Consider the following 97,593-nt stretch of genomic DNA (forward strand, 5'->3'; position numbering starts at 1 on the left):
TTCATCAGGTAGACCGCCGCCTGCGTGCGGCTGGCCAGGCCCAGCTTCTCCAGAATGCTCGACACGTAGTTCTTCACGGTCTTCTCCGACAGCCCCAGCCGGGTACCGATCTGCCGGTTCGTCAACCCGTCCGCGATCAGCTGCAGGATCTCCCGCTCCCGCTGGTTCAGCGTCGCCATCGCCGGATCCTCATGCGGCCCGTCCCGCAGCCGCTCCAACACCCGACGCGTCACCGACGGAGCCAGCAACGACTGACCCGACGCCACCGTCCGGATCGCACCCACCAGATCGTTGCCCCGGATCTCCTTCAGCACATACCCCGCCGCACCAGCCATGATCGCGGAGAACAGCGCCTCGTCATCGTCATACGACGTCAGAATCAGACACGCCACCCCCGGCAACGCCGACCGGATCTCCCGACACACATCGATGCCACTGCCATCAGGCAACCGCCCGTCCAGCACCGCCACATGCGGATGCAACGCCGGAATACGCCGCAGCGCCTCCGCCGCCAGCCCGGCCTCACCGACGACCTCGATATCGTCATGCCGGGCGAGCGTCTGACGCAGACCATTCCGCACGATCTCGTGGTCATCGAGAACGAACACCCGGATCTTCTCCATGACCGCGACGATACGGTCTCCGGACCGCCTCGCCAATCGACCTGGATCGCCTGAACGGGTGATGCCGGCGGTTTCCGTACCCGCCCGCGCCGGGAAGCGTACGTCCTGCGGGGTAGTCGGGCAAAGGTGCGGCAAAGGGACCTTTGGCGGGCGATGGTCGGCGCAACGTCACCCGGACGGGGGTGCCGGAACCTCCGGCCGCGGGCAGCGGCGCGGCGGGCGGCAGGTCCGGGAAACGGCCGGTGGGCCCGAAGGTCCCGCCGGTCGCGGGACCTTCGAACGCAGCCTGCCCGACTCCGGCAACCTGCGCGGCGAGGGTGCTGCCGTCAGGGTGGACGTATGGATGTGGCGACAGCGACCCTCACGGCCGGCCTTCCGGTGAGCGCGGAGAGCTCGCGCCCCGTCCGCGACGCAACGACCGCGCCGGGCACACCGACCGCGCCGACCGCGCCGAGCATGCCGGGAGCAGCGGCCGCACCGGCCGCGCTGGTCGAGACGCACACATCCATCCTGATCTTTCTCGGGGACCGGGTCTACAAGGTCAAGAAGTCAGCCGATCTCGGGTTTCTCGACTTCCGCACCCGCCAGGCACGCCTGGCCGCCTGCCAGGCCGAGGTGGACCTCAACCGCCGCCTCGCTCCGGATGTCTACCTCGGTGTCGCGGACGTCCAGGGCCCGGACGGTGCCCTCTGCGACCACATGGTCGTCATGCGGCGCCTGCCCGCCGACCGGAGGCTGTCCACGCTCGTCACCGCCGGTGTCGATGTCACTGACGAACTGCGGGCGACAGCCCGTCTGCTCGCGGCGTTCCACACCCGTTGCGAGACCTCCGCCGAGATCGCGGACGCCGGTTCGTCCGCCACGCTGGGCGGGCTGTGGGAGGAGGGCCTGCGGGGCGTCGAGCCCTACCTGGGCACCGTCCTCGACGGCGCCACCGTTGACGCCATCGGTCGGCTGGCCGCCCGTTTCCTGGCCGGCCGGGAGCCCCTGCTGCGGGAACGGCAGCGCCTCGGGCTGGTCCGCGACGGGCACGGTGACCTGCTCGCCGGTGACATCTACTGCCTTGAGGACGGACCCCGCATCCTGGACTGCCTGGAGTTCGATCAGCGGCTGCGCGTCGGTGACGTCCTCGGTGACATCGGGTTCCTGGCGATGGACCTGGAGAGTCTCGGCCGCCCCGATCTCGCCGCGTTCCTCCTGGCCCACTATCGCCAGTACGCGGCCGAGAGCCATCCCCGCTCGCTGGCCGACCTCTACATCGCCTACCGGGCGTTCGTCCGTTGCAAGGTCGCCTGCACCAGATACGCGCAGGGCGTGGAGTCCGCCGCCGCCGAGGCGCGGGCACTGGCGGCGCTGGCCCTGTCACATCTGCGTCAGGGGCGGGTGCGGCTCGTCCTGGTCGGCGGCGTGCCCGGGTCGGGCCGCGGTGCGCTGGCCGCCGGCCTCGCCGACGCCGAGGAATGGACGCTGCTGCGTGCGGAGGACATCGGTCTGGTCCACGGGCCCGGCTACGATCTCGCCGGCACTGATCCCACCGGCGCCGAGGCCGCCGGCCGTGACGCCGCCGGCCGTGACGCGACCGATGTGGAGGCCGGCTACGACGAGCTGTTTCGGCGGGCACGCGTCGCACTCGAACGCGGTGAGAGCGTGGTCATCGACGCGGCCTGGGAGCGCCGCGCCGACCGTGACCGCGCTGCCGAGCTCGCGCGGGTGACCGCCGCCGACCTCGTCCAGCTCAGAACGGCGCGCGGCGGGTCCGGCAGCTCCGCGGGGGGTGGCCTGCGGTGGGAGCGGACGCCCGGACCGGTGCGCAGGATGGCCGCGGCCAGCTCGGAACATCCGGATCCCTGGCCGGAGGCGACGACCCTGCCCCAGGGCGCCGGGCCCGACGCCCTGCTTCGAGCGGCGCGGCGTGCCGCGGGATGAGCCGGTGGCCGGGGAATCGGCATCATCCGGGCGTGGTCTCGCGTATCTTCCTCGCGTGGCGGCGAGATCCCAGTCCTCAGCCTCCCAGCCCCCGGGCGCGCGCCCCTCGGCTCCAGGGCCCGCCGGCGCGCGGCCCGTGGCCGCCCCAGGCGCGCAGCCCGTGGCCGCACAGCCGGCGATGCCGCCGGGTGACGGGCTGATGTTCCCCACGGTGGCCAGGCTGGAGCTCGACGACCTGCTCAGCCAGCTCGTCGAACGTGCCCAGGATGTGCTGGCCACCCAGAGCCGGCTGCGTGGTCTGCTCCAGGCCAACCGGGCCATCGTCACCGACCTGCGGCTGCCTGTGCTGCTGCGCAGCATCGTCGAGGCCGCCACCGTCCTGCTCGGCGCCCGCTATGGTGCCCTCGGTGTCGTCGCGCCGGACCGAACGCTGGAGGAGTTCGTCCACGTCGGCCTGGACGAGTCCGAGGTGCGCACGATCGGGGACCTGCCCTCCGGGCACGGCCTGCTGGGCCTGCTCATCGACGACCCGCGCCCGCGGCGCGTCGCCGACATCTCCCGGGACCCGGGCTCGCAGGGCTTTCCGCCGGGCCATCCACCGATGAGGTCCTTCCTCGGCGTACCGATCATGGTGCGAGGGGAGGTCTTCGGCAATCTGTACCTGACCGACAAACATGACGGTGTTCCGTTCACCGCTGAGGACGAGGAGCTCGCGCTCGCGCTCGCCGCGAACGCCGGTGTGGCGATCGCGAACGCCCGGCTCTACCACGAGTCGCAGCAGCGGCACCGCTGGATGGCCGCCTCCGCGGAGGTCACGCGCCTGCTGATGGCCGGCGCCGACGACGCGCTCACCGCGCTCGCCGCCCGGGTGCAGGTCGTCGCCGACGCCACCTTCGTCGCGCTCGTGCTGCACTCCGATGCGGATACGGACGACCAGGACAACCGGGATGACCGGGACGGCCGGGGTGGGCGCGGCGATCAGGGCGAAATCCGTAAAAAGGGTGAGAGTGATCACGAAAAGGGCGCGGCCGGCTACGCCCGGGTCGCCGCCGTGGTCTCGGGCTCGGTGGTCTCGGGCTCGGTGATCTCAGGCTCCGGGGTCTCGGATTCCGTGGCCCCGGATTCCGCGGGCGCGGGCGCGGCGCAGGGCGCGAAGGTCGGTCACCTCGTCCCGCTGGGACGGACCCTGACCGGCCGTGTCATCGCCGAGCGGCAGGCGCTGCGGGTCGATGACGCGGAGCTCGACGCGCTTCCCGAGGAGCGCGCCGCGAGCACCGGGCCGCTCATGGTCGTCCCGCTCGTCGCCGGCACCGACCAGTGCGGCGGGGCGCTGCTCATCGGCCGCGACCGCGGAGACCACGGATTCACGGACAGTGACCTGGACATGGCCTCCAGTTTCGCCGGGCACGTCGCCGTCGCGCTCGAACTGGCCCGCGCCAAGATGGATCAGGAGCATCTTCGCGTTCTCGCCGACCGCGGCCGAATCGCCCGGGACCTGCACGATCACGTCATCCAGCGCATGTTCGCCGTCGCGCTCGGAATGCAGGATCTCGCCCAGTACGAGAATCCGTCGAACGCGAAACGGATCAACGGGTACGTCGAGGACATCGACGCCACCATCAAGGACATCCGTCGCACCATTTTCGAGCTGCGAGGCAGGAGTGCCGTCCGGCGCGACCGCCTCCAGGCCGCTCTTGACAAGATCGCGGAGGATGTCCGGCCGGCGCTCGGGTTCGCGCCGACCGTGGCCCTCGCCGGCCCGCTGGACACCGTCGTCGACGACCAGCTCACCGACCAGCTGCTCGCCGTGGCGCGGGAGGCCCTTACCAACGTGGCGCGCCACGCCCACGCGACCAGGGTGGAGCTGCGGCTCGCCGTGGACGGGGGGAACGTCACCCTCGACGCCGTCGATGACGGCGTCGGCATCGGTGACACCGTCCGCCGCAGCGGTCTGGACAACCTGCGGGCCCGGGCCGAGAACCTGGGTGGCACCTTCGCCGTGGCGACACCGCCCGCCGGTGGAACCCATCTGCGCTGGACGGCTCCGCTTTAGCCGCCGACGCCGGCGCCGGGATGGATCATGATCCGCCGCCCCTCCGACTTCAGCTGCCGCCACTGCTCCTGAGCAAGAAATGAGGATTCTGGCTGCTGCAACCGCCGAAATTCGCACTTCTTGCGGATTATCAAGCGACTCTGCCGCCCTGTTTGCCGCAATTGGCATGAATTGCCGGCGCTGTGTGGCGGCGCGGAATCCCCGCCGGCCCGGCCCTGCGGTGGGTGGACACGGGTCACCAGCGAGATCGGCCACTGGGTGGGGTCCGCCGCTGGTGGGGTCCGCCGCTGGTGGGGTCCGCCGCTGGTGGGCCGCCGGCGTGGGAGGGCGACGGCCATCTGACGCGTCCTTCCTGTCCGATCAGGTGCGGGCGCGCCGGGACCATGGTCCCGCTACCGGCATGTCCGACGAACCGCACACGGGCAGTCCGACGACAGATGCGCCGTTCCGGCCATGATGCGAAATTTGAACTGTCAATTTCGCCTCAGCAACAAAAAGGTGGCCGGAAATGGACAGAACAATTCTTGTCGGTGTGGACGGATCCACCGGCTCCGAAGAAGCTCTGCGCTGGGCTTTCCGTGAGGCGCGGCTGCGCCGCCGGCCGGTGACCGCACTGCTGGCCTGGGGCACGGACGGATTACCGCGGGAGCTGCACCGCCGGGCCGGCCGGGCCGACCACGCCGAGCTCGAGGCCTCGGCCGTCGCGGCGCTGGACCAGGCCATCGAACGCGCCGACGCCAATGGCGTCGAGGTGCATCCGATGCTGGTCGAGGCGGCACCCGCGGTCGCGCTGGAGGAGAACGCACCAGGCGCCGAGATGATCGTCGTCGGATCGCACGGCCACGGGCCCATCACCCGGGTCCTGGCGGGCTCGGTGGCGCAGACCGTCGTCAACCACGTCCAGGTCCCCGTGGTCGTCGTCAGGGGACGAACCACGCAGCGTCCGAACGGCCAGCGTCCGAACGGCCAGCGCCCTGACAGCGAGCGGCCCGACAGCCAGCGCAGGCCGGTCGTGGTCGGCGTCGACGGTTCGGGGAACTCCGTGGGCGCGCTGCGCTGGGCCGCCCAGGCAGCGGCCCTGCGGCGGGCGCCCCTGCGGGTCGTGTTCGCGCTCGGCCGCACGGATCCGCTGTACCCGGAGCTGATGATCAGCGGGCAGGTGGACCTGCTGCGACGGGCCCAGGCGATGCTGGAGGAGACGGTGGGCAAGGGGCTTGCCAGCGCCGCGGAGGTGGCGGTCGACACCGTTGTCGCCCCGGACGCGCCCAGCGTCGCCCTGCTGCACGAGGCGGAGCTCGCGCAGCTGCTCGTCGTCGGGCGCCGCGGCCACGGCGGCTTCGCGGATCTGCTGCTCGGTTCGGTCAGCCATCAGTGCCTGCTGCACGCGGCATGCCCGGTGGCCGTCGTTCACGACGAGGCCGCAGGAGGCTGAGCGCTGGACCGTGAGTCCGTCAGGTGGAAGTCTTGGTCGCCCTGTGTGATCTTGTCGGTAGCCGGAAGGGCTCACCGACGGCGGACGTCCACCGAAACTGGAGGCGCACTGTGCCTGACCGGCCGGAGGCGGCCCCGGAGGCCGTCGACACCGCACCTGCCCGGCTGTCCAAGGCCGCGTACGAGAAGGAGCTCGTCCGGCTGCAGACCGAGCTGGTGCGGATGCAGGAGTGGCTCGTCGTCACCGGCGGCCGCCTCGTGGTTGTGATGGAGGGCCGGGACACCTCCGGCAAGGGCGGGACCATCAAGCGGCTGACCGAGCGGCTCAACCCACGGCACTACCGGGTGGTCGCCCTGGGCACGCCGACCGAGCGGGAACGGTCCCAGTGGTACTTCCAGCGCTACATCACCCATCTGCCGTCGGCCGGGGAGATCGTCTTCTTCGATCGAAGCTGGTACAACCGGGCCGGGGTGGAACGGGTCATGGGTTTCTGTACGGACGAGGAATACGACGAGTTCCTGCGGACCTGCCCGCAGCTCGAACGCGCGTTGGTCCGTTCGGGAATCACCCTGGTCAAGTACTGGCTGTCGTTGAGCGACGAGGAACAGGAGCGCCGCTTCACCGACCGGATCCGGAATCCGGAGAAGCGGTGGAAACTCTCCGATCTCGACCTGCAGGCCCGCGCCCACTGGGTCGACTACGCCGAGGCCAAGGACGAGATGTTCGCGTACACGGACATCCGGCAGGCGCCCTGGTATGTGGTCGACGCGGACGACAAGCGCAGCGCGCGGCTGAACCTCATCAGCCATCTGCTGTCGATGGTCCCGTACGAGCCGGTCCACCACCCCGAGGTGAAGCTGCCGCACCGCCAGCAGCGTGCCTACAAGCGCCCGCCGATCGACAGCCAGACCTGGGTCCCGCGCCGGTACGTCGTCGACTGATCCCCTGATAGCCGCCGTCGAGGGGGCATGCGCGGCGTCGGGGTGTCGCTGCGGTTGTTCGGCGAAGCCATCGGTCACTATCTGCGCATCAGTGGATGCGAAGGGTGTCATCCCTGGGGCTGTGTCGGGCCCGTCGGCACAGGTAGGGATGCGGGGACGGATGAGACTGTGGTCCGCGGGCCGGCGATCCGCCGCCGGGCTGGTCATGACGGCGACGCTCGCGGCGCCGGTCAGTGCCGCCCCGCCGGCCCAGGCAGCCCAGCCCGACCCGCCCGCCTCGTCCCCAGGCACGCCGCACAGCGGGCTGTTCGCGCTGCCGGAGTACTACCTCAGCGGGCACGGGCCGGTGTCGGTGGCCGCGGGGGACCTCACCGGTGATGGCCGGCAGAGCCTCGCCGCCGTCAACATCGCCGACGGCACGGTGTCGGTGCTGCTGGGCCGTGGGGACGGAACCTTCGGCCCGCCGGTGCCCTACCCGGCAGGGTCCGGTCCGTCCGACGTGTCGATCGAGGATCTGCGGGGCATCGGCGTTCTCGATGTGATCGTCGCTGATTCGTCCAGCGGCCTGGTTTCGGTGCTGCTGGGAAACGGGGACGGAACCCTCGGCCTGCCGGTGCCCTACCCGGCCGGGCCCGGTCCGTCCTCGCTGTCGGTGGACGATTTCAACGGCGACAGCATTCCTGACGTGGCCGTCGCGGACCAGTACAGCGGCACGGTGTCGGTGCTGCTGGGCCGGGGCGACGGGACTTTCGGCCCACCGGTGCCGCAGCTGGCCGGGTCGGCGCCGTCGTCGTTGGATTCCGGTGACTTCAACGGGGACGGGATCACCGACATCGCCGTCGTGAACCTCGGCGACGCCACCGTGTCGGTGCTGCTGGGCAACGGTGACGGCACCTTGCAGCCACCGCGGCCGTATCTCACCGGCCCGGGCCCGACGGATCTGGCGGCGGCCGTCCTGCGTGACGCGGGCGACGACCAGGGCGACGACGAGGGCAGGGGCGGCACAGGCAGAGGCAAGGTCAGCGGCGGCGACGCCGGCAACCTGGATCTGATCGTCGCCAATGCCGGTGACGGCACGGTGTCGGTGCTGCTGGGAAACGGTGACGGCACGTTCCAGCCGGCGCGGCCGTACCTGTCCGGCCCGGGGCCGTCGGCGGTGGACACGGGTGACTTCTCGGGCGACGGCATCGCCGATGTGGCGGTCGGCAACGCCTCGGACTCGACGCTGTCGATCCTGCTCGGCAACGGCGACGGCACCCTCGGACCACCACTGCTCCACCTCGCCGGCCCGGGCCCGTCCACGGTGGAGGTGGACGACCTTCGCGGTGACGGCCATTCCGATGTGATCGTTGCCAACGGGCGTGGCAGCACGGTGACGGTGCTGCTGGGGACTGTGGCCGCAGGTGCCGCGGGCGGCGGCGGCGGGGGTGGGGGCGGGGCTGCCGGCGACGTCCGGGACTCGTGCTAGGGCGTCACCGGCAGGGTGTGCATCCGGCCGGGGGCGCCTTGGACAGGGCGCCCTCGCCCGTCTCAGGCGTGGATGACCGCCACCGGGCAGGCCGCGTGCAGCACGCACTGGTGCGCGGTGGAGCCGAGCACCAGCTCGGAGAACCCGCCGCGCCCCCGCGTACCGACGACCAGCAGCTGGGCCTGCTCGGCGGCCTGCAGGAGCGCGTGTGACGCGGAGTCGTCGACGGCCTCCAGGCTGACCTGGACGGCGCTCTCGTCATCGAGATCGGCCGTTGCCACGTCCTTGAGGAGCTGCTCGGACCCGGTTCGCAGCGATGGGTAGAAATCGGGCACGGGCACGCCGAAGGTCGTGATGTCGATGCGGTAGCCATTCACGAGGTGCAGGGCGACACCCCGCTCCTGCGCCCGCGCGGCGGCCCAGCGCACCGCCGCCTGGGACGGCTCGGAACCGTCGACGCCGACGATGATCGGCCTGCGGTCGGGTGCGTTACCGGTGTCCGGCGGTGTGCCGCGGACCACGACGACAGGGCCGGACGAATGATGCAGGAGCCGGTGGGCGACGGAGCCGGCCAGGATGCGGTGGACCAGCCCGGCGCCGCGCTGCCCGACCACGGTCATCTCGGCGTTCTTGGCCGCCGAGACGAGGGCTTCCACCGGGTCCTGGTTCACGACGAGCTTTCGCACCTCGACCGGGGGGACCGGGGCGGGTATCCGGGCGATCGTCCGCTCGAGCTGTTCGGTGGCCGCCTCGGTGAGAGCGTGGTGGTTCGCCGCGACCGCGGCCTCGTAGACGGACCGTGGCAGACCGTCGGCGGTCCACCCCAGCAGTGCGGTGACCGGCCGCTTCTCGATCTGGGCCGTCTCGTAGGCCCAGCGCAGTGCGGCCGCCGAACCATCGGAGCCGTCGATGCCGACCAGGATCTCGCGGCGGTGTTCGGTGCTCACCGTGGTCCTCCTCCATCCATCCTGCGTGCGCTGCCCCATCCGGCGTGCGCTGCGCACCCGTCCGGGCGGGCCGGAAGGTGCTGGTGCCAGCCTGCGACGTGGGGGCGTGATGGGGAAACCGACGAAGGGTGATCGCGGTGGCAGTCCTTCGACCCCCGCATCCAGTCCTTCGGCCTACGGGGCTGACGGCCATGGCCGCGCGTCGCCGTGCAGCGCCAGCAATTCGCGCTAATAGCGGCAAATGGGGCGCGGAGTCGCCTGGCGGTCCGCAAGAAGTGAGGATCCCGGTTGTGTTAGCAGCCAAAATCCTCACTCCTTGCGTGGCAGCAGCGGCGGCAGCGGTGGCGGCGGCATCAGCGGTGGCGGTGGCGACGGCAGCCCGAAGCTCGGGATTCCCTGACGGGCTCGCTGGCGCTGGCAACCAGGATCCTCAGGCTTTGCCTGGAAGCAGCCTGCGAGGTGAGGTGGGTGATGGGCCTCGACGCGCTTCCCCTGGTATGCGGCGACGAGTACATACGCTGCTCGTAAGTGGCACTATCCAGCACTCTTATGTAACGGCATTGTGGGGCCGAACGGGCTGGGGGTGTCTCGGCCGGCTCCGCCGCTCTGACGATCTCCCCGCACGGAAGGCCGAGGACCGCACATGCCCACTCTGGAGCGCCACGGCGACGTCGCCGTTCTCGATCTCGGTGACGGGGAGAACCGGTTCCATCCCGACTGGATCAGCTCCGTCAACGCCGCCCTGGACGAGCTGGAGAAGGCCGACGGGCCCCGGGCGCTCGTGACCACCGCGACGGGCCGGTTCTACTCGAACGGCCTTGATCTGGACTGGCTGTTCGCGCACGCCGAGCAACACCAGGACTACGTCGACTCCGTGCACCGGCTCCTCGCGCGGATGCTGACCCTGCCCCTGGTCACGGTCGCCGCGCTCCAGGGCCACGTGTTCGCCGCCGGCGCGATGTTCTCGCTGGCGCACGACTTCCGGGTGATGCGCGCCGACCGTGGCTTCTGGTGCCTGCCCGAGGCCGACATCCACATTCCGTTCACCGAGGGCATGTCCGCGCTCATCCAGTCCCGGTTGACGCCGCAGACGGCGCACGAGGCGATGGTCACCGCCCGTCGCTACGGCGGGACGGCCGCGGCCACGGCCGGCATCGTCGACCAGGCAGTGGACGAGGACGCGGTGCGGTCGACGGCCGTCGAGATCGCCGAGGCACAGGCCGGCAAGGCCGGGGACACCCTGGGCACGATCAAGGCCCGCATGTACGCGGCCGTGGTGGCCGCGCTACATGGCCACGGCTGAGTGCCGGTCCACGGCTGAGTGCCGGTCCACGGCCGAGCGCCGGTCCAGAGTCCAGCAGCGGCCCAGGTTCCAGCGCCGGTCCGGGGCTTGGCGCTGGCCGGGAACCGCTTGCCGGCGGGCATGGTTCCAAGCCTCCGCAGCGCGTCACGGGGCGTGGGAGGATGCGGGAGGCTTAGGAGAAACGGATGCTGGTCTTGGTTTCAGCGTCGCTGACGGGCGGCGAGCGTTCTTGACGGACGAAGCGGGCGTGGCCAGCGGCCACGACGAGCGAGCAGCCGTTTTCCGGGTGTCGGCCCGTCGGCCACCCCTCAAGATCGCGCAGATCCTCGCGGCGGACCTGCGTCGCCAGATCCTCGGCGGCGAGCTCGTCGTGGACCAGCAGCTGCCGCGCGAGGCCGAGCTCACCGCGGCCTTCGAGGTGTCCCGGGAGACGCTGCGCGAAGCACTGCGGATCCTGGAGTCGCAGTCGCTGCTGGAGGTCCGGCGCGGGCGGGGCGGTGGCGCGGTCATCCGCCGGCCCGGCCTGGCCGCGGTCAGCCGGTACGTGGCGCTGCTGCTGCAGCTGCGGCGCACGACGCTGGCCCATCTCGAAGAGGCCCGCCTGGTCATCGAGCCGCATGCCGCCGAGCAGCTGGCGCTGCGCTGCGGTCAGGAAGGGCTCGACCACGTCGCGGCCCTGCACGAGAACACCCGAGCGGCCGAAGGTGATCCACTCGCCTTCGCCACCGCGGTCGCGGCGTTCGACCAGGCCGTCACCGACCTGGCCGGCAACCGTTCAATCGCGGTGTTCACCGGCGTGCTGCGCGACATCTACGCAGGTCAGGTCTACGCCGTGGTCGGTACCCCCGACCTGGCGTCGGCCGAGCGGGCGGCCCGCCGCGTCGTCGCCAGCCAGGGCGAGCTGCTGCGGGCCGTGCGTGCTCGCGACGGTGCCCGCGCCAGCCAGGCCTGGAGCGACTATCTGGTCAGCACCAGCCGACTCCAGGTGAGCCGCAGCCGCAGCCGGCAGGTGATCGACGTCGTCCCGCTGTGGCGGGCCCAAAGCGGCTCGGTGGGCAGCGGCGGTTCGGTGGGCGGCGGCGGTTCGATGGGCAGCGGGCCACCACAGCGGATGGCCATGGCCGTCGCGACCGAGATCAGGGCGCGGATCGCCGAGGGCCGTCTCGCCGACGGTGCCCGGCTGTCCTCGCTGGCCGACCTCGCCAAGGAGTTCGGCATCTCCCGTCCCACGCTGCGGGAGGCGTTGCGAATCCTGGAGACCGAGTGCCTGATCGAGCTGCGGACGGGGGACCGTTCCGGCCCGCGGATCCGTCATCCCTCGACGAAGGTCGCGGCCCAGCTGGCGGGAACGGCGCTGGAGGCCCGGCAGACGACGCTCGCCGACTTCTTCCGCGCGATGACGGTCATCGAGCCGGCGATGATGGAGCTCGCCGCGTCGAGGATCGACCAGGAGTCACTGGCCACGCTGTGCACCCTGCGGGACGAGCTGGGCAGCTGCACCCGGGACATGCCCCGGTTCGCCGACATCTGGGGCCGGGGCAGCGCGCTTGCCTTCACCGCGACCGGTAATCCCGCGCTCACCGTGATCGCGGAGATCCTCCAGTGGGTGCGCCTCGGCACCGGGGCGGCGCTCACCACCGGGGTTGACGAGATCTGGGTGGCGACCGCGCAGGACAACGTCCGGCTGTTCGAGGAGGTGGTCGCGGCGCTGGTGGCGGGCGACCCGGCCCGGAGCCGGGCGGCCTGGGCCGCGTGTCTGGAGACCAACGCGCCGTTCATCGAATCGTCCGAGCTCGCGCGGCGCCGGATGACCAGCGAGCCCTTTCCGTCGCCGGCTCCGACTGGCGTCGTCCGGTGACCGTGCGGCGTGAGACGGAAAGGGCTCAGTTGAGCTCTTCCCGTCGTCGGCTCCGACCGGTGGTGTCGCGTGACAGTGCACTGTGAGATGGAGAAGCTCAGTTGGTTCGACTGGCCGACGCGGCGTGCCGGCCCACGCCATGCGCCGGCTGGGTAACGACATGACGACATAACGAGATGGGAGATACAGCCATGAAGGTGTCGATCGATCACGACCTCTGCCAGGGGCACGCCCGCTGTTGGGATATCTGCCCCGAGGTGTTCGAGCTTGACGAGCAGGGCCATGGCTTAGTGGCGGTGCCGGAGGTTCCCCCGGCTCATGAGGCCAAGGCTCGCGAGGCTGCGGAGAACTGCCCGGAGCGCGCGATCACGGTCAGCTGACCGTCTCAGCTGACTTCTCTGCCGGGCGGCGCCGGGTGACCTCTGTACCCCGGACCGCCCGGCGGCCGGTCACTCTGGACCGCCCGGCGGCCGGTCACGCAGGTCAGGCCGGCCAGGCCGGCCAGGCCGGCCAGGCCGGTGTTGCGCCGGCTGGCTGGCCCAGATGCCCAATCAGGCGACCGACGGTCGCATTTGCTTGCTCGTCGAGTGGTGTGCGCGTCAATCTGCTAGGAGAGGTTGACGAATCAGCGCACAGGCGCATGTCGGCATCCGACGGGTGCGGGAGTGCTGACGCGGCGACCGGACTGGCTGTCCGCTCGGGCTGGAAGGCGCGGGCATGGCGAGGGAAGGGCTGACCGTGACGGACGACCTGTACTGGGACCCCTTTGACAAGATCGTCGATGTCGACCCCTACCCCGTGTGGCGGCGGATGCGGGACGAGGCCCCGGTCTACCGCAACGACAAGCTGGACTTCTACGCCCTCTCGCGGCACTCCGACGTCGACGAGGCCCACGTCGATCCCGCGACCTACAGCTCGGCGTACGGCACGGTCCTCGAGCTCATGGGGCCGGAGCCACTGAGCACCGGGCAGATCATCTTCATGGACCCGCCGGCGCACACCCTGCTGCGCGCGCTGGTCTCCCGTGCGTTCACCCCACGGCGGGTCGCCGCCCTGGAAGGCCACATCCGCCAGCTCTGCGCGGAGCTCCTCGACCGGCAGGTCGGCGGCGGTGGGTTCGACTATGTGCAGGACTTCGCCGCGCTGCTGCCCTCGATGGTGATCTCCCAGCTGATCGGGGTCAACCCGGAGGACCGGGAGGAGATCCGGCAGACCATCGACCAGACCTTCCACATCGAGGACGGCAAGGGGATGATCAACGACATCTCCTTCGCCGCCCAGATCAAGCTGCACACCTACTTCTCCGAGCAGATCGAGGCCCGGCGCCGGGAGCCGCGCGACGACATGATGACCGGCCTCGCCCAGGCCGAGATCACCACGGCGGAGGGGACCCGTAGGCTGACCACCACGGAGGCGACCGACTTCACCAACCTCCTCGTCGCCGCCGGGACGGAGACCGTCGCCCGGCTGCTCGGCTGGGCCTGCGACCTGCTGGAGTCGCATCCCGACCAGCGCGCCGATCTCGCCGCCGACCCGTCCGGACTGGCGAACGCCGTGGAGGAGACGCTGCGCTACGAGGCACCGTCGCCGGTGCAGGGCCGCACAACCACCCGGGACGTCGTCCTGCACGGCATCGAGATTCCGGCCCGGTCGCGGATCCTGCTCCTCACCGCCTCGGCGGGCCGGGACGAACGCAAGTACCCCGACGCCGACCGCTACGACGTCCGGCGCCGCTTCGACAGCCATGTCTCGTTCGGCCACGGTCCGCACTTCTGCCTGGGCGCCGCGCTGGCCCGGATGGAGGGGCGGATCGCGCTGGAGGAGACGCTGCGCCGCTTCCCGAGCTGGGAGGTCGACCGGGACCGCGCGGTGCGCCTGCACACCAGCACCGTGCGCGGCTACGAGAAGCTGCCCGTCATCGTCTGACCGCCGCCTAGCGGGCGGCTGCGGCTTCGGGCTCGGCTGCGGCTTCGGGCGCCGGGCCGGGTGCGGGGGAGTAGGGCGTGACAGCGCGGATCGCGTCGAGCGTCTCCCGCACCCGCTCCGGGCCGAAGGATGCCGGCGGAGTGAAGGCCACCCTGGTCACCAGCCCGCCCAGACGTTCGGCCAGCCGGCGGGGAAGCTCCTCGGGCGTGGTCACCAGGCCAAACGCGTCGACGACCTGGTCGTCGATCAGCCCGGCCATCTCCACCCATCGGTTCTGCTTCGAGAGCACGGTGAGCTCGGTACCGAGGTCACCCCAGCCGTGCAGCTCCATCAACGGCCGGTAGGCCGGCGTCGACCCGTAGAAGGCGATCTGGGAGCGCATTCTCTGCACGCCCTCGGTTATCTCCTGGTCGGTTCCGGTCGCCACGAAGCCGCCCGCGACGATCTCGAACCCGTCGAGTGTGCGGCCGGTGAGCTGGCGACCCCGCTCCAGCGCCGGAATCGTGTGCTCGCGGATCCACCGTGGGCTGGTGAACCAGTGGCACAGAAATCCGTCCGCCACTTCACCGGCGACCTGGGTCATGGCATCCCCGACCCCGGCGAGGAAAACCGGCGGCGGCCCGAACGGGTGCGGTGGTGACACGAAGGCCGGCGGCATCAGCGTGTGCCGGTAGTACTCACCTTCGAACCTGAGCCCAGTGCCGTCGGCCCAGCACGACCAGATCGCCCGCATAGCCAGGACGAATTCCCGCATCTGCGGCGCGGGCCGCCCCCAGGGCATGGAGAAGCGCCGGGTGATGTGCGCCCGCACCTGCGAGCCGAGGCCAAGCCGCAGCCGCCCGCCGGAAAAGCGGTGCAGATCGTTCGCGGTATAGGCGAGTGACATTGGAGAACGCGCCAGGGCGACCGTGATCGACGTTCCCAGCTCCACCCTGGACGTCGTCTGGGCGGCGAGGGTGAGCGGCAGAAAAGGGTCCTGGTTGACCTCGCCGGCCCAGATTCCGTCATAGCCCGCGTCCTCGGCGGAACCGGCCCGCGCCACGGCGTCCGCCAGCCCACCGAGAGTGCCGTCGACCTTCACTCGCCGCCCCCTTCAACGCCGCCACGACACATCCCGAACCTGCCGCCGGCGCAGGTCAGAGCATCCGGCGGCCCGTCGGTGCCTGGCGGTCGCCCGGAGTCGACGGTGGAGAAAACGTAACAGTCGGCCCAGCCCGGGGCATCCGACCGGCCCAGCGCGCGGGGTTCCTGAACCGGTCACCGACGGCTTCGGTTGCGGTGGCCGTCGACCTGTGGTCGTCGGAGTGGAGATCTCATCGTGGAACGGTGCAGGGCCACGCAACAAAGCCCGTTCCGGGACAACACTTCTTCACTTCCGCGCGGCGTGTCGAGTGTGGCCTCCGCGTTCGGTATGTTGGCGGCTGAACGCGGTGATCGCCGGCTGGGAGCCGGCGATCACCAAGCCCTCATCGTGGAGGTTTCGCATGAAGCGCGCAGGTCTGATCGTCGCGATCCTCGCCCTTGTCGGTGGCGGATTCCTGGTGCGGCGCCAGCGCGGCAGGTAAACGCCTGCCGGCGGGGACTCGCAGCCGGGCCCACCGCTTGATCTCTTCGGCATGACCGGGGCTGCACCTAGACTTCGCCGGGTGCGCCAGCCCGATTCCCCTTCCCCGATGTTCGAAGCGCTCACTCCTGGCCTCGAACAGGCGGTTGTGGATCTCGCGCGGACGCGGATGAGCCTCGACCCGGTACCCCTGGACGGGAGCGCCACACCCACCGAACTGGCGGTACGGGCCGGGCCGACGGTTACCCCGGACGGCATCGGCGGGCCGGCGGCGCTGCGGGTGTTTGACGAGGTTCTGTCCCGGGCCTGCATTTCGGCCGACCATCCACGCAATCTTGCCTTCATCCCCGCCGCGCCGACGCGCGCCTCGATTCTGTTCGATCTGGTGGTCGGCGCCTCGTCCATCTACGGCGGGAGCTGGCTGGAAGGCGCCGGAGCGGTCCACGCCGAGAACGAGGCGCTGCGCTGGCTGTCCGACCTGGTCGGATTTCCGGCGGAGGCGGGCGGCGCGTTCGTGCAGGGCGGCACCATCGGCAACCTCTCGGCGCTGGTCGCCGCGCGGCACACGGCGCGGGCCCGGCGCGCCGCCCGGGGCCTGCCCGCGCCGGCCCGCTGGAGCTTCCTGTGCGGATCCGAGGCGCACTCGTCCCTGCGGCAGGCCGCCGAGGTGATGGACGTCGACCCGGTCTTCGTCGCGGCCGACGGCGACGGACGGCTGACCGGCCAGGCGGTCGCGGCGGCCCTCGGTGCGCTGGGCACCCGGGGCCCGGGCCCGCCGGGCAGCCGGGGCGCAGCCACCGGGACCGGCGGCGACTCCGGGGTGTTCGCCGTCGTCGCCACCGCGGGCAGCACCCAGTTCGGCGTCGTCGACGACATCCGCGGGATCGTCGACGCTGCCCGTCCACACGACCTGTGGGTGCATGTGGACGGCGCCTACGGCCTCGCGGGCGCCGCCGCCCCCTCGACCCGCCATCTCTTCGACGGCGTCGGCGACGCCGACTCGTTCATCGTCGACCCGCACAAATGGCTGTTCGCCCCGTTCGACGCGTGCGCGCTGGTCTACCGCGACCCGGCCGAGGCACGGGCCGCCCACGCCCAACAGGCGGGCTACCTGGAGGTCCTCGACCGCGACAGCCCATGGAACCCGTCCGACTACCAGATCGGGCTCTCCCGGCGGGTACGCGGCCTGCCGTTCTGGTTCTCGCTGGCCACCTACGGCACCCGTGCCTACAGCCGGGCCGTGGAGGGCTGCCTCGCGACCGCCCGGGCGGCGGCGGACCGCATCCGGGAGCTGCCCTATGTGGAGCTGGTGCGCGAGCCGGAGCTTTCGGTCGTCGTGCTGCGTCGGCTGGGATGGTCCGCGGAGGACTACCACCGCTGGACGACGTGGCTGCTCGGCAGCGGGCTGGGCTTCGTCACCCCCACCGTCCACAACGAGGAGACCGTGACCCGATTCGCGATCGTCAATCCCCGCACGACCCCGGACGACATCGACCGGATTCTCGCCACGATGTCCGACGGCCGATGAAGGCCACCGGCCGGTGGCTCCCGCACGTGTGGCAGATCCCGAGCTTCAGGCAGCCGTCTGCCGCCGAACAAGATCTGAGAAATCTGGTCGCCAGTACGACAAAAATCCTCGGATCTTCGGAGGGTAGGCGGGATAACGGGTGAATCCGGGCCGCCAACCAGTCGGGCCGGGCTTCCGGACCGTATGTCCGGAAGCCCGGCCCTGGTTTCTCGCCGGTTATTACCTCAGGCGGTTTTCTGTGCCGTCAGGTCAGTTCCCGACCGTGTACCGCTTGTTGCGGAACCGCGGCTTCTCCACCTCGTCGATGACGGCGAGCGCGAAGTCCTCGAACGAGATTCCGATGTTGCCCTGCGCGTCCACAACCGGGCGGTCGCTGGCGGTGCGGTACGCGTCGCGGCGGCGGCCCGGGCCGAAGTTCCGCGGCGGCGGGGCGATGCTCGACCACTTCACGCTGCCCTTGGCGGCGCGCAGCACGTCGAGCGCGTCGGCCTGGTCCAGAGCTTCCTTGCGCTCGGAGGCGGGGTAGTCCTTCGTGTCGAGAATCCGCTCGCCGTCAGTGTTCTCCAGCAGCCCGCCGCTGGAGACCTGAATGACCGCGGGAGCCTTGTTGCCGAGCTTGCCGGCGACGTCGACGATCGCGCGGGCGGCGTTCGCGTGCTCGGGGCGGGCGGACCCGGTCAGCGCGACGACGACGACGTCCGCGTTCTGCGCCTGCTTCTGAATGACGTCACGGGAGGTGACGTCCCCGGCGACCGCGTTGGCCTGCCGGGAGATTCCGTTCAACGAGTTCTTGTCCTGGTCGACCGCCGTGACCTCGTGGCCGCGCTTGACGGCCTCGGCGACGATGGACTGACCTACCTGACCACCGGCACCGAGTACAACGATCCTTGCCATTCCTGACCTCCGGATTCGGTTACGGAGCCACCGTGGAAAATCGATCCGCTGGATGATGCGCAACAGCGGCATGGTCACGGTTGTTTACCTTGCGCATCGACTATGACACGCTCCGGAGTCGACGCAACTCGAGCCGGTTTAGCGATCGGAACAGGAGATCGGCCCGTGTCGGGTCGCGGAATCCCGATCCGCGGATCCCGTAGATGCCTCTGCGTCCGAGCGGGAAGTGAGGATTTCGGCTGCCAAAACGACCGAAATCCTCACTTATTGTCGGCCGTCAAATGGCCCTGCGTTGCATTTATGCCTATTGGTAGCAATTGCTGGTTCTGTGCGGCGGCGCGGTTTCCGCGGTGGGTCGCCGTGCGGCGGGTTGACACGGAACCCGTGACGGTCTGCCACCGGTTTGACGCCGACCGGTCCGGCGCGTGGTCCAGCGCCTTGGGTCGCTGCTCTGGCAGGGCGACTGAGACTGAAACTGAGACTGGAGCGCGAAACGCCGGGCGGACGTTGATCACGTCCGCCCGGCGGCTGGCCTGTTCCTGGTGCGGTGGAGGTGGGATTTGAACCCACGGAGGGGTTGCCCCCTCACACGCTTTCGAGGCGTGCGCCCTCGGCCACTAGGCGACTCCACCGCGGGTTAGCTTACGCGATGTCGTCCTGGTTCGGTTCACCGGGGTGGGTGAAGCTGCCGGTGCCCTGCCGCCCGGGCCGTCCGCCCGGTTGTGTCTTGTCCGGTCGGTGCTGTCCGGGGCGGCTTCGAACGGCAGCCGCGGCTGGCGTTGCTGCCGGGCAGGACGTTTTGCGCCCCGGGCGGGTGGCCGGGGCTCAGGAGGGCCGGTCCGACCCGTCGCGGGGGCGGCGCTGGGCGCGGCGGCCGTCGAAGAAGGCGGCGAGCTGGTCGGAGCATTCCTGCGCACGGACGCCGGAGATGACCTCGGGGCGGTGGTTCAGCCGCCGGTCGCGGACGACATCCCACAAGGAGCCCACAGCGCCGGCCTTGGGGTCAACCGCGCCGTACACGACGCGGTCGACTCGGGCGAGTACCAGCGCGCCCGCGCACATGGTGCACGGCTCCAGGGTCACGACGAGGGTCGTTCCGCCCAGCCGCCAGGCTCCGAGCTCGGCGGCGGCGTGGCGCAGGGCGATGACCTCGGCGTGCGCGGTGGGGTCGCCGGCGGCCTCGCGGGCGTTGTGCCCGCGGCCGAGGATCCGCCCGTCCGCGGCGACGACGACCGCGCCGACCGGGACGTCCCCGGCCGTCTCGGCCAGCGCCGCCTCGGCCAGCGCGAGCCCCATCAGGTCGTGGTAGACGCCCGGCGCGGACGGCGGCGCCCCGCCGCCCGCAGCCTGGGCCGCCCCGCCCGCAGGCCTTGCCGCCCCTGTCGGGACGTCAGCCACGGGCCTCGTCGAAGATCTCCCCGGCGCCGGCCCGCTCGCTGATGGCGCTGATCACGTCGGCGGGCAGCATGCCCTCCTCGGCGATCAGCTCGAGCAGCGCCTCGGTCGGCGTCCCGAGGTCGGCGAGGAGGTCGAGGTCGCCGACGGGCGACGCCTGGCCGACGGGGGTGTCCTCGTCGGAGTCGTCGTCGCTGTCGAACCCCGCCATGGACGGAAGCGCGTCCGCGAAGAGGCGCTCGGCGTGATCCGAGGTCAACAGGACCCGGCGGTCCGAAAGGAAGACCTTCGGGTCGGGATCCCGCGCGGTGATCCGCACGATGGCGAGGTACTCGTCGTCCTCCTCGACGAACGCGATGACGGTGCCGGAGGAGAGGTCGTGCATGGCGTCGACGAGCGAGTCGAGATCCTCCATGTCGGCGATGTGGAGGTCGTGTGCCGTCCACCGTTCGCCGTGCTGGGCGATCGCTATCCCCTTGGTGCTCACTGGCTGTCCTCACGTCCCTTCCCGCCGGGTCTGGGCGTGCCCTCATGGGGCCCCGCTGGCCTGCCGACCCGGGGTGATGCCGTATCCCTTCTGTGATTCTCACCGCTGGGCGCCCTACTCATCCATCAGGGGCCGCGCCTTCCTACTCATGAGTGCTCATGAGTGCACCGTGACCGCGTGACCGCGGGGCGAACGTGCCTCGCGTGGGCCTCACATGTGCCTCGGTGGACGGGGCTCTACCCACCTCAGGTGATGCCCTTACCTGGGCAAACTCGTGCGAAGGGCACGCGGTTCGCGGTCGCGGACAGGGCGGGGACAGGGCGGGACACGGTGGAAACAGGGGCAGAGCGCAGGGCCCGCATCACGCCCGCGCGGGCGCATGGCACTCTTGAGACGCGATGACGACACCCCTGCCACGCCGGCTCACAGCCCGTACCCAGCTTGCGCTCGCGGCCGAGCGGTTGGCGTCGGGTGCGTCCCGCCGCCTGGGCCGCGGCTCCGGTGAGATGATCGGCGGAAAGATCGCCCTGCGGATCTCCCCGGGCGCGCTGGCCGAGGTCGGCTCCAACCGCCCGACTGCCTGCGTCTCGGCCACCAACGGCAAGACGACCACCACCAGGCTGCTGGCCCGCGCACTGGGAACGCTGGGCCCGGTGAAGTCGAACGGCGGCGGCGCGAACATGGCGCCCGGCGTGATGACCGCGCTGGCCAGGCCGCCGTACGACTCTCCCGCGGCCCTGGAGGTCGATGAGATCTGGCTGCCCAAGGTGGCGCGGGCGATCCTGCCGCGGGTGGTGCTGCTGCTCAACATCTCGCGTGACCAGCTCGACCGGTCCAACGAGACCCGCCGGATCGCCGCGATCTGGCGCGAGCTGGGCGCCGAGCTGCGCGACACGGTCGTGGTGGCGAACGTCGACGACCCGCTGGTGGCCTGGGCGGCGATGACCTGGTCACGCCAGGTGTGGGTGTCGGCCGGCCAGAACTGGACCGCGGACGCGATGGTCTGCCCGCAGTGCGCCAGGCTGCTGCACCGCAACGCCTCCGGCTGGTGGTGTGAGTGTGGCCTGGCCAGGCCTGAGCCGATCGTCTCGGTGGCCGGCCTCGGTGAGCTGATGTGGTTCGGCCGGCGCATCCCCGCCCGTATCGACCTGCCAGGGCGGGTCAACCTCGCGAACGCGGCGATGGCCGCCGCGGCCGCGCGCGAGTTCGGCGTCGAGGTTGAGGACGCGCTCGCCGCGATGCGTGGCATCGGCGACGTCCAGGGCCGCTACCAGGAGGTGCCGCTGGGCCAGGACGGCCATCAGGCCCGCCTGCTGCTGGCGAAGAACCCGGCCGGCTGGGTCGAGATGATGGAGCTGCTGAACTCGGCGCCGCCGCGGCCGGTCGTGATCGACTTCAACTCGCAGACGGCGGACGGGCGTGACCCGTCCTGGATCTGGGATGTGCCCTTCGAGCGGCTCTCCGGCCGCCAGGTGCTCGTCACCGGGGGCCGCAAGGAGGACATGAGCGTGCGCCTGGCCTATGCCGAGGTTCCTCACAGCGTCCATGCCGACGCCGAGGCCGCCGCCGTGGCGGCGAACGACAAGGTGGTGGACGTCGTCGCGAACTACACGGCGTTCCGCGACCTGCTCGTGCGGACCACCCGGTGATCCGCCCCTCGGCGACCCGGATCGCGCTGATCTATCCGGAGCTGCTCGGCACCTACGGCGACGGTGGCAACGCGATCGTGCTGGCCCAGCGGCTGCGCTGGCGTGGGCTGCGGGCGGAGATCGTGGAGGTGCCGGCCGGTGAGGTGGTGCCGGCCGACTGCGACATCTACCTGCTGGGCGGCGGTGAGGACGAGCCGCAGGTGCTGGCCGCCGACGGTATGCGCCGCAACCGCTCGCTGCTGCGCGCCGTGTCCGGCGGCGCGGCGGTGCTGGCCGTCTGCGCGGGCTACCAGGTGATCGGCGCGACCTTCCCGGCGGGCAACGGCCAGATCCACGACGGGGTCAACCTGATCGACGTCGAGACCCGCCGTTCCTTCGAACCACCGGACGTCCCGCCGCCGCCGCGCGCGGTCGGCGACATCGTGGTGGAACCGAGCCCCCAGCTGGGCCTGCCGACGCTCTACGGCTATGAGAACCATGGCGGGCGCACCCGCCCGCTGCCGGGCTTCCGCGGCATCCCGCTCGGCACGGTCCGGGTCGGGGTCGGGGACGGGACACCCGCCCGCACCGATGGTGTCGTCGACGGGAAGGTCATCGGCACCTACCTGCACGGGCCGGTGCTGGCGCAGAACCCGGCCCTGGCCGACCTGCTGCTGACCTGGGTGCACGGCCCGCTGGCGCCGCTGGACGGCCCGCGTGAGGTGGGCATCCTGCGTGACGCCAGAGCTCACGCGCTCGCGGAGGGCTGAGCACACCCGCGCCGGTGGCCGGCGGGCGCGGGGGCGGCGGGGTGGCGTGATGGTCGTCCCGGGCGTCGTCCGGCGCTTGCGGCGTCGTCCTGAGCGGGTCTGCCAGGACGCGCTGCTTCGAATCAGGCGATTTCCGGGCGTGGGGTGTGGTTCGGTTGCATCGTGGCGTCGAATCCCCTTGCCGGATGGTGGGGCAAGAACAAGAGAAACGTGATCATCATTGGCGTCGTGCTGGTGGTCGTCTGGTGGCTGGCCGCGGGACGGGGCCATCCAAAGGTCGAAAAGGCGACCATCCCGGACAGCTATCCCTCGGCCGGCCGGGAACTGCTCGTCCAGGCGCCTTCTGATCCGGGCGACCCGTTGCCGTTGGTAATCATCCTGCACGATGACAATTCGGATGCGAAGACGTTGGAAGAGGGGAGCAAGGTGTCCTCGCTGGCGAATCGCAAGGATCTCGCGCTCGCTTTCCCGGAGGCCGTCGCCGGAACCTGGCGACTGGACGACCCGAAAGGCGCGGACGTGCAGTACCTGAGCGATGTCGTGCGCTATATGGACGAGAAGCGGTCCGACATCGACCTGGACCGGGTGTACCTCTGGGGCATGGGTGAGGGGGCCCGGCTGGCGCTGCTCGCGGCCTGCACCTCGGCCACGCCGATCTACGCCGCGGTCGGCGTGGTGGGGCAGTTCGACACCGAGCCCGGGCCGACCTGCGACAACGTCACCCCGCATGGCCGGTTCGCCGAGACCGAGTGGGACAAGGGCGTCACGGACGCCCTGTGGAAGTTCTCCCGCGACCTGCACCGGACCGTGTGACGACAGTCCGGCTCGACGAGACGGGTGGGACCTCGACGAGACGGGTGCGGCGAGGACGGGTGCGGGGTGCACGGTCGGCCCCGCATCTGACCCCATCGACCCCGCATCGGCCGCCACGTCATGCTCCAGCCGAGTTGCTCTAGTTGCAAAGAACTAGTCACTTAGCTCGGATGTCCGGCGGCGGCCGAGGATGTCGCGGAGCCGCTGGCCAATTCGGGTCTTGCGGATCCGGTGGAGTGTGGATCGGCAGGCCTGCCGGTCAGGCCCCTCGGCTGGCTCCAGTGGCGCCGGAGGCGCTGCCTCCGGCTGTCGGCACCGAGTGCCGATTTCCTGTTCGGGCCCCGACCGTGATCCCGGTAAGGAGTCACGGTCGGGGCCCGCGTGGCCTGTCGGCGTCGCCGGGAGGGGGGTAACGACGTCGACAGGCCACAAGGAGGCCGGGTGGCGGAGGGTCCGCTGGCCGCCGGTCCAATGGGGGGGGGATCGGAACGGCGACCAGCGGAGTCCGAGGCCTTCCGGCCGGATGGACGTCAGATGGGGGGGATCTGACGTCCATCCCACCGGAAGGATCTACGATCTGCGGATCCGGGTGGGTGGTGCGTGTGGTTCTGTTTTGTTTGTGTGGCGGGCGTTGATGCCCGATGGTCGCATTCTGGACGGTTTGCGCCGCATCTACACCGCTTATGCCGAAGTAGAATGATGTCGCAACGGCCTAGGTGCCGGAAGTGTCGAGACGGTCACGCGGCGAGCGCGAGTCGCGTGGCGTCAGGCACTTCCTGGCAGTGCGGGCAACGGGGCGTGCTCGCGGGTCTGCGGAAGGTGAGGCTGCGGTCCGGTGCAGGGGACCACACATCGGATCTGGTGACCGCCGGGCCGGAGTCAATCCCGACCAACGCCGACCCGGCGGCGGGAGCCGGGCGCGACCGGAGGGGGAGATCGCGCGGCGGCTCGTTCCGAGGACAGGGCGATCCGTGCTGCCCCGTCAGTGCGTGCGGCTTATCAGATGAACAGAGGGGAGCCCGGAGCCAGCCGGCAAAGCAAGGCGGGCCGGCCGGTACTCACGGTGCTCAGGCGACGCGGCCGACCATGTACGAGGTGGTGTAGATCGTCTGCAGCTTGACGACATCGCCGCTGTGCGGGGCGACCCACATCTTGCCGTCGCCGGCGTAGATACCGACGTGGTAGATGTTGCCCGGGGTGCCGAAGAAGATCAGGTCGCCGGGGGCCTTGTTGTACTGGGAGATGTGCGTGGTCGCCGCGTACTGCTGGTCCGTCGTGCGGGGCACGCTCTTGCCGAGCTGCTTGTAGACGTACTGCACGAGCCCGGAGCAGTCGAACGAGTTCGGGCCTTCCGCGCCGTAGATGTACGGCTTGCCGGCCTGGAGCGATGCCAGGTAGACGGCCTTCTCGCCGATCGTGTTCGCCCCGACGTTGACGCTGACGACGGGCGTCTCGACCTCGACGGCCGAGCGGACGGCCTGACGGGAGGCCTGCGCCGGCACGGGGGGACGAACCGTCAGGGTGGCGTCGTTCTCGGAGTGGGCGGACTGCAGCGAGTCCGTCCCGTCGAAGATCGCCGTGACGTTGGTGGTCGTCAGGACTCGGGCCGTGTAGGAGGCCTGGCCCCGGTCGTCCGTGGTGAGGTGCAGGAAGGTCGCCCACCCGGTGGGCAGCTTGACCTGGACCTTGATGAGCTGGTCGGCCAGCGGGGCCTTGGTCTGCTCGTCGTAGAGCGAGAAACCGATGTTGACCGGCTCGTTCGCGTTGACGGTGACCTCGGGGTTGGTCACCCGCAGGCCCACATCGACCTTCGAGGAGAGGGTCGGCGCGGAGATGTCGGTGGTGGCGTCGAGCACGGTGGTGGACCCACTGCCGGCCACGGACGCAACCTGGATGGCCCCGTCGACGGCCAGTCGCGAGCCGATCTGCGTCGCGAGGGTCATCGGGGCGGTGTTCGACGCCTCATCAAACGCAGCGTCCGCGTTGGTGTCCGGAGCACATCCGGCGAGCGCGACCCCGGAGACTGCCACAGTCCCGGTGGTGACGGCGGCCACAGCTCGGGCCCTGGCTCTTGCTCGACTCGACGCCGTGGGGGCTGACGGTGCCCGGTGGCGGCCGCGGCCTTCCTGCTGCCGGCGTCTCTCGGTATCAAGCTGCACGCTTTGCGCAGACAACGTTGCGTTCCTTCCCGTACGCCTGCGAGGTGAGCTGTCGGGTTCGGGCTGGGCTGCCCGGTCCGTCGCGCGACCTTCGTGCGATGGACTTCACCCCTAGACCCGCACCACTACTTGGTGCCGGTCGGTGGAGGTGGGTCCCCCGCTCCTGCCCGAGGTGACGACTCGGAGGGGACACCGGGGCCGCGGGCAGGATTCGGCGTTCGGCCCGGTGTTGTCGTGACGTCGCAAGCGAGACTAGTCCACACGGATGGTGTGGGTAAACACTAGTCCCCCCCAACTACACCGAGTGTGCAAAGAAGTGCCCCTTGCGGGAGCGCATCTGCCCAGGTCAGAGGGGGTGCTGAGCTTCACGTCACGTTTTTGGACGGCCACACGAGGATCACGGACAAACACTTTAGGTGACGAGAAGTTCCGAACTGACGACCCGCAACAGACGCCGGAGCGGGCCGTGAAGCACGGCCATGGAGGGGTGCGGCTCGGCACGGACGGCGGCTCCGCGTGGATGGGCCGGCTCCGCGTGGACGGCGGCTCAGAGTGGATGGGCCTGCCCAGGGAAGCGGTTACTCGGCGCGGACGGCCGGCTCAGCGCGGACGACCGCTCCGGCGGCTCAGGAACCCGGAGTTGTGGAGCACCTGCAGCTCGATCGCGAGCTGTGTCACCTCGGGCGGAAGCGTGCGGTAGCTGCTCTGCATGGCCTCGACGGCCGCGCGGGCGTGCTCGGCGAGATCGTCCAGAGCCTGCTGGCGTTGACGCATCCGGGCTCGCTCCTCCTGGAGCGTCCGGACCGTGTCCTCCTGCCACTGCCTGGTGCGAATGATGTGCTCGCCGGCGTCCGCGGCCTGGCGCTCCGCGTCCTCCAGCCGACTGAGCAGCGCGTCCAGAGCCTCCAGGCGGCTGGCGAGCTCAGCCATCAGATCGCCGCGGCCGGGCAGGAGTGAGAGCTCGTGCCGCCTCGGCTGGGGGTGCGTCATGGCTGACTCCAGCCGCGGCCTGCGGTGCGGGCCTGCTGGAGGGGCGTCGTGATCTGGGCGGAAGGCAGCCTGGAGGCGCACCATCGCCCCGTTCTCGACCATCGCCGAAGTTCCGACACGGTTGGTTACGTTAGTCGACGCACGGGATTTGAGGCGTGTGGTCGGCAGGATCCGGCACATAGTCAACGGACGACGGCGTGTGTCGAGGCCACCAGACGGGTGTCGACCAACGGATGCACCCGACTGGATGGATCATCACCGGTTGCCGTGTGATCCAGCGATCGGAGATCTCCGTGTCGACAACGGAGGGTTTCGGATGTGACGGAGCGAAGCGGCGGGCCAGTGACTCGCGCCGTTCTGGCCACTGGATGCCATCCGATGATCGTCACAATAAGTGACGTGACTTGTGGTCTGTGATCGATCACGACGGCCGTCGTGGCCTCGTAGCACGGGCGGGATGCGGGGCGCGATGGCCGGAGTCGCGATCGTGGCTGATGCCCGGTCATCCTCATCATCAGTGTGCAGCTGATCCGTGTGGGTGTGTCGGTGGATCCGGATGGCGCCGTGTGGAGCAAGTATGTGATCCGGTTTTGGACGGTTTTCTAAGAATAGGATCCTGTCGCGCAACAACGTCGATCAAGGTCGGTTAATCGGGTGGACCTGGCCGGGATCGCCGTTGGCGGGCGAGCCCGGGCTGCCCAGTAGAAGTCGCTCGCCCGGATCCACCGCTTCTCGGGATTTTTGCCACCCGCGCCCTGGCGACCACAGCCCTCAGGTCTCGCCCGGCGGCAGTGGCGGCCACGGCGGCAGCTCGAAGCCGCGGTTCGAAGAGCCGAAAATTGCGGCTGTTCTCGCGACCATAATCTTCAGGTCCTGTCCGGCGGTGGTGGCGGGCGCGGTGGCAGCTCGAAGCCGCGGTTCGAAGAGCCGAGGATTGCGGCTGTTCTCGCGACCACAATCCTCAGGTCCTGCCCGGCAGCTACGGCCGCGCTCGCGGTCAGCCCCGTGGCCGAGGAGATCGCCCCCCGAACTGTCACCACCAGCGGCAACCGCCGGATCCCACCGGCGAACCTGCAGCGATCGTCAGAAATCCCCGGCGCGATCCGCGACGGGCTCACAGGGCCACGTTTTCTTCTGCCCCAGATGCTTGCGGCGTGTGTCGGGCAAGGCTGATCAGTTTGGCCGACGGCCGCGCGGTAAACAGCCAGAGCGGTTCGCCCGGATCTCTCGGCATTGCTGTGCCCGGCAGCCGCGGCCCCGCGCCACGGCGGCCCGCAGCTGTCGGGTGACCCACTCGATGCTGCTCTTCCCGACAGGGAAAGAGATCGGCCCGCCGCTCGGCGGTAAGGCTTTCGTCGGTCGGTCCGCCGGCCCGTTGCGGCAGTTCGGTGCGGCGGTTCGGCGCGCGGCTTCGCACCGGCGCGGACGGAAGACCCGTCCCGGTGGATTGTCCGTGCTGCGATGGTCGGTGTCGGATCCGATCAGCGGCACCGGCCGCGGCGGTCGGGTTCTTGGGCGGGCGATGAGATGGTCGGGTTGGGGGGAAGTGCCGTCGGGCGGGAGATCGGCGGGAGGGAACCGGACGGGCGCCGCGTGTGGCCGTGCTGTCGACCTGCCCCGTGGTCGCCGCCGGCGGATGGGCCAGGCCGCGCGCCTCCGGTGGCCGTACGGCCACCGTCGTCGTGTCGCAGGGTAATCGTGGCTTGCGGCTCGATGATCGAGACCGGTGACGCTGCGCGCCGGTTCGACCGACCCGGCGGTCGACGACGTTCCGGCGGAGCCGGCGCGGCCAGCGGGGCCGTGCCGGCGAACCCGACCGGGGGCACGGCGCGGCGGCGGGGCTGCCCCGACGGGTGGGCCCGACCGAGCCCGTCCAGACCCGTCCAGGGCTGGCCAGGGTCTGTGGGCCACCGGCGATCAAACGATCGTTCTGCCCGTAGGGTGACCGCATGGCTGCCGTGGCGGACGACGCATCGGACACCCCGAACGAGGCTGACACGGTCGACGAAGCCGCTTCGGCCCCTGAAGCCGCTTCGGTCTCTGAAACCGCCTCGGTCACCGAGGCCGCCGCGGTTACTGGAACCGCCACGGTGGCGCTGGACGCGCCGATCACAGCTGTTGTCGTCTACCCCACCGCCGCCAGGGTGACCCGTCGAGGCCCACTCGATCTTTCCGCGCTGCCGGGGGGTGTGACCCGGGTCGAGGCGGTCGTGGGCGGCCTGCCCATCGGCCTCGACGAGAACTCGGTGCGGGTAGGCGGGACGGGCCCGGCCCGGGTACTGGGTGTGCGGGTGGTGTCCCAGGCGCGGGCGACAACGGATGCCGGTGCCCTGGCAGACCTGCGTGCCCGTCAGGACGAGCTGCGCGCGCTGCTGGCCGAGATCGGCGACGAGGACGAGACCGAGCGGGCCCGCCGCACCTTCCTCGACGTCGCCGCGCGGGTGGGGGCGGGCGCGCTGGCCCGCGGCTGGGCCGCCGGCAGCGGACGTCCGGCCGGCCCAGGGGACGTCGACGCCGCCGGCCAGCTGGTCTCCGTCGGCGATGCGTTCGCGGCACAGATCGCCGGTGTGCACGCGCGTCGGCGGGAGCTGGCCAGGCGGCGCGAGGAGGCGGAGAAGGAACTGACGATGATCGGCCGGTTGATCGAGTCCCGCGGGGCGAAGCCGGTGCCCGACACCCGCGCGGTCCTCGTCGATCTGGAACTGCCCGCCGATCTGGAGCTGCCCGCGGACAGCGACACCGCCGCCGAGATGGAGGTCTCCTACCTGGTCGGGTCGGCCTCGTGGGTGTCCGGCTACGACGCGCGGCTGGAAGGTGAGCGGGTGACGCTGACCTGGTTCGCGATGATCAGCCAGCGTACGGGTGAGGACTGGCCCGCGACCGATCTTCGACTGTCGACCGCCCGTCCCGCCAGCGGATTCAGGCTTCCCGAACTGGACCCGCAGTTCGTCGACGTCCGGCGTGCGCCGGAGTCCGTGCACATCCGGGGGGCGCTCGCGGCGCCGGGCGGGGGCCCGGTGCTGGTCGGCGGCATGCCCACCGAGGCGGGCGCCGCGATGCCACTCGCCGCGGCGCCTCGGCGGGCGCCCGTACCGGCGCCGCCGATGGCCGCCGCCACGGCGGTGCTGGAGTCGGCGGGCGCGGCGTCCACCTACCGTCCCCCGCGCCCGGTGGCCGTGCCCGCCGACGGCGACCCGCATCGTGCGACGGTGGCCGTGATCGAGCTCGACGCGGTTCTCGACCACCTGACCGTCCCGAAGCTGGCCGCGGAGGCCCATCTGCGGGCGGCGGTCGTGAACACCTCCGCGCACACGCTCCCGGCCGGGCGGGTGTCGGTCTTCCACGAGCGGGAGTTCGTCGGCACCAGCAGGCTGGACCTCATCCCGCCCGGCGGCGAGCTGGAGCTGCAGCTCGGGGTGGACGACAGAGTGAAGGTCGAGCGCAGGCTGGCTCGCCGGAGCACCGGCCGGCGCATGGTCGGCAACGTCCGCCGGACGGACGTCGCCTACACCATCCTGGTGACCAACTACGCGTCCATGCGGGCCCGGGTGACGGTCCGCGATCAGGTGCCGGTGCCGCGGCACGAGAGCATCACCGTGCGGGACGTGTCAGCCGAGCCGGCGGCGGCCGAGCACACCGAGCTGGGGCTGCTGACCTGGAACCTGGAGCTTGATCCGGGCGCGAGCCGGGAGATCCGGCTCTCCTACCGCCTTGAGCATCCCCGCGGGGCGGAGATCACCGGCTGGGGCGACTGACCGGTCGCCCGGGGCGGCTGACCGCTCGTCCGAGGAGTCTGACCGGCGGTTCGGGAGGGCTGGCCGGCGGTTCGGGACGACTGGCCGGCGGTTCGGGGTGACTGGCTGGCCGTGAGGCCCCGTGTCCACCCGCCCTCCTCGATCTCCGCGGTGCCGTCGATCACCGCCCAGTCGATCACGGAGCTGGCCGGGACGACCACGGGGCTGCCCATCCGGATGTGGACCAGGGCCGGGTGCGCGCCGTCGTTGAGGCTGCGGCCGTGGATCGTCCGCGGATCCGGCCAGGTCGACACGATGGCCCACAACGCCTCGACCCCGCCGGGCACGGGAAGCTGGTGCCTGATGATCAGATGGCCGAGTGGTGGGAGCTCCCCGTGGGTCAGGCGTCGGCGGGCGTGGCCGAGTCGCGAACGGGCGACGGTGATCGCCTCGTTCAGGGTGGCCGGTGCGACGCTGCCAAGCATGTACTGAACAGTAGCTGACTCCATCCGGTCCGTAGGCATCCTCCGGCGTTGATCGGGGAAGAACCAGCATTTCCGGCGAAGCTGGGTGCGCATGGTGTTCGTCCGGTGTGAATGCGTGCGGGGGGCGGCCGGCGTAGCTTGGACGTACGGGAGGCGGTCATGGCTCACCAGGATGAGGCGGCCAGCACCAGCACCGGTGTGGGAGTCGGCACCGGCAGTGGCGGTACCGCCGGTGGTGCGGATGTTTCGACGCTCTCGGGCCTGGTGCATGAGACGCACCGTGATGCGGCTGATCTTTTCGAGCTGGCCAGGCAGGAGCTCGCGAAGAACACCGGCAGCCCGCAGAGCCCGTCGGCGGATCCACGGCTGGCCCTGCATGCGATCGACGCCGCCGTCGCCGCGTTCAGCGCGCACCTGAGCGTCATGGAGGGCGTCGTGTACCCGACAGCTGCCACGGCGGTTCCGGACGGGCCGGCCCGAACCGCTGCGCTGCGCGAGACCGCCCGCGAGGCGGCCGGCATGATGCGCGGGATAGAGCAGTATGTGCAGGGCGACCGGTACCAGCCCGGCAGCGGGGTGTCCGAGCTCCGCGCCGACCTGGTGGAGCTCGGGCAGGCGCACGCCCGGGCGGAGGAACGGCTGCTGAGTGATCTCGAAGAGCGGCTGGCCGGTCCACAGCTGATGCGGCTGCGTGAGGACGTCCAGCAGGCGATGCGGCGCGCACCGACCCGCCCGCACCCGCACCTTGGGCATCGGGCGGGCCTGGCGAGCCGTCTCGCCGCCCGGCTGGCCGGCCACTGGGACCATCTGCTGGACACGATGGACGCCCGGGCGGTGGCAGGCCGTCCGGTCCGCGCGCCGGCACCGGCCGGTCTGTGGGGCTGGTACCTGCTGGGGCGCCCGACCAGTGACCAGCTGGGGTGCCCGACCAGTGACCAGGCGCACCCGGGCACCGGAACTTCCGGAGATTGAGGCCGTAAGCACACGTTCCGCCGCGCGGCCGGCGCTACCTTCTCCTTGTCAGCTGCTACAACGATTACTTGCTACCTGTCAGTATTTGTTGGTGCCCGCCGATCAGCGTGGCGTCGCCCCCGCCTGGAGAGAAGTGACGGCAAGCGAGATCCCTGCCATGCGGCCATCCGCGGCCGAGGGTGAGGCGGCACGCCTGGCGGGCGTGAGCTGGCCACTGCTGCTCGTCGAGGACGACGACGGCGACGCGTTCCTGGTGTCGGCCCTGCTCGAGGAGGTCTCCGCCCCCGTCGAGGTCACCCGGGTGCGGACGGTCGCGGAGGCCGTTCTACGAACCCAGAGCACCGCCTGCGTCCTGCTGGACCTCGGCCTGCCCGACAGCGAGGGCCTGTCCGCGCTGGACAGGCTGTTGTCGATCGACGGCGGGGCGCCCGTCGTCGTGCTGACCGGTCTGGTGGACGAGCACCGGGGGGCCGAGGCCGTCGCCGCGGGCGCGCAGGACTATCTGGTGAAAGGCCAGGTGGACGGGCGGGACCTGGTCCGTGCCGTGCGCTACGCGATCGAGCGTGAGCGGGCCGACACCGCGGCGCGGGCGTTGCGTGAGTCCGAGCTGCGAGCGGACGAGAAGGCCCGGCTGGAGCGCGGTCTGCTGCCCAGGCCGCTGATGGACGACGCGACGCTGGAGCACCGGACCCGCTACCGGCCCGGCCACCGGCAGGCGCTGCTCGGCGGAGACTTCTACGACATGGTCTCCACCAGGGACGGCACCGTCCACGTGCTGCTCGGCGACGTCTGCGGGCATGGCCCGGACGAGGCCGCGCTGGGGGTCAGCCTGCGCATCGCCTGGCGCACCCTGGTGCTGGCCGGCGTCCCCGATGCCGATCGCCTGGGCTTCCTGCAGGAGGTGCTGGTGAGCGAGCGGGAGCACGACGAGATCTTCGCGACGGTCTGCGCCCTGGCGATCGCGCCGGACCGGCGCAGCCTGCGGATGACCCTGGCCGGGCATCCGCCGCCGGCGTTGCTGTCCCCGCGGGTCACCGCTCTGCCGGGCGACGTGGTCGGCCCCGCCCTGGGCATCCTCGACGAGCTGGTGAGCGACGAGGTGACGGTCGAGCTCGGGGAGCAGTGGGCCCTGCTGCTCGCGACGGACGGTCTGCTGGAGGGGCGTGACGGGCCGGGCGGCGAACCACTCGGCTGGGAGGGGGTGCTGCCGGAGGTGGTCGACCTGTGGCCCGAGTCCGGGCCCGACGATCTGCTCGACGCGCTGATCGACCGGGTGGAGGAACGTAACGGCGGCCCGCTGACCGATGACGTGGCGCTGCTGCTGCTCCAGCGGGTGCTGCCCGCGTGAGCGTCGCGGCGATGCGGGGCTGGCGGCTGCGCCGGCGGCTGGGCGCGGTCTACGGCGCGGTGGCCGTCATCCTCCTGCTCTCCGCGGGCATGATCGGCTGGTCGATGGCGCGCCTGGACGACGCCATCCATGTCCGCAGCGACATCCTCGCCCCGGTGCAGGTCGGCACCGTCCGGCTGATCTCGAGCCTGGTCGACCAGGAGACCGGCGTCCGCGGCTACGTGCTGGAGGGCGACGACCAGTATCTCGATCCGTACACGCAGGGGCGCGAGACCGAGAACGAGCTGCGTGCCAGCCTCGCGGCCAGGGTGGCCAGCCGCCCGGACCTGCAGCGTGGGCTTGCAACGCTGGAGCAGCGCGTCAACGAGTGGCACAACGACTACGCCGACCCGGCGATAGCCGCGGTGCGCGCCGGTGGCGTCGACGCCGCGAACCGTCTCGACCCCACGGTCGGGAAGGTCCGGTTCGACGCGGTGCGGGCCGCCGGCACCGCGCTGGACGACGCGGTGCGGGCCGCGGCGCTGCAGGCCCGGGACAACCTGAGCGATGCGGTGCGCACGCTGGTGATCTCGCTTGTGGTCGCGGCGGTGGCGCTCATCGTGTTGCTGACGCTCATCTTCCGTGCGCTGCGGGTGTGGGTGACCCGGCCGCTGGAGACCGTCGGGGCAGATGTGCGCCAGGTCGCCGCCGGCAGCCTGGAGCACCAGATCGGGTCCACCGGCCCACCCGACATCGAGTCGCTGGCCCGCGACGTCGAGCTGATGCGGCTCCAGCTCCTCGGCGAGCTGGAGACGGCGCGGGAGGCACGGGCCTCCGTCGAGGCGCAGGCGGAGATCCTGCGCCGTTCCAACCGTGACCTGGAGCAGTTCGCCTACGTCGCGTCGCATGACCTGCAGGAGCCGCTGCGCAAGGTGGCGAGCTTCTGCCAGCTGCTGTCCCGCCGTTACGGCGACCAGTTCGACGAGCGCGGGAGCCAGTACATCCACTTCGCGGTGGACGGTGCCAAGCGCATGCAGCAGCTCATCAACGACCTGCTCGCGTTCTCCCGGGTCGGCCGCAGCACCGAGAGCTTCGTGGACGTCGATCTCACCGACGTCGTCGAGCGGGCCCGGGTGACCCTGTCGATCGCGCTGGAGGGCAGTGGCGGGGAGGTGACCGCGGCCGGACTTCCGACGGTTCCCGGCGACCCCGTCCTGCTCACCCAGCTGTTCCAGAACCTGATCGGGAACGCGTTGAAGTTCCATGGCGAGCAGCCCCCGCGGGTGCGGATCGGGGCGGTGGAGCGCCCGGACGAGTGGGAGCTGTTCTGCGCCGACAACGGCATCGGCATCGAGCCCGAGTACGCGGAGAAGATCTTCGTCATCTTCCAGCGCCTGCACGCGCGGGACGCGTACGAGGGAACCGGGATCGGCCTCGCGCTGTGCCGCAAGATCGTGGAGTTCCACGGAGGGCTGATCTGGCTGGACAATACGGTGGAGTCCGGCACCACCTTCCGCTGGACGTTGCCGAAGCGCCGCGCCGTGGTGTTGCCCACCGATCTGGTCCCGCACGGTAACTCGACGGAGCCGTCGCCCCCGGCGCTCCTCCCGCAGTCCTCGCCACCCGCGCGGTCCTCGCCACCCGCGCAGTCCTCGCCGCCCGCTCTGCCGAAACCAGGAGGTCCGTCGTGACCCAGCCCGAGCCTGTCGTCCCGGTCGAGGTCCTGCTGGTCGAGGACGACCCGGGCGATGTGCTGATGACCCGTGAGGCGTTCGAGGACCACAAGCTCAAGAACAACCTCAACGTGGTCAGCGACGGCGTCGAGGCACTGGCCTACCTGCGGGGCGAGGGCGTGTACGCGGGTGCGACGCGGCCCGATCTCATCCTGCTCGACCTGAACCTCCCACGCCGGGACGGCCGGGAGGTGCTGGCGGAGGTCAAGTCCGACGAGCAGCTGCGGCGCATCCCGATTGTCGTGCTCACCACCTCCGAGGCGGAGGAGGACATCCTGCGCAGCTACGACCTGCACGCCAACGCGTACATCACGAAGCCGGTCGACTTCGAGAGGTTCGTGTCGGTGGTCCGCCAGATCGACGACTTCTTCATCACGGTCGCCCGGCTTCCCACTCAGTAGTCGCCTCGTCTGCCTAAAGTCACCGCATGGCTGCTGGGCGCGCAGGAGTGCGACGGGAGATTCTCGCGGACCTGCTTCGTGACCTCGGGCCGGCCAGCCCCACGCTGTGTGCGGGCTGGACCGCGCACGACCTCGCCGCTCACCTGGTCACCCGGGAGCGGGTGCCGTGGGCCGGCCCTGGTCTGGTCGTCGGCGCGCTGCACGGCCTGACGGAACGTGCCGAGCGGGCGACGATGCGTACGCACAACTACCCCGAGCTGGTCGAGATGTTCCGCGCCGGCCCGCCGTGGTGGCACCCGACCCGGTTCTCGCCCCTGGACGACGCGGCCAACCTGGTCGAGTTCTTCGTCCACACCGAGGACCTGCGCCGCGCCGCGCCCGGACGTCTCCCAGCCGTCGCGGACGTCCCGGCCGGTGCGGACGACGCGGCTGTCGATCGGGACGCCATGTGGGCCGCGCTGCGGCTGATCGGGCTCGCCGAGTTCCGGCACAGCGCCGTCGGTGTGATCGCGGAACGGACCGACGCGCCCGGGCGGCTCACCCTGCGCCGCCGGGAGCCGGTCGTCGAGATCGTGGGCCCGCCGGAGGAGCTCCTGCTCTTCGCGTTCGGGCGGTACGCCGCGGCCCAGGTCGAGCTGCGGGGCACGCCCGAGGCCGTCGCGGCCGTCGCGGCACGAGGTGTCACGGCGCGAGGTGCCGCGGCGCCGGCTGGTGCCGGCAACCAGGAGGCCGCCCGCTGAACCTCCTGCCGCGCGGATCGGCGGCAGGAGGAACCAGTGCGGTCGCCCGCTGCTACCAGAGCGAGGCGTAGACGGCTGAGCTCTTGGGATTCTCGTTGGGGTTGATCAGCGACGAGTGCACGTTCCCGGCGCGGGAGTCCTTGAAGTAGGTCTCATAGGCCAGCACATCCGCGTTCGCGCGGAAGGTTTCGTACATCTGCTGGATGTAGACCGGGTTGTCGCCGCCGGCCTGCCCGGACCGGCCCGCCTCGGTGCCCGAACTGGCGACCAGGCCCCATTCGGGGACGGAGAACTGCTTGCCGTGCGCCCGGGCGAACGCGATGGCCGCACACAGCCCCACCGCCTGGTTGCACTGCTTGTCGAAGATCTCCGCGGTGGTGCTGGCGGGCCACTGGTCGTAGGAGTCGATGCCGATGATGTCGACGTAGTCGTCACCCGGGTAGGCGTCCCAGGGGCTGGAGCTGTGCGCGTTCATCGCCCAGTCGAAACGGGCCTGCGGGTCCGTCGAGCGGACCGCGGACACGACCTGGCGGTAGCAGCTGGCCCAGGCGCTCGGATTGCCGCGCACCGACCATTCGAACCAGGTGCCGTTGAACTCCCAGGCCAGCCGGACGATGGTCGCCGGCCGGCCCTTGCTGACCAGCCAGCGGCCGAACTCGGCCCAGTGGCTGTTGTAGGCACCGGACGCGCACGCCGAGATGCTCCCCTGACCGGTGGGGAAGAAGGGCTGGGAGATCACCCACGTGCCGGCGAAGCCGGCGAACTTCTCCGTGCTGCCGCCGACCCACGGATGCGTGATCGTCTCCCAGCTTCCCCTGTCGGCGAAGGTCAGGACGACGTTCACCGCCGATCCGCGCAGTGCCTCCCAGTCGCGCACCGTGGTCAGGTTGTTCGCGTAGACGCCGCTCATGCCACCGGGCACCCTGCCGCCGCCACCACCGGAGGGGGTGTTGGAGCCGGCCGCGCCGAGGGCTGTGCGCGCGGGGGTGGTGGGCGGTGCGGTCGCCGCGGGTGGCGTGGTCGCCGCCGCCGCCGTCGTCGCGACGGGGGAGGGGCTCAGGCTCGGGCTCGGGCTCGGCGACGGGGACGTGTCCTGGCCGTCGCCGGTGTTGACGTCCGGGCGGGCTTCCCGGAGGTCCTTGGGGTCGATGGCCGATGCCTCGACGACGGCTGAGGAATCGCTGTCCCGCTCCGGGGCCAGCGTCCATCCGACCGCCACCGCGACGAATGCCATGATGCTCAGCGAAGCTATCCAGGCGGGATTTCTGACCGGACCGCGCCATCGACGGCGCAATCCGGACGGTTTTCTGCGCGGGCTGGGCTGGCCCTCCGCACGATGTCTCACCGCGGACATCCCTCCGTGCCCGGCCGTGACGTGCCGGGCGGTGTCGTTGTGGACCCCCCGATCCCACCCGCCTACTCCTGAGCGGACGACCCTCCACAGGGCTTGGTCTGACGAAACTCCTTCTGGTCACCCTGACGTGACTAGACAGTTGTGACGGCAGCGTACACGGAGGTGGGTGGCCACGTAGGCGGGGGGAGCTATCCCGCACGGACTGTCGCTCTGCGTGAGCGATGGTTGTTTCGGGCCGCACCTTGTCGTCTGGCCGACACCTTGCGGTGATTCCGGCGTTGATTTAGCGCCCAATTTGTTAATTGAACTTGCTTCGCGGTCGGGTGGTGGTGATGCCGCAACCGGACAGGTGCGGAGGGCCTGGCCCCCACCCGGCGCCGTTTCCGCTGTCGCCGCACATACCCCTGTGGGGTGACGATGCGCATGCGCGTAACGGCGGCGAGCCCCGACCCGGCGACCCCTGGGCTGGCGACCCCTAGGCTGGCGACCGCCGAGTCGCCGAGCCGCCGAGCTCCGGCTCGGCGACTCTGTTCCTCAGATCTTCCTCGGCACCCTGTAGCTGCGGCTCGAAGACTGAGGATTATGGTCGTTTTGGCAACTCCGATCTTCATATCCTGGTCGGCAGCGGCAGCGGCAGCGGCGACAGCCCGCGACTCGGGAGTTCCTGCGGAGATCAGTCCCAGCGCAGCAGGTGCGAGACCGGCCGCGCGGCGAGGACGCGGGCGGCGAGGCCGCCGGCGGCCGCGCAGGCCAGCGGGGTCACCACGAGGCCCAGCAGCACGCCGAGGCCCGGTCCGTTCCCGTACCCCGGGCCCATCCCGATGCTGGCGGAGACGAGATCGCTCAGCACACGGAAGCAGAGCAGGCCGAGCGGGATCCCCACCGCCAGGCCGAGCACGCCGAGCGCCGCGCCGGCGACCGCTCCCTGCCCGACGAGCTGGCGCGGGGTGAGACCGAGCGCCCCGAGAACACCCAGCGCCCGCCCGTTCTCCCGATTGCCGGCGAGCAGGGTGGAGAGCAGGTTCACCAGCGCGACCGCGGCGACCAGGCCGGCGATCGAGAGCATGGCTGTTCGGACCATGGCGAGACCCTCGGTCGAGCTGTCCTGCAGCTCGAGCGGGACGTCGTCACCCACGGCCTCGCTGAGCTGGTCGGCGAGCGCCGCCGGGCTGACCGACGGCCCGGCCGTCAGCCGGAAGACCCTCGCCACGGCGCCCGGTTCGGTGCGGCGCAGCTCCGCCATCGGCAGCAGCAGGATGTCGCCGGTGTCCTCGGTGGTCCGGTACCAGCCGACCACCCGGGCGGTGTGGGTGGCTCCGGCGACCTCGAACGCCACGGTGCTGCCGACTTTCAGGCCGTGGTCGGCGACCAGCCCGTAGCCGACGGCGACCTCGCCCGCGCCGAGCGGAAGCCGCCCGGCGCCGACCTGGTAGGCCGGCGGGCCACCGTCGAAGGCCCGGGCCAGCACGGTCTCGCCGCCGAGGTTCGCCGGGCGGTCGGCCTCGGCGTACCAGCTCGCGACTCCCGGCGCGGACCGCACGACCGAGCCGATCCGCGTTGCCTCGGCACTCTGCGCGGCCTCGGCGCTTTTCGTGCTCTCGGCACTTTGCGCGGCCTCGGCGCTCTGCGCGGGTGCGCTGTCCGAGGCCTGCACGCTCACCGTGACATCCCAGGGGCTGCCGGTCTGGAACGGGTCGGTCGCCGCACTTTCGACGATGCGCAGGAATCCACCGGTCACGATGAGGCCGACGACGGCGACGACGACGGCCAGGGTGCTCAGCCCGGTGCGGGCCGGCCTGGTGGCCAGCGGACCGAGCCCGAGCAGGCTCAGCCGTGCCGGCACCCGGGTCGCCGGCCCCCGCGACCACAGCCTGCCGACCGACGGGCTGTCGCGCAGTGCCTCGGTGACCGGTGCCCGCGCGGCCCGGACGGCAGGGCTGATCGTCGCGATGACCAGCACCAGGCTCAGCACGCCGGCGGTGAGTAGCAGGTCGGCCACCGACCACACCGGTGCGGGCCGGCCGGCGAGCGGCGCCGCGCCGAGATCGAGCAGCGGCGAGACGAGGGAGCCCAGCACCCACCCCGCTGCCGCCGCGGCGAGGCCGAGCACGAGGTGCTCGCCGACGAGGGCGGCGACGATCTCCCGGGGCCGGCAGCCGACCGCGCCCAGCATGGCGATCTCCCGCCGCTGCCGGATGACCCGGATCGTCATCGTCCCGGCGATGACGATCGCGCAGGCGACCAGCAGGAAGACACCGAAGGCGGAGACGAACCGGCCGAAGATCCGGGACGCCACGAGGATGTCGCCGCGGGTGTCCGGCCAGGTGTTGGTCCAGCCGGCCAGGTCGGGATGGTCACGCTGGAGGCGTCCGGCCAGTTCCTCGGGGTCGGTGCCGGGTGCGGCGTCGAGCAGATACCTGGTGGACGACGCCGTCCCCGTCGGGTCGAGCCGGCGCGCACCGGACGAGCTGGCGAACATGCGGATCGGGTCGCAGTCCGGAAAGGCGCAGTCGGTCAGATCGGTCGCGGTGCCGACCACGGTGAACGGGACGTCCGCGCCACCGGAGGTCCGCAGGGTGACCGCCGACCCCGGCACCAGCCCGAGATGGGTGGCGGCGCTTCGCTCGACGACCAGCTCGCCCGGGCCGTCGAGCCACCGGCCCGCGGTCACCTGGGAGGCGCCGACGACCTGGTCGGGATCATCGACCGCCGCCACCTCGGCGGACTCCAGGTCGGCGGGCCCCGATCCGGTGACCAGCTCGCCGTCGACGACCTGCTGCGGCCCGGCCACCGCCCGGACCCCGGGCACACCGGCCAGCGTCGCGGCACCGTCCCGCGCGGCGGCCGTGGCGGCCGTGGCGCTCGGGCTCGCGGTGGCCGCGGTGGCCGCGGTGCTCGGGGTGGCCGCGGTGGGCTCCGCGGGAAGGCCTCGGGCCTGGACGACGACGTCGGGCACGTTCGTCCGTTCGGCCAGGTCGTCGAGCCGGCCCTCGCCGCCGCGGGCCACGCTCACCCCCGCGGTCAGCCCTGTCGCGGCGATGACGAGAACCAGGAGGAGCACAGCCGTCCCGGCACGGCCGCGGCTGCGCAGCCCCGCCATGGTCAGGGCGATGATCGCACTCATCACCAGCTCCCAAGGCCCAGCAGGTCGACGTCGCCGGTGCCGGTGCCGGTGTCCGTGCCGGCCGGTTCCGGGCCTTCGGAGCCGTCGCCCGAGTTGGAGCCGGCCGCCGCAGAGGTGCCGGTGGTAGGCGAGACCCCGGCCATGCCCGGTCGGTCGGTCAGGCCTCGGGGGCGCCGTTCGTCGGTGACCTTCCCGTCGCGGAGGAAGATGATGCGGTCCGCGGTGGCCGCGACCGCGTAGTCGTGGGTCACCATCACGACCGTCCGTCCGCCTGCGTTCTCCGTGCGCAGCAGATCGACGACCGTGCCCGTGGCCTCGCTGTCGAGCGCGCCGGTCGGCTCGTCGGCGAGCAGCACGTCGGGGCGGGTCGCCGCGGCCCGGGCGATCGCCACCCGCTGCTGCTGGCCACCCGACAGCGTGGCCGGCAGCGCCCGGGCGACGTCCGACAGGCCGAGCAGGTCGAGCAGCTCCTGGGCCCGGGCCCGGGTCGCCCGCCGCCCGGTGCCGGCCACCCGCATGCCCAGCTCCACGTTGGCCTGCACGGTCAGGTGGGGGACGAGGTTGTAGGCCTGGAAGACCAGCCCGACCCGGTGCCGGCGGGCGAGGGCGCGCCGGCCCGCCGAGAGCGCGCTGATCTCCTCCCCGGCGAGGCGGACCGACCCGGAGTCGGCCGTGTCCAGCCCGGCGAGCAGGTGCAGCAGGGTCGACTTGCCGCAGCCGCTCGGCCCGACGATCGCCACCCACTCCCCGGGCGCGACGCTCAGGTCCACCCCGCGCAGGGCGACCCGCTGCGCCGGTGCCCGCCCGAACGCCTTCGTCAGCCCGGTCACCTCGATGATCGGCGGTTCCGCGGAACCGCACACCTTCGGCTGCATGATCACAATCTCCCCGAAAGACGTTCCTCGACCAGGTCGAGCCAGCGCAGCTCGGCCTGCAGGTGCAGGACGGAGGCCTCGCGCAGCAGATCGCCGAGGCCGACAGGCAGGTCTGTTCGACTGCCGGTGCCGGTGCCGGTGCCGGTGCCGGTGGCGCCGGTGGTGCTGGCGTCGGTGCTGTTCGCGTTGGCGGACTCGTTCCGCCCGCCGGGGCCGCGGGTCTGGCCGCCCGGGCGTTTTGCCGCCCGCAGGTCGGCCAGCGTGCGCAGGGCCTGGATGCAGCGCATCCGGTGCTCGGCGACGGCCGGGGCGATCGTCCCGTCGGTGATCAGGCCCGCGACCAGCTTCAGCACGATGTCGCTCTTGCCCACGGGCAGCTCGGACGGATCAGCCAGCCAGCCGCGCAGCGCCTTGCGGCCGACCTCGGTGAGATCGTAGATCTTGCGATCGGGCCCGTCCGCGTTGGCCTCGACGTGGTGGACGACCGAACCGTCGCGTTCGAGCCGGGTCAGGGTCACGTAGATCTGGCCGACGTTGACCGGTGGCGCCACGTCACCGAACAGCTCGTCATGGGCTCGTTTGAGCTCGTAGCCATGCGCGGGCCCGCGGTCGAGCAGGGCAAGCATCAGGAACCTCACGAGGCGCCGTGGGACGTCCAGCCGGTCTGCATAACGGTTATGTATAACGGCTAGGTAGCGACTGTCAATGATCAGTCCGTCTGGGTGACCTTCGGTCCGCGTCGGCCGCGGCCGGGCCACCCGGAGGTGATCGAAAGCTGGCCGGGTGGCGCTGGATCGGCGCCTCGGCGGTGCCGGGCCGCCAGGCCACCGCCGCACCGCACCAGCATTTCGTCACAAAAGCGGCAAAAAGGGGCGAAGATTCGCCTGGTGACCCGCAAGAAAGAAGGAATTTGGTCGTCGGGACGACCGAAATCCTTCACTCTTGCGACTCGCCAAACCGGGCTGCCGGGCAGTCGGGCTGACGCGCTACCGGGCGCTCGGAGGTCCGGCCGCGTTCGTCGAGTGCGAACCTCCCCGCCGGCCGGCTAGCGATCTTGGTCGGCGTCGGTCTGTGACAGGCGAAAAGTGGCGACCCATCTGCGCTGCCAGGGGGTCTCGACAGCCCGGGGGTGGTGGTGTTCCCGGGTCCAGACGATGGCGGCGACGGGGTCCAGGCCGGTCAGCACGGCGAGGCAGGCGATGACCGTGCCGGTGCGCCCGACGCCGCCGCCGCACGCGACCTCGACCGCCGCGCCGGCGGGCTGCGCACGTTCGTGCAGCGCGCGGATGTGCCGGATGGCCTCGTCGCGATCACGGGGCAGCCCGAAGTCGGGCCAGTTGATCCACTCATGCGGCCAGGTCAGCCCGTCGTCGTGCCGACGGCGCAGCCGCGGTGAGCCCAGGTAGAGGCCGAAGTCGGGTGATCGTCCGTCCGGGCGGGGGTGGCGCAGGCCGCGCCCGCGGACCCAGGTGCCGTCGGGCAGCTCGATGGCGCCGGTGAGGATGGGAACGCTCGGCATATCAGACCTCAGGGCCGCGGTCGGCCCGGCCGTCGGCCCCGCGGTCGGGTCCGGCGAGCCAGGCGGGATGTTCGTGCAGTGCCCAGGGGAGCGGGACCATCCCGGTGCGCATGCCGACCAGCGCGACCGGGTCGCGCGAGGCCATCCACAGATGGCCGCAGACCCCGACGAACAGGCCGAGGGCGAGTGAGTCGTGAACGAAGGTGGCGCCGGTGCGGTAGGAGACGGGGATGGCGCCGGGGCCGCCGAACTCCATGATCAGGCCGGTGCCCAGCATGACGAGCACGGCACCCGCGACGAACGCCGCGTACAGCTTCTGGCCGGCGTTGAACTTGCCGACCGTCGAGCGGTCCCGGCGGCGTGGGCGGGTCCGCAGCCAGGCCCAGTCGCCGGCGGTGAACCGATCGAGCGCGGCGACGTCCCGGCGGTACGCGGCGGAGACGGCGGCGGCGAGGATCGGCAGCGGCAACGCGAGACCGGCGTACAGGTGGACGGTCGCCACGATCTGCCGGCGGCCTACCAGCGTCGCCAGCGGGCCGAGATACAGCACGGCCGCTGTCGCCAGGCAAATTCCGGTCAGTACGGCGGTGGACCAGTGCGCGGCCCGGCTCGCCCGGCCGAACCGCCGGACCAGAGGCGGTTCGTCAGACAGGCTCATCGTCGCGCCCGTTCGACTTGCCGATCCAGGCGTCGACGTCGTAGCCGCGCTGCTCCCAGTAGCCCGGGGTGACCGCGTCGACCAGCTCGATCTCGCCCAGCCACTTGATCGACTTGTAGCCGTACATCGGTGCCACGTAGAGGCGCACCGGACCGCCGTGGTCGTGGGTGACCGGGCCGCCCAGCATCGTGAGGGCCACCAGGACCTCGGGATGGCGGGCCTGCTCCAGGGTGAGGCTCTCGTCGTAGGCGCCGTCGAACGAGCGGAAGGTGAGCGCGGTGGCCGCGGGCCCGGGGCCGGCGGCGTCGAGCAGCGCCGCGAGGCGCACACCCGTCCAGCGGACGTCGGGGACGCGCCAGCCCGTCACGCACTGGAAGTCTCGTACGAGCTCGGTCTGCGGCAGCCGGGAGAGATCGTCCAGGGTGAGCCGCAGCGGGCGATCGACCAGCCCGTGGACGGTCAGCACATAGTCCGCGGCCGTCCTGGTCGGAACATGGCTGACCACCGAGTAGTAGCGGAAGCCGCTGGACGGGAGCAGGCCGGTCAGCCCGGTCGGGTCGTTCTCGCGTAGCGGGGCGACGAAGCGGTCGGTTCCGCGCTGCACGTCGGCGCCCACGAAGACGCCGAGTGCGCCGAGACCGAGCATGGCGAAGACCACCCGCCGCCCCACCGGAGTTCCCTCGGTCATGAATTCAGTGAACCTTCTCCGTCTCACGGGCGACGCTCCGGGTCCCGTGAGTCCGGGTCGGCGACGGAAAAGGTTCAGTGAACGCCCACCGCCGATCTTCGTGCCGCGGGCCCGGTGCCCCGAGACGAATCTCGGGGCACCGGGCCCGCGGTGTGCCTGCCGGGCTCGTCCGGCTCAGGCCGTGACGTCGCGGCGTTGCAGGCTGACCGACGCGAACACCAGGGCGGCCACCGCGTAGCCGAGCCCGGCGAGCAGCGCCGGGGTGTAGGACGCGTCCGGCACACCGCCACGCCCCACCGCGTCGAAGACGAGACCGGGCAGGACGGACGTCGCGGTGCCCCACGAGTCCTGCACGATGTGCTCGAGCGGGAACATCCAGGCGATGCCGACGACCAGGGCCGCGGTCGTCGAGCGCAGCGCGATGCCCAGCGCCGTGCCCGCGATCGCGAAGAAGGCCGCGGCGAGCAGCGCGTTCAGGTAGGCGGTGGCAACCTCGCCGAGCGCGGTGGCCGTCCACCACTCGCCGGTGTCGATATCGCGGGTGCCGGCCAGCAGCGCCGCGGTGACCAGGCTCAGCGCGAGCGCGAAGAACAGCGTGATCGCGACCGTCCAGAGCATGATGCCGAGGCGCCCGACCAGCCAGCTCAGGCGCCGGGGCTCCTTCAGGAACAGGCTCCGCAGCGTGCCCTGGCCGAACTCGGCGGTCATGCTGACGGTGAAGAGCACGAAGACGAGCAGCCCGATGAACGTCGTGCCGCCCCGGAAGCCCAGGACCAGGCCCTGCGCCGTCTCGAGCTGCGGAATGGAGATCGACAGGCCCGGCGCGCCCGGGCTCGGCGGGGTGAACGTGTCGTCGGCCAGCACGATCGCCAGCACTGTGGACAGCACGGTGAGCAACGTGACGGCGGCCATGGCCAGGGCCACGCCAGGACGCTGCAGCTTGACGAGCTCGGCGCGGTAGGCGCGGATGGTGGCCTGCAGTGCCGCGCTCACTGGGCACCCCCGGCGGTGACCTCGACCAGATCCCGGTAGCGATCCTCCAGACTGGCCTGCCGCCAGGTCATCTCCACCAGAGTGATCCCGTTCGCGTGCGCGGCCCGGTTGACCGCGGCGAGGGCCGGCTCGGGCGCCGGCCGCGCGTCGCCCGCCGGGTCTGTTGCCGCGGCAGGCCTGATCTCGACGAGGACCCGGTCGCCGGCCCGTTCGCAGGGCAGGCCCAGGCCTGCGACCAGGTCCGCCAGCATGCCCAGTGCGTCGGGGCTCTCGGGCCGCAGCTCGACCCGGCTTCCGGTGGAGGCCATGAAGCTGGCGGTCGGGCCCTGGTAGGCGAGCCGGCCCTTCTCCAGCACGATGAGCCAGTCACAGATCTGCTCGATCTCGGCGAGCAGGTGGGACGAGACCAGTACCGTGCGCGCCCGCTGCCGTTCGCCGGGCGGCGCCTCGGCCAGCGATCGCACGAGGTCGCGCATCTGCCGGATGCCGGCGGGGTCCAGGCCGTTCGTCGGCTCGTCGAGCACCAGCAGGTCGGGGTCGGACAGCAGGGCGGCTCCGATGCCGAGCCGCTGCTTCATCCCGAGCGAGTAGGTGCGGTAGGCGTCGTCGGCCCGCCCCGCCAGCCCGACCTGGTCGAGGACGTCGTCGGCGATGGCCGGGTCCTGCCCGGCGAGGACGGCCAGCGAGTGCAGGTTGCGCCGCCCGGACAGCCCCGGGTACAGCGCGGGGCCCTCGATCAGCGCCCCGCACCGCGGGAGGAAGTCCTCGGGCGCCCGCAGCGGCTCGCCCAGCACGGTGCCGCCACCCGCGGTCGGCCGGACGAGGCCGAGCAGCATGCGCAGCGTGGTTGTCTTGCCCGCCCCGTTGGGGCCGACGAACCCGGCGACGACCCCGGCCGGAACGGTGATGTCGAGATTCTGGACGACGGTGCGGCGGCCGTACCGTTTCGTCAGTCCGCGGACGTCGATCGCCGGTGGGCCGGTCACCGGCCCGGTCCGGATGGTGGTGGCTGCTGTCATGGTGCCCAGCCTGATCGTCACCGGCTGTCACGTCGTCCGTCGACGATCGTCATCGATCTGCGCAAAGCGGCGGGCTGGTACCTACGCTTGCGGGAGTAGTCGCCGGGCGCCTGAGGATGGCGGCCCTGTGCGGCTTCAGCCCGCGAGCCCGGCCTGGTTGGCGAGGACGGCGAGCTGGGCGCGGTCACGGGCAGCGAGCTTGATCATCACCCTGCTGACGTGGGTTCGCGCGGTCGCCGGGCTAATGACGAGGTGGGCCGCGATCTCGTCGTTGGACAGGCCCATGCCCACCAGGCCCATGACCTCGCGTTCCCGGCTGGTGAGGCCGCTGAGATCCACCGCCGCCGGGGCACTGGGCCGCCGGGCGAACGTCTCGATGACCCTGCGGGTGACGGTGGGGGACAGCAGCGACTCGCCGGCGGCCACCACCCGGATGGCCCGCAGCAGGTCCGCGGGCTCGGCGTCCTTCAGGACGAAGCCGGAGGCACCGTTGCGCAGCGCCTCGAAGACGTACTCGTCCAGCTCGAACGTGGTGACCATGACGACCCGGGTGGCTGCCAGGGCCGGGTCGGCGGTGATCTCCCGCAGTGCCGCCAGCCCGTCCAGGCCCGGCATCCGGATGTCGAGCAGGGCGACATCCGGGCTGACCCGGCGAACGAGGTCGAGCGCGGCCAGGCCGTTCTCCGCCTCGCCGACGAGCTCGAGGTCCGCCTCCGTCTCGATCAGGACCTTCAGCCCGAGGCGGATGAGCGGCTGGTCGTCGGCGATCACCACCCGGATCATCCGGCGGTCCCGGCTCGGTCGGCCTGTGGTTGCGGTTGCGGTTGCGGCCGAGCCTGCGGCTGCGGTTGCGCGGCTCCCGGCGCGGACCGTGCGGCGATCGGCAGCTCGGTGCGTACGCACCAGCCTCCCGCCCGGCGTGGCCCGGCGGTGAAGGCTCCGCCCAGTTCTGCGACGCGCTCGCGCAACCCCCGAAGGCCGTGTCCGTCTGTGGCCGGAGTCTTCGCCGGGTCCGGCGCATCCGCGGCCCGTGCGGGCGTGTCGACGACCTCGATGCACAGCCGGATGTCGGTGGCGTGCAGCGCGACCCTGACCTCGGCGGCACCGGCATGGCGCAGCACGTTGGTCAGCGACTCCTGCACGATCCGATAGGCGGCGAGATCGACCTCGGCGGGCAGGCCGTCGAGGTCCCCCTCGATGATCAGGTCGACGGCGGTTCCGCAGAGCCGGACCTCGGAGATCAGGCCCGGCAGCCGGCTCAGGCCGGTCTGGGGTGTCCGGGGCGCACCGCGACAGCCGTCCGCCGCGCGGTCGTCTGCCGCCCAGTCGTCCGCCGCCGGGCCGTCCGCCGCCGGGCCGTCCGCCGCCGGGCCGTCCGCCGCCTGGCTGCCCGTCGGGCCGCCCGCCTGGCCGTGTGCCGCGCGGCCGTTCGGCGCCGGGCCACCGTCCGCCGGGTAGCTGCTCGGACCCGCGTGCGCATCCGGCCCGGCGAAGGTGGGCGCGGTGCCGGGATTCGCCTCGCCGTGAGCGGCGGGTGTTCCGTCGGGCGGGTCGAGGCGCAGGCCGGGGGCGCGGCCGTCGCCTGCGCGGGTGATCGCGAGCGTGGCGCGCAGCTCGTTCAGCGCGTCGACGCTGGTGCGGCGGATGGCTTCCAGGGCCACCTGGGCCTGTTCCGGCCGCCGGTCGAGCACGTGCAGCGCGACCGCCGCGTGCAGCGAGATGATCGACAGGCCGTGGCCGACGACGTCATGGACCTCCCGAGCCATCCGCAGGCGCTCCTGTTCGACCCGCCGCCGGGTCTGTTCCTCCTTGGCCCGCGCCGACGCGATCCTGCTCAACCGGAGCAGGGCGCCCAGCATCGCCGGGATGACGGCGACCGCGAGCACCCCGGCACATGCGAAGGCGAGTTCCCATCCACCGCCGCCGTAGCCGCGGAGATGGGCCACCACGGTTGCCGTCAGCAGAACGGCCCCTGCCGCCTTCGCCGCCCGGCCGGCGGTACGGGTCGGTGCCTGCACGCTGAGCGTGAACGCCGCGATGATGACCACGATGACCGCGGGCCCGTGTGGATAGCCGATCGCGATGTAGACGCCTATGACGAGAAGCTCGGCGACGAACAGTGCCAGGGGCTTGTACCTGCGCAGGGGGAACAGGCAGGTCGCCAGGATGATCAGGGCGTAGGCGGTGCTGTCCAGCTCGCGGCCGGGCGGGATCTCATCCTGGGCCGCGTTGCGTGACCCGGCCAGTAGTACCACGCCGAGGATCACGGTGGGCAGGACGTCGGCCAGCACCACCATTGCGACGCGACGGCCCGCCGCGGACGGAATCCGCGCGAGCAGCCGGGCAGGCGGGCAGCTGCGAACATCGCAGCCGCCCGCGTTCTCCTCGATCCCGGCCCACTTCCCGAGGCCCGCCACGAGCTGGCTGACCCTCGGCTGGACCCGACGACTGGTCCGCTGCATCGTTCCGACGGTAACCGGCGGCGGTCCGGGAGGTCATCCGTCCCGAGGCGTAGACCGGGATACCGCAGTGGACGTACCGCGTCCGGCGCAGGGCGGGAGCACGAACGGCCAGCGGTGGCCAGCGGTGGCCAGCGGTGGTCAGCGGTGGTCAGGGGCGGTCAGTGGCGGGCGGGCTCGCGCTGCTCGAAGCGTAGGCGCAGGCCTTCGGGGGTTGCGACAGCATCGGCGAGACGGGTCCCGCGGGGAAAGGACGGCAGGATCACCACCGGCTCGGCGAAGACCGCCGTGTTCGCGGAGGTCATCAGCTCACCCGGCAGCCGCTGGTTCCCCAGCACGATCTCGTCCGGCAGCAGGGCGAGGCGGCCGTCCCGGACCAGGGGGATGCCGATGATCCGGATGGCCAGCGTGCGGTTGCCCAGGTCGATCTCGGTGCCGATGGACAGCCGCTCGTCGCCGCCGTAGGTGATGTCCGTCCACCGCGCCTCGGGTGGGGACATCCTGGCCGGATCGCCGTCGAAGACGGGCCCGCAGGAGTCACCGAAGACCCCCAGATAGCCGCCGAACAGGGACATCAGCGCGTACGCCGGGTCGTCCCACGTGTTGCCGGCGGCATCGCAACCGCGTCGCAACCGTCGCAGCTCGCCGTAGGACGCCGTCGCGCTGACCTCGAGGACGGCGTGGCGCCCGGTGGCCGCGTGCAGCAGGTAGGGGAACCGCGGCGGCCGGACCCGCACCGTCGCGTCCAGCGCTCCGAGACGTCCGCTCAGCCGGCGGTTGGCACGGCGGACCGCGAGCCGCGCGGCCAGCCGGTCGATCGCGGCACCGGCGAGCGTGCCACCGATCACGGCAAGGGAGATGGACGGGGCGGCTGGACGCGGCCTGGCGGCGGACGGCGGCATGGCGGCTCCTCGGGGATCCGTACTGGAGGCCCAGGTGCTCGTGTTCGTCTTGATCAGGTTCACAGCGGGCGCTGTCGACGTCCCTCCAACGAGACAGCACCCAGCTGTGAACCGGATACGAGATGAAACTGAATTACCTGTGCACTCACTGGTACGTCGCGGTGCCGTGTGAAACCTCACGCGAAAGCTTCGGCCCGTCATGCCTCCACCCGGCCAACCCGGGTGGACATACCGGACCGAGGGCCGCCGCCGCTCGGATCAGCCGCAGCCGATGAGGCAGCTTGGGAGCGTCACGGGCGGCAGCCGCAGGTCGAGGCCCGGTGCCTGGGTGTTCCCGGCACGTGGCCGGGCCGTCGTGGCCCTTGGCCGCGTGCTGCTCGGTCGGGTGGTCGTCGCGGACTGTGAGCGCACCGTGGTGGTGTCGGCGCCGTCGGCCGCATCGCTGTCGCCGCCCTCGGACGATGTCTGCCCGGCGGTGCCCTTTCCCGCCGGCCGGGTGCTGGAACTGGGCGTTGTCGTCGGGGTGGCCGGGGTGCGGCTGTCGCCGGCCCCGGTGGGAGCGGCCGGTGCGGCCGAGCGGCAGGGCGTCTCGGAGCTGGCCGCCTCGGAGCTGGCCGCGCCGGATCGGCATTCCTCAGCCACGGCCGAGGAGCCGCCGCCCGAGCCCTTCTGCCCGACCATGAAGGCGGCCGCGAGCGCGATCACTGCCAGCGCCCCGGTAATCAGCTGGGACCTGGGGATCGGTCGCGCGGACCCGCGATGTGTGCTCACTTCGGTCCGTCCGTTTCGTGCGTGGTGGCGGTGAGCACCGGGTGGTCCCGCCGCTCACGCCACGGACACTACGGACATCGGGGAGCAGTTACGACAGGGGGCCGGAGTTTCCCTCGTTCTGCCCTCCGACCGGCGGGCGTGTGCCCGGCTCAGCCGGCGGCGACCGGGGTGGGCTGCTGTGCCTCGCGGGCGGCCCGGCGGGCCGCTGCGGCGGCCTTCTTCTCCGCCTGGCGGGTGGCGAGCGCGTCGAGACCGTTCATGAAGACGCCGATGTCCGCCTGTGCCTTCGCGGCCTCGCCTGACAGCCCCTCCAGGCTGAACAGCTTCCAGTGCCGCAGGATGGGCGCGACCACGTCGTCGTGGTGGATCCGCAGGTCGTAGATGCCGGACTGGGCGATGTAGCGGGCCTTGCGGCCGAAGTCCCGGATGCCGGTGCCGGGCATCTCGAACTTCATCAGCTCGTCCCGGATGATCGGCAGCAGGCGCTCCGGGGCCAGTTCCAGCGCCGCGGCGACCAGGTTCCGATAGAAGATCATGTGGAGGTTCTCGTCCGCGGCGACGCGGCTGAGCAGCTTCTCGGCGAAGGGCTCGCCGGTCACGCGCCCGGTGTTGCGGTGGCTGACCCGGGTCGCCAGCTCCTGGAACGACACGTAGGTCATCGCCTCCAGCGCGGTCTTCGCCCCGGAGTCGTAGCCGCGCTGCATCTGCAGCATCCGGTCGCGCTCCAGCGTCACCGGGTCGACCGCGCGGGTCACCAGCAGATAGTCCCGCATCGCCATCGCGTGGCGGCCCTCTTCGGCGGTCCAGCGGCCGACCCACGTCCCCCACGCGCCGTCCCGCCCGAACGCGACCGCGATCTCGCGGTGATAGCTGGGCAGGTTGTCCTCGGTGAGGAGGTTGACCTCGAAGGCCATCTGGGCCGCCTCGGAGAGCACGGACTGCTCCGGGGCCCACGGCGTCGTGTCGAAGTCACGGCCCTGGCTCCACGGGACGTACTCGTGTGGCATCCACTCCGCGGCGATGCTCAGGTGCCGGTTGACGTTCGCCTCCGCGACCGGCTCAAGTTCGCGCAACAGGTCGATGTCCGTAGGGGATCCCATAGATGAACTCTGACATCGCTCCATGATTCGTGGCCATGGCCGCGCGGAGTGGAATCCGGTCCTAAAACTGTCTCCAGGGAACAGTTTTCGTGGGCTACCTTCCGATCGGTCAGGGGACTTCTGCCTGCACGGGACAACCCGCGGCCCGGGTTGGGGAAACCCGGGCCGGTCCGCCGCGACCGGGACGCCTTCGCGGTGCCCGGGATGCCTTCGCGGTGCCCGGGATGCCTTCGCGGTGCCCGGGGCGGCTTCGCGGTGCCCGGGATGCCTTCGCGGTGCCCGGGGCGGCTTCGCGGTGCCCGAGATGTCTTCGCGGTGCCCGGGGCGGCTAGAACGACTGCGACGACTGGAGCGCCCGGGTCGACCCGGACAGCAGCGCGTCCAGAACGGCCTCGGCCCCGGTTGCCCGGTCCGCGACTATCCAGGGGGCGACCCAGCCGCCAGCCGCCAGGCCGCGGTAGACGGCGGCGCAGCGCTCCTGGAGACCCTCGTCGCGCTCGAACGTGTCCAGCGCGCGGGTGGCGTCGCCGACGGCGCGCTGGCGGGCCGACGCGCGGGCCGTCTCAACCGGGACGTCCAGCAGCACCTGGAGATCCGGCCGCGGCAGGCGCAGGGCGGTCAACTCCAGCTCGGCGATCCACGCCAGGAACTCGGGCCGTTCGTCGGCCGGCAGACGGGCGGCGCCGTACGCGGCGTTGGAAGCCAGGTAGCGGTCGACCAGGAGGACGTCGTGCCCGGCCGCGCGGGCGGCGAGCTCGGGCAGCGCGTTCGCCCGGTCGAGGGCGAACAGGACGGCCGTGGCCCGGGCCGATCCCGCGAGCCCGGCGAGGCGCTCGTCGCCGTCGAGCATCGCCCGCACGGCGGTGCCGAGCGGCCCGGCCTTGTAGCGGGGGAAGGAGAAGGTCGCGGCGGTGCGCCCGGCCGCGGTCAGGGCCTCGACGAGACGGGAGGTGAGAGTGTGCTTTCCCGCGCCGTCGACGCCCTCGATCGCGACGATCATCATGCTGCCGCCCCCGCGCCGGCGAAGGCCCTCCGCTGCTCGATCCTGCTCATAAGGCCGCCAGCCTAGCCCCAGTGGTGTCATCTGGACGCCCGCCTGGTGCGGCACCTCAGGAACGTCCAGGCGGGCGAGACCGGGTGCTTCAGGTCCGCGCCCGTAAGCGCCGCGCCGATCTCAGCCGCCGCGCCGATCTCGGCAGCCGCTCCGGGCGGCCGCTGGCTCCGAGCTGCCGCTGGCACCGGGGGGCGGAGTTCCCCTCAAGAGGGACAAAAGGGGCCCAGATTCGCCTGGCAACCCGCAAGAAAGAAGGATTCTGGTCGTCGGCACGACCAAAATCGTTCACTCTTGCGACCCGCCGACCCGCCGACCCGCCGACCCGGCCCACTCGGTCACCGAGCGGAGGTCCGGCCGCGTCCGTGGAGCGCGAACGTCCAAACTCACTGACCAGATCATCTCTTCGAAGACCGGCTTCGGGCTGCCGCCGGGGCGAGCTGTGCCGGGGCCGGCTGCGTTTCCGTTTCCTCAGGCTGTGCTCCCTCCGGCTGCGCCGCCGTCGGCTGTGCTCTCTCCGGCCGCGTCTCCGCCGGCCGTGTCGTGTCCGCGGTCGTGGTCGCGGTTGCGGTTGCGGTCGGGAGGCGTGAGGCCGTGACCGCCGCGGTCTCCCGGCCCGGCTCGTCCAGCCGGTAGACGCGGCGGGCGTTGCCGACGCCGATCATCTCCGCCAGCCGGGTGGCGTCCTGCTCGGTCCAGTCGCCGTCGGCGATCCCGTCCGCCAGCACGGTCGACAGCGCCCGGCGGAACAGCAGCGAGCCGAGCAGGTAGAGCTCGCCGAGCCCGAACGCGTCGGTGGAGAAGAGGAACCTGCTGAACGGGACCAGCTCGAGCGCCTCGCCCAGCAGCACCGGGGCGCGGCGCCCGAGATTCTGGAGGGCGAGCCCGACGTCCATGTGCACGGTGGGCAGGATCTGGGCCAGGTAGCCGGCCTCGCGGTGGTAGGGGTAGCAGTGCAGGAGCATCACCGGCACCCCGGTCGGTGCGAGCGCCCGCAGCAGGCCGGTGAGCAGCAGCGGGTTGCAGCGGTCGAGGTCGAGATCGGCGTCGCCGTAGCCGACGTGGATCTGGATGGGCAGGCCGGCGTCCACCCCGGTCCAGATCAGGAACGCGTGCAGCAGCGGGTTCGCCAACCGGATGGGTACTCCCCGCCGGATCAGGGCCATCCAGTCCCGGACCGCGGCGGTGACCTCGCGGTCGGTCGGCCGAGCGGCCGGCAGCGCGAGGCCCACCCGGTAGGCGGCGACGGACTTCAGCCCCACCGTCGTCGGGCTCGCCCCGGCGATCCGTTCGCGGATTGTGTCGGCGAAGTGGTTGACGCCGAGCTGACCGGTGACGATGTCGACCGCCAGGGTCTCGGCGAGCCGTTCGAGCCTCAGGATGTCGTGGCCGGTCGCGTCGCAGGCGACGGCGAGCTCACCCGCTGACATCAGCGGTTCCGGCAGGTAGCCGGCGTCGACGCAGAAGGCGCCGATCCCGGCCGCGCGCAGGAACCGCCGGTTGACCTCCTCCACACCGAGCTCCCCGCGGCGCGCCAGATAGTCCTCCGGGCTGCTGCGCGGGGCGAGGTCGAGGACGGGAGCGCACCAGCGCCGCACGGCGAAGCCGACATGACTGTCGAAGAGCGTGGTGCCGGCCGGGGCGGGCTCGTCGGACTCGGTGAGCATGCGCTCGAAGTCCGGACGGCTGAGGTCGCGGGTGAGCAGCCCGTGGCAGTGATGGTCCACCAGGGAGAGGTTCTCCACGAAGGGCAGCACCTCATGATCGTGCCCGGGTTCCGGGGAGGACACACTCCCAGGCTGTGGACAACTTGTGGATGACCGCGGTTCGCCTGGGGATATCCACGCCCGGAGGAGTGGTCTGTCCCTGCTGGCCGGGGGTTTCCGACATCGGCACCTGTGGATGGCTGCCCGCCGGGACGACCGCACGGCGACCGCGCGGCGACCGTGCGGCGACCGCACGGCGGCTGCGGGGCGGTGCGGCGCGGCCGCGGGGGGCGGGTGGCGCGGGTACCGGGGCGGGAACGGTGTGGCTGCGGGGGCGGGCGTCGGCGAGCGTGGGGCGCGCCGAGCCGGAGCGTCACCGATGTTTGACATGTTTCCTGTCGCCTTGTCGGCAGACGCATGCTCGTCGAGCATGGGGTGGCGCGCCTGGACGGCGGGCCCGGGCGGTCGGCGGGCCGTTTCGGGGTCGGTCGGTGGGCGGCGCGGGAACCCCTGTTGTTCCGTAGTTGTGGCATCTTCGCGGGTGAGGGGGTATCCATACCGGGCCGGCGGGGTGGTGCCTCGTTCCAGGCGACGAAATGTATGTCACTAATCTTGGCGCTCGCCGGCCAAACAGTCGAAAATCGACGGACTCCCTCGGTCCGTGCGGGACGTTCCGGGGCACATTCCATGAGGAGCCGCGCGTGCGCAAGGTGCTTGTGGCAAACCGCAGTGAGATCGCGGTCCGGGTGTTCCGAGCCGCGTATGAGCTGGGGCTGCGCACCGTCGCGGTCTACACCCCGGAGGATGTGTCGGCGCTGCACCGGACGAAGGCGTCCGAGGCGTACGAGCTGTGCGAGCCGGGGCATCCCGTACGGGGATATCTGGACATCGACGCGCTGCTGCGGGTCGCGAAGATCGCCGATGCGGACACGCTGCATCCGGGCTATGGGTTCCTGTCGGAGTCGGCGGTGCTCGCGGAGGCCTGCGCGGCGGCCGGTGTCACGTTCGTCGGCCCGCCGCCGGCGGTCCTGCGGTTGACCGGTGACAAGGTGGCGGCGCGCAACGCGGCGATCGCGGCGGGCCTGCCGGTGCTGCGGGCCTCGGAGCCGCTGCCGGACGGCACCGGTTTCGCGGCGGCGGCCGAGGCGGTCGGCTTCCCGCTGTTCGTGAAGGCGTCCGGTGGTGGCGGTGGGCGTGGCCTGCGCCGGGTCGAGCGGCCGGAGGACCTGGCCGACGCGGTGACCAGCGCGTCGCGCGAGGCGGCTGCGGCCTTCGGCGACGGGACGGTGTTCCTGGAGCAGGCCGTGGACCGGCCCCGCCATGTCGAGGTGCAGATCCTCGCCGATGCCTACGGCAACGTGATCCACCTGTTCGAGCGGGACTGCTCCGTGCAGCGCCGGCACCAGAAGGTCGTGGAGATCGCGCCGGCACCGGCGCTGGACTCCGGTGTGCGCGACGCGCTGTGTGACGCGGCGGTGCGGTTCGCCCGGCACGTGGGCTACGTCAACGCCGGCACGGTGGAGTTCCTGGTGGGCGCGGACGGCACGTTCACCTTCATGGAGATGAACCCGCGCATCCAGGTGGAGCACACGGTGACCGAGGAGGTCACCGGGGTCGACATCGTCGGCGCACAGCTGCGGATCGCGGCCGGGGAGAGCCTGGCCGATCTGAACCTGTCGCAGGAGTCCGTCTCGCTGCGGGGGACGGCGATCCAGTGCCGGGTGACCACGGAGGACCCCTCCGACGGATTCCGGCCCGACACCGGAACGATCACCTTCTACCAGTCGCCGGGCGGGCCCGGAGTACGCCTGGACGGTGCCACCTATCCGGGTGCTGAGGTCAGCCCCTACTTTGATTCGCTGCTGGTCAAGCTGACCGCGCGTGGCGCGACGCTGGAGAAGGCGTCGCGGCGGGCGCGCCGTGCCCTGAAGGAGTTCAGGGTGCGCGGAGTACGGACCAACATCGAGTTCCTCACCAGCCTGCTGGCCGATCCCGACTTCCTGGCCGGCGGGGTGACGACGTCCTTCATCGACGAGCGGCCGGGGCTGCTGAGCGCCGCCGATGACAGCGACGCGACCAGCCGCATGCTGGCCCGGCTCGCCGAGAGCACGGTGAACGGCCACGCCCGGCCCGCGGGCGGCGCGCTGACGGACCCGCGCACCATGCTGCCGCCGCTGTCCGCCGACACCCCGGCCTCGGGCTCGCGGCAGCGCCTCGTCGCCCTCGGCCCGGCCGGCTGGGCCGCCGACCTGCGGGCCCGCACCGAGCTCGCGGTCACCGACACCACGCTGCGCGACGCGCACCAGTCGCTGCTGGCGACCCGGCTGCGCAGCTTCGACATCCTGGCCGCCGCCCCGGTGTTCGCCGAGGCGACACCGGGCCTGCTGAGCCTGGAGTGCTGGGGCGGGGCCACCTACGACGTGGCGCTGCGTTTCCTGTCCGAGGACCCGTGGGAGCGGCTCGCCGCCCTGCGCGCGGCGGTGCCGAACATCTGCCTGCAGATGCTGCTGCGCGGCCGCAACGCCGTCGGCTACACCCCCTACCCCGACGACGTCGTCCGCGCGTTCGTCGCCGAGGCCGCCGCGACCGGCCTCGACATCTTCCGGATCTTCGACGCGCTCAACGACATCGAGCAGATGCGCCCCGCGATCGAGGCCGTCCTGGAGACCGGCACGGCGATCGCCGAAGGCACCCTGTGCTACACCGGCGACCTCACCAACCCGGGTGAGCGGATCTACACCCTCGACTACTACCTGCGCCTCGCCGAGCAGCTCGTCGACGCCGGCGTGCACCTGCTCGCGATCAAGGACATGGCCGGCCTGCTGCGCCCCGCCGCCGCCCACCAGCTCGTCACCGCGCTGCGGGAACGGTTCGACCTGCCCGTCCACCTGCACACCCACGACACCGCCGGCGGGCAGCTCGCGACCCTGCTGGCCGCGTCCGCGGCCGGGGTCGACGCGGTCGACGCCGCCGCCGCGCCGATGTCCGGCGGTACCAGCCAGCCGAACCTGTCCGCGCTCGTCGCCGCCACCGACCACACCGACCGCGCCACCGGCATCCCCCTGCCCGCCCTGTCCGCGATGGAGGCGTACTGGGAGGCGGTCCGTGACCTGTATGTGCCGTTCGAGGCCGGGCTGCGTGCCCCGACCGGTGCGGTCTACCGGCACGAGATCCCCGGCGGGCAGCTGACGAACCTGCGCCAGCAGGCCATCTCGCTGGGCCTCGGCGACCGCTGGACGGAGGTCACCGAGTGCTACGCCGTCGCCAACGAGCTGCTCGGCAAGCCCATCAAGGTCACCCCCACCTCCAAGGTCGTCGGCGACCTCGCCCTCTACATCGCCGGCGGCTCCGTCGACGTCGACCGGCTGCGTGACCACCCCGAGGAGTACGACCTGCCCGCGAGCGTCCTCGGCTACCTCGCCGGGGAGCTGGGCACCCCGCCCGCCGGGTTCGCCGAGCCGTTCCGCGAGCGGGCACTGGCCGGGCGCCACCCCGAACCACCGGCCGCCGCCCTCGCCCCCGACGACGCCGCCGCCATCGCCGACCCCGGCGCCACCCGGCGCGCGGCTCTGTCCCGGCTGCTGTTCCCCGGCCCGTGGAAGGACTACACCCAGGCCGTCGCCGCCTACGGTGACTCCTCCGTCATCCCCACCGAGGCGTTCCTGTTCGGCCTGCAGCCCGGCCGCCCCGCCCACGTCTTCCTCGAACCCGGCGTCGAGATCATCGTCGAGCTCGAGACCATCGGGGAGCCCGACGACGCCGGCATGCGCACCCTCTACCTGCGCGTCAACGGCCAGCCCCGGCCCGTCCGGGTCCGGGACAAGTCCATCACCACCACCGCCGCGGCCGCCCGGCGCACCGACCCAGGCAACCCCGGCCACGTCGGCGCCGGCCTGCCCGGCATCGTCACCTTCGCCGTCGCCGTCGGCGACACCGTCGAGAAGGGCCAGAAGCTCGCCGTCATCGAGGCCATGAAGATGGAGGCCGCCGTGACCAGCCCCGCCGCCGGCACCGTCACCGAGCTTGTCCGCACCAGCGGCGAGTCCGTCGAGGTCGGCGACCTGCTGCTGGTACTGGGCTCCTGAGCTCCTGAGCTACTGACACGCGCGGACGCCTGCTCGCGGGGCCATATCGGCAATTCACCTCAACAGCAGCAAAAAGGCTTGGCGAGCCGCAAGAAGTGAGGATTTTGGTCGTTGGATCGACCAAAATCCTTCACTCTTGCGACTCGCCAAACCGGGCTGCCGGCCGCCCGGCCGCCCGGAGGTCCCGGCCGCGTTCGTGGAGCGGTCAGGCGGTTCCGCCGTGCCGGGCGCGGGCGCGGCGGCGCAGCCGGGACGGATGGAACACCCAGGCGCGCAGGAGCAGGAACCGGATCACGGTCGACGCCAGGTTCGCGAGCACCAGCACGCTCAGCTCGAGGAGCCGGCCGGGGTCGTCGCTGACGGCGTGCAGGGCGGCCAGCGAGCCACTGGTCAGCGCGAGGCCGATCGCGAAGACGAACAGGCCCTGCAGGTGGTGGCGGCCCGCGTCGTCACGGCCGCTGACGCCGAAGGTGAGCCGGCGGTTCGCCGCCGTGTTCGCGATCGCCGTCACCAGCAACGCGATGAGGTTCGCCGCCTGGGCGCCGGTGGCGCCGTGCAGCAGCAGGAACAGCAGCAGGTAGGCCAGCGTGCTGGCGACCCCCACGCCGGTGAAGCGCACCAGCTGCCGGGTCAGCCCCGCCGGGACCCCGGGCACCGGCCCGCCCGCACCGCGTGTTCCGGCGCCGCGCGTTCCCACGGCGCCGGCCGCGGCCGTGGCCGCCCCCGCCCCGGCGCCCGCTCCCGGGCCCAGGCTGGCCCCGTTTCCCGCAACCATCGAGGCTCCGTTCAGTGGTGCGCGCCCGAACTCGCGGCGCAGCTCGGCGATCGGCAGTGCCCCGGTGCCGAGCGCGCGGGCGAGTCGGGAAACGCCCTTCAGGTCGGCTATCGCGGTCGCGACGACGTCCACCCGGCTGTCCGGGTCGTCGACCCAGTCGACCGGCACCTCATGGATGCGCAGCCCGCTGCGCTGCGCGATGACCAGCATCTCGGTGTCGAAGAACCAGCCGCTGTCCTCGACGAGCGGCAGCAGGCTCCCGGCGACGTCCGCGCGGATCGCCTTGAAACCGCACTGGGCGTCGGTGAACCGGACGGCGAGCGTGCCGCGCAGCAGCAGGTTGTAGCAGCGGGAGATCACCTCGCGCTTCGTCCCGCGCACCACCCGGGACGAACGGGCGAGCCGGGTCCCGATCGCGAGATCGGAATGCCCTGAGATCAGCGGGGCGACCAGGGGGAGCAGGGCGGCCAGGTCGGTCGAGAGGTCGACGTCCATGTAGGCCAGGACGGGTGCGGCCGAGATGCCCCAGGCGGCGCGCAGGGCCCGGCCGCGCCCCTTGACGTCGAGGTGGATCACCGAGACCTCGGGGAGCTCGGCCTCCATCGCGTACGCGATCGCGAGCGTCCGGTCCGTGCTGGCATTGTCGGCGACCGTGATCTGGAAAGGGTACGGAAATGTCGTCCGCAGATGTGTGTGCAGTCGGGCTATGCAGGGCGCCAGGTCTTTTTCTTCGTTGTAGACGGGAATGACTACGTCCAGTACCGGGCGATCCGTGAAAAGCCGTTCGCTGCGGGGCCTGGGTACCAGGTCGGTGCCGCCCGTCGGCGTCGCGCGCCGCGCCGGTTCGGTGAAGAAGCCTCGCTGTGTGTCGATCGTCTGTTCTGCGCGGTGGGCTGTTTCCGAGCGGCTCCCCGGTTCCCCGTATCGCGCCGGCATCGCGGCGTCCGTCCTGGTAGCTCTGGTGCGGCCGGTCCAGGCATCCGTGGTCATGCCCTCACTGTCGACGGCCGGGCTGTGCCGGCCGTATGGCAGTGCTGTGCGCTCGCTGTGAGCCCGCTCCGCAACCTTTCAAAAGGGGAACGAAAAGGAAACACGACGCTGATCTTTTTCATCTCGCGGGGCAAGGGGACCCCGGATAGGAGTCGGTCGGGACGCGTGGTGGCCGGATGGTCCACGAGGGAACCATCCGGCCACCTGACAAGCCTTTTCCAGGTCTGCTGGATTAGTCCGGATCAGGTGTTTGAGCTGCCCGAGGAACTCCCCGACGCGGAGGACGTCGCCGAGGTCGAGGCCGACGCGGTCAGGTCGTAGAGCGTGACATTGTCGACGGTGGTGGCGGTGAAGTTCTCCTGCACCCAGGCGGCGATCTCGCTCGATGCCTGGCTGCCACCGCTCTGCCCGCCGAACCCGCCGCCACCGATGAAGTAGTGGATGCGGCCGTCCGCGACGTACTGCTTGAACTGCTCAAGCGTCGGGGACGGGTCGCTGCCGTTGAAGCCGCCGATCGCCATCACCGGGTCGCCGGTGGCGAGCTGGTAGCCGGCCGCGTTGTTCGACCCGACGGACGCGGCCACCCAGGTGTACGACGATGCGTCCTGCTCCAGCAGCGCGAGGATCTCGTCGCTGGGTTCGGTGGCTCCCAACAGGCCACCCATGCCGCCGCCGCCACCCATCCCGCCGACACCGCCGCCGAAGCCGCCGCCCGTGGTGCCGCCGCCGGGGAAGGTGCCCTGGCCCTGGCCACCGCCGTTCTGCCCGGTGCCGCCGGGGAAGCCACCGGTGCCGCCACCGGGGAACGTGCCGGTGCCGCCACCAGGGAAGGTGCCCTGGCCGGTGCCGTTCTGGCCACCGCCGAAAGCGGCGCCACCGCGGCCTCCGCCTCCGCCCATGCCGCCGAATCCGCCGCTCCCGCTCGGCCCGGCCGACGGGATCGAACCGGTGTGCGGCACCGCCGCGGTCGCCATCGAATATCCCAGCGGGCCGAGTAGCGCGGCGACCAGGGCCGCGGTCACGACCGCCAGCCGAGCGGCTCGGGGCAGCCAGCGGAAGACCACGAAGAGCAACGCCGCGGCGAAGCCGATGATCAGCACCGCCCAGCGGATCCACGGATGCCAGTCGGGAGTGCGGTTCAGCAGGACGTAGGACCAGATCGCCGTCAGCGTCAGAGTGCCGGCGAGGGTGGCCGTGGCGAGCGGGTGCTCCCGCCGGCGCCACAGAACCGCGGCGCCCATACCGACGAGCGCGCCGACGGCCGGCGCGAGCGCCACCGTGTAGTAGGCGTGGAAGATGCCCTTCATCTGGCTGAACACGACCATGGTGATCAGCAGCCAGCCGCCCCAGACCACGAACGCCGCGCGGGCCGGATCCGTCCGGGCGGCCCGCCTGGTCACCCACAGGCCCGCGACCAGCAGGACGAGCGCGGTCGGGATCAGCCAGGAGATCTGGGTGCCGATCTCCGAGCCGAACATCCGGCCCCAGCCGGTGGAGCCCCACATGCCGCCACCGCCACCGCCACCGGCGCCACCGCCACCGACGCTTCCGGTCTCGTCCCCGGTGAGGCGGCCCAGGCCGTTGTAGCCGAGGGTGAGCTCAAGAATGCTGTTGTGCTGCGATCCGCCGATGTACGGGCGCGACGACTCCGGGACGAGCTCGACGATCGCGATGAACAGGCCGGCGGGGACGACGAGGCCGAGGGTCCCGGCGCCGACCTGCCAGAGCCGCCGGGTGAAGCGGGTCGGGGCGATGGCCAGGTAGGCGATCGCCAGCACCGGGACGATCAGCAGCGCCTGCAGCATCTTTGTCAGGAAGCCGAAGCTGATGAACACGCCGGCCCATACCAGCCACCGGGTGCTGGCGGTCTCGATGGCGCGCAGGGTCGCGTACACCGAGGCGATCAGCAGGAGCACCAGCAGGGCGTCCGGGTTGTTGAAGCGGAACATCAGCGTCGCGACCGGGGTCAGCGCGAGGACCGCGCCGGCGAGCAGCGCGGCGCCGGCGGGGAATGCCCGGCGCACGGTGAGGTAGAGCAGCCCGACCGAGCCGACGCCCATCAGCGCCTCGGGGACGAGGATGCTCCAGGAGTTCACCCCGAAGATGCGGGCCGACAGCGCCATCACCCACATCGCGGCCGGCGGCTTGTCGACGGTGATGGCGTTCCCCGCATCGGACGACGCGTAGAACATCGCCTTCCAGCTGACCGAGCCGGCCTGGGCCGAAGCCGAGTAGAAGGCGTTCGCCCAGCCCGAGGCGCCCAGATCCCACAGGTAGAGCACGGCCGTCGCCACCAGCAGCCCGAACAGCGCGGGACGCACCCAGCGCGGATCATCCGGACGCCCCCGCACCAGCCGGGAGAGCCGACCGCCGTCCGCCGCGTCCTTACCGGAAGCCCGGCCGGGACCTGAAGCCGGGCCGGGCTGGTCGGCGGGCGTTCCGGCTTCGGTACCGGTACCGGTACCGGCACCGGCACCGCCCCAGCCCCAGCCTGTGTCCGGCGGTGGGGCCTGCCGCACCGGCCGGTGCAGGTCCGGCAGGGTCGCCTCGCTGGACCAGAGGAAGGTGGGCTGCTCCGGCTCCGGGCCCGGGTACAGGCCGTCGCGTCGGGCGGGCGAGGGGCTGGCACCACCCGGGGTGGAGCTGGCGGCGGGCCATGGCCCGGCCCCCACTCCCCCCGGAGGACCGGCCTGGTCGGTCGGTAGTGGCGACGTCGGTGAGCTCGGCATACGTATCAGGCTCGGCCGGGGACCTTTCCGGTCCTTGTGATCGGCCTGTGCGTCACCTGTGAGGGTGGGGGTCCCGGCGGGGAGCGTGGACGATCTCCTTCGCCCGGGCTCGGCGGCCACGCCCCGGCCCGCCGCCCGGATGGGCCGCGCTCGGACGGCCCGGCGCCGCAGTCTCCGTCCCGGCCGACATGTGCGTGGCAACAGGCCCGGCAGCAGGTTCGGCAACGGGCCCGGCGACGGTTTCGGCAAGGGGCCTGGTCGTGCGGGCGGGTTGCGGTGGGACAGCCTGCTCGGCCGCAGGGGAGGACGCCGGTCCGGCCCCTCCGGCCCCTCCGGCCCCGTGCTCGGCGAGGTCGGGCATCCAGCCGGCCGGGTCAGCTTCCTGCCCCGTGGTGAGCGTGAGGTCGGGCCTCGGCCGGTAGCGGGGGCCGGTGGCCGTGCCCACCGGCAGGAGAACCGTGAACACGGTCTGGCCGGGCCGGCTCGCCACCTCGACGCGGCCGTGGTGGGCCTCGACCACGGCGGACACGATCGACAGCCCGAGACCGGTGCTGCCGGCGGCGCGCGAACGTGAGCTGTCACCCCGGGCGAACCGCTCGAAGACCTTGGGAAGCAACTCGGGCGGAATCCCCGGCCCGTCGTCGATCACCTGCAGCACGGCACACCAGACGAGCGGCCCGGGCACACCCGGGGGTGTGAGGCTCCCGGGTGGCGCCGGTCGGGCCTGGGTGGTCAGCCGGGCAGTCACCCGGGTTCCCGGCGGGGTGTGGGTGCGGGCGTTCGCGAGCAGGTTGGTCAGCACCTGGTGCAGGCGTGCGGGGTCACCGGTCGTCGTGACCGGCTCGCTGGGCAGATCGAGCTCGAAGCGGTGCGTGGGCGCGGCGACATGGGCGTCGCTGACGGCGTCCACGACCAGCCTGGACAGGTCGACGGTCTCCCGGACCAGCGGCCGGCCGGAGTCGAGGCGGGCCAGCAGCAGCAGATCGGAGACGAGCGCGGTCATCCGCGCGCTCTCCGACTCGACCCGCCCCATTGCGTAGATGACATCCGGCGGAACCGTGTCCCTGGTGCGCCGGGTCAGCTCGGCGTACCCGCTGATCGCGGCGAGCGGTGTGCGCAGCTCGTGACTGGCGTCGGCGAGGAACTGGCGCATCCGCGTCTCGCTGGCGTGCCGGGCGTCGAACGCGTCCCCGATGTGGCCCAGCATCCGGCCGAGCGCGGCGCCGACCTGCCCGACCTCGGTACGTGGGTCGGTGTCGACGTCCGGCCCGAGGGTCGGAAGGTCGACGGCGCCGCGGTGCAGCGGCAGCTCGGCGACCCGCGCCGCCGTCGCCGCCACCCGGCTCAGCGGGCGCAGCGTCCTGCGGACGATCGCCCCACCCGCGATCGCGGCGGCGAGCACACCGAGCGCCGCGACGGCCGCTCCGATCGCCGCGGTCCTGGTCAGGGTCGCGTCGACGTCGTCCATCGGCAGGCCCGTGACCAGGATCCGGCTTCCGTCTCCAGAGAGGCGGGCCGTCAGTCTGTAGTCGCCGTGGTCGCCGATCGTCAGGGTGTGTGCGTTGCCGTCCAGCGGAACCTGCGCCACCGCGGCGGCGTCCGCGTCCGTCAGGGTGGTCTCGCCAGAGGCGCCGTCGATGACCGCCGCGTTGATCTGCTGGATGAGTGCGTCGACGTTCGGGCTCAGCGCCGTGGGTGGGTTCTCGGGGCCGACGGAGGGCCTGAAAGGCACGGAGTCCTGGAGCTCGATGATCGCGCCGAGAGTGCCCACTGCCTGGCGAGTGTTCAGGAACTCCCCCACCTGGTCGGACGCCGACTGCGTGGCCGTGCTGGTGCTGGCGCCCGGGCGGAGGTTGCCACCGCCGCCGGATCCGGCGACGCCGGGCAGGAAAGCTGGCCGCAGGGACGGATCCACCATGTTCCAGCGGTCACCCGCGTCGTGCAGCCGCTCGTCGAGTTGGTCCACGAGGACCCCGCGCAGCGCGACCAGAGTGACCAGGACGATCACTGCCGACATGACGGCGAGGAGGGCGAGCAGGAGTGCGAGCAGCCGGGTCCGCAGCGACCAGCCGGCCGGGCCGCGCCGCCGCCGCACGCCGACGGGCCCGGCGGCGTGGTGACTTGCGGTGTGGTGGCTCGCCGTGTGGTGGCTGGGGGTGTGATGGCTGAGGGTGGGCGCGCCGGGGATACCGGCGGGGGCTTCCGTCATTGCGGCGGCCGGCTCAGGTCGCCGGGCGGAGCACGTAGCCGGCGCCACGCATGGTGTGGATCATCGGCTGCCGGCCGGCGTCGATCTTCCGTCGCAGGTAGGAGACGTACAGCTCGACGACGTTCGCCTGCCCGCCGAAGTCGTAGTTCCACACCCGGTCGAGGATCTGTGCCTTGCTCAGCACCCGGCGGGGGTTGCGCATGAAGAACCGCAGCAGCTCGAACTCGGTCGCCGTCAGCCGGACCTCCTGGCCCGCGCGGCTGACCTCCCGGCTCTCCTCGTTCATGATGAGGTCGCCGACGACCAGCACCGCGCCGTCGCTGAGCGTGGAGCGGTGCAGCCGGCGCAGTAGGCCGCGCAGCCGGGCCACGAGCTCCTCCAGGCTGAACGGTTTCGTGACGTAGTCGTCGCCACCCGCGGTCAGGCCGGCCACCCTGTCCTCGACCGCGTCGCGCGCGGTGAGGAAGAGGACGGGCACGTCCGGACTCTCCGCGCGCAGTTTGCGGAGCACCTCGAGGCCGTCCATGTCCGGCAGCATGATGTCGAGGACCACCGCGTCGGGGCGGAAATCTCGGGCGACCTTCAGTGCGCCGCGCCCGTCGGGGGCGGTCTGTACTTCCCAGCCTTCGTACCGCAGGGCCATGGACAGCAGCTCCGAGAGGGTGCTCTCATCGTCAACGACAAGGATGCGGGGGCTCGACGGCTGCATGTCGCCAGAATGCGACCGCTTCCTGTGGGATTGCTGAAGATCATCTGTGTACTGGCTGTGTTCCTTCGCTCCTCTGCGGGACGCCGAGCGGCCGGTGCGATCACACATCCGGCACCTAGCATCGTCACAGGCCACTCACAGGTTCACGGCGAACTCTCCTTCCCGACGGCGCGGCACCTGACCCGCCGGGACGAGGAGCACGGACATGAGTCATGTCGGTCCGACCGACCCGCCCGCGTCCCCGCCAGCCGGTGGGCCGCCCTCGCCGTCAGTCGGGGGAGAGGCTCAGCTTCCGGCACTGTTCCAGCCCGCGCAGCTGCCGTTGCCCGTGACGCCACCGTTGCCCGTGACGCCACCAGGGGCCGTGACGCCACCCGCGCCCGCGGCGCCGCCGGTGATCGCGGCGCCGTTGCCGGAGCCGTGGCACACCTCGGGCCAGTGGGCCTGGCCGGCCCCGAACCCGGGCTCGGCGAGCATGGGTGGTTCGAGCCTGGACGGCCCGCCGCCGGTGGTGGGGGCCGCGGCCGGTCCGGTGCCGCCCGCGTCGGCGAAATCCGCGGGGCCGCGCACCTGGGGCCTGGGCCGCACGCTCGTGGCCGGGGCCATCGCGATCGCTCTCGGTGTCGGCGGGGCGGCCGCCGTGAACGCCAGCAGCCTCGGGGACAGCCAGGGCGGCGGTGGCTTCGGCGGCTTCGGTGGTGGCAGGCAGTTCACCAACCAGCTCGGCGGCACCGGCAGCCAGGGTGGCCAGGGCTCGACCGGGCAGGGCTCAACCGGCCAGGGCAGCCAGGGCTCGACCGGGCAGGGTGGCCAGGGCTCGACCGGGCAGGGTGGCCAGTTCCAGGGCCAGTTCCCCAGCCAGGGCGGTCAGTTCTCGGGCCAGGGCCAGGGCTTGGGGCAAGGCCAGCAGCAGGGCGGGACGACCGGTCAGGGCTTGGTTCCCGGCGGCGGTTCGAGTGGATCGAGCGATCCAAGCGGTTCGAGTCAGGCGGATTCCACCGCTGACCGTGGCGGCGGCCCCGTCCCACCCGGTCTGACAGGTCCGCTCGCGCAGCAGGTCACGGTTGTCCCGACATCCGAGCTCACCGAGCGGGGACGCGGTGGCACCGAGACGGGAACGGCGGTCGCGGCCGCCTGATCGGCACCGCCCACTGTCGCAAGGGGGTCACGTTCTCGGGCACCAGCCGTGTTCGCGTGGCTGTTTGTGTGCACCTGGGCGGGCCTAGAGTAGTCCAATGGCCGTTCGTGTGATTCTCGCTGAGGACAATGCCCTGCTCCGGCATGGTCTTGCGACCCTTATCGAGCGGGCGGACGGCCTGGAGCTGGTCGGCACGGCGACCGATCGCCCGTCGCTGGAGCAGGCCGTCCTCGACCATGATCCGGACGTGGTGGTCACCGACATCCGGATGCCGCCGTCCCGGTCGGACGAGGGCATCAAGGTCGCGGGGTGGCTGCGCCGCGAGCGGCCGCAGGTCGGCGTGGTCGTGCTCAGCCAGCACGCCGAGGCCACCTATGCCTTGGCGTTGCTGGAAGGCGGATCGGCTGGTCGCGCCTACCTGCTCAAGGAGCGGGTGGCCGGGGTGGACGACCTGCTGCGGGCCATCCGCGCCGTCGCGGCCGGCGAGTCGGTGATCGACCCGGCCGTGGTCGAGGGGCTCGTCGCCGCGAGCGCGCGCAGGCAGCCCAGCGAGCTGGAAAGGCTGACGCCCCGGGAGCTGGAAGTGCTCAGTCACATGGCGCAGGGCTGGAGCAACGCGGCGATCGCGGCCGCGCTCGTGCTGTCCGAGCGCGCGGTGGAGAAGCACAGCAACTCGATTTTCGCGAAGCTCGGCCTGACCGATGAGCCGGATCTGAACCGGCGGGTCAAGGCGGTTCTGCTCTTTCTGCATTCGGGGAACCACCCGGCCGGCGGGCCGACGGGGAAGGTAGCCACACCGACGTCATGACATGGCTGCACCCTTGGGCGCCGGTGCCCGCTGCGGCGAGACTACGAACATGAGCTCCTCCCCGGCGGTCTCCGTGCTGGTCGTCGACGACCAGCGCCCCTTCAGGCTGGCCGTGCGGGCGGTGCTCCGCCGCGCAGCGGGCTTCGTCCTGGCCGGTGAGGCGGAGACGGGCGAGGACGCCCTGACCGCCGCCGCGCGGCTGCGCCCCGACCTGGTGCTGATGGACGTGAACCTGCCGGGTATCAACGGAGTGGTCGCCGGGTCGCGGATCCAACAGGACGCGCCGGGCACGGTGGTCGTCCTGTGCTCGACATACGTCCGGACGGATCTGCCGGCCGCCGTCGCGGACAGCGGCCTGGACTACCTGTGCAAGGAGGACCTGGCGCCGAGCGTGCTGCGCGACATCTGGCGCCGCCACGGTCCGGACGGCCCGCCGGACACACCCGCACCCGCTCCCGCCCAGATCTGAGACGCGACGGATCCGGGGCACCAGCATGGGCTTGGCGCAGCCGTGCTCACGGAGGCGAACCCCGCCTGCCCGGCCACCCGTCGAGGATCCCGCACCGCCGTGCCGCGCCGCCGCGCCGCACCGGCGAATCCAACCTCGAGCGGGCAAAAGCGGCACGGGGTCGCCTGGCGACCCGCAAGAAAGAAGGATTTCGGTCGTTGGAACGACCAAAATCGTTCACTTTTGCGACTCGCCAAACTGGGCTACCGGGGCTACCCGGCTCTCGGGCTCCTGAAGGTGGAGGTCCGGCCGCGTTCGTGAAATGCGAGCCTGCGGCCGTCCGAAGCTCGGGATCCAGGTCTGGCCGTGCCCGGATCACTCACGGCGCAGCAGGGCGCCGGGGAGCAGCCGCGCGGCCCGTGACGCCGGTGGCGCGGCGAGGACCAGGCCGATCAGGATCACCGCCGGCGGCAGTGCGACGAGCAGGCTGACGGGGACCGCCGGGCTGGTGGCGACGCCGGTGGCGGTGGCGATCTCCCACCAGGCCAGACGTCCGAGCAACAGACCGAGGGGAACAGCGACGGCGACCGCCAGCGCGGTTGTCACGCAGGACGTGACCAGCGGAATCCGGGCGGTCTGGGCCGGTGTGAAACCGAGCGTGCGCAGGATCGCGAGCTCGCGCCGCGCGTGGCGGCAGGTGGTCCCGACCGCGTGGCCGGCCGCGGCGACGGCGAGCGCGGCGAGCACGGTCTGCAGCATCGCGGGCAGCCGGCCCATGCCGCCGAGATTGGCCACCTCGCCGGGGGCCCGCCCGGTGTCGATCTCGTATTCGGTTCCCAGCGTCGCGGCGAAGGTCGCGGGGTCCGTCTCCGGGATGGCCCGGACCAGCGCGCTGCGCATCGGCTGGGTCCGCTGGATGCGGGTCAGCATGTCCGGTGCCACGAGCATGCTCTCGCCGAGGCGTTCGCCGCCCAGGACCGGGCCGACCCCGATGCCGACGACCTGGAGCTGGGCATGTCCACCGGTGTTCGTGGCCACGCTGAGATGGTCCCCGATTCCGAGGCCGAAGTGGCCTGCCGTGCGTGGGCCGAGGGCGACCTGGTTCGTCCGGGTTGGCCGGGCACCTTCGAAGATCGTCCAGCCGACATCCGGGCCGACCTCCGGGCCGGCAGCCGTGCGGGCAGCCGTGCCGGCTGCGGGGCGCGGTTTGGCGGGGAGGGGCTTGGCGGAGAGCGCGTAGACGGTGACGTCCTCGCCGGGGGCGACGTCCCCGCGGCCGATCGCGCCCGGACCGGCGTCGCCGGGGCCGCTGGCCACCTCCGGTTCCGGTGACGGAAGCGCGTGCCCCTGGTCGTCGATCTCGATTGTCGCCGTCGAGACGTCGAGCATGCTGACCGCGGCGACCCGGGGGTCTTCGGCGAGCTGGGCGATGATCTTCGGTCGGGCGTCGGTGACCTCCAGGTCCGCGTTCCGGCCGTAGCGGTGCGGATCGTCGACCAGGCGGTTCATGCTGGTGGCGATGGTGGCGGCGGCGATCAGGGCGGTGATGCCGATCGCCGTGCCGGTGATCGGTGGGCGGCGGGCGGCGACCGGACGGTCCTGTCCCCGGGCGAGCGCGAACGAGGTACCGAGCCACAGCCAGAGTGGGCCCCGCCGGCCCACCACGCCGCGGGTGGTGTGGGTCGCCGACGAGATCGGTCGCCTGATCGACGACGAACGCCTGCCGAGCACGGCACCCACCGGCCGGCCCGAACCCGGACTCGCACTGACGCCGACGCCGACGCCGCCGACGCCGACGCCGACGCCAGTGCCGGTGCCGGTGCCGGTGCCGGCCGAGGGCCGGCCCGGGAACCGCACGGACTGGCCTGGAAACAGCCCCGCTCGGCCCGGAAAGCGGGCGGCTCGGCCGGCCGGCCTCGCCCGGCTGAGCCGGGCGGGCCGGTGACCGGCCCGCACCGCGGTTGTGGCGGCGAGCAGCGCAGTCGCGATGACTCCAGCCGCGGCGGCGAGGCAGGTGAGCGCGGTGTGCCCGGCATAGCCCGGGTGCGGCTCCATACCGGCGAGTGGCCCCAGCGGTTCCAGCCGGCCTGCCAGCAGCGGCCCGGCCGTGGCGACCGTGCCGGCGACGACCGCGGCGGGCAGCGCCGCGATTGTCCGGGCACCGGCCCGCCCCAGCGTGGGCAGGCCGAGCATCGCCTCGATGTGCTGGGTCCCGGCACCGAGGGCGTGATGGCGGTAGAAGGCCTGGCCGCTGGCTGCGAGCCCGGCCACGCCGACGACGGCGGCGAAGACGATCAGCCCGGTGATGAGGACCCGCTGGGTCGCCGCGATTCGGGCGTCTCCGTCCGTCGCCGGCCGAGAGACCTGCAGGGTGGGGAACTCCCGGGCGAGCGGGTCGGTGCTCAGGCTCTGGCCGAGGCGCCGCAGCGCGGCGGTCGCGGCGCCCATGGCCTCGGGCCCGGGTTCCAGCCGCAGCATGACCACGGTCGTCACGGCGTCGAGCTTCTCGGCGAGCGCAGGCGTGACCATCACGGGCATCTGCTGCGCGTTCTCGCCGGCCGTGCGGGTCAGACCCGTGACGACCAGGTTCAGGGTCGGCCCGCCCGGCGTCCCGAACCCGGTGTCGAAACTGATGTAGTCGGACTGAGTGAGCAGGCGCAGGGTGATGGTGTCGCCGACACCGAAACCCCACCACGCGGCCGCACGTTCGTCGAGCAGCACCTCGTCGGGTGACCGTGGGTCGTAGGCGCGCCCCTCGACCACGACCGGCTTGTACAGCTCCCGCGGTCCGCCGGTGTCACCGATCAGGCCGAGATAGGAGACCGACGCCCGGTTCTCGATGCGCCCGACCGCGCCGACGGTCGTCCAAGAGTCGGAGACGCCCGGGACGCCCGCCACCCGATCCGCCAGGCCCGGATCGTGGCGGAGGTAGCTGGTGACCTGTAGATCGGGCACTGCGGAGGCGCGTTCGAGACGATCATGTGCCGTGGCCGTGCGGCGGATCAGCGTGGCCGTGCCCGTGACCATCGCTACGACCAGGCCGAGGAGCACGCCAAGCGCCGTGAGCGCGAGCCAGCGCCGGCGCAGCTCGTCGCGCGCGATCATCCGGACGGCGCCCAGAACGCCTCTCACCTCGGCACCGCGGTGCGTTCCGGTACCAGGGATCACCTCGGAACCGCTGATTCGGGGTGCCCGGCGGAATCTCCGGGTCGCACGGAACCCCCGGGTCGCTCGGAACCCCCGGCTCGCGCGGGATCCGTGGACTGGCCGGGTGCCGTGGACCCGCGGAGATCCGCCGGCTGCCATGATCCGTCGCCGGCGTCGCCCCGGAAGATCGAGACCGGAACCACGCCGTGCACCTGGGTGCCCGCACCGAGCGCGGATTCCCAGCGCAGGGTCCCGCCGATGGCGCCGATCCGGTCCGCCATGTTGGTCATGCCGTGGCCGCGTTCCAGTCGTCGCGGGTCGAACCCGGCGCCGTTGTCCTGCACGCTGAAGGTCAGCGCGCCCTCCCGCTCGGCGAGGACCAGCTCCACCGAGCACTCCGCGGCGTGCTTCGCGGCGTTCTGCAGCGCCTCCAGACAACAGAAGTAGACGGCGGCCTCGATGTCGGCCGGGTACCGGCCGATCTCGTCGGCCCGCACCGTGACCCCGACCGTCGAGCGCTGGCCGGCGGCGCGCAGGGCTTCGGTCAGCCCGGAGGAACGCAGCAGCGGTGGGTAGATGCCGTGGGCGAGGTTGCGGACCTCGGTGATGGTCTCCGCCACCTGCTCGGCCATGGCCGCGAGCAGCTCGTCGGCCGCGGCGACGTCCTCGTTGCGGCGGGCGGCGTTCTCGGCGCTGTCGGCGTCGGTACCGGTACCGGTGGCGCCGTCGGCCCCGTCCGTGCTGTCGGCACTGTCCGCCACCAGGTCACGGACCAGCCGGAGCCCGACGGCCAGCGAGACGAGCTGCTGCTGGGCCCCGTCGTGGAGGTCCCGCTCGATCCGCCGGCGTTCGGCGTCCGCGGTCGCCACCAGGCGCGCCCGTGAGACTCGCAGCTCGTCGTTGGCATGGCGCAGGTCCGCGAGCGCGTCCCGCAGGTTCGCGTCCAGCTGCCGGTTGTGCAGGACGGTGCCGAGCCGGGTGCCGAGCTCGGCGAGCATGCGGTCCTCGGGCTCGGAGAAACGAGGCGCCTCCAGCGGCCTGCGCACCACGATCATGCCGAGCAGGGCTCCGCCGGCCCGCGCCGGGATCACCCGGAGCTGGGCGTGCTCGTGCATTCGGGCGAGCACCGGCACCCACAGGGACAACCAGCCCGGGCCGGCCACCCGGGTACGGGAGAGCGCGACGCGGTCGCTCACCGTGAGTGTGATCGTCGAGCCCACCTCGACGAGGCGGATGTCCTCGCCGTAGCCACCACTCGGACCCGATCGCGCCGCATCCGTGCCCGAAGCGCCGGGAGCGACTGAAGTACTGGGAGTGACTGAAGTACCGGGCGTGCCCGGATCCGTGGCCGGATCGTTGCCGGGCAGTCCGCCGGAGCCCTCGGGAAGCACGACCGCCGCGGTGAGCCGTCCGGCGGCACCGGTCCAGATCTCGACCCGCTGCAGCGAGAGGCTGCGTCGGAGCGCCTCGCCGAGCCCGCTGAGCGTCTCGTCGAGGTCGGCTCCCCGGCTGGCGTCCTCGCCGAACCTGCGCAGGACGTCCTCCGGCTCGTACCGGGCTCCTCGGACCACGTCGAGGACCACATTCGTGGCGCGGGTCCGTGCGCGCGTGGCGGTGATCGCGGCGAGGGCGGTGGCGATCAGCACCGGCCCGGTGAAGTCGTCCCCGCCGTCGAGCGGGCGATGCCCGAGCACGGCGATCGCGGCGACCAGGCCCAGCGCCGCGATCCCGGCGAGGCAGGCGAGATCCGCGGCGATCATCAACAGCCGCTCCGACCGCCGCCGCGCCCACGGCAGGGCGCCGGCACCCACCCCCGCGACGAGCAGAACCGCGTCGACCGAGACCGGTACCGACCAGGCGGGGTCCGCGCCACCGAGCAGCCGCGGCACGGCGCACGTCGCCGTCACCGCCGCGGCGGTCAGCACCGCGGCCGACAGCAGCTGCCGATGCGGGCCCGTCATGCGCCGGCCCCGGGCCGTTCGGACACCCGGCCGTCGCGCATGGTCACGATGCGCTCGGCGCCGGCGGCGACCTGATGGTCATGGGTGACCATCAGGATGGTCTGGCCGCGCCGGTGCAGGCGGGTGAACAGGTCCAGCACCTCGGCGGCGCCGGCCGAGTCCAGCGCGCCGGTCGGTTCGTCCGCCAGCAGGACGGTCGGCTCGTTGGCCAGCGCCCGAGCGATCGCCAGGCGCTGGCGCTGGCCACCGGACAGCGTGCCGGGCAGCGAGTCGGCGCGTTCGAGCAGCCCGAGCAGATCCAGCAGGTCGTGCCCGCGGCGCACCGCCGCCCGCCGGCCGACGCCGGACAGCCGGGCAGCCAGGACGACGTTGTCCGCGACCGTCATGGTTTCCAGCAGGTGGAAGAACTGGAAGACCATGCCGATGTGGCGCCGGCGTAACCGCGCCAGATCGGCCTCGGACCGCGACGCCAGCGACATCCCGGCGACGGTCACCGAGCCGTCGTCGACATGCTCGAGGCCGGCGACGACGTTCAGCAGGGTCGACTTGCCGCTCCCGGACGGACCCATCACGGCGACGAACTCGCCGTGCGCGACGGTCAGCCCCGCGCCACGCAGCGCGTGCACCGGTGCCGTGTCGGCGGCGAAGGTCTTGTAGACGGAACGTAACAGGACGGCGGCGTCGCCGGTTCGGGCATCGCCGCCGGCTCGGGCGCCGCCGGTTCGGGCATCGGCCAGGCCGGGCCGCGGCGGCACCTGCGAGATCGGTGAGATCGGCGAGCTCTGTGGCGCCTGCGGTGTGGCAGGTGCGTCTGACACCGGTCCGCCCCCCTCACCCTCGCAGCGATGCTCGGGCCTCCTGTCCTCGGACGCCCGTCAGATTGCTCATTTCACCCGATGCCGGCCCGCGGGGGAACACCCATCCTGGGTTCCGGGTGGCCGGGTGTTCCGGCCGACCGCCGGAGGGAGTACTGGCGTCACCCCGCATCATCGACGTGGCTGTGGATCAGGCCGCCCGCGCTGCCCCGTGCCGCCTGCTTCGCCGCCTGCCTCGGAGCAAGATCTGAGGATCTTCGTCGTCGTCACGACCAGGAGCCTCAGGTTTTCTCTGGAAACAGCCCCGGCCTCGCGCCGCAGCGCGCGGGCGAGTGGGCGAGTGGGCGAGACGGTGCCGTCGGTGAGGCCCGGGAGGTCCGAGCCCCGGTCCGGGGGTGCCGTCAAGGGCCGGACTGCTCGTCCGGCGGCGGTCCGAGTGCCGTTGCCGCCGGTGCGAATTCAGCTGGTCGGTGTCCCCTCATGCCGAGAAAGACCTTGCGTCGCAAGGGGAATGGTTCGTGTGCTGTGGGTCGGATGTGGTCTGTCGTCAGCCTGACCGGAAACTCGCTCGATTTGGCGGCTTTACCTGCGCAGACTGGGTACGTGCAGTCAATGGCTCGCCACCGCCGCCCCGCCTCGCCCCGCCGGTCCGTGCGTCCCGAGGGATCTGTCCGCGCGCGTGCCGCGCGTCCCGCCGTCGCCGCTGCCACTGTGGTGGCGGCTGGCGCCGTGACGGTCGGCACAGCGTTCGCCGTTTCGTCGGGCTCCGCCCCGGCCGTTCGGGTGTCCGCCCCGCGGGCCGAGGTCCAGACCGCGGCGGCCGCCGGGCCGGGAACCGTGACCCCGTCGTCGAGCGAGTCCACGGTGATCGCCGAGGCGGTCCGCGGCAGCTCGCTCACGGCAGCCGTCGCGCCCGGGAACTACCAGGTGGTGGGCACCGTCCTGGCCCGGTCCGACCAGTCCTGGGCCTGGGTCGAGCTCGTTCCCGTGGTGGCGGATGTCGACCGTGCCGAGGGTGTGCTGCACCGCGGCGCCACGGGGTGGGAGCTGGTCCAGCTGGGGAGCTACGAGGTCGGCTGCGGCCTCGTGCCCGCCGGCGTCGCCGCGGATCTCGAGCTGGAGTGCCCCGGCGACGAGCCGGGCTACGACGCCTGACCCGCCGCCGCGCTGACCGGCTACCCCAACCCGCTGTCGTGCCCTGCTGTTCTGTGCCCGGACATCCGAGCGCCCGGTAGCCCGCATTGGCGAGTCGCAAGGGTGAACGATTTTGGTTGTACCGACGACCGAAATCCTTCTTTCTTGCGACTCGCCAGACGATCTCGCGCCCCTTTTGTCATGCTTGAGGCGAATCGCCGGTACTGTGCGCGGCGCTGTTCTGCGTGACTGGTACGGGCGGCGCGGACCGGTGTCGGCGCGGGACCGTCCCAATGAGCAGGGCTCCGGGTCAGGCCCGCGGTGCCGGCGGGTAGGCGGGGCCACCCGCCGGGCCGATACCGCCGCCCGCCGGGCCGTTGCCCGCGGCGAGCAGGTCACGGATCTCGGTGAGCAGCCGCGTCTCGTCGCTGACCGCCGGCTCGTCCGCCTTCGCCTGCGGCTCACCGCGGCGCCGCATCTCGTTCGCCTTCGCGATGGGCAGAACGATCACAAAGTAGATCACCGCGGCCACGACGAGAAACGAGATCACATCGTTGAGGAACTGCCCGTAGTTGAAGACACTTCCGTTGATCTTGAAGTGCAGCTGGGAGAAGTCCGGTTCACCGCCGATGGCGGCGATCAGCGGTGTGAACATGTTGTCCACCAGCGATTTGACGACGGCGGTGAACGCCGTGCCGATGACGACCGCGACGGCCAGGTCGACGATGTTGCCGCGCATCAGGAACTGCTTGAAGCCCCGCAGTCCCGGGCCGATCAGCCGGGTGGGGGTCTCGACCACACCGCGTCCCCTGCTCGCCGCACTCTGCCATCCGGACATGCCCGCTCCTCCGCACCACTCGCTGCTGGGCCCGGCCGCAGGCTGACCTGCCCGGTTCCCCGTATGTCTGCCGTCGGCAGGTTATAGGGGGCTGATAGAGACCAAATCGCCAGCTCTCCACCCGAATCGCGTAATCAGCGGGTTGTGGCGTCCGGTGTGTACGAGATGTCCCAGAGACGGGCGGTCTTGTCGGTGCTCGTGGTGGCCAGCACCAGGCCGAACGGGGCGAACGTGCAGGCCATGACCGTGCTGGTGTGCCCGGTCAGGGTGGCCACCGCGGTACCGGTGGCGACGTCCCACAGCTTGGCGGTGTCGTCGGTGCTCGCCGTCGCGAGCAGCAGGCCGTCGGGGGAGAAGGCGCAGCTCTGTGCCGAACCGGGCAGCGTGAGCGTGGTCGAGCCGGTCGGGGTGTCCGTCAGGCGGGTGCCGTCGTTGCTGGTCGCGGCGAGCAGCAGGCCGTCGGGGGAGAACGAGCAGCCGTTGGCGTAGTTGGTGTGCCCGTCGAGGTGGTGCACCGTTTCGCCGTTGGTGACGTCCCACAGCAGGGTCTGGTCGGCGCCGGCCGAGACGAGCAGGCGGCCGTCGGGGGAGAACGCGCAGCTGTAGACGGAACCGCGGTGCCCGGCGAGAGTGGCGATGCAGGTGCCGGTCGAGACACCCCAGAGCCGGACGGTGCGGTCCGTGCTGACCGTCGCCAGCAGGCGGCCGTCGGGGGAGAACGCGCAGCCGTAGACGGGCCCCTTGTGGCCGTTGAGGGTCAGGGTCTGCTTCTCGGTCGCGATCTCCCAGATCCGCGCGGTCTTGTCGTAGCTGGTGGTGGCGAGCAGGCGCCCGTCGGGGGAGAACGCACAGCCGTGCAGGCCGGAGATGCGCCGGCCGCTGAGCTGGCCGGCGGCGCGGCCGGTGCCGGCGTCCCACAGCCGGGCGCCGTCCTTGCTGGTGGTGGCCAGCAACTGGCCGTCGGGGGAGAAGGCTGCGCAGGTGACGTCGCGTTCGTGGCCGCTCAGGGTCAGTCGGGACGTGACCTCTACGTGTCTCGACGGGCGGCTGGTGCGTTCGAAGCCGCGCAGGTCGGCGGGCAGTGCGGTGCCGACCGGCGTCGGAGCCGACGGCAGCGTGGTCGCGAGCCAGTCGACGTCCCGGACGGAGGCACCGGGCTCGGCGTGGGTCTCGACGAGACTGCCGGGGGATTCCGAGGCCAGGTCGAACAGGGCGCCGTCGCTGAGCCGGACGCGAGCGAGCACCGCGCCGGCGTCGAACCGCGTACCGGGCTCGACCAGCCAGCGCACCATCGTGGCCCGCCCACCCGGAATGTCCCAGCGAGCCGGCTGCACCACCGGATCGGGCCGGGCCGCGACCATCCGGCGGGTCGACACCGTGGCCGCCCAGGACGCCGCACCGAGGACGACGGCCTGGTCCGGGTCGGGCGCGGTGAAGACATGCTGCGCCGGCCAGTCGGTGCCGACGCCGAGCCGCCCGGCGAGGATCTCGGTGACCACCGGCATCCGGGACGCGCCGCCGACGGGCAGCACCCCGTCGAGCTTCTCCGGCGACACTCCGCTGGACTCCAGCAGATGCTGGCAGCAGGCCATCGTCCGGGCCAGCGTGGGGGATGCCAGCTTGGTGAAGCGGTCCCGGTCCAGGCTGACGAGCAGACCGGCGGGGCTGAAGACGTCCTCGACGAACGCGACGTCGGTGAGCTGGTGCTTCACCGCACGAGCGAAGTCGAGCAGCTCGTGGCGGGTGCGGCTGGCGGCGGTCTGGAACACCTCGCCGACACCGCTCGGGTTGAGCAGCGGCTCCAGGCCGGGCCCGTAGTGGCCGAGGATCTCGTCGAACAGCAGCTGGTCGAAGTCCCGGCCGCCGCAGTCGTGCAGTGCGCTGTGCCCGAGCAGCTCGTGCCGGCCGGCCTCGCCGATCAACAGCAGTGCGGCCTCGAACGTGCCGCCGCCGAGGTCGTACACCAGCACCAGGTCGCCGGGCCGCGGGCCACCGCTGCCCAGCGGCGCCCAGGCGACCGCCACCGGCTCGGCGAGCAGGTCGACGTCGACGAAACCGGCTTCCTCGGCCGCGGCGATCATCGCCCGGCGTAGTGGGCCGGCCGGGTCGTAGCTGGCGGGCACGGTGATGACCGCCCGGTGCAGCGCGGTGCCGTCGAGCTGGGCCTCGGCCTCCGCGCGCAGTGCCGCCAGCACCGCGGTGACCAGCGCGGCCGGTGCGTGGCTGCGGCCGTCGAGCACGATGGCGGCGTTGCGGGTCAGCCCGCGTTTGATGCCGCCGTGGTAGGCGCCGGGCCAGATCCGCTTGCGGCGTTCCGCCAGCGTGCCGACGACGACGGAGTCACCGTCGGCGAGAACGGACGAAGGCCAGGCGACGGCGCCGCTCGCCGGCTCCCGGATCGCGGTGACCTGGCCGTCGACCACCAGGGCCGCCGACGCGCTGGAGGTGCCGAAGTCGATCGCGAGGATCGGCTCTCCCACCGGCACCCTCCCGTTGACGGTCGCGGCCCGAGCTGCCCGGAACGCCGGGCGAATGATTCACCGTCGGTCGGAGGCCGACCGTTCGCGTGCGGCGTGATGTCCGGAGATGACCCAGGTCTTCCGGGAATCGTAGCGACGCACCTGCGCGAGTGGTTCGGCGGGCCGGGTGTGCGGCCCGTTCGACTGGGTACGCGACCAAGGGAGATCACCTCGTCGCGGGACGTCGGCGCGCAGCGTCGGCGATCCTAGGGAGGTTTCAGCCATGCACATCGCGATCTCGGCGGAAACGGAACCTCGGCGCGCGGTCAGGCCGCCCGGCCCGGGGCCCGATCCCATTCCACCCGGGCCACTGCCCGACCCGGTGCCGCCGGGCCCGGGGCCTGATCCGGCACCTCCCGGGCCGGGTCCGGATCCGGTGCTGCCCGGGCCCGACCCCGATCCGGTGCCGCCCGGCCCGCTGCCGGATCCGGTGCCACCGCCGCCCGGCCCGGATCTCATTCCCGGGCTGGTGTCCGGCCGGCTTTCCCGACTGGGCTTTCCCGCGACCGACGCGGGTACTGGTGCTTCATGAGCCATCGCCCCGAGGGAATCCCCGCGCCCGAACTGACCGACGCCGATCTCGTCCGCGAAGTGCGCCATCTGCACCTGACCAGGCATGACACGTTTCTCACCGGCAGCGAGGACGCGTTCGAAACGCACACGCAGCGCATGCTGGAACTGGAGCGCGAGTACCTGCGCCGCTTCCCGGACGCGGCGAGCCCGGATCCACGCAGGACCAGGGCTGGCCGCCGCCGGGCGGCCGGAGTTCCGGCCTAGGGCGTTTCCTCGACGGGCTGCCGCCGGTGGATGCGCACCCGCACCCGCGACCGGCGGCGGCTCACCGAAGGAGCCCGCTCAGAGAAGCGCCGGGTCGGAGGCCGGGCCAGAAAAGGACCGGCTCACCGACGGGGTCGGCTCAGGACGAGGTCGACGAGGCCGGCTTGCCGGGCCGCCAGCAGGTCGCCAGCAGTCCGGCCGAGCCGAGGACACCCAGCAGGACGGCGATGAGCCCACCCGCCCAGCCGTTGAGGTCCTCGATCCCGATGACGTTGTCGAGTGAGGCCTTGCCCGGCCCGAGGATGGCGATGCCGGCGCACACCACCGCGATCATCAGGACGTACTCGTAGCCCTGCCCCGGCTTGAAGATGAAGAAGCCGTTCGTGCGGTGCGCGGTGATGCCGGCCACCACCATGGTTCCGATGATCGCGCCCGCGGAGAACGGGGTCAGGAACCCGAAGGCGAGGCCGAACCCGGCGGCGAGTTCCAGCAGGCCGGACGTCCAGGCATGCACGATGCCCGGCTGCAGGCCCATGCTGGAGAACCATCCCGCGGTGCCCTGCACGCCGCCCGGCCCGAAGAGGTGGTTGTAGCCGTGCGCGACGATCGTGAGGCCGACGACGACTCTGAGAACGAGCGCCGCGGTGTCGGGCGAGGTCACGGGACCTTCCTCTCCTGGGCGTAAGGACCAGCCGACGATTGTCAGCACTGGTCTGGTCGGATGACTGCAGACGCTAGCGTTACTTCGCCGCAGATTCGACAGCTTGCGCGCAGGAGGCCCCATCGGCCCGGTGCGAGGCGGTGCGGGTGTGGCTGGGCGGGGTGTGGTGCGTGGGTGCCAGAGCGATCCTGGGGGCGGGGCGCCCGGTGGCGGGGCGCCTGGTGGCGGGTGTCGGCCTCACTACTTCGAGTGGTTGCTCTTCTGGCGGTGAGGCCGACCCGGCTCAGACCGCGGCGGTGCCCTCTGCCGCCGAGATCGCGGGGACGGATTCGATGATCCGCGTCAGCATGGAACGCAGCGCGGTGCGCTCGTCCGTGTTCAGGGGGGAGAGCAGGAGGTCGTTCATCCGCTCCACCCGGCTCGCGACCTGGCTGTGGGTGGCCTCGCCGCGCTGCGTCAGGCGCAGGACGTTGCGACGGCCGTCGCGCGGGTCGCGAACGCGGCGGATCAGCCCCCGCTGCACCAGGCGGGCGACGACGTCGGCGACGGTGGAACGATCGAGTGACGCCCGTTCGCCCAGCGTGCGCTGGTCGATGTCGGGGTCGGCGAGCAGGCTGTTGAGAACGACGAACTGCGGTGGGGTCGTCTCGGTGGACACGACAGCTGTCCAGAGTTGATATGTGACCTGCTGCAGACGGCGGGCGAGCTGTCCGGGGTGTGTCGACAGGTCAGCTACGGGCCGTGCGCGGCCGGGGTCGGTCTCCTCGGCCGGCCGTCTCGGTCCCGGGTATCGCTGGTTCACGGCGTCCTCACGGGTCTCAATGGTCACATAGGCAGATGACGCGGGCGGGGTCAGGGCTTCGTTCCATTCAGGGATGTCGGGCTGGGATGGGCTGGGACGTTCGCGCGCCCGACGGCATGGGGCTTCGCGTTGGTCATCATCTCGCATCTCTACGCCCGTTGCCGGCAAGCCGGAGGAATCGCACGGGGATGACCCCACGGAACGGGTAACTCATCCGGCATGTTCCAAACCGCGCTGTTCGTTCCAAAGATATCCGGTGGATGGTCACCGGTCGGCGTGCCGCGGATCTGCACGGGCATCCGGCGCCTGCCGGTGGGGCGTGCCCGACATGTCATCACGGCCGGCTTGAGGTGTGTCCGGCCGTTCCATTTTGCCGGCTCGAGGGTGGGAGCGTGACGTGTTCGGCGTAGCCCGTGCGGGCCGTTGACGTGCGGCAGGGCCCGCGTGGCGGGTCGTCCGGAAGGTGATCCACTGCCTGGGCCACAAGGCTCCCACCAGATATGTCAGCCAGACCTATGTCATGAAATTTCGTCCAGCGACTCCGGCGCGGTGCATAGAGTCCCCGAAGGGCGGGATGCGTGCGTCACGGTGGTCCCACGGGGGAACAACACGTAGGACTTCTTCGTCTCCGCTCCGGGTGACGTACTTGGTGCGCAGGGCGGCGATGGCTTACCGGTGGTACTCGTGGAACCACCTGCCGGCTGGAATCAGTGCCATGCTCGTGCGGATGCGCCCGGCAGAAGACCGTGTGCTTACGTGTCGTGAAGACGACCATAGGGCTGCGTGTGTCACTGAGGTGCGGTCGGCACCTTGTGTCCGAATTAGCGGTGATGTGTCCCGCCGGGGCATGATGCGGGGCGCCCGACACGGATGCGGCGTTCGGGGAGTCACCGACATCGGCGCGGGTACCCCGATGGTCATGGATGATGCACCACGAGGGCTACGGGAAAGCCTCAAACGGGTCGCCGTGACGCTGAAGGAGGCCGAGATCCCCTTCGCGCTCGGCGGCAGCTATGCCTGCTGGGCCCGTGGTGGTCCGGAGCCGGTCCACGACGTCGACTTCATGCTCCGTGAGTCCGACGTCCCCGCAGCCGTGGACGTCCTGCGCTCGGCGGGGCTGCGTCCGGTGGACCCACCTGAGGACTGGCTGACAAAGGTCTACGACGGTGACGTCCTGGTCGATCTCATTCATCACCCGGTCGGCCGGGCGGTGACCGACGAGATGCTCGCGCGCTCGCGTGACCTGTCCGTCGATTCGGTCCGGATGCCCGTCCTCGATGCGACCGACTGGTTCGAGATGACCCTGCTCGCGTTGGACGAGCGTTACTGCGATCTCGGCCGGGTACTTCCGATGATTCGCGCGATGCGGGAACAGGTCGACTGGGCCCAGGTTCGGCGGGCCACCGCCGACTCCCCGTTCGCCGAGGCCGCGTTGCTTATCGCGACCCGGCTGAAGCTGATTCCGCCACCCGTCGGAGTGCCCGCGCCTCCGGCGGGGCTGGACGTCACCGAGCCCGCGGAGTACCTCGCCGGTGACCTGCATGAGCGCCTCGCCGAGGACCCGCGGGTGGCCGAGCTCGGGCTGGAGGTGGCCGTGGGTCCGGAGGGGGTGACCGTGCGCGGCGAGGTCGCGACGGAGGCCCGCCGACACAGGCTGGACGCGGTGCTGGCGGAGCTGGTCCCCGACCGGCCGATCCGCAACGAGGTCACCGTCTCGCACCGGGAGCTGCCGCCGACAGCGGAGATCGTGGAGACCGTGCCATGATCAGAATTGCCGCTGTCGGTGACATCCATCTGGGCACGGACTCCCCGGGCACCTTCGCGCCCTGCATGGCCGGGGTCGGCGACCTCGCGGACGTGCTGCTCGTCGCGGGTGATCTCACCCAGCACGGGTCGGTGGCGGAGGCGGAGGTGGTGGCGGGGGAGCTCGTCGACGCCGAGGTGCCGGTGATCGCGGTGCTCGGCAACCACGACTACCACGGTGATCAGCCGGACCAGATCGTCTCGGTACTGGCCGACGCCGGGGTGCGGACGCTGGAGGGCACCGGGACGGTGCTGCCGGTCGGTGCCGTGCGCCTGGGGGTGGCCGGAACCAAGGGTTTCGGCGGTGGTTTCGCCGGGGCCAGCGGAAGTGACTTCGGCGAGCCGCTGATGAAGACGTTCATCCGCCACTCCAAGGAGGTCAGCGCCGGCCTGCGCACCGCCCTCGACGATCTCGACTGCGACGTGCGCGTCGCGCTGACGCACTACTCGCCGGTGCCCGACACCCTCGCCGGGGAGCGTCCGGAGATCTTCCCGTTCCTCGGCAGCTACCACCTGGCGGAGGCGGTCGACGCCGGCCGAGCCCATCTCGCGCTGCACGGGCACGCCCATGCGGGCACCGAGAAGGGGCGCACGGCCGGGGGAGTCCCCGTCCGCAACGTCGCCAGACCGGTGATCGGCCGGGCCTTCGCGCTGTACGAGGTCGACGAGGCCGCCTGCGCTCCGCGGGGGACCGCCGCCGCCGCGACGGACCACGTCACGGTGCGGCCTACGGCCGGCCGGCAGCCCGCGTCGTCACCCGAACGGGCCAGTTCGACTACGAATCTGTGGCGTTCGAGGTGAGCATGACCGGCTGGTGCGGGTACGCCCAGGACACCAGACGAGAAGGGGCGTGCTCATGTCGATGGATCGGGGCAGTGCCAAGCACGGAGCCGTGCGCGACGAGGTGCTGGCGCACGAGGTCGCAGGCTACGTCCGCGCACGTCGGGACACCCGTGTCGGCGAGTGGAGGTCGCCGGAGCCGCCGGCGGAGGACACCTCGGCGCTGGCTGCCCGTCCGGACGGCGCGGGCGTCCTCGGCAGTGCCCCGCCCGGGATGACCTCGGTGGACGTGGAGGAACGCTCCGAGCTGGCCCGGTGGCTGGGCCGCGCCGTCTTCCCGGCCGAACGCAACGAGGTGATGGACCATCTGCGCCACCAGCACGCGCCCGACCGGGTGATCGACGAGGTCGGTGGCGCGCCCGAAGGGGTCCAGTTCACGTCGCTGGGGCAGCTGTGGCGTGCGCTGCGGGCTGACGCGCACGTGGAGTCCCGGCGCTACTGAGGCCCGGACTTCCCGCTGCTGATCCAAACCTGCGACCTGGGTGAGAGACGACGTGGGTGAAAGACAGCCGAGGTTGCCAGGAAGGCTGGTACACGGCCCTCACGCTGGGCACAGGCCTGGCATGGATGGTCCTGTCCTGGAACGACAGCCGAGCCCCCGCCGACGCCCCGCGAAGGCCGGGGCGTCCGCGAGCTCCAAGGCTTCGGCGGGCTCCGCGGCGTCCGCGAGCTCCGCGTCATCGGGATCCGGGAGGCTCGCGAAGTCGCCGCATACCGCGACCGGCCCCCGCACCGGTCCGCAGCCGCCGAGCCCGATCGCGGTACATCCCGGTCGGGAGCGTGCCGGTCGGGAGCGCGCCGGTCCGGGGCGCGGCGGTCCGGGGCGCGGCGGTCCGGGGCGCGGCGCGGGGACGGCACGCCGTCGCCCCGTCGGGCGCGCCGGCTCCCGCTCCCGTTCGTGCTCCAGGTGGGTGGCCCGGCATCCGGTGGTGTTCGCGCTGGTCGGAGCGGCTGTGCTGCTCGGCTGTTCGGCCCTGCTGGGAGCACTGGACCTGTTCGCCGCGGGCGCTGTCCTCGGCTTCTGGGTCCTGATCGCCGCGACCGGCCTTGTGCTCGGCCGGCCGGGCATCGACTGGCAGATACCGACCGAGCAGCTGCGTCGCGGAGCCAGGGCCGCCGCCGCCGAGACGAGGCAGGAGGCCCGGATGCTCACCCAGCGTCTGGCTGCCGGCCGGACCGCTCGCCGGAGCGGGCGAGGAGGCGGGACACGCCCGCGGCCAGCCCAGCCAGGCGTGCCCGACCCAGAAGATGGGTAGGGAACCGGCATGGCTGGGACCTTGGACGGTGCGTGTGGACCGGGATCCTCGGACCTGCTGGTGACGCTGGCTGGCGGTCTCGACGAGGCCGAGCGGGTGGAGACCATGCAGATCATCACCCGGCGGCTCATCGCCGAGCGTGCGGCCGCGGCCGGCGGTCAGCGCGAGCGGCAGGTCGACGTGGGGACCCGTAACCGGGCCTCACGGCGGCGTGCCCCGGGTCAGGCTCCGACGTCCACCCACGACACCAAGCCGCCAGCCGCCACGAAGCCAGCCGGGTCAGCCACGAGGTCGGCAGCGCACAGGGAGCCTGAAGGGCGGCGCGGCGAGGGAAGCCCACGAGGTTCCCGGCAGGGGCGACAGCCCTGATCCGCTCCGCTGCTGCTCCCGAGCCCCCGCTGCTCCGGGGAAAGAAGTGAGGATTTTGGCTGTTGCAGCAACCGAAACCCGCACTTCTTGCGGGTTACCAACTGACTCTTCGTCCCGTTTGCGCCTGTTGGCATGAATTGCTGGCGCTGTGTGGCGGCGCGGGATCCCCGGTGGGTCGCCAGGCGGGCACGGGTAAGCGCAGGCCCCGGGACGGGTCAGTGCTGCCCGGGTCAGCCGCAGCAGCCTCCGCCGCAGCAGGCGCCCCCGCCACCACTGGCCGGCGCGGGCGCACTCGCCATCGCGGGCGCCGACGCGCCGCGGCTCACCGCGACCGCGGAGAAAACCCGAGAGGTCTCCTGATGGCCCGCGGGGCACGGCGCCGGGGCGGTGCTGTCAGCGTGGATACCGCGACGCACCTCGAAGGAAGCGTCACAGACACGGCATCGGTACTCGTAGGCGGGCACAGGGCAAGGATAGGCCGGTGCCGGGTGCCGCGGGGGCGGAGTCACCCAGCCCGGCCAGTCCGGAATCCTCACAGCCGCCTGAGAGCCGCAGGTGCCGTGCCTGGACCCTCATGCGCCTGGAAAGTCACCGGCGCCTGAGAGCCCACCTGCTAAGAGCCCACCTGAGGGTCACAGGCGCTCGAGAATCGTCGCGTTCGCGAGTCCGCCCGCCTCGCACATGGTCTGCAGCCCGTAGCGCCCACCGGTCTGCTCCAGGGCGTGCACCAGGGTCGTCATGATCCGGGCGCCGCTGGCGCCGAGCGGGTGGCCGAGTGCGATCGCACCTCCCCGTGCGTTGACCCGCTCGGCCGGGGCGCCGATCTCGGCTTGCCAGTCGAGTACGACGGCGGCGAACGCCTCGTTCACCTCGAACAGGTCGATGTCGTCGAGCCGCAGCCCGGAGCGCTCCAGCACCCGGCGGGTCGCCGGGATGACCCCGCGCAGCATCAGGAACGGGTCGTCGCCGACGACGGCGAAGCTGTGCAGCCGGGCTCGCGGGCGCAGCCCCAGCTCACGGGCCCGTTCCGAGGTGGTGATCAGCAGCGCCGCGGAGCCGTCGCTGATCTGTGAGGCGTTGCCCGCCGTCACGTTCCAGCCGATCTCCGGGAAACGCGCCGCGGCCGCCTCGTCGTAGTAGGCGGGACGAAGCCCGGCGAGCGCCTCCAGGCTCGTCGACGGACGGATCCCCTCGTCGGCGGAGACCTCGACGACCGATCCGTCCGCCTGGGTGACCTTCACCGGCGCGATCTCGGGGGTGAACAGGCCTTCCCGGGTGGCGGCGAAGGCCCGCTGGTGGCTGGCGAGCGCGAACTCGTCCAGCTGCGCGCGAGGAGTGCCGCGGCGCGCGCCGATGAGCTCCGCGCTGATGCCCTGCGGTACCAGCCCGGCGGGGTAGCGCTCGTTGATGCGGACGCCGCGGCTGTCGCCGGGCTGGGTCGCCGAGCCCATCGGGACTCGGCCCATCGACTCCACCCCGCACGCCACCACCATGTCGTACGCACCGGCGATCACGCCCTGCGCGGCGAAGTGCACGGCCTGCTGGGACGAGCCGCACTGCCGGTCGACGGTGGTGGCTGGCACGGATTCGGGCAGGCCGGCCGCGAGCCCGGCCCAGCGCGCGATGTTCGCGGACTGCTCGCCGGTCTGGGTGACACAGCCGGCGATCACGTCGTCGATGTGGGCGGGATCGATGCCGGCCCGCTCGACCACCGCGGAGATGCTGTGGGCCAGCAGGTCGATGGGGTGGACCGGAGCAAGGCTGCCGGTGGCCCGCCCGCGCCCGATCGGGGTCCGTACCGCTTCGACGATGACGGCGTCACGCATGGAGGACTCCTTCTCCCGAGTGAGTCCGAATACCAGACTCACTATGTAGGTCAGTCTGGACCTATGGGTTGGAAAAGGCAACTCACTGGTGGCGCAGGTCCCGAGCCCGCGTAGCCTGAGCCCATGACGGCTCCGCGATCATGAGGATGTCGGAGGCGAGCGTGTCGAAGTCGGAGCAGCGCGCGCCGGAGCGGTGTGGCGCCGGGCAGCCCGCGCCGGAGCAGGGCCGGCCGCAGCGGTACGTGGCTGGCGGGTCCGACGGCGCGGCGCCACCTGTCGTCGCCGAGATCCTGCGGGGCCGCGCGCCCGGCGTCGACGTACTGGTCGAGAGCCGGATCAGGGGAACCGTCGTGGGGCTCGACCCCACTGGTGCCGTGCTGCTGGCCGCCGGTGATCCGAGCGCGGTGATCTCGCCGCGTTCCACGGTCAAGCCGATGCAGGCCGTGGGCATGCTGACGGCCGGGCTCGATGTGGTCTTCGGGGCGACGCCGGTCGGGCCGGCTGTGCCGGGCGTGTCCGGCGGTGGGAGCGCCGCCGCGGGCGGCATCCCGCCGGAGCTGCTCGCGATCGTGGCCTCGTCGCACAGCGGTGAGCCCGAGCAGGTGGCGGCCGTGCGTGCCGTGCTGGCGGCGGCCGGCCGGGGGCCGAGCGACCTGGCCTGCCCGCCGGATCTTCCGCTCGGGCACCTTGCCCACGAGCGGCATCTCGCCGCCGGGGGAGGCCCCGAACGACTACTGATGAACTGCTCGGGCAAGCACGCAGGCATGATCGCCTGCTGTGCGGGGTCCGGTTGGCCGGTGAGCGGCTACCTTGAGCCGGACCACCCGCTGCAGCTGCGGATCCGGGCCGCGATCGAGGAGCTTGTCGGCGGCCCGGTGACGGCTCCCGCCGTCGACGGCTGTGGCGCACCGCTGTTCGGCGTTCCGTTGCTCGGCCTCGTACGCGGGATGCGTGAGCTTGCGCTCGCGGCGGCTGGGCCTGCGGGGCCGGCGGGGCCTGCGGGGGCCGGGCCTGCGGGTGTGGGGCCGGTGGGAACGGCGTCGCCGAGGCAGCGGGTCGCGGCGGCGATGCGCGCCTTCCCCGCCCGCGTCGGCGGGCCCGGGCGCCCGGACACGGAGCTGATGCTCGCGGTGCCGTCACTGATCGCGAAGGACGGCGCGGAAGGCGTGTCCGTCGCCGCGACGTCGGCCGGATTCGCGGCCGCCGTCAAGATCGAGGATGGTTCTCAGCGTGCCGCGATGCCGGTTCTGATCGCCGCGCTGCGGTATCTCGGTGCGTTCGGCGCCGACCCCGACGCCGATCTGGCCCGCGTCGAGGAGCTCGGCACGCCGAAGACGTTCGGCGGGGGCGCGGAGGTGGGTGTGCTGCGCGTGGTCCTCTCGCCGGGCACGTGATCACAGTGCGTGACATCGGCGTGTGATTCCGGGTGCCGGGTCGGGTGTCTGCTCCCGGCCATGTGTCGGTGTCCAGGCCTGCGACGTGCCCGAAAGCGGCGTTGCGTGCGTGTGGTGGCACAGCTGTGTAATGCTGTCCGTCACATAAGCCTCACTCTGGGACATGGCCAGGGGGTGGTGGTAACTCGGGCGGTCCGGCCGGTTACGCGTCAGGCAGCATTGTTGATCCGCTGCACAGGATGGGGAGATGGCCGACAACGCGATGATTGCTGCCCAGGTCGCGACGCTCGTCCGCGATCAGGGAGTCGTGGACCGGCTGACCATCACCGGTCCGGTGGATGTCCTGCCGAGTCTGCACCGGGTGACGGAGCTGGCCACGGCGAGCGTCGCCGCCGCGGCCGTGGGCGCCGGCCGGTTACTCGTCGCGCGGAACTCCGGCACCAGTGGCCTCTGTGGTTCCGGCGGTGCCGATAGTTCCATTGGTTTCGGCGATTCCGCTGGTTCCGCTGCCTGCTGGCCGGGTGCGGGTGCGGATGCGACGAGCCAGCCGGAGATCGAGATCGATACCCGGCACGCCTGCGCGGCGTTCCGCAGCGAACGGTATCTGCGGGTCGATGGCCGGCCCATGCCGACGCCCTGGGACCCGATCTCCGGCTACTACCGCACCGCCGACGACCGGTGGATCGAGCTGCACTGCAACTTCCCGCATCACCGGGCCGGGATCCTGGAGCTGCTCGACGTGTCGAACGACCGGGCCGAGGTCGAACGAGCCGTCGCGCGCTTCGAGGCCGAGTCGCTCGAGCTGGAGCTGCAGGCGATGGGCATGTGCGCCACGATGGCGCGTGACGAGGACGAGTGGTCGTCCCACCGGCAGGCGAAGGCGCTGGCCGAGCTGCCCGTCCTGGAGATCGAGCCGCTCGGGGAGGCCGCGCCGACCCGGCTTCGACCGGCCGACCTGCCGGCCGAGGGCATCCGCGTGCTGGACCTGAGCCGGGTCGTCGCCGGGCCGGTCTGTGGCCGGACCCTCGCCGGCTACGGCGCGGAGGTGCTACGGGTCGGCGCCGCACATCTGCCCGAGGAGCGGTCACTGCTCATCGACACCGGCTTCGGGAAGCGGAACACGTTCCTCAACCTGCGGGTCGCCGCGGACGCACGCCGGCTGCGGGAGCTGATCTCGACCGTCGACGTCGTCATCCAGGCCTACCGCCCGCGTGCGCTGGACCGCCTGGGTTTCGGCCCGGACGCGTTGGCCCGCCTGCGGCCCGGAGTCGTGGTCGCGACGATCAGCGCCTACGGCCGTACCGGCCCGTGGAGCGGCCTGCGTGGCTTCGACAGCCTCGTCCAGACCGCTTCGGGTATCGCGATGGCGGAGGGCCGGGCTGGTGGTGACGACGGCCCGCGGCTCCTGCCCGCCCAGGTGCTCGACCACACGGCCGGTTATCTCGCCGCCTACGGCGTCCTGGCAGCCCTGGCCCGGCGGGGCGAGGAGGGCGGGAGCTGGCACGTCCGGACGTCGCTAGCCCAGGCGGGGCGGTGGCTGCAGGAGCTGGGCCACCGCGACACGCTCGCGGTGCCGGACCAGACCAGAGCCGACGCGGAGGGCTTCTGCCGGCGGCTGCGCAGCGAGTTCGGTGAGGTCTCCTACATCGCGCCCCCGGGAACGGTCGGCGGCCGGGCGCCGGGCTGGACGATGGCGCCAGCCTCACTGGGTACCAGCCCGCCAGGCTGGGAGCCCCGGGACGAGGCCTAGCGTCCCGCTGCCGCTGCCGCTGCCGCTGCCGCTGCCGCTGCCGCTGCCGCTGCCGCTGCCGCTGCCGCTGCCCCGCCCAGGCTTCTGCCTGCGGCCCTGCCTCTGCCTGCGGGGCCCGGCCTCGGTGTTGCTCGGTAGCAGCGGCAGATCGTAGCCACAGTGCGAAGATCTGAGGATTCTGGTCGTTCCAGCAACCACGATCCTCAGATCCTGCTCGCCGATGACCGCCTGAACGGGCCGGGTCGTCTCGTCCACAGGCCTGTCGTCGCGTAGGACTGGGTTTTGCGACTTCGTGGTGGCGCGAACCGGAGGCGACGCAGGACATGATCAGGCGACCGGCCATGGGCGCGATCGCCCTCGCCGTCGTGACGGCGGTGACCGTGACGGCATGTGGGCTCGGTCGGGAGGACTCGCCCGGCGACGGCAGGAAGACCATCACCATCGGCTTTCAGGGCATGCTGTCCGGCGACGACCGCAAGCTCGGCGTCAACGCCCTCTACGGGGTGCGGACGGCGGTCGCGGAGGTGAACGCCGACGCCAGCGTCCCGTTCCGGCTGAAGCTCGTCGAGGTCGATGACGGCGGCTCGCCCGACCGGGCGCCGGGTGCGGCGCGCGGCCTCGTCCGGGATTCCGACGTGGTGGCGGTGATCGGGCCGCTGCTGACGGACACCGCCGAGGTCAGCGAGCCGCTCTACAGCGAGGCCGGCCTGCTCTCGGTGAGCCCGTCCGCGACCGGTCCGGCCCTGACGGATCTGGGCTTCACCACCTTCTACCGGGCGATCGCCCCGGACACCGTGCAGGGGCGGGCGGTCGCGGACTACATCTCCACCGTCCTCGAGGCGAAGAAGGTGTACTCGATCGACGACCGCGGTGACTACGGCATCGGGCTGTCCACCGCGCTGGAGGCCGAGCTGACCTCCGACGGGGTCGATGTCACGCACGACGGGATCGACCCGGCCAGGGACTACACCACCCAGGCCGAGCGGATCATCGCGGAGGCGCCGGACGTGGTCTACTACGCCGGCTACTACACCGACCTCGCCCGGCTCGCCGAGGCGTTGCGGGACAAGGGCTTCGCCGGCACCGTGATGTCGGGTGACGGTTCGCGGGACCAGCGGTACGTCACCCGGGCCGGCGCCGACGTCGCCGAGGGAACGTTCTTCTCGTGCGCCTGTGCGGACGTCCACGAGGACGCGAACGCGGCGGACTTCGTCGTCTCCTTCGAGACGGCCAACGGCGGGGCGCAGCCCGGGGTCTACTCGGGCGAGGCGTACGACGCCACCAGGGCCCTGGTACGCGCGCTGCGGGTCGTCGGCCCCGACGGGGACCGCCGGGCGGTCGCCCGTGCCTTCGCGGACGTCAGCTGGAAGGGCGTCACCCGGGACATCTCGTTCGAGGAGACCGGCGAGCTCAAGGTGCCCACCGTCTACCTGTACAAGGTCGAGGACGGCGAGATCGTGAGCCTCGGGAAGATCACGGACCTGCTCCGATCCTGATGCCCCGCAGGGGCTGTCGGGACGTCTCCGGCACCGATGGGGTGTCGTCCCTGCGTGGCGTGGGTGGTCGATCGGCCGGACTGTGCTGGATTCGGCGTAAGGTTGAGCACGCTGAACCTTCCACTAACGTAAGGGTTGTTTTCCTGTCATGGTGCGGTCGCCGATCAGCGGTGACACACCGTCCCCGCGCCGTCTGGCGGACCGGGCGGCGGTGGTGACCGGTGCTTCCAGCGGAATCGGCTATGCGGTGGCGCTTGATCTCGCGGCCGCCGGGGCGGCTGTCCTGGCGACCGGGCGGGACGCCGCCGCGTTGTCCCGCCTCGCGGCCGAGGCCGCTCGTCACGAGCTCGACGTGCGCGTCTTCGCCACCGAGATCACCGATCCCGCCGGCCGGGAGCGGCTGGTCGAAACCGCGCGGGAAATGCTGGGCGACGTCTCCGTGCTCGTTCATTCAGCCGGCGTTTACCACAGCGACCCGATGAGCATCGCGAGCCTCGCTGATCTCGACGATCAGTACGCCGTCAACCTGCGGGCGCCGTACGCGCTGACGCAGCTGCTCCTGCCCGATCTCACCCGGACGCTGGGCGACATCATCTTCGTGAACTCCACCCAGGGGCTGGCGGCGGGGCCGGCGGTCGGTCAGTACGCGGCGACGAAGCACGCGCTGCGCGCGATCGCGGACAGCCTGCGCGCCGAGCTTGGGCCGAAGGGGCCACGGGTGTGCACGATCCTGCCAGGGCGGACGGCCACCGCGATGCAGCGGCGGATCTTCGAGACGGAGGGCCGGGACTGGGATCCCGATGCCCTCATGCAGCCCGAGGACGTGGCGGCGATGGTGCATTCCGTGGTCGAGCTGCCGCGCCGGGTCGAGGTGACCGACATCGTGATGCGGCCGACGCAGAAGGTCGCGGCGATGTAACGAAACGACACCCGGATTTCCGGGCGTGCAATTGATGGTGAACATGAAATGGTCCGGCGGCGGTGCCCCGGGCCGGCAGTGAGAATCGAGCTCTGATCCGACCTCCAACAGGATCCCCGGCGAGACCCTTCCATCCCACGGTGAACGGTCGGGATTCCGGGGGTCCGAGCCGACGATGGAAAGGGCTCAGTGTTCAGCGCAGCCAGAATTCTTGGTGCCCTCGCCGTCGCGTTCACCGCATTGCTGGGAACCAGCACCTCGGCGTCCGCGGCGACCCACGACCCGGTAATTTTCGTCTACGGTTTCAACGGCTCGACGTCCACCTGGACCGACATGGTCGCCGACTTCCAGGCCCACGGCTACTCCGCGTCCGAACTGACCATCTTCACCTACACCTCGACCCAGTCGAACGTGACCACGGCGAACCAGCTGGCCAGTAAGGTCGCCGCGGTGCGGTCCGCCACCGGCGCGGCCAAGGTCGACCTGGTCACCCACTCGATGGGTGCGCTGTCCTCCCGCTACTTCCTGAAGAACCTGGGCGGGACGTCCGTCGTCGACGACTGGGTTTCGCTCGGCGGCCCGAATCACGGCACCACCACCGCCTCCCTGTGCAGCTGGTTGTTCACGGCCTGCTCGGACATGGTCCCCGGATCCTCTTTCCTGAACGCGCTCAACGCCACCGACGAGACGCCGGGCTCGGTCAGCTACGGCACCTGGTGGTCGTCGTGTGACGACACCATCAATCCCGATTCGAGTGTTGCGCTGACCGGTGCGACCAATACCGCCGCCGGCTGCCTGGGCCATTCCGAGCTGCATGACGACGACACCGTGGCCGCCGGAGTGCGCGCGTTCATCGCCTGAGCCGAGGGCCCAGTGAGGCGGCGAATGCGGTACCGGCCGAACGTCGCGACGAGGCGATATCGGTGACGGAACGTGACCGTGGCCCGTGCTGGTGCCCGTTCCGGTGCCGTGACCGGCAGGTGTAACCCCGATCTGGGATTCTGCCGGTCACGGCACTGATTTCCCGGCCTACGGCGGCGGGATCGCCCCCCTGCTCCGGTACCTTGGCTTCCGTCGGAAGCGCCCCAGTCCGTCCCATCTCTCCCGTTTCGTCACTGTTTGTCGCTGTTTGGCGGTCGAGACCGGTTCGGCCGCCCGCGGGCTGTCCGGCGCTCCGTCACCGACCTGAGGAGCTTGGCGACGTGACCGATTTCCGCGGCCGAACCGCGCTGGTGACGGGTGCTTCTTCGGGGATCGGCGCCGCCCTGGCCGAAGCGTTGGCCGGGCGCGGGGCCGATCTCGTCCTCACCGCGCCGGACCAGACGCGCCTGCGGGCCGTCGCGGACAGAATTCGACTCCTGCACGGCGTGGACGTCGCCGTGATCCCGGCGGATCTCTCCGAGGAGAGCGGCCCGGACGATCTGGTCGAACGGGTGCTGGCCGACGGCCACCAGATCGACGTGCTCATCAACAACGCCGGCTTCGGAACACGCGGCCGGTATGACGAGCTGGCCGCCGAACGAGACCACCGCGAGGTCATGCTCAACGCCGTCGCGGTCGAGCGGCTGACCCACCTGCTGTTGCCCGCCATGGTCGAACGCGGACGCGGGACGCTGATCAACGTCTCGTCGACGTCGGGTTTCCAGGCGGTCCCCTACATGGCTGTCTACGGCGCGTCGAAGGCCTTCGTGTTGTCCTTCTCGATCGCGTTGTGGGCCGAGTACCGGTCCCGCGGTATCCAGGTGCTCGCGCTGTGCCCCGGGCCGACCGACACCAGCTTCTTCGACGCCCTCGGGTCGACGATGAGCGCGGGCGGCCGGCTGCGCACCACCGAGGAGGTTGTGACCAGCGCCTTCCGGGCGTTGGACCGCGGCCAGCCCTACGTGATCGACGGTCGGCTCAACTACCTGACCTCGAACGCGTCCCGCCTGCTGCGCCGCGGGTTCGTCGCGGGGATCACCGCGCGGGTCCTCGGCCCGCAGACCGGCCACGCCTGACCGCGGCACGCCGCCGCCGTCCGTCCAGCGTCAAAGGGCTCGCCGTCCGTCCAGCGTCAAAGTGCTCTTGACAGACGGCGCGTCGGCGAGAGGATGGCAGGCATGGGCGAATACCGGCGCGCGTACGACGACTGGCAGGCCGACCCGGAAGGCTTCTGGGGCGCCGCGGCGGAGGCCGTCACCTGGACCCGCCCGCCGGTACGGGTCCTCGACGCGGGCACCCCGCCCTTCTACCGCTGGTTTCCCGACGCGGAGCTGAACACCAGCGTGAACGCCCTGGACCGGCACGTCGACGCCGGCCGCGGGGACGCAACCGCCCTGGTCTACGACTCGCCGGTGGCGGGCACCACCCGCCGCCTCACCTTCGCCCAGCTCACCGACGAGGTGGCCCGGGCCGCCGGCGCGCTCGCGTCGCTCGGGGTCGGGCGCGGCGACCGGGTCATCATCTACCTGCCCATGATCCCCGAGGCGGTCGTGGCGATGCTGGCCTGTGCCCGGCTCGGTGCGGTCCACTCTGTGGTCTTCGGCGGCTTCGCCGCCCCGGAGCTCGCGGCCCGTATCGACGACGCCCGCCCGGTGGCGATCGTCAGCGCGTCCTGCGGCATCGAGCCGACGCGGCTGGTGCCCTACAAGCCGATGCTGGACGAGGCCATCGCCCTGGCCACCCACAAGCCGGCGGCCTGCGTCATCGTCCAGCGCGAACAGCAGCGCTGCGAGCTGCTCGCCGGGCGGGACCACGACTGGGAGCCGCTCGTCACCGCGGCGCCGCCGCACCCGGCGGTCCCGGTCGCGGCGACGGACCCGCTGTACATCCTTTACACGTCCGGGACGACCGGGCGCCCGAAGGGGATCGTTCGGGACAACGGCGGCCACGCGGTCGCGATGGCCTGGTCGATGCGCAACGTGTACGGCATCGGGCCGGGCGACGTGATGTGGGCCGCCTCCGACATCGGGTGGGCGGTCGGCCACTCGTACACGGTCTACGCGCCGCTGATCGCCGGTGCGACGACCATCCTGTACGAGGGGAAGCCGGTGGGCACCCCCGACGCGGGGGCCTTCTGGCGAGTGATCGCGGAGCACGGGGTGAACATCCTGTTCACCGCGCCCACCGCGATCCGCGCGATCAAGAAGGAGGACCCGGCGGGCGCCTTGGCCGGCAGGTACGACCTCGCCTCGCTGCGGGCGCTCTTCCTCGCCGGTGAGCGCCTGGACCCGGCGACGTTCGACTGGGCCACGGCGGTGCTCGGGCTCCCGGTGATCGACAACTGGTGGCAGACCGAGACCGGCTGGGCCATCTGCTCCTCGCCGTTCGGGCTGGAGCGGATGCCGCTCAAGGCCGGGAGCCCGTCCGTCCCGATGCCGGGGTACGACGTCCGGGTGCTCGGCCCGGCGGGCGAGGAGGTCGCCGCCGGGGTCGAGGGCGCCATCTGCCTGCGGCTGCCGCTGCCGCCCGGCACCCTGCCCACGCTGTGGGAGGACGACGACCGCTACGTCGCGTCGTATCTCTCGGCGTTCGCCGGCTACTACCTGACCGGCGACGGCGGCTTCGTGGACGACGACGGCTATCTGTACGTCCTAGGGCGCACCGACGACGTGATCAACGTGGCCGGCCATCGGCTCTCCGCCGGTTCGATGGAGGCGGTGCTCGCCTCGCATCCGGCGGTGGCCGAATGCGCGGTCGTCGGCGTGGCGGACACCTTCAAGGGGCAGGTGCCGCGCGGGCTCGTGGTCATGAAGAGTGGCGTGGAGACCTCCTCGGCGGCGCTGGAGGCCGAGCTCGTGGCGCTGGTCCGCGCCGAGATCGGCCCGGTCGCCGCACTGCGGCGGGTGGACGTCGTCGCCGCGCTGCCCAAGACCCGGTCCGGCAAGATCCTGCGCCGGACCATGCGTGAGCTGGCGGACGGTCGCTCGCCGGCGGTTCCGTCCACCATCGAGGACGTGGCGGTCCTCGACGCGATCCGCCCGGTGCTGGCCCCCGACTCCTGAGCCCTAGGCGCCCAGATGCTCGCCCAGCTCGCCCGCCGGCTCCTGGTGGTCGACGTAGGCGTCGGCGATCAGGTCGAGCTCGTCGAGAGGGTAGTCGAGCTTGCGGCGCATCGTGCGGCGCCCGACGAGCAGCAGCTGAAGCAGGTACTCCGGGACGTCGGCGCGCTGGCACCGCTGGAAGCCCATCGTGTACCAGGTGTGCGCCTCGACGAGCTGGTCGTGCTCCGCCAGGGTCTCGGCGACCGCCGCGTAGACGTCCGGGTCCCTGGGCCGGCTCGCCTTGATCTCGGCGAGCAGAGCCGTGGCCTCGGTGGCGCGTTCGAGCCGCTCAGCGGTGTCGGTGCCGGCCGTGCCGGCCGTGCCAGCCGTGCCGGCGGAGCCTGGCTCGCCGGCGACACGTGCCGCGGGCTCCGTGGTCGCCGCGCTGTCACTGTTCCAACGCAGGAGCGCGTCGTGCAGCCAGACCCTGGGATCGAATTCCTCCCGCCCGCTGTCGCGTGAAGCGACCAGGGCGGCGCGGTAGCAGCGCACGGCCTCGTCCCACCGGCGGGCGAGGCCGTACTGGCCTCCCGCGTGGACCAGCAGCGTCGTGGCGCTGATCTCGCCGTGAAGCGCGGGCTGGCCGGCGAGGTCCTCGAACTCGGCCGCCGCCTGCTCGTGCCGGCCGTCACCCGCGGCACGGATGGTGATGTCGTCGATGTCGTCCTCGGTGAGCACGCGGCCATTCTGCTCCGCCAGCCGGATCGTGGAGCGTGAAGGCCCGCTGTTGCTACCGCTGCTGCTGAGCAAGGGTCGCCAGGCCGCTGCGCTGGCCTCCACGGATGCAGGGAAAAATAGGGCCGGGTCGCCTGGTAAGCCGGTGATTCTGTGATGCCGGTGAGCTCGTGAAGCAAGGCTGGCGATGGAGGCCGGTTCCGGGACTACGGTTTGTGCCATGGCAGCCGCCCCTGGCGGCTGCCGGGAGCACGTGTGTCAGATTCGCCCGTTCCCTGGTCTCTCCAGGCGACCCGATGTCCACCGATGGTCATCGGGTCGAAGGGGGCGGCGTTGGGCCGGCAGGACGTCAAGGACGAGGTCATCTACCTGCGGGCGGCCG

At 71.7% G+C, this 97,593-nt stretch carries 76 protein-coding genes, 1 tRNA gene and 1 riboswitch; of the genes, 38 read left to right on the forward strand and 39 right to left on the reverse strand.

The genetic code is table 11. The features are described 5' to 3' along the window. Nucleotides 1–623: response regulator (locus AWX74_RS33055; protein ID WP_207550474.1), on the reverse strand; the 623-nt coding region annotated here is incomplete at its 3' end. Between the two features lie 339 nt (nucleotides 624–962). On the opposite strand from AWX74_RS33055, the gene AWX74_RS33060 reads away from it, so the two are divergent. From AWX74_RS33060 to AWX74_RS33080, 5 genes are all read left to right on the forward strand, one after another. Continuing rightward, a complete protein-coding gene (locus AWX74_RS33060) occupies nucleotides 963–2,549 on the forward strand; it encodes a bifunctional aminoglycoside phosphotransferase/ATP-binding protein (protein WP_091284718.1) in 1,587 nt (528 codons plus the stop codon). Nucleotides 2,550–2,748: 199 nt separating this feature from the next. Further along, complete coding sequence (locus tag AWX74_RS33065) at nucleotides 2,749–4,602, forward strand: GAF domain-containing protein (protein ID WP_091284823.1); 1,854 nt, start codon at nucleotides 2,749–2,751, stop codon at nucleotides 4,600–4,602. A 508-nt stretch (nucleotides 4,603–5,110) separates the two neighbouring features. Next, entirely contained in the window at nucleotides 5,111–6,034 is a 924-nt protein-coding gene (locus AWX74_RS33070) for a universal stress protein (RefSeq protein ID WP_091284720.1), read from the forward strand. A gap of 110 nt (nucleotides 6,035–6,144) precedes the next feature. Continuing rightward, nucleotides 6,145–6,975 carry a polyphosphate kinase 2 gene (gene ppk2 / locus AWX74_RS33075; protein ID WP_091284723.1) on the forward strand — a complete coding sequence of 277 codons (831 nt, stop codon included), beginning with the start codon at nucleotides 6,145–6,147 and terminating at the stop codon, nucleotides 6,973–6,975. Nucleotides 6,976–7,135: 160 nt separating this feature from the next. Beyond that, on the forward strand, nucleotides 7,136–8,443 hold the full coding sequence (locus tag AWX74_RS33080) for an FG-GAP repeat domain-containing protein (RefSeq protein ID WP_165615895.1): 1,308 nt from the start codon (nucleotides 7,136–7,138) through the stop codon (nucleotides 8,441–8,443). Between the two features lie 62 nt (nucleotides 8,444–8,505). On the opposite strand, the gene AWX74_RS33085 is transcribed toward AWX74_RS33080, so the two are convergent. Next, nucleotides 8,506–9,390: a universal stress protein gene (locus tag AWX74_RS33085; protein WP_091284727.1), complete on the reverse strand. Its 885-nt coding sequence runs from the start codon at nucleotides 9,388–9,390 to the stop codon at nucleotides 8,506–8,508. A gap of 643 nt (nucleotides 9,391–10,033) precedes the next feature. Between AWX74_RS33085 and AWX74_RS33090 the strand changes: the two genes are divergently transcribed. The 4 genes from AWX74_RS33090 to AWX74_RS33105 all read left to right on the forward strand — a co-directional run bounded on the left by AWX74_RS33090 (nucleotide 10,034) and on the right by AWX74_RS33105 (nucleotide 14,477). Continuing rightward, nucleotides 10,034–10,693 carry an enoyl-CoA hydratase-related protein gene (locus tag AWX74_RS33090; protein ID WP_054568277.1) on the forward strand — a complete coding sequence of 220 codons (660 nt, stop codon included), beginning with the start codon at nucleotides 10,034–10,036 and terminating at the stop codon, nucleotides 10,691–10,693. Nucleotides 10,694–10,922: 229 nt separating this feature from the next. Beyond that, nucleotides 10,923–12,551, forward strand: a complete 1,629-nt coding sequence (locus AWX74_RS33095; protein ID WP_091284729.1) for a FadR/GntR family transcriptional regulator — start codon at nucleotides 10,923–10,925, stop codon at nucleotides 12,549–12,551. 191 nt (nucleotides 12,552–12,742) lie between these two features. Next, nucleotides 12,743–12,931 carry a ferredoxin gene (locus tag AWX74_RS33100; protein WP_054568275.1) on the forward strand — a complete coding sequence of 63 codons (189 nt, stop codon included), beginning with the start codon at nucleotides 12,743–12,745 and terminating at the stop codon, nucleotides 12,929–12,931. A gap of 358 nt (nucleotides 12,932–13,289) precedes the next feature. Beyond that, entirely contained in the window at nucleotides 13,290–14,477 is a 1,188-nt protein-coding gene (locus tag AWX74_RS33105) for a cytochrome P450 (RefSeq protein ID WP_091284825.1), read from the forward strand. 7 nt (nucleotides 14,478–14,484) lie between these two features. Here AWX74_RS33105 and AWX74_RS33110 read toward each other — a convergent pair whose 3' ends face one another. Further along, on the reverse strand, nucleotides 14,485–15,558 hold the full coding sequence (locus AWX74_RS33110) for a TIGR03617 family F420-dependent LLM class oxidoreductase (RefSeq protein WP_091284731.1): 1,074 nt from the start codon (nucleotides 15,556–15,558) through the stop codon (nucleotides 14,485–14,487). Between the two features lie 592 nt (nucleotides 15,559–16,150). Here AWX74_RS33110 and AWX74_RS33115 point away from each other — a divergent pair. Further along, on the forward strand, nucleotides 16,151–17,569 hold the full coding sequence (locus AWX74_RS33115) for a pyridoxal phosphate-dependent decarboxylase family protein (RefSeq protein WP_091284732.1): 1,419 nt from the start codon (nucleotides 16,151–16,153) through the stop codon (nucleotides 17,567–17,569). A 249-nt stretch (nucleotides 17,570–17,818) separates the two neighbouring features. Here AWX74_RS33115 and AWX74_RS33120 read toward each other — a convergent pair whose 3' ends face one another. The 4 genes from AWX74_RS33120 to AWX74_RS33135 all read right to left on the reverse strand — a co-directional run bounded on the left by AWX74_RS33120 (nucleotide 17,819) and on the right by AWX74_RS33135 (nucleotide 20,345). Then, entirely contained in the window at nucleotides 17,819–18,463 is a 645-nt protein-coding gene (locus AWX74_RS33120; RefSeq protein ID WP_091284734.1) for an NAD(P)-dependent oxidoreductase, read from the reverse strand. 545 nt (nucleotides 18,464–19,008) lie between these two features. After that, nucleotides 19,009–19,095 (reverse strand) — tRNA-Ser (locus AWX74_RS33125). A gap of 193 nt (nucleotides 19,096–19,288) precedes the next feature. After that, nucleotides 19,289–19,759 (reverse strand): tRNA adenosine(34) deaminase TadA, encoded by a 471-nt coding sequence (gene tadA / locus AWX74_RS33130; protein ID WP_091284737.1) that lies wholly within the window; start codon nucleotides 19,757–19,759, stop codon nucleotides 19,289–19,291. Between the two features lie 94 nt (nucleotides 19,760–19,853). After that, entirely contained in the window at nucleotides 19,854–20,345 is a 492-nt protein-coding gene (locus AWX74_RS33135) for a tRNA adenosine deaminase-associated protein (protein ID WP_091284739.1), read from the reverse strand. A 398-nt stretch (nucleotides 20,346–20,743) separates the two neighbouring features. Here AWX74_RS33135 and AWX74_RS33140 point away from each other — a divergent pair, with 398 nt between their 5' ends. The 3 genes from AWX74_RS33140 to AWX74_RS33150 all read left to right on the forward strand — a co-directional run bounded on the left by AWX74_RS33140 (nucleotide 20,744) and on the right by AWX74_RS33150 (nucleotide 23,556). After that, nucleotides 20,744–21,994 carry a Mur ligase family protein gene (locus AWX74_RS33140; RefSeq protein WP_091284741.1) on the forward strand — a complete coding sequence of 417 codons (1,251 nt, stop codon included), beginning with the start codon at nucleotides 20,744–20,746 and terminating at the stop codon, nucleotides 21,992–21,994. Next, complete coding sequence (locus AWX74_RS33145; protein ID WP_054568268.1) at nucleotides 21,991–22,743, forward strand: type 1 glutamine amidotransferase; 753 nt, start codon at nucleotides 21,991–21,993, stop codon at nucleotides 22,741–22,743. Before AWX74_RS33140 ends, AWX74_RS33145 begins: the two co-directional genes overlap by 4 nt. Nucleotides 22,744–22,887: 144 nt before the next feature. Further along, nucleotides 22,888–23,556 (forward strand): PHB depolymerase family esterase, encoded by a 669-nt coding sequence (locus AWX74_RS33150; protein ID WP_006541057.1) that lies wholly within the window; start codon nucleotides 22,888–22,890, stop codon nucleotides 23,554–23,556. A 1,067-nt stretch (nucleotides 23,557–24,623) separates the two neighbouring features. On the opposite strand, the gene AWX74_RS33155 is transcribed toward AWX74_RS33150, so the two are convergent. Both AWX74_RS33155 and AWX74_RS33160 read right to left on the reverse strand, forming a co-directional pair. Then, a complete protein-coding gene (locus AWX74_RS33155; protein ID WP_091284743.1) occupies nucleotides 24,624–25,610 on the reverse strand; it encodes a C40 family peptidase in 987 nt (328 codons plus the stop codon). Between the two features lie 124 nt (nucleotides 25,611–25,734). Then, a riboswitch (cyclic di-AMP (ydaO/yuaA leader) is annotated at nucleotides 25,735–25,911 on the reverse strand. Between the two features lie 404 nt (nucleotides 25,912–26,315). Next, nucleotides 26,316–26,705, reverse strand: a complete 390-nt coding sequence (locus AWX74_RS33160; protein ID WP_006541059.1) for a hypothetical protein — start codon at nucleotides 26,703–26,705, stop codon at nucleotides 26,316–26,318. A gap of 1,949 nt (nucleotides 26,706–28,654) precedes the next feature. On the opposite strand from AWX74_RS33160, the gene AWX74_RS33165 reads away from it, so the two are divergent. After that, entirely contained in the window at nucleotides 28,655–30,460 is a 1,806-nt protein-coding gene (locus tag AWX74_RS33165) for a DUF4139 domain-containing protein (RefSeq protein WP_091284745.1), read from the forward strand. Here the strand turns inward: AWX74_RS33165 and AWX74_RS33170 are convergent. Further along, nucleotides 30,409–30,924, reverse strand: a complete 516-nt coding sequence (locus AWX74_RS33170) for a hypothetical protein (RefSeq protein ID WP_226931094.1) — start codon at nucleotides 30,922–30,924, stop codon at nucleotides 30,409–30,411. The genes AWX74_RS33165 and AWX74_RS33170 overlap by 52 nt on opposite strands. A gap of 159 nt (nucleotides 30,925–31,083) precedes the next feature. On the opposite strand from AWX74_RS33170, the gene AWX74_RS33175 reads away from it, so the two are divergent. The 5 genes from AWX74_RS33175 to AWX74_RS33195 all read left to right on the forward strand — a co-directional run bounded on the left by AWX74_RS33175 (nucleotide 31,084) and on the right by AWX74_RS33195 (nucleotide 36,097). Next, nucleotides 31,084–31,896 carry a hemerythrin domain-containing protein gene (locus tag AWX74_RS33175; RefSeq protein ID WP_091284747.1) on the forward strand — a complete coding sequence of 271 codons (813 nt, stop codon included), beginning with the start codon at nucleotides 31,084–31,086 and terminating at the stop codon, nucleotides 31,894–31,896. 157 nt (nucleotides 31,897–32,053) lie between these two features. After that, the gene (locus tag AWX74_RS33180; RefSeq protein WP_091284749.1) at nucleotides 32,054–33,244 is read left to right on the forward strand and encodes a PP2C family protein-serine/threonine phosphatase; all 1,191 of its coding nucleotides are present in this window, start codon (nucleotides 32,054–32,056) and stop codon (nucleotides 33,242–33,244) included. Nucleotides 33,245–33,255: 11 nt separating this feature from the next. After that, on the forward strand, nucleotides 33,256–34,914 hold the full coding sequence (locus AWX74_RS33185) for a sensor histidine kinase (protein ID WP_091284827.1): 1,659 nt from the start codon (nucleotides 33,256–33,258) through the stop codon (nucleotides 34,912–34,914). Then, entirely contained in the window at nucleotides 34,911–35,357 is a 447-nt protein-coding gene (locus AWX74_RS33190; protein ID WP_091284751.1) for a response regulator, read from the forward strand. Before AWX74_RS33185 ends, AWX74_RS33190 begins: the two co-directional genes overlap by 4 nt. A gap of 26 nt (nucleotides 35,358–35,383) precedes the next feature. Further along, complete coding sequence (locus tag AWX74_RS33195; protein ID WP_091284753.1) at nucleotides 35,384–36,097, forward strand: TIGR03085 family metal-binding protein; 714 nt, start codon at nucleotides 35,384–35,386, stop codon at nucleotides 36,095–36,097. Nucleotides 36,098–36,149: 52 nt separating this feature from the next. Here AWX74_RS33195 and AWX74_RS33200 read toward each other — a convergent pair whose 3' ends face one another. The 12 genes from AWX74_RS33200 to AWX74_RS33255 form a co-directional block, all read right to left on the reverse strand. Then, the gene (locus AWX74_RS33200) at nucleotides 36,150–37,331 is read right to left on the reverse strand and encodes a glycoside hydrolase family 26 protein (protein ID WP_165615896.1); all 1,182 of its coding nucleotides are present in this window, start codon (nucleotides 37,329–37,331) and stop codon (nucleotides 36,150–36,152) included. A gap of 793 nt (nucleotides 37,332–38,124) precedes the next feature. After that, the gene (locus AWX74_RS33205; protein ID WP_091284755.1) at nucleotides 38,125–40,575 is read right to left on the reverse strand and encodes an ABC transporter permease; all 2,451 of its coding nucleotides are present in this window, start codon (nucleotides 40,573–40,575) and stop codon (nucleotides 38,125–38,127) included. Continuing rightward, nucleotides 40,575–41,450, reverse strand: coding sequence for an ABC transporter ATP-binding protein (locus AWX74_RS33210; protein WP_091284831.1), 876 nt, complete (start codon nucleotides 41,448–41,450; stop codon nucleotides 40,575–40,577). The genes AWX74_RS33205 and AWX74_RS33210 overlap by 1 nt, the downstream gene beginning before the upstream one ends. A 2-nt stretch (nucleotides 41,451–41,452) precedes the next feature. Next, nucleotides 41,453–42,076: a PadR family transcriptional regulator gene (locus AWX74_RS33215; RefSeq protein ID WP_091284757.1), complete on the reverse strand. Its 624-nt coding sequence runs from the start codon at nucleotides 42,074–42,076 to the stop codon at nucleotides 41,453–41,455. A 419-nt stretch (nucleotides 42,077–42,495) separates the two neighbouring features. Then, nucleotides 42,496–42,969 (reverse strand): phosphatase domain-containing protein, encoded by a 474-nt coding sequence (locus AWX74_RS33220; protein ID WP_091284759.1) that lies wholly within the window; start codon nucleotides 42,967–42,969, stop codon nucleotides 42,496–42,498. A gap of 1 nt (nucleotide 42,970) precedes the next feature. Then, a complete protein-coding gene (locus tag AWX74_RS33225) occupies nucleotides 42,971–43,627 on the reverse strand; it encodes a cytochrome b/b6 domain-containing protein (protein WP_091284761.1) in 657 nt (218 codons plus the stop codon). Then, nucleotides 43,614–44,315: a molybdopterin-dependent oxidoreductase gene (locus AWX74_RS33230; RefSeq protein WP_226931093.1), complete on the reverse strand. Its 702-nt coding sequence runs from the start codon at nucleotides 44,313–44,315 to the stop codon at nucleotides 43,614–43,616. Before AWX74_RS33230 ends, AWX74_RS33225 begins: the two co-directional genes overlap by 14 nt. A gap of 174 nt (nucleotides 44,316–44,489) precedes the next feature. Then, nucleotides 44,490–45,308 (reverse strand): ABC transporter, encoded by an 819-nt coding sequence (locus AWX74_RS33235; RefSeq protein ID WP_091284763.1) that lies wholly within the window; start codon nucleotides 45,306–45,308, stop codon nucleotides 44,490–44,492. Then, a complete protein-coding gene (locus AWX74_RS33240) occupies nucleotides 45,305–46,348 on the reverse strand; it encodes an ABC transporter ATP-binding protein (protein WP_242666529.1) in 1,044 nt (347 codons plus the stop codon). The genes AWX74_RS33235 and AWX74_RS33240 overlap by 4 nt, the downstream gene beginning before the upstream one ends. 114 nt (nucleotides 46,349–46,462) lie before the next feature. Continuing rightward, a complete protein-coding gene (locus AWX74_RS33245; RefSeq protein WP_091284765.1) occupies nucleotides 46,463–47,110 on the reverse strand; it encodes a response regulator in 648 nt (215 codons plus the stop codon). Continuing rightward, nucleotides 47,107–48,789 (reverse strand): sensor histidine kinase, encoded by a 1,683-nt coding sequence (locus AWX74_RS33250; RefSeq protein WP_091284767.1) that lies wholly within the window; start codon nucleotides 48,787–48,789, stop codon nucleotides 47,107–47,109. Before AWX74_RS33250 ends, AWX74_RS33245 begins: the two co-directional genes overlap by 4 nt. Nucleotides 48,790–48,947: 158 nt before the next feature. Beyond that, nucleotides 48,948–49,688, reverse strand: coding sequence for a hypothetical protein (locus AWX74_RS33255; protein WP_091284838.1), 741 nt, complete (start codon nucleotides 49,686–49,688; stop codon nucleotides 48,948–48,950). 328 nt (nucleotides 49,689–50,016) lie between these two features. Here AWX74_RS33255 and AWX74_RS33260 point away from each other — a divergent pair, with 328 nt between their 5' ends. After that, nucleotides 50,017–50,493 (forward strand): hypothetical protein, encoded by a 477-nt coding sequence (locus AWX74_RS33260; RefSeq protein WP_091284768.1) that lies wholly within the window; start codon nucleotides 50,017–50,019, stop codon nucleotides 50,491–50,493. A gap of 115 nt (nucleotides 50,494–50,608) precedes the next feature. On the opposite strand, the gene AWX74_RS33265 is transcribed toward AWX74_RS33260, so the two are convergent. The 3 genes from AWX74_RS33265 to AWX74_RS33275 form a co-directional block, all read right to left on the reverse strand. Further along, complete coding sequence (locus tag AWX74_RS33265; RefSeq protein ID WP_091284771.1) at nucleotides 50,609–51,559, reverse strand: acyl-ACP desaturase; 951 nt, start codon at nucleotides 51,557–51,559, stop codon at nucleotides 50,609–50,611. Nucleotides 51,560–51,887: 328 nt separating this feature from the next. After that, the gene (locus tag AWX74_RS33270; RefSeq protein ID WP_091284840.1) at nucleotides 51,888–52,559 is read right to left on the reverse strand and encodes a dTMP kinase; all 672 of its coding nucleotides are present in this window, start codon (nucleotides 52,557–52,559) and stop codon (nucleotides 51,888–51,890) included. 449 nt (nucleotides 52,560–53,008) lie between these two features. Then, complete coding sequence (locus tag AWX74_RS33275) at nucleotides 53,009–54,367, reverse strand: amidohydrolase family protein (RefSeq protein WP_242666530.1); 1,359 nt, start codon at nucleotides 54,365–54,367, stop codon at nucleotides 53,009–53,011. A 650-nt stretch (nucleotides 54,368–55,017) separates the two neighbouring features. Here AWX74_RS33275 and AWX74_RS33280 point away from each other — a divergent pair. Next, nucleotides 55,018–58,401 (forward strand): pyruvate carboxylase, encoded by a 3,384-nt coding sequence (locus tag AWX74_RS33280; protein ID WP_091284773.1) that lies wholly within the window; start codon nucleotides 55,018–55,020, stop codon nucleotides 58,399–58,401. 205 nt (nucleotides 58,402–58,606) lie between these two features. Here the strand turns inward: AWX74_RS33280 and AWX74_RS33285 are convergent, their stop codons facing one another. From AWX74_RS33285 to AWX74_RS33300, 4 genes are all read right to left on the reverse strand, one after another. Continuing rightward, nucleotides 58,607–60,166 carry a bifunctional glycosyltransferase family 2/GtrA family protein gene (locus AWX74_RS33285; protein ID WP_226931092.1) on the reverse strand — a complete coding sequence of 520 codons (1,560 nt, stop codon included), beginning with the start codon at nucleotides 60,164–60,166 and terminating at the stop codon, nucleotides 58,607–58,609. A gap of 242 nt (nucleotides 60,167–60,408) precedes the next feature. Beyond that, nucleotides 60,409–62,685, reverse strand: a complete 2,277-nt coding sequence (locus tag AWX74_RS33290; RefSeq protein ID WP_091284844.1) for an ArnT family glycosyltransferase — start codon at nucleotides 62,683–62,685, stop codon at nucleotides 60,409–60,411. A 262-nt stretch (nucleotides 62,686–62,947) separates the two neighbouring features. Further along, nucleotides 62,948–65,104 carry a sensor histidine kinase gene (locus tag AWX74_RS33295; RefSeq protein WP_091284777.1) on the reverse strand — a complete coding sequence of 719 codons (2,157 nt, stop codon included), beginning with the start codon at nucleotides 65,102–65,104 and terminating at the stop codon, nucleotides 62,948–62,950. A gap of 13 nt (nucleotides 65,105–65,117) precedes the next feature. Beyond that, nucleotides 65,118–65,813: a response regulator transcription factor gene (locus tag AWX74_RS33300; RefSeq protein WP_054568252.1), complete on the reverse strand. Its 696-nt coding sequence runs from the start codon at nucleotides 65,811–65,813 to the stop codon at nucleotides 65,118–65,120. A gap of 205 nt (nucleotides 65,814–66,018) precedes the next feature. On the opposite strand from AWX74_RS33300, the gene AWX74_RS33310 reads away from it, so the two are divergent. From AWX74_RS33310 to AWX74_RS33320, 3 genes are all read left to right on the forward strand, one after another. Then, a complete protein-coding gene (locus AWX74_RS33310; RefSeq protein ID WP_131799603.1) occupies nucleotides 66,019–66,951 on the forward strand; it encodes a hypothetical protein in 933 nt (310 codons plus the stop codon). 97 nt (nucleotides 66,952–67,048) lie between these two features. After that, nucleotides 67,049–67,759, forward strand: coding sequence for a response regulator transcription factor (locus AWX74_RS33315; RefSeq protein WP_054568250.1), 711 nt, complete (start codon nucleotides 67,049–67,051; stop codon nucleotides 67,757–67,759). 49 nt (nucleotides 67,760–67,808) lie between these two features. After that, nucleotides 67,809–68,228 (forward strand): response regulator, encoded by a 420-nt coding sequence (locus AWX74_RS33320; RefSeq protein WP_091284783.1) that lies wholly within the window; start codon nucleotides 67,809–67,811, stop codon nucleotides 68,226–68,228. Nucleotides 68,229–68,582: 354 nt separating this feature from the next. On the opposite strand, the gene AWX74_RS33325 is transcribed toward AWX74_RS33320, so the two are convergent. The 3 genes from AWX74_RS33325 to AWX74_RS33335 are packed head-to-tail and all read right to left on the reverse strand — an operon-like array spanning nucleotide 68,583 to nucleotide 74,133. After that, a complete protein-coding gene (locus tag AWX74_RS33325; protein WP_242666532.1) occupies nucleotides 68,583–71,339 on the reverse strand; it encodes an ABC transporter permease in 2,757 nt (918 codons plus the stop codon). Nucleotides 71,340–71,371: 32 nt separating this feature from the next. Further along, nucleotides 71,372–73,315 carry a sensor histidine kinase gene (locus AWX74_RS33330; protein ID WP_091284787.1) on the reverse strand — a complete coding sequence of 648 codons (1,944 nt, stop codon included), beginning with the start codon at nucleotides 73,313–73,315 and terminating at the stop codon, nucleotides 71,372–71,374. Beyond that, the gene (locus tag AWX74_RS33335) at nucleotides 73,312–74,133 is read right to left on the reverse strand and encodes an ABC transporter ATP-binding protein (protein ID WP_091284789.1); all 822 of its coding nucleotides are present in this window, start codon (nucleotides 74,131–74,133) and stop codon (nucleotides 73,312–73,314) included. The genes AWX74_RS33330 and AWX74_RS33335 overlap by 4 nt, the downstream gene beginning before the upstream one ends. Nucleotides 74,134–74,859: 726 nt before the next feature. On the opposite strand from AWX74_RS33335, the gene AWX74_RS33340 reads away from it, so the two are divergent. Then, a complete protein-coding gene (locus tag AWX74_RS33340) occupies nucleotides 74,860–75,285 on the forward strand; it encodes a hypothetical protein (protein ID WP_226931091.1) in 426 nt (141 codons plus the stop codon). Nucleotides 75,286–75,574: 289 nt separating this feature from the next. Here AWX74_RS33340 and mscL read toward each other — a convergent pair whose 3' ends face one another. Both mscL and AWX74_RS33350 read right to left on the reverse strand, forming a co-directional pair. Beyond that, on the reverse strand, nucleotides 75,575–76,102 hold the full coding sequence (gene mscL, locus AWX74_RS33345) for a large conductance mechanosensitive channel protein MscL (protein ID WP_091284793.1): 528 nt from the start codon (nucleotides 76,100–76,102) through the stop codon (nucleotides 75,575–75,577). A 134-nt stretch (nucleotides 76,103–76,236) separates the two neighbouring features. Then, the gene (locus tag AWX74_RS33350; RefSeq protein WP_091284794.1) at nucleotides 76,237–78,582 is read right to left on the reverse strand and encodes an Hsp70 family protein; all 2,346 of its coding nucleotides are present in this window, start codon (nucleotides 78,580–78,582) and stop codon (nucleotides 76,237–76,239) included. 567 nt (nucleotides 78,583–79,149) lie between these two features. Here AWX74_RS33350 and AWX74_RS33360 point away from each other — a divergent pair. Next, nucleotides 79,150–79,398, forward strand: a complete 249-nt coding sequence (locus AWX74_RS33360) for a DUF6158 family protein (protein ID WP_006539984.1) — start codon at nucleotides 79,150–79,152, stop codon at nucleotides 79,396–79,398. A 139-nt stretch (nucleotides 79,399–79,537) separates the two neighbouring features. On the opposite strand, the gene AWX74_RS33365 is transcribed toward AWX74_RS33360, so the two are convergent. Both AWX74_RS33365 and AWX74_RS33370 read right to left on the reverse strand, forming a co-directional pair. Then, on the reverse strand, nucleotides 79,538–80,059 hold the full coding sequence (locus AWX74_RS33365) for a DoxX family protein (RefSeq protein WP_054568245.1): 522 nt from the start codon (nucleotides 80,057–80,059) through the stop codon (nucleotides 79,538–79,540). 283 nt (nucleotides 80,060–80,342) lie between these two features. Continuing rightward, entirely contained in the window at nucleotides 80,343–80,888 is a 546-nt protein-coding gene (locus AWX74_RS33370) for a MarR family winged helix-turn-helix transcriptional regulator (RefSeq protein ID WP_193209761.1), read from the reverse strand. Between the two features lie 886 nt (nucleotides 80,889–81,774). Between AWX74_RS33370 and AWX74_RS33375 the strand changes: the two genes are divergently transcribed. The 5 genes from AWX74_RS33375 (at nucleotide 81,775) to AWX74_RS40955 (ending at nucleotide 85,129) form a co-directional block, all read left to right on the forward strand. Continuing rightward, nucleotides 81,775–82,626: a nucleotidyltransferase family protein gene (locus AWX74_RS33375; protein WP_091284846.1), complete on the forward strand. Its 852-nt coding sequence runs from the start codon at nucleotides 81,775–81,777 to the stop codon at nucleotides 82,624–82,626. Then, nucleotides 82,623–83,465, forward strand: coding sequence for a metallophosphoesterase family protein (locus tag AWX74_RS33380; RefSeq protein ID WP_091284797.1), 843 nt, complete (start codon nucleotides 82,623–82,625; stop codon nucleotides 83,463–83,465). The genes AWX74_RS33375 and AWX74_RS33380 overlap by 4 nt, the downstream gene beginning before the upstream one ends. A gap of 55 nt (nucleotides 83,466–83,520) precedes the next feature. After that, a complete protein-coding gene (locus tag AWX74_RS33385; RefSeq protein WP_091284848.1) occupies nucleotides 83,521–83,946 on the forward strand; it encodes a DUF2795 domain-containing protein in 426 nt (141 codons plus the stop codon). Nucleotides 83,947–84,415: 469 nt separating this feature from the next. Beyond that, a complete protein-coding gene (locus AWX74_RS33390; protein ID WP_091284799.1) occupies nucleotides 84,416–84,760 on the forward strand; it encodes a hypothetical protein in 345 nt (114 codons plus the stop codon). Between the two features lie 9 nt (nucleotides 84,761–84,769). Then, complete coding sequence (locus tag AWX74_RS40955; protein ID WP_193209760.1) at nucleotides 84,770–85,129, forward strand: hypothetical protein; 360 nt, start codon at nucleotides 84,770–84,772, stop codon at nucleotides 85,127–85,129. A gap of 230 nt (nucleotides 85,130–85,359) precedes the next feature. Here the strand turns inward: AWX74_RS40955 and AWX74_RS33400 are convergent, their stop codons facing one another. Together AWX74_RS33400 and AWX74_RS33405 are read right to left on the reverse strand one after the other, a co-directional pair. After that, the gene (locus AWX74_RS33400; protein WP_091284802.1) at nucleotides 85,360–85,593 is read right to left on the reverse strand and encodes an FmdB family zinc ribbon protein; all 234 of its coding nucleotides are present in this window, start codon (nucleotides 85,591–85,593) and stop codon (nucleotides 85,360–85,362) included. A gap of 168 nt (nucleotides 85,594–85,761) precedes the next feature. Beyond that, nucleotides 85,762–86,955: a thiolase family protein gene (locus tag AWX74_RS33405; protein ID WP_091284803.1), complete on the reverse strand. Its 1,194-nt coding sequence runs from the start codon at nucleotides 86,953–86,955 to the stop codon at nucleotides 85,762–85,764. Nucleotides 86,956–87,197: 242 nt separating this feature from the next. On the opposite strand from AWX74_RS33405, the gene AWX74_RS33410 reads away from it, so the two are divergent. The 7 genes from AWX74_RS33410 (at nucleotide 87,198) to AWX74_RS33445 (ending at nucleotide 96,497) form a co-directional block, all read left to right on the forward strand. After that, the gene (locus AWX74_RS33410; protein ID WP_091284849.1) at nucleotides 87,198–88,349 is read left to right on the forward strand and encodes an asparaginase; all 1,152 of its coding nucleotides are present in this window, start codon (nucleotides 87,198–87,200) and stop codon (nucleotides 88,347–88,349) included. Between the two features lie 247 nt (nucleotides 88,350–88,596). Next, nucleotides 88,597–90,099 carry a CoA transferase gene (locus AWX74_RS33415; RefSeq protein WP_091284805.1) on the forward strand — a complete coding sequence of 501 codons (1,503 nt, stop codon included), beginning with the start codon at nucleotides 88,597–88,599 and terminating at the stop codon, nucleotides 90,097–90,099. Between the two features lie 323 nt (nucleotides 90,100–90,422). Further along, nucleotides 90,423–91,595 (forward strand): branched-chain amino acid ABC transporter substrate-binding protein, encoded by a 1,173-nt coding sequence (locus AWX74_RS33425; RefSeq protein ID WP_091284809.1) that lies wholly within the window; start codon nucleotides 90,423–90,425, stop codon nucleotides 91,593–91,595. 148 nt (nucleotides 91,596–91,743) lie between these two features. Beyond that, complete coding sequence (locus tag AWX74_RS33430) at nucleotides 91,744–92,514, forward strand: SDR family oxidoreductase (RefSeq protein ID WP_054568239.1); 771 nt, start codon at nucleotides 91,744–91,746, stop codon at nucleotides 92,512–92,514. Nucleotides 92,515–92,703: 189 nt separating this feature from the next. Continuing rightward, nucleotides 92,704–93,375: an esterase/lipase family protein gene (locus tag AWX74_RS33435; protein ID WP_091284811.1), complete on the forward strand. Its 672-nt coding sequence runs from the start codon at nucleotides 92,704–92,706 to the stop codon at nucleotides 93,373–93,375. A 341-nt stretch (nucleotides 93,376–93,716) separates the two neighbouring features. Next, nucleotides 93,717–94,511, forward strand: coding sequence for an SDR family NAD(P)-dependent oxidoreductase (locus AWX74_RS33440; protein ID WP_091284813.1), 795 nt, complete (start codon nucleotides 93,717–93,719; stop codon nucleotides 94,509–94,511). Nucleotides 94,512–94,613: 102 nt separating this feature from the next. Then, the gene (locus AWX74_RS33445; RefSeq protein WP_193209759.1) at nucleotides 94,614–96,497 is read left to right on the forward strand and encodes an AMP-binding protein; all 1,884 of its coding nucleotides are present in this window, start codon (nucleotides 94,614–94,616) and stop codon (nucleotides 96,495–96,497) included. A 3-nt stretch (nucleotides 96,498–96,500) separates the two neighbouring features. Here the strand turns inward: AWX74_RS33445 and AWX74_RS33450 are convergent, their stop codons facing one another. Then, nucleotides 96,501–97,214 carry a hypothetical protein gene (locus AWX74_RS33450; protein WP_091284819.1) on the reverse strand — a complete coding sequence of 238 codons (714 nt, stop codon included), beginning with the start codon at nucleotides 97,212–97,214 and terminating at the stop codon, nucleotides 96,501–96,503. Nucleotides 97,215–97,593 lie beyond the last annotated feature (379 nt).

Origin of the sequence: Parafrankia irregularis (assembly GCF_001536285.1) — a bacterium.
Lineage (GTDB): Bacteria > Actinomycetota > Actinomycetes > Frankiales > Frankiaceae > Parafrankia > Parafrankia irregularis.

Excerpts from the sequence above, each read along its gene's own strand:
- AWX74_RS33060 (WP_091284718.1), top strand. The coding sequence starts at position 963 with ATGGATGTGGCGACAGCGACCCTCACGGCCGGCCTTCCGGTGAGCGCG.
- AWX74_RS33065 (WP_091284823.1), top strand. The coding sequence starts at position 2,749 with ATGTTCCCCACGGTGGCCAGGCTGGAGCTCGACGACCTGCTCAGCCAG.
- AWX74_RS33070 (WP_091284720.1), top strand. The coding sequence starts at position 5,111 with ATGGACAGAACAATTCTTGTCGGTGTGGACGGATCCACCGGCTCCGAA.
- AWX74_RS33080 (WP_165615895.1), top strand. The coding sequence starts at position 7,136 with ATGAGACTGTGGTCCGCGGGCCGGCGATCCGCCGCCGGGCTGGTCATG.
- AWX74_RS33090 (WP_054568277.1), top strand. The coding sequence starts at position 10,034 with ATGCCCACTCTGGAGCGCCACGGCGACGTCGCCGTTCTCGATCTCGGT.
- AWX74_RS33100 (WP_054568275.1), top strand. The coding sequence starts at position 12,743 with ATGAAGGTGTCGATCGATCACGACCTCTGCCAGGGGCACGCCCGCTGT.
- AWX74_RS33115 (WP_091284732.1), top strand. The coding sequence starts at position 16,151 with ATGTTCGAAGCGCTCACTCCTGGCCTCGAACAGGCGGTTGTGGATCTC.
- AWX74_RS33120 (WP_091284734.1), bottom strand. The coding sequence starts at position 18,463 with ATGGCAAGGATCGTTGTACTCGGTGCCGGTGGTCAGGTAGGTCAGTCC.
- tadA (WP_091284737.1), bottom strand. The coding sequence starts at position 19,759 with ATGGGGCTCGCGCTGGCCGAGGCGGCGCTGGCCGAGACGGCCGGGGAC.
- AWX74_RS33140 (WP_091284741.1), top strand. The coding sequence starts at position 20,744 with ATGACGACACCCCTGCCACGCCGGCTCACAGCCCGTACCCAGCTTGCG.
- AWX74_RS33160 (WP_006541059.1), bottom strand. The coding sequence starts at position 26,705 with ATGACGCACCCCCAGCCGAGGCGGCACGAGCTCTCACTCCTGCCCGGC.
- AWX74_RS33165 (WP_091284745.1), top strand. The coding sequence starts at position 28,655 with ATGGCTGCCGTGGCGGACGACGCATCGGACACCCCGAACGAGGCTGAC.
- AWX74_RS33170 (WP_226931094.1), bottom strand. The coding sequence starts at position 30,924 with ATGCTTGGCAGCGTCGCACCGGCCACCCTGAACGAGGCGATCACCGTC.
- AWX74_RS33175 (WP_091284747.1), top strand. The coding sequence starts at position 31,084 with ATGGCTCACCAGGATGAGGCGGCCAGCACCAGCACCGGTGTGGGAGTC.
- AWX74_RS33180 (WP_091284749.1), top strand. The coding sequence starts at position 32,054 with ATGCGGCCATCCGCGGCCGAGGGTGAGGCGGCACGCCTGGCGGGCGTG.
- AWX74_RS33185 (WP_091284827.1), top strand. The coding sequence starts at position 33,256 with ATGCGGGGCTGGCGGCTGCGCCGGCGGCTGGGCGCGGTCTACGGCGCG.
- AWX74_RS33195 (WP_091284753.1), top strand. The coding sequence starts at position 35,384 with ATGGCTGCTGGGCGCGCAGGAGTGCGACGGGAGATTCTCGCGGACCTG.
- AWX74_RS33200 (WP_165615896.1), bottom strand. The coding sequence starts at position 37,331 with ATGGCATTCGTCGCGGTGGCGGTCGGATGGACGCTGGCCCCGGAGCGG.
- AWX74_RS33205 (WP_091284755.1), bottom strand. The coding sequence starts at position 40,575 with ATGAGTGCGATCATCGCCCTGACCATGGCGGGGCTGCGCAGCCGCGGC.
- AWX74_RS33210 (WP_091284831.1), bottom strand. The coding sequence starts at position 41,450 with ATGCAGCCGAAGGTGTGCGGTTCCGCGGAACCGCCGATCATCGAGGTG.
- AWX74_RS33215 (WP_091284757.1), bottom strand. The coding sequence starts at position 42,076 with ATGCTTGCCCTGCTCGACCGCGGGCCCGCGCATGGCTACGAGCTCAAA.
- AWX74_RS33220 (WP_091284759.1), bottom strand. The coding sequence starts at position 42,969 with ATGCCGAGCGTTCCCATCCTCACCGGCGCCATCGAGCTGCCCGACGGC.
- AWX74_RS33225 (WP_091284761.1), bottom strand. The coding sequence starts at position 43,627 with ATGAGCCTGTCTGACGAACCGCCTCTGGTCCGGCGGTTCGGCCGGGCG.
- AWX74_RS33230 (WP_226931093.1), bottom strand. The coding sequence starts at position 44,315 with ATGACCGAGGGAACTCCGGTGGGGCGGCGGGTGGTCTTCGCCATGCTC.
- AWX74_RS33245 (WP_091284765.1), bottom strand. The coding sequence starts at position 47,110 with ATGATCCGGGTGGTGATCGCCGACGACCAGCCGCTCATCCGCCTCGGG.
- AWX74_RS33250 (WP_091284767.1), bottom strand. The coding sequence starts at position 48,789 with ATGCAGCGGACCAGTCGTCGGGTCCAGCCGAGGGTCAGCCAGCTCGTG.
- AWX74_RS33255 (WP_091284838.1), bottom strand. The coding sequence starts at position 49,688 with ATGCCGCCGTCCGCCGCCAGGCCGCGTCCAGCCGCCCCGTCCATCTCC.
- AWX74_RS33265 (WP_091284771.1), bottom strand. The coding sequence starts at position 51,559 with ATGGGATCCCCTACGGACATCGACCTGTTGCGCGAACTTGAGCCGGTC.
- AWX74_RS33270 (WP_091284840.1), bottom strand. The coding sequence starts at position 52,559 with ATGATCGTCGCGATCGAGGGCGTCGACGGCGCGGGAAAGCACACTCTC.
- AWX74_RS33285 (WP_226931092.1), bottom strand. The coding sequence starts at position 60,166 with ATGACCACGGATGCCTGGACCGGCCGCACCAGAGCTACCAGGACGGAC.
- AWX74_RS33295 (WP_091284777.1), bottom strand. The coding sequence starts at position 65,104 with ATGACGGAAGCCCCCGCCGGTATCCCCGGCGCGCCCACCCTCAGCCAT.
- AWX74_RS33300 (WP_054568252.1), bottom strand. The coding sequence starts at position 65,813 with ATGCAGCCGTCGAGCCCCCGCATCCTTGTCGTTGACGATGAGAGCACC.
- AWX74_RS33310 (WP_131799603.1), top strand. The coding sequence starts at position 66,019 with ATGAGTCATGTCGGTCCGACCGACCCGCCCGCGTCCCCGCCAGCCGGT.
- AWX74_RS33315 (WP_054568250.1), top strand. The coding sequence starts at position 67,049 with ATGGCCGTTCGTGTGATTCTCGCTGAGGACAATGCCCTGCTCCGGCAT.
- AWX74_RS33320 (WP_091284783.1), top strand. The coding sequence starts at position 67,809 with ATGAGCTCCTCCCCGGCGGTCTCCGTGCTGGTCGTCGACGACCAGCGC.
- AWX74_RS33330 (WP_091284787.1), bottom strand. The coding sequence starts at position 73,315 with ATGACGGGCCCGCATCGGCAGCTGCTGTCGGCCGCGGTGCTGACCGCC.
- mscL (WP_091284793.1), bottom strand. The coding sequence starts at position 76,102 with ATGTCCGGATGGCAGAGTGCGGCGAGCAGGGGACGCGGTGTGGTCGAG.
- AWX74_RS33360 (WP_006539984.1), top strand. The coding sequence starts at position 79,150 with ATGAGCCATCGCCCCGAGGGAATCCCCGCGCCCGAACTGACCGACGCC.
- AWX74_RS33375 (WP_091284846.1), top strand. The coding sequence starts at position 81,775 with ATGGTCATGGATGATGCACCACGAGGGCTACGGGAAAGCCTCAAACGG.
- AWX74_RS33380 (WP_091284797.1), top strand. The coding sequence starts at position 82,623 with ATGATCAGAATTGCCGCTGTCGGTGACATCCATCTGGGCACGGACTCC.
- AWX74_RS33385 (WP_091284848.1), top strand. The coding sequence starts at position 83,521 with ATGTCGATGGATCGGGGCAGTGCCAAGCACGGAGCCGTGCGCGACGAG.
- AWX74_RS40955 (WP_193209760.1), top strand. The coding sequence starts at position 84,770 with ATGGCTGGGACCTTGGACGGTGCGTGTGGACCGGGATCCTCGGACCTG.
- AWX74_RS33405 (WP_091284803.1), bottom strand. The coding sequence starts at position 86,955 with ATGCGTGACGCCGTCATCGTCGAAGCGGTACGGACCCCGATCGGGCGC.
- AWX74_RS33415 (WP_091284805.1), top strand. The coding sequence starts at position 88,597 with ATGGCCGACAACGCGATGATTGCTGCCCAGGTCGCGACGCTCGTCCGC.
- AWX74_RS33425 (WP_091284809.1), top strand. The coding sequence starts at position 90,423 with ATGATCAGGCGACCGGCCATGGGCGCGATCGCCCTCGCCGTCGTGACG.
- AWX74_RS33430 (WP_054568239.1), top strand. The coding sequence starts at position 91,744 with ATGGTGCGGTCGCCGATCAGCGGTGACACACCGTCCCCGCGCCGTCTG.
- AWX74_RS33445 (WP_193209759.1), top strand. The coding sequence starts at position 94,614 with ATGGGCGAATACCGGCGCGCGTACGACGACTGGCAGGCCGACCCGGAA.